General features: G+C 59.4%; 104 protein-coding genes and 15 pseudogenes (1 of these 119 cut by a window edge). 60 read left to right on the top strand and 59 right to left on the bottom strand.

Translation table 11 applies throughout. The features are described 5' to 3' along the window. Positions 1-2,548 precede the first annotated feature (2,548 nt). Positions 2,549-3,427, bottom strand: a complete 879-nt coding sequence (locus tag ACSQ8R_RS31625; RefSeq protein WP_436257242.1) for an MBL fold metallo-hydrolase — start codon at positions 3,425-3,427, stop codon at positions 2,549-2,551. Beyond that, positions 3,420-4,919, bottom strand: coding sequence for an aminotransferase class V-fold PLP-dependent enzyme (locus ACSQ8R_RS31620; protein WP_436257241.1), 1,500 nt, complete (start codon positions 4,917-4,919; stop codon positions 3,420-3,422). The genes ACSQ8R_RS31625 and ACSQ8R_RS31620 overlap by 8 nt, the downstream gene beginning before the upstream one ends. A 97-nt stretch (positions 4,920-5,016) precedes the next feature. Between ACSQ8R_RS31620 and ACSQ8R_RS31615 the strand changes: the two genes are divergently transcribed. From ACSQ8R_RS31615 to ACSQ8R_RS31595, 5 genes are all read left to right on the top strand, one after another. Then, complete coding sequence (locus ACSQ8R_RS31615) at positions 5,017-5,499, top strand: Lrp/AsnC family transcriptional regulator (RefSeq protein WP_436257339.1); 483 nt, start codon at positions 5,017-5,019, stop codon at positions 5,497-5,499. Between the two features lie 342 nt (positions 5,500-5,841). Beyond that, the gene (locus tag ACSQ8R_RS31610) at positions 5,842-7,362 is read left to right on the top strand and encodes an ABC transporter substrate-binding protein (RefSeq protein WP_436257240.1); all 1,521 of its coding nucleotides are present in this window, start codon (positions 5,842-5,844) and stop codon (positions 7,360-7,362) included. Positions 7,363-7,373: 11 nt separating this feature from the next. Then, positions 7,374-8,312: an ABC transporter permease gene (locus ACSQ8R_RS31605; protein ID WP_436257239.1), complete on the top strand. Its 939-nt coding sequence runs from the start codon at positions 7,374-7,376 to the stop codon at positions 8,310-8,312. Beyond that, positions 8,309-9,133, top strand: coding sequence for an ABC transporter permease (locus tag ACSQ8R_RS31600; protein WP_436257238.1), 825 nt, complete (start codon positions 8,309-8,311; stop codon positions 9,131-9,133). The genes ACSQ8R_RS31605 and ACSQ8R_RS31600 overlap by 4 nt, the downstream gene beginning before the upstream one ends. After that, the gene (locus ACSQ8R_RS31595) at positions 9,130-10,554 is read left to right on the top strand and encodes an ABC transporter ATP-binding protein (protein WP_436257237.1); all 1,425 of its coding nucleotides are present in this window, start codon (positions 9,130-9,132) and stop codon (positions 10,552-10,554) included. Before ACSQ8R_RS31600 ends, ACSQ8R_RS31595 begins: the two co-directional genes overlap by 4 nt. A 57-nt stretch (positions 10,555-10,611) precedes the next feature. Here ACSQ8R_RS31595 and ACSQ8R_RS31590 read toward each other — a convergent pair whose 3' ends face one another. The 8 genes from ACSQ8R_RS31590 to ACSQ8R_RS31555 all read right to left on the bottom strand — a co-directional run bounded on the left by ACSQ8R_RS31590 (position 10,612) and on the right by ACSQ8R_RS31555 (position 20,339). Next, complete coding sequence (locus ACSQ8R_RS31590) at positions 10,612-12,168, bottom strand: flotillin family protein (RefSeq protein ID WP_436257236.1); 1,557 nt, start codon at positions 12,166-12,168, stop codon at positions 10,612-10,614. Positions 12,169-12,191: 23 nt separating this feature from the next. After that, on the bottom strand, positions 12,192-13,670 hold the full coding sequence (locus ACSQ8R_RS31585) for an aldehyde dehydrogenase family protein (protein ID WP_436257235.1): 1,479 nt from the start codon (positions 13,668-13,670) through the stop codon (positions 12,192-12,194). 12 nt (positions 13,671-13,682) lie between these two features. After that, entirely contained in the window at positions 13,683-15,059 is a 1,377-nt protein-coding gene (locus ACSQ8R_RS31580) for an ATP-binding cassette domain-containing protein (protein ID WP_436257234.1), read from the bottom strand. Then, positions 15,052-15,780, bottom strand: coding sequence for an ABC transporter ATP-binding protein (locus ACSQ8R_RS31575; protein WP_436257233.1), 729 nt, complete (start codon positions 15,778-15,780; stop codon positions 15,052-15,054). The genes ACSQ8R_RS31580 and ACSQ8R_RS31575 overlap by 8 nt, the downstream gene beginning before the upstream one ends. Further along, positions 15,777-16,718 (bottom strand): branched-chain amino acid ABC transporter permease, encoded by a 942-nt coding sequence (locus tag ACSQ8R_RS31570; RefSeq protein WP_436257232.1) that lies wholly within the window; start codon positions 16,716-16,718, stop codon positions 15,777-15,779. The genes ACSQ8R_RS31575 and ACSQ8R_RS31570 overlap by 4 nt, the downstream gene beginning before the upstream one ends. Continuing rightward, the gene (locus tag ACSQ8R_RS31565) at positions 16,715-17,581 is read right to left on the bottom strand and encodes a branched-chain amino acid ABC transporter permease (protein ID WP_436257231.1); all 867 of its coding nucleotides are present in this window, start codon (positions 17,579-17,581) and stop codon (positions 16,715-16,717) included. Before ACSQ8R_RS31565 ends, ACSQ8R_RS31570 begins: the two co-directional genes overlap by 4 nt. Before the next feature lie 65 nt (positions 17,582-17,646). Next, positions 17,647-18,849 (bottom strand): amino acid ABC transporter substrate-binding protein, encoded by a 1,203-nt coding sequence (locus ACSQ8R_RS31560; RefSeq protein ID WP_436257230.1) that lies wholly within the window; start codon positions 18,847-18,849, stop codon positions 17,647-17,649. A 44-nt stretch (positions 18,850-18,893) separates the two neighbouring features. After that, positions 18,894-20,339, bottom strand: a complete 1,446-nt coding sequence (locus ACSQ8R_RS31555) for an aldehyde dehydrogenase family protein (protein WP_436257229.1) — start codon at positions 20,337-20,339, stop codon at positions 18,894-18,896. Between the two features lie 143 nt (positions 20,340-20,482). Between ACSQ8R_RS31555 and ACSQ8R_RS31550 the strand changes: the two genes are divergently transcribed. Together ACSQ8R_RS31550 and ACSQ8R_RS31545 are read left to right on the top strand one after the other, a co-directional pair. After that, positions 20,483-21,406, top strand: a complete 924-nt coding sequence (locus ACSQ8R_RS31550; protein ID WP_436257228.1) for a helix-turn-helix domain-containing protein — start codon at positions 20,483-20,485, stop codon at positions 21,404-21,406. A gap of 247 nt (positions 21,407-21,653) precedes the next feature. Further along, complete coding sequence (locus tag ACSQ8R_RS31545; RefSeq protein ID WP_436257227.1) at positions 21,654-22,175, top strand: DDE-type integrase/transposase/recombinase; 522 nt, start codon at positions 21,654-21,656, stop codon at positions 22,173-22,175. 124 nt (positions 22,176-22,299) lie between these two features. On the opposite strand, the gene ACSQ8R_RS31540 is transcribed toward ACSQ8R_RS31545, so the two are convergent. After that, positions 22,300-23,343, bottom strand: a complete 1,044-nt coding sequence (locus ACSQ8R_RS31540) for a cation:proton antiporter (RefSeq protein WP_436257226.1) — start codon at positions 23,341-23,343, stop codon at positions 22,300-22,302. Between the two features lie 237 nt (positions 23,344-23,580). Here ACSQ8R_RS31540 and ACSQ8R_RS31535 point away from each other — a divergent pair. Continuing rightward, a pseudogene (locus ACSQ8R_RS31535) lies at positions 23,581-24,198 on the top strand (IS21 family transposase); the annotation flags it as partial. Positions 24,199-25,045: 847 nt separating this feature from the next. Beyond that, positions 25,046-25,228, top strand: a pseudogene (locus ACSQ8R_RS31530) (IS630 family transposase); the annotation flags it as partial. Positions 25,229-26,200: 972 nt separating this feature from the next. On the opposite strand, the gene ACSQ8R_RS31525 reads toward ACSQ8R_RS31530, so the two are convergent. From ACSQ8R_RS31525 to ACSQ8R_RS31515, 3 genes are all read right to left on the bottom strand, one after another. Further along, complete coding sequence (locus ACSQ8R_RS31525; protein ID WP_436257225.1) at positions 26,201-26,422, bottom strand: hypothetical protein; 222 nt, start codon at positions 26,420-26,422, stop codon at positions 26,201-26,203. A 239-nt stretch (positions 26,423-26,661) separates the two neighbouring features. Further along, positions 26,662-26,973 (bottom strand): hypothetical protein, encoded by a 312-nt coding sequence (locus ACSQ8R_RS31520; protein ID WP_436257224.1) that lies wholly within the window; start codon positions 26,971-26,973, stop codon positions 26,662-26,664. Positions 26,974-28,191: 1,218 nt separating this feature from the next. Then, positions 28,192-28,515 (bottom strand): hypothetical protein, encoded by a 324-nt coding sequence (locus ACSQ8R_RS31515; RefSeq protein WP_436257223.1) that lies wholly within the window; start codon positions 28,513-28,515, stop codon positions 28,192-28,194. Positions 28,516-29,344: 829 nt separating this feature from the next. Here ACSQ8R_RS31515 and ACSQ8R_RS31510 point away from each other — a divergent pair. Further along, positions 29,345-29,566 (top strand): hypothetical protein, encoded by a 222-nt coding sequence (locus ACSQ8R_RS31510; RefSeq protein WP_436257222.1) that lies wholly within the window; start codon positions 29,345-29,347, stop codon positions 29,564-29,566. Between the two features lie 198 nt (positions 29,567-29,764). Here ACSQ8R_RS31510 and ACSQ8R_RS31505 read toward each other — a convergent pair. The 4 genes and pseudogenes from ACSQ8R_RS31505 to ACSQ8R_RS31490 form a co-directional block, all read right to left on the bottom strand. Next, positions 29,765-29,894: pseudogene (locus tag ACSQ8R_RS31505) on the bottom strand (integrase); the annotation flags it as partial. Between the two features lie 89 nt (positions 29,895-29,983). After that, the gene (locus tag ACSQ8R_RS31500) at positions 29,984-31,126 is read right to left on the bottom strand and encodes a site-specific integrase (protein ID WP_436257221.1); all 1,143 of its coding nucleotides are present in this window, start codon (positions 31,124-31,126) and stop codon (positions 29,984-29,986) included. A gap of 257 nt (positions 31,127-31,383) precedes the next feature. After that, positions 31,384-31,761, bottom strand: coding sequence for a type II toxin-antitoxin system VapC family toxin (locus tag ACSQ8R_RS31495; protein ID WP_436257220.1), 378 nt, complete (start codon positions 31,759-31,761; stop codon positions 31,384-31,386). Then, the gene (locus ACSQ8R_RS31490) at positions 31,758-32,051 is read right to left on the bottom strand and encodes a type II toxin-antitoxin system Phd/YefM family antitoxin (RefSeq protein ID WP_436257219.1); all 294 of its coding nucleotides are present in this window, start codon (positions 32,049-32,051) and stop codon (positions 31,758-31,760) included. The genes ACSQ8R_RS31495 and ACSQ8R_RS31490 overlap by 4 nt, the downstream gene beginning before the upstream one ends. A gap of 601 nt (positions 32,052-32,652) precedes the next feature. Between ACSQ8R_RS31490 and ACSQ8R_RS31485 the strand changes: the two genes are divergently transcribed. Both ACSQ8R_RS31485 and ACSQ8R_RS31480 read left to right on the top strand, forming a co-directional pair. Further along, positions 32,653-32,952 (top strand): hypothetical protein, encoded by a 300-nt coding sequence (locus ACSQ8R_RS31485; protein ID WP_436257218.1) that lies wholly within the window; start codon positions 32,653-32,655, stop codon positions 32,950-32,952. A 200-nt stretch (positions 32,953-33,152) separates the two neighbouring features. After that, on the top strand, positions 33,153-33,710 hold the full coding sequence (locus ACSQ8R_RS31480) for an NUDIX domain-containing protein (protein ID WP_436257217.1): 558 nt from the start codon (positions 33,153-33,155) through the stop codon (positions 33,708-33,710). A gap of 86 nt (positions 33,711-33,796) precedes the next feature. On the opposite strand, the gene ACSQ8R_RS31475 is transcribed toward ACSQ8R_RS31480, so the two are convergent. Further along, positions 33,797-34,216: an NUDIX hydrolase gene (locus tag ACSQ8R_RS31475; protein WP_436257216.1), complete on the bottom strand. Its 420-nt coding sequence runs from the start codon at positions 34,214-34,216 to the stop codon at positions 33,797-33,799. Between the two features lie 88 nt (positions 34,217-34,304). Next, entirely contained in the window at positions 34,305-34,538 is a 234-nt protein-coding gene (locus ACSQ8R_RS31470; RefSeq protein WP_436257338.1) for an I78 family peptidase inhibitor, read from the bottom strand. Positions 34,539-34,924: 386 nt separating this feature from the next. Between ACSQ8R_RS31470 and ACSQ8R_RS31465 the strand changes: the two genes are divergently transcribed. From ACSQ8R_RS31465 to ACSQ8R_RS31455, 3 genes are all read left to right on the top strand, one after another. Further along, positions 34,925-35,299 (top strand): VOC family protein, encoded by a 375-nt coding sequence (locus ACSQ8R_RS31465; protein ID WP_436257215.1) that lies wholly within the window; start codon positions 34,925-34,927, stop codon positions 35,297-35,299. A gap of 134 nt (positions 35,300-35,433) precedes the next feature. Further along, positions 35,434-35,889, top strand: coding sequence for a YcxB family protein (locus tag ACSQ8R_RS31460; RefSeq protein WP_436257214.1), 456 nt, complete (start codon positions 35,434-35,436; stop codon positions 35,887-35,889). A 304-nt stretch (positions 35,890-36,193) separates the two neighbouring features. Beyond that, the gene (locus tag ACSQ8R_RS31455) at positions 36,194-36,613 is read left to right on the top strand and encodes an OsmC family protein (protein ID WP_436257213.1); all 420 of its coding nucleotides are present in this window, start codon (positions 36,194-36,196) and stop codon (positions 36,611-36,613) included. Between the two features lie 78 nt (positions 36,614-36,691). Here the strand turns inward: ACSQ8R_RS31455 and ACSQ8R_RS31450 are convergent, their stop codons facing one another. The 8 genes from ACSQ8R_RS31450 to ACSQ8R_RS31415 all read right to left on the bottom strand — a co-directional run bounded on the left by ACSQ8R_RS31450 (position 36,692) and on the right by ACSQ8R_RS31415 (position 46,238). Continuing rightward, entirely contained in the window at positions 36,692-37,999 is a 1,308-nt protein-coding gene (locus ACSQ8R_RS31450; protein ID WP_436257212.1) for a hypothetical protein, read from the bottom strand. A gap of 215 nt (positions 38,000-38,214) precedes the next feature. Beyond that, positions 38,215-40,104 (bottom strand): bifunctional sugar phosphate isomerase/epimerase/4-hydroxyphenylpyruvate dioxygenase family protein, encoded by a 1,890-nt coding sequence (locus ACSQ8R_RS31445; protein WP_436257211.1) that lies wholly within the window; start codon positions 40,102-40,104, stop codon positions 38,215-38,217. A 105-nt stretch (positions 40,105-40,209) separates the two neighbouring features. Next, positions 40,210-41,070 carry an isocitrate lyase/PEP mutase family protein gene (locus ACSQ8R_RS31440; RefSeq protein ID WP_436257210.1) on the bottom strand — a complete coding sequence of 287 codons (861 nt, stop codon included), beginning with the start codon at positions 41,068-41,070 and terminating at the stop codon, positions 40,210-40,212. A 26-nt stretch (positions 41,071-41,096) separates the two neighbouring features. Continuing rightward, positions 41,097-41,795, bottom strand: a complete 699-nt coding sequence (locus ACSQ8R_RS31435; protein WP_436257209.1) for a GntR family transcriptional regulator — start codon at positions 41,793-41,795, stop codon at positions 41,097-41,099. Further along, positions 41,792-43,282, bottom strand: coding sequence for a tripartite tricarboxylate transporter permease (locus ACSQ8R_RS31430; protein WP_436257208.1), 1,491 nt, complete (start codon positions 43,280-43,282; stop codon positions 41,792-41,794). The genes ACSQ8R_RS31435 and ACSQ8R_RS31430 overlap by 4 nt, the downstream gene beginning before the upstream one ends. Beyond that, positions 43,282-43,749, bottom strand: coding sequence for a tripartite tricarboxylate transporter TctB family protein (locus ACSQ8R_RS31425; protein WP_436257207.1), 468 nt, complete (start codon positions 43,747-43,749; stop codon positions 43,282-43,284). Before ACSQ8R_RS31425 ends, ACSQ8R_RS31430 begins: the two co-directional genes overlap by 1 nt. 54 nt (positions 43,750-43,803) lie before the next feature. Next, positions 43,804-44,784, bottom strand: a complete 981-nt coding sequence (locus tag ACSQ8R_RS31420; RefSeq protein WP_436257206.1) for a Bug family tripartite tricarboxylate transporter substrate binding protein — start codon at positions 44,782-44,784, stop codon at positions 43,804-43,806. A gap of 56 nt (positions 44,785-44,840) precedes the next feature. After that, positions 44,841-46,238 (bottom strand): FAD-binding oxidoreductase, encoded by a 1,398-nt coding sequence (locus ACSQ8R_RS31415; protein ID WP_436257205.1) that lies wholly within the window; start codon positions 46,236-46,238, stop codon positions 44,841-44,843. 479 nt (positions 46,239-46,717) lie between these two features. On the opposite strand from ACSQ8R_RS31415, the gene ACSQ8R_RS31410 reads away from it, so the two are divergent. The 9 genes from ACSQ8R_RS31410 to ACSQ8R_RS31370 all read left to right on the top strand — a co-directional run bounded on the left by ACSQ8R_RS31410 (position 46,718) and on the right by ACSQ8R_RS31370 (position 50,146). Further along, a complete protein-coding gene (locus tag ACSQ8R_RS31410; protein ID WP_436257204.1) occupies positions 46,718-46,972 on the top strand; it encodes a FitA-like ribbon-helix-helix domain-containing protein in 255 nt (84 codons plus the stop codon). Then, positions 46,969-47,388 carry a type II toxin-antitoxin system VapC family toxin gene (locus ACSQ8R_RS31405; RefSeq protein ID WP_436257203.1) on the top strand — a complete coding sequence of 140 codons (420 nt, stop codon included), beginning with the start codon at positions 46,969-46,971 and terminating at the stop codon, positions 47,386-47,388. Before ACSQ8R_RS31410 ends, ACSQ8R_RS31405 begins: the two co-directional genes overlap by 4 nt. A gap of 7 nt (positions 47,389-47,395) precedes the next feature. Further along, positions 47,396-47,725, top strand: a complete 330-nt coding sequence (locus tag ACSQ8R_RS31400) for a CBS domain-containing protein (RefSeq protein WP_436257202.1) — start codon at positions 47,396-47,398, stop codon at positions 47,723-47,725. Next, a complete protein-coding gene (locus tag ACSQ8R_RS31395) occupies positions 47,649-48,212 on the top strand; it encodes a hypothetical protein (protein ID WP_436257201.1) in 564 nt (187 codons plus the stop codon). Before ACSQ8R_RS31400 ends, ACSQ8R_RS31395 begins: the two co-directional genes overlap by 77 nt. Continuing rightward, positions 48,206-48,430: a hypothetical protein gene (locus ACSQ8R_RS31390; protein ID WP_436257200.1), complete on the top strand. Its 225-nt coding sequence runs from the start codon at positions 48,206-48,208 to the stop codon at positions 48,428-48,430. Before ACSQ8R_RS31395 ends, ACSQ8R_RS31390 begins: the two co-directional genes overlap by 7 nt. Positions 48,431-48,497: 67 nt before the next feature. After that, a complete protein-coding gene (locus ACSQ8R_RS31385) occupies positions 48,498-48,776 on the top strand; it encodes a hypothetical protein (RefSeq protein WP_436257199.1) in 279 nt (92 codons plus the stop codon). A gap of 42 nt (positions 48,777-48,818) precedes the next feature. Further along, positions 48,819-49,262 (top strand): DUF2267 domain-containing protein, encoded by a 444-nt coding sequence (locus tag ACSQ8R_RS31380; protein WP_436257198.1) that lies wholly within the window; start codon positions 48,819-48,821, stop codon positions 49,260-49,262. A 39-nt stretch (positions 49,263-49,301) separates the two neighbouring features. Beyond that, positions 49,302-49,667 carry a hypothetical protein gene (locus tag ACSQ8R_RS31375; protein ID WP_436257197.1) on the top strand — a complete coding sequence of 122 codons (366 nt, stop codon included), beginning with the start codon at positions 49,302-49,304 and terminating at the stop codon, positions 49,665-49,667. 302 nt (positions 49,668-49,969) lie between these two features. Further along, positions 49,970-50,146, top strand: coding sequence for a hypothetical protein (locus ACSQ8R_RS31370; RefSeq protein ID WP_436257196.1), 177 nt, complete (start codon positions 49,970-49,972; stop codon positions 50,144-50,146). Positions 50,147-50,309: 163 nt separating this feature from the next. Here ACSQ8R_RS31370 and ACSQ8R_RS31365 read toward each other — a convergent pair whose 3' ends face one another. From ACSQ8R_RS31365 to ACSQ8R_RS31355, 3 genes are all read right to left on the bottom strand, one after another. After that, complete coding sequence (locus tag ACSQ8R_RS31365) at positions 50,310-50,978, bottom strand: NAD(P)-dependent oxidoreductase (protein WP_436257195.1); 669 nt, start codon at positions 50,976-50,978, stop codon at positions 50,310-50,312. A gap of 65 nt (positions 50,979-51,043) precedes the next feature. Further along, complete coding sequence (locus tag ACSQ8R_RS31360) at positions 51,044-51,517, bottom strand: SRPBCC family protein (protein ID WP_436257194.1); 474 nt, start codon at positions 51,515-51,517, stop codon at positions 51,044-51,046. A gap of 38 nt (positions 51,518-51,555) precedes the next feature. Next, on the bottom strand, positions 51,556-52,425 hold the full coding sequence (locus tag ACSQ8R_RS31355) for an NmrA/HSCARG family protein (RefSeq protein WP_436257193.1): 870 nt from the start codon (positions 52,423-52,425) through the stop codon (positions 51,556-51,558). 104 nt (positions 52,426-52,529) lie between these two features. Here ACSQ8R_RS31355 and ACSQ8R_RS31350 point away from each other — a divergent pair, with 104 nt between their 5' ends. Beyond that, positions 52,530-53,420 (top strand): LysR family transcriptional regulator, encoded by an 891-nt coding sequence (locus tag ACSQ8R_RS31350; protein ID WP_436257192.1) that lies wholly within the window; start codon positions 52,530-52,532, stop codon positions 53,418-53,420. 12 nt (positions 53,421-53,432) lie between these two features. On the opposite strand, the gene ACSQ8R_RS31345 is transcribed toward ACSQ8R_RS31350, so the two are convergent. Continuing rightward, positions 53,433-54,335 (bottom strand): cupin domain-containing protein, encoded by a 903-nt coding sequence (locus ACSQ8R_RS31345; protein ID WP_436257337.1) that lies wholly within the window; start codon positions 54,333-54,335, stop codon positions 53,433-53,435. 97 nt (positions 54,336-54,432) lie between these two features. Here ACSQ8R_RS31345 and ACSQ8R_RS31340 point away from each other — a divergent pair, with 97 nt between their 5' ends. From ACSQ8R_RS31340 to ACSQ8R_RS31330, 3 genes and pseudogenes are all read left to right on the top strand, one after another. Further along, positions 54,433-55,191, top strand: coding sequence for an SDR family oxidoreductase (locus ACSQ8R_RS31340; protein ID WP_436257191.1), 759 nt, complete (start codon positions 54,433-54,435; stop codon positions 55,189-55,191). Between the two features lie 39 nt (positions 55,192-55,230). Beyond that, positions 55,231-56,169, top strand: a complete 939-nt coding sequence (locus ACSQ8R_RS31335; RefSeq protein ID WP_436257190.1) for an alpha/beta hydrolase family protein — start codon at positions 55,231-55,233, stop codon at positions 56,167-56,169. Positions 56,170-56,763: 594 nt separating this feature from the next. Next, positions 56,764-57,077: pseudogene (locus tag ACSQ8R_RS31330) on the top strand (DUF736 domain-containing protein). A gap of 98 nt (positions 57,078-57,175) precedes the next feature. On the opposite strand, the gene ACSQ8R_RS31325 reads toward ACSQ8R_RS31330, so the two are convergent. Then, positions 57,176-58,087 (bottom strand): LysR substrate-binding domain-containing protein, encoded by a 912-nt coding sequence (locus ACSQ8R_RS31325; RefSeq protein ID WP_436257189.1) that lies wholly within the window; start codon positions 58,085-58,087, stop codon positions 57,176-57,178. A 91-nt stretch (positions 58,088-58,178) separates the two neighbouring features. Here ACSQ8R_RS31325 and ACSQ8R_RS31320 point away from each other — a divergent pair, with 91 nt between their 5' ends. Continuing rightward, positions 58,179-59,195 carry an NADP-dependent oxidoreductase gene (locus ACSQ8R_RS31320; protein ID WP_436257336.1) on the top strand — a complete coding sequence of 339 codons (1,017 nt, stop codon included), beginning with the start codon at positions 58,179-58,181 and terminating at the stop codon, positions 59,193-59,195. 69 nt (positions 59,196-59,264) lie between these two features. After that, a complete protein-coding gene (locus ACSQ8R_RS31315; RefSeq protein ID WP_436257188.1) occupies positions 59,265-59,567 on the top strand; it encodes a putative quinol monooxygenase in 303 nt (100 codons plus the stop codon). Between the two features lie 405 nt (positions 59,568-59,972). Here ACSQ8R_RS31315 and ACSQ8R_RS31310 read toward each other — a convergent pair. The 3 genes and pseudogenes from ACSQ8R_RS31310 to ACSQ8R_RS31300 form a co-directional block, all read right to left on the bottom strand. Then, positions 59,973-60,131, bottom strand: a pseudogene (locus ACSQ8R_RS31310) (mobile mystery protein B); the annotation flags it as partial. 444 nt (positions 60,132-60,575) lie between these two features. After that, entirely contained in the window at positions 60,576-61,328 is a 753-nt protein-coding gene (locus ACSQ8R_RS31305) for an alpha/beta fold hydrolase (RefSeq protein WP_436257187.1), read from the bottom strand. A 48-nt stretch (positions 61,329-61,376) separates the two neighbouring features. Further along, the gene (locus ACSQ8R_RS31300) at positions 61,377-63,152 is read right to left on the bottom strand and encodes a cytochrome c biogenesis protein DipZ (protein WP_436257186.1); all 1,776 of its coding nucleotides are present in this window, start codon (positions 63,150-63,152) and stop codon (positions 61,377-61,379) included. 320 nt (positions 63,153-63,472) lie between these two features. Here ACSQ8R_RS31300 and ACSQ8R_RS31295 point away from each other — a divergent pair. The 5 genes and pseudogenes from ACSQ8R_RS31295 to ACSQ8R_RS31275 all read left to right on the top strand — a co-directional run bounded on the left by ACSQ8R_RS31295 (position 63,473) and on the right by ACSQ8R_RS31275 (position 67,354). Continuing rightward, positions 63,473-64,509, top strand: a pseudogene (locus ACSQ8R_RS31295) (alpha/beta fold hydrolase). 89 nt (positions 64,510-64,598) lie between these two features. Next, positions 64,599-65,339, top strand: coding sequence for a response regulator (locus tag ACSQ8R_RS31290; protein ID WP_436257185.1), 741 nt, complete (start codon positions 64,599-64,601; stop codon positions 65,337-65,339). Beyond that, complete coding sequence (locus tag ACSQ8R_RS31285; RefSeq protein WP_436257184.1) at positions 65,336-66,655, top strand: sensor histidine kinase; 1,320 nt, start codon at positions 65,336-65,338, stop codon at positions 66,653-66,655. The genes ACSQ8R_RS31290 and ACSQ8R_RS31285 overlap by 4 nt, the downstream gene beginning before the upstream one ends. A 129-nt stretch (positions 66,656-66,784) precedes the next feature. Beyond that, positions 66,785-67,201, top strand: coding sequence for an organic hydroperoxide resistance protein (locus ACSQ8R_RS31280; protein ID WP_436257183.1), 417 nt, complete (start codon positions 66,785-66,787; stop codon positions 67,199-67,201). Positions 67,202-67,228: 27 nt separating this feature from the next. Further along, entirely contained in the window at positions 67,229-67,354 is a 126-nt protein-coding gene (locus tag ACSQ8R_RS31275) for a hypothetical protein (RefSeq protein ID WP_436257182.1), read from the top strand. A 56-nt stretch (positions 67,355-67,410) separates the two neighbouring features. Here ACSQ8R_RS31275 and ACSQ8R_RS31270 read toward each other — a convergent pair whose 3' ends face one another. Both ACSQ8R_RS31270 and ACSQ8R_RS31265 read right to left on the bottom strand, forming a co-directional pair. Then, the gene (locus tag ACSQ8R_RS31270; RefSeq protein ID WP_436257181.1) at positions 67,411-67,734 is read right to left on the bottom strand and encodes an EF-hand domain-containing protein; all 324 of its coding nucleotides are present in this window, start codon (positions 67,732-67,734) and stop codon (positions 67,411-67,413) included. Positions 67,735-67,786: 52 nt separating this feature from the next. Next, positions 67,787-68,422, bottom strand: a complete 636-nt coding sequence (locus ACSQ8R_RS31265) for a TetR/AcrR family transcriptional regulator (protein ID WP_436257180.1) — start codon at positions 68,420-68,422, stop codon at positions 67,787-67,789. A gap of 112 nt (positions 68,423-68,534) precedes the next feature. On the opposite strand from ACSQ8R_RS31265, the gene ACSQ8R_RS31260 reads away from it, so the two are divergent. The 3 genes from ACSQ8R_RS31260 to ACSQ8R_RS31250 all read left to right on the top strand — a co-directional run bounded on the left by ACSQ8R_RS31260 (position 68,535) and on the right by ACSQ8R_RS31250 (position 71,139). Then, complete coding sequence (locus ACSQ8R_RS31260) at positions 68,535-70,127, top strand: ABC-F family ATP-binding cassette domain-containing protein (RefSeq protein WP_436257179.1); 1,593 nt, start codon at positions 68,535-68,537, stop codon at positions 70,125-70,127. A gap of 396 nt (positions 70,128-70,523) precedes the next feature. Then, complete coding sequence (locus ACSQ8R_RS31255; protein ID WP_436257178.1) at positions 70,524-70,889, top strand: alpha/beta hydrolase fold domain-containing protein; 366 nt, start codon at positions 70,524-70,526, stop codon at positions 70,887-70,889. Further along, on the top strand, positions 70,798-71,139 hold the full coding sequence (locus ACSQ8R_RS31250; RefSeq protein ID WP_436257177.1) for an alpha/beta hydrolase: 342 nt from the start codon (positions 70,798-70,800) through the stop codon (positions 71,137-71,139). Before ACSQ8R_RS31255 ends, ACSQ8R_RS31250 begins: the two co-directional genes overlap by 92 nt. A 108-nt stretch (positions 71,140-71,247) precedes the next feature. Here ACSQ8R_RS31250 and ACSQ8R_RS31245 read toward each other — a convergent pair whose 3' ends face one another. The 4 genes and pseudogenes from ACSQ8R_RS31245 to ACSQ8R_RS31230 form a co-directional block, all read right to left on the bottom strand. Further along, on the bottom strand, positions 71,248-72,216 hold the full coding sequence (locus tag ACSQ8R_RS31245) for a quinone oxidoreductase family protein (protein WP_436257176.1): 969 nt from the start codon (positions 72,214-72,216) through the stop codon (positions 71,248-71,250). A gap of 46 nt (positions 72,217-72,262) precedes the next feature. Further along, positions 72,263-72,835 (bottom strand): TetR/AcrR family transcriptional regulator, encoded by a 573-nt coding sequence (locus tag ACSQ8R_RS31240; protein WP_436257335.1) that lies wholly within the window; start codon positions 72,833-72,835, stop codon positions 72,263-72,265. Between the two features lie 61 nt (positions 72,836-72,896). Then, positions 72,897-73,559, bottom strand: a pseudogene (locus ACSQ8R_RS31235) (SDR family NAD(P)-dependent oxidoreductase); the annotation flags it as partial. A gap of 68 nt (positions 73,560-73,627) precedes the next feature. After that, positions 73,628-75,043 (bottom strand): aldehyde dehydrogenase family protein, encoded by a 1,416-nt coding sequence (locus ACSQ8R_RS31230; RefSeq protein WP_436257175.1) that lies wholly within the window; start codon positions 75,041-75,043, stop codon positions 73,628-73,630. Positions 75,044-75,141: 98 nt separating this feature from the next. On the opposite strand from ACSQ8R_RS31230, the gene ACSQ8R_RS31225 reads away from it, so the two are divergent. Then, positions 75,142-76,041, top strand: coding sequence for a LysR family transcriptional regulator (locus tag ACSQ8R_RS31225; RefSeq protein ID WP_436257174.1), 900 nt, complete (start codon positions 75,142-75,144; stop codon positions 76,039-76,041). Between the two features lie 230 nt (positions 76,042-76,271). On the opposite strand, the gene ACSQ8R_RS31220 is transcribed toward ACSQ8R_RS31225, so the two are convergent. Next, positions 76,272-76,688 (bottom strand): nuclear transport factor 2 family protein, encoded by a 417-nt coding sequence (locus ACSQ8R_RS31220; RefSeq protein ID WP_436257173.1) that lies wholly within the window; start codon positions 76,686-76,688, stop codon positions 76,272-76,274. A gap of 71 nt (positions 76,689-76,759) precedes the next feature. After that, positions 76,760-77,512: an SDR family NAD(P)-dependent oxidoreductase gene (locus ACSQ8R_RS31215; protein ID WP_436257172.1), complete on the bottom strand. Its 753-nt coding sequence runs from the start codon at positions 77,510-77,512 to the stop codon at positions 76,760-76,762. A gap of 113 nt (positions 77,513-77,625) precedes the next feature. Between ACSQ8R_RS31215 and ACSQ8R_RS31210 the strand changes: the two genes are divergently transcribed. Both ACSQ8R_RS31210 and ACSQ8R_RS31205 read left to right on the top strand, forming a co-directional pair. Beyond that, the gene (locus ACSQ8R_RS31210; RefSeq protein ID WP_436257171.1) at positions 77,626-78,531 is read left to right on the top strand and encodes a LysR family transcriptional regulator; all 906 of its coding nucleotides are present in this window, start codon (positions 77,626-77,628) and stop codon (positions 78,529-78,531) included. Between the two features lie 35 nt (positions 78,532-78,566). Further along, a complete protein-coding gene (locus ACSQ8R_RS31205; RefSeq protein WP_436257170.1) occupies positions 78,567-78,707 on the top strand; it encodes a hypothetical protein in 141 nt (46 codons plus the stop codon). Positions 78,708-79,035: 328 nt separating this feature from the next. Here the strand turns inward: ACSQ8R_RS31205 and ACSQ8R_RS31200 are convergent, their stop codons facing one another. Next, positions 79,036-79,491 (bottom strand): response regulator, encoded by a 456-nt coding sequence (locus ACSQ8R_RS31200; RefSeq protein ID WP_436257169.1) that lies wholly within the window; start codon positions 79,489-79,491, stop codon positions 79,036-79,038. A gap of 12 nt (positions 79,492-79,503) precedes the next feature. Continuing rightward, on the bottom strand, positions 79,504-80,610 hold the full coding sequence (locus tag ACSQ8R_RS31195; RefSeq protein ID WP_436257168.1) for a PAS domain-containing protein: 1,107 nt from the start codon (positions 80,608-80,610) through the stop codon (positions 79,504-79,506). On the opposite strand from ACSQ8R_RS31195, the gene ACSQ8R_RS31190 reads away from it, so the two are divergent. From ACSQ8R_RS31190 to ACSQ8R_RS31165, 6 genes and pseudogenes are all read left to right on the top strand, one after another. Continuing rightward, the gene (locus ACSQ8R_RS31190; RefSeq protein ID WP_436257167.1) at positions 80,593-81,081 is read left to right on the top strand and encodes a hypothetical protein; all 489 of its coding nucleotides are present in this window, start codon (positions 80,593-80,595) and stop codon (positions 81,079-81,081) included. The genes ACSQ8R_RS31195 and ACSQ8R_RS31190 overlap by 18 nt on opposite strands. Then, a complete protein-coding gene (locus ACSQ8R_RS31185) occupies positions 81,065-81,256 on the top strand; it encodes a hypothetical protein (RefSeq protein ID WP_436257166.1) in 192 nt (63 codons plus the stop codon). Before ACSQ8R_RS31190 ends, ACSQ8R_RS31185 begins: the two co-directional genes overlap by 17 nt. 221 nt (positions 81,257-81,477) lie before the next feature. Then, positions 81,478-81,663 (top strand): annotated as a pseudogene (locus ACSQ8R_RS31180) (GAF domain-containing protein); the annotation flags it as partial. A 140-nt stretch (positions 81,664-81,803) separates the two neighbouring features. Then, a complete protein-coding gene (locus tag ACSQ8R_RS31175) occupies positions 81,804-82,220 on the top strand; it encodes a hypothetical protein (RefSeq protein ID WP_436257165.1) in 417 nt (138 codons plus the stop codon). Next, on the top strand, positions 82,138-82,314 hold the full coding sequence (locus ACSQ8R_RS31170; RefSeq protein WP_436257345.1) for a hypothetical protein: 177 nt from the start codon (positions 82,138-82,140) through the stop codon (positions 82,312-82,314). The genes ACSQ8R_RS31175 and ACSQ8R_RS31170 overlap by 83 nt, the downstream gene beginning before the upstream one ends. Positions 82,315-82,326: 12 nt before the next feature. Continuing rightward, a pseudogene (locus tag ACSQ8R_RS31165) lies at positions 82,327-82,557 on the top strand (hypothetical protein); the annotation flags it as partial. A 502-nt stretch (positions 82,558-83,059) separates the two neighbouring features. On the opposite strand, the gene ACSQ8R_RS31160 reads toward ACSQ8R_RS31165, so the two are convergent. Continuing rightward, complete coding sequence (locus ACSQ8R_RS31160) at positions 83,060-85,342, bottom strand: FdhF/YdeP family oxidoreductase (RefSeq protein WP_436257164.1); 2,283 nt, start codon at positions 85,340-85,342, stop codon at positions 83,060-83,062. Between the two features lie 340 nt (positions 85,343-85,682). Here ACSQ8R_RS31160 and ACSQ8R_RS31155 point away from each other — a divergent pair, with 340 nt between their 5' ends. Next, entirely contained in the window at positions 85,683-86,105 is a 423-nt protein-coding gene (locus ACSQ8R_RS31155) for an invasion associated locus B family protein (protein WP_436257334.1), read from the top strand. Positions 86,106-86,236: 131 nt separating this feature from the next. Here ACSQ8R_RS31155 and ACSQ8R_RS31150 read toward each other — a convergent pair whose 3' ends face one another. Beyond that, entirely contained in the window at positions 86,237-88,456 is a 2,220-nt protein-coding gene (locus ACSQ8R_RS31150) for a mechanosensitive ion channel domain-containing protein (protein ID WP_436257163.1), read from the bottom strand. Between the two features lie 250 nt (positions 88,457-88,706). Between ACSQ8R_RS31150 and ACSQ8R_RS31145 the strand changes: the two genes are divergently transcribed. Beyond that, complete coding sequence (locus ACSQ8R_RS31145) at positions 88,707-88,892, top strand: hypothetical protein (RefSeq protein ID WP_436257344.1); 186 nt, start codon at positions 88,707-88,709, stop codon at positions 88,890-88,892. 125 nt (positions 88,893-89,017) lie between these two features. Here ACSQ8R_RS31145 and ACSQ8R_RS31140 read toward each other — a convergent pair. The 3 genes and pseudogenes from ACSQ8R_RS31140 to ACSQ8R_RS31130 all read right to left on the bottom strand — a co-directional run. Beyond that, a pseudogene (locus ACSQ8R_RS31140) lies at positions 89,018-89,610 on the bottom strand (YihY/virulence factor BrkB family protein); the annotation flags it as partial. Between the two features lie 1,051 nt (positions 89,611-90,661). After that, on the bottom strand, positions 90,662-90,856 hold the full coding sequence (locus tag ACSQ8R_RS31135) for a hypothetical protein (RefSeq protein WP_436257162.1): 195 nt from the start codon (positions 90,854-90,856) through the stop codon (positions 90,662-90,664). 25 nt (positions 90,857-90,881) lie between these two features. Further along, positions 90,882-91,178 (bottom strand): hypothetical protein, encoded by a 297-nt coding sequence (locus ACSQ8R_RS31130; RefSeq protein WP_436257161.1) that lies wholly within the window; start codon positions 91,176-91,178, stop codon positions 90,882-90,884. Positions 91,179-91,341: 163 nt separating this feature from the next. On the opposite strand from ACSQ8R_RS31130, the gene ACSQ8R_RS31125 reads away from it, so the two are divergent. Further along, positions 91,342-91,788 carry a MarR family winged helix-turn-helix transcriptional regulator gene (locus ACSQ8R_RS31125; RefSeq protein ID WP_436257160.1) on the top strand — a complete coding sequence of 149 codons (447 nt, stop codon included), beginning with the start codon at positions 91,342-91,344 and terminating at the stop codon, positions 91,786-91,788. A gap of 18 nt (positions 91,789-91,806) precedes the next feature. On the opposite strand, the gene ACSQ8R_RS31120 is transcribed toward ACSQ8R_RS31125, so the two are convergent. Beyond that, a complete protein-coding gene (locus tag ACSQ8R_RS31120; RefSeq protein ID WP_436257159.1) occupies positions 91,807-92,229 on the bottom strand; it encodes a hypothetical protein in 423 nt (140 codons plus the stop codon). Between the two features lie 187 nt (positions 92,230-92,416). Between ACSQ8R_RS31120 and ACSQ8R_RS31115 the strand changes: the two genes are divergently transcribed. The 7 genes from ACSQ8R_RS31115 (at position 92,417) to ACSQ8R_RS31085 (ending at position 102,041) form a co-directional block, all read left to right on the top strand. Next, complete coding sequence (locus ACSQ8R_RS31115; protein WP_436257158.1) at positions 92,417-93,679, top strand: DUF2254 domain-containing protein; 1,263 nt, start codon at positions 92,417-92,419, stop codon at positions 93,677-93,679. Between the two features lie 241 nt (positions 93,680-93,920). Then, positions 93,921-94,400 carry a DUF421 domain-containing protein gene (locus tag ACSQ8R_RS31110; protein WP_436257157.1) on the top strand — a complete coding sequence of 160 codons (480 nt, stop codon included), beginning with the start codon at positions 93,921-93,923 and terminating at the stop codon, positions 94,398-94,400. A 248-nt stretch (positions 94,401-94,648) separates the two neighbouring features. Then, the gene (locus ACSQ8R_RS31105; protein ID WP_436257156.1) at positions 94,649-95,341 is read left to right on the top strand and encodes a PRC-barrel domain-containing protein; all 693 of its coding nucleotides are present in this window, start codon (positions 94,649-94,651) and stop codon (positions 95,339-95,341) included. Between the two features lie 1,017 nt (positions 95,342-96,358). Beyond that, positions 96,359-96,772 (top strand): hypothetical protein, encoded by a 414-nt coding sequence (locus ACSQ8R_RS31100; RefSeq protein ID WP_436257155.1) that lies wholly within the window; start codon positions 96,359-96,361, stop codon positions 96,770-96,772. A 416-nt stretch (positions 96,773-97,188) separates the two neighbouring features. After that, positions 97,189-97,971, top strand: coding sequence for a glucose 1-dehydrogenase (locus ACSQ8R_RS31095; RefSeq protein ID WP_436257154.1), 783 nt, complete (start codon positions 97,189-97,191; stop codon positions 97,969-97,971). 7 nt (positions 97,972-97,978) lie between these two features. Continuing rightward, complete coding sequence (locus ACSQ8R_RS31090) at positions 97,979-99,841, top strand: glycoside hydrolase family 15 protein (RefSeq protein ID WP_436257153.1); 1,863 nt, start codon at positions 97,979-97,981, stop codon at positions 99,839-99,841. Positions 99,842-100,127: 286 nt separating this feature from the next. Continuing rightward, positions 100,128-102,041, top strand: a complete 1,914-nt coding sequence (locus ACSQ8R_RS31085; protein WP_436257152.1) for a potassium transporter Kup — start codon at positions 100,128-100,130, stop codon at positions 102,039-102,041. Positions 102,042-102,725: 684 nt separating this feature from the next. Here ACSQ8R_RS31085 and ACSQ8R_RS31080 read toward each other — a convergent pair. Beyond that, a pseudogene (locus ACSQ8R_RS31080) lies at positions 102,726-102,818 on the bottom strand (cold-shock protein); the annotation flags it as partial. 216 nt (positions 102,819-103,034) lie between these two features. Next, positions 103,035-103,847, bottom strand: a complete 813-nt coding sequence (locus tag ACSQ8R_RS31075) for a helix-turn-helix domain-containing protein (protein WP_436257151.1) — start codon at positions 103,845-103,847, stop codon at positions 103,035-103,037. Between the two features lie 32 nt (positions 103,848-103,879). Between ACSQ8R_RS31075 and ACSQ8R_RS31070 the strand changes: the two genes are divergently transcribed. Beyond that, complete coding sequence (locus ACSQ8R_RS31070; protein ID WP_436257150.1) at positions 103,880-104,416, top strand: peroxiredoxin-like family protein; 537 nt, start codon at positions 103,880-103,882, stop codon at positions 104,414-104,416. On the opposite strand, the pseudogene ACSQ8R_RS31065 reads toward ACSQ8R_RS31070, so the two are convergent. The 4 genes and pseudogenes from ACSQ8R_RS31065 to ACSQ8R_RS31050 form a co-directional block, all read right to left on the bottom strand. Next, positions 104,413-104,594, bottom strand: a pseudogene (locus ACSQ8R_RS31065) (DNA-3-methyladenine glycosylase I); the annotation flags it as partial. The gene ACSQ8R_RS31070 and the pseudogene ACSQ8R_RS31065 overlap by 4 nt on opposite strands. A 33-nt stretch (positions 104,595-104,627) precedes the next feature. Continuing rightward, the gene (locus ACSQ8R_RS31060; RefSeq protein WP_436257149.1) at positions 104,628-106,913 is read right to left on the bottom strand and encodes an MHYT domain-containing protein; all 2,286 of its coding nucleotides are present in this window, start codon (positions 106,911-106,913) and stop codon (positions 104,628-104,630) included. Between the two features lie 63 nt (positions 106,914-106,976). After that, positions 106,977-107,093 (bottom strand): annotated as a pseudogene (locus ACSQ8R_RS31055) (HipA N-terminal domain-containing protein); the annotation flags it as partial. Further along, a complete protein-coding gene (locus ACSQ8R_RS31050) occupies positions 107,090-107,320 on the bottom strand; it encodes a helix-turn-helix transcriptional regulator (RefSeq protein ID WP_436257148.1) in 231 nt (76 codons plus the stop codon). The gene ACSQ8R_RS31050 and the pseudogene ACSQ8R_RS31055, both read right to left, overlap by 4 nt. A gap of 221 nt (positions 107,321-107,541) precedes the next feature. On the opposite strand from ACSQ8R_RS31050, the pseudogene ACSQ8R_RS31045 reads away from it, so the two are divergent. After that, positions 107,542-107,697: pseudogene (locus ACSQ8R_RS31045) on the top strand (NAD(P)-dependent oxidoreductase); the annotation flags it as partial. A 255-nt stretch (positions 107,698-107,952) separates the two neighbouring features. On the opposite strand, the pseudogene ACSQ8R_RS31040 reads toward ACSQ8R_RS31045, so the two are convergent. Then, positions 107,953-108,203: pseudogene (locus ACSQ8R_RS31040) on the bottom strand (hypothetical protein); the annotation flags it as partial. 166 nt (positions 108,204-108,369) lie between these two features. Between ACSQ8R_RS31040 and ACSQ8R_RS31035 the strand changes: the two are divergent. Then, on the top strand, positions 108,370-109,648 hold the 5' portion of the coding sequence (locus ACSQ8R_RS31035; RefSeq protein WP_436257147.1) for a type II toxin-antitoxin system HipA family toxin. The gene runs 44 nt beyond the window's last position; only the first 1,279 of its 1,323 coding nucleotides appear in the window; the start codon lies at positions 108,370-108,372; its stop codon lies off the right edge, out of view.

Genomic DNA, 109,648 nt, shown 5'->3' with positions numbered 1-109,648 from the left:
GTGTTGGTTTCCCGTTTAACTGCGCAATTTTCACAGAAAGCGCTTTAACTGCGCAGTTACATTATGCTCCGATTCGTTACCGATTTACAAACGCTTAACCAAACCGTCGTTTTGGCTTGCTTTACTCGCAAATGCACCCGGTGAGGCGTCTCCTCGTCCGATCTTCCGACGGTGAGGGGGCAGGTGCGTTTGGGGTAATGAGCGGAGTAGTCCGCGGACTACTCCGCTCATGACATTATCGGAAGGAAGGGTATTCAAACCCCGTGAACCAATAAAAGTGGATGGCGCATCGGAGCGTTCAGTCTCCCCTATCGGGGCTCACAAAGACTGGCGCAATGGACGTTTCCGACTGGTTTGCGGGCGGCGATGAAGCACAATCGGGGGCACGGCTACGGCGCTTCGATCGACGCTCGTGATAAACCTTGGCTGGCGCTAAAGGTCGATCTCGCTGAAACGGCTGCGATGGCAAGATACTCGGTCGGACCACTGACAATTGCGAGCCGGAGCTGGGCTGCTGGACGTGCTGGACGGAATACAGCGTGTTTTCGGGCCGCTTGCGTCCCGGCAGCGTCGCTCGCTCCCTGAAGGCGTTTCGAGACTGGGCAACTAGCGGCCGCTGGGATGCCTGTTGGCGGTTTGACTCAGCGGGCCCATTCTGACCCATGCGCCGAATGAGGCGATATGATCTGATCGATTTCGTGTGGCCGGCGACCGCCGCTTCAGCCGAGCAGGCGGGGAGGCGTTCGCCGCGTGGACGGCCGTCGCGTATCGAGCGGCAAGGTTTGGGTCTCGATCCGGCTCGGCGTGGCGTGGGCGACCGCCTTGGCGTCACTTACCATCTGCTTCGACTGCTTTCTAGGACGAGGGGAGGTGGGTGCCTGAGATGGGGCCGTCATCCGCAACCTTACGGCCAGATGCATGCGGGTGACGGACAGCATTTCCGTTCGCACTCGTCACCTGGCTGACACGGCGAGGAGGGGTCCGGGGTCGTTGTCCCGGTCGGCCGGAACGGGCTCGCAACCAAGCGGTCGCTGAGGCAAGACGTCTTTCGATCCGGCTCGGGCCCAATTGCTTGCCAGGCACGGATCGGCTGTTCCCCACGGGTTGTTCGGGGACGTTGGTCCGGATGCAGCCGCGTGGCTGATGAATCTTGGGAGGCGGATCGTATCGGCGCATCCCTGTGCGACCGAGGCGCCTTGAGCAATAAGACCCGAGTCCCGCCGCTGCTGTTGATGCCTCTTCGGCACGCGGCCAAACCTGAGGTACGGCCTGATCGAGAGCCTCTTCATCCGACCTGGTTCACTTCCGCCGCGTCGCTCTTTGCTCCCACAGGATCGCCGAGAGCGCCCTGGCAATGATCCAGTTCGCCTCAATGCGGCTGTGGAGCCGCGCTTGTGACTGGGCCCCGAAGGGGGTCATCCTTGCGATTGGTAGTCCGCGGACAACTGAGAAACTATCCCAGAACCTTGGCTGCGCGCGCTACGGGGGGCGCGGCTTTACGAGGCTCGGATTCAGGGGAACTCTCGATGCCCTGTACGGTAATCCAAATTCCCCTTTGAGGTTCGGGAGGAGGCGATGGCAGCTGATATGGGTGCAGCGGCCTGGGGCTTAGAATGTCCCGTGACAAGCCGCGGTGCGGGCGACGCGGAGACTGCACGCCTTTATCTCTTCAGCGAATGCAGATCCGACATAAGGCCGCGAACAGGCTGCTGGCCGTGTCGAGCCTCGAACGAAACCGTCGCCGCGACAGGTGGCGCGGCGACGTGGATCCAACTGGTCCGTGGGCTGTGACAGCGGCTCGCTGCAGAGCGCTGCCACCCGGTCGAGCCGGTCGCGGGTTTCGCCGTCGGCCCATCGGCGGACGGAGCGGGAGATATTTGGCGATGCAAGGGGCGCCTCCATGAAGCCGTCTCAGCGGTCGAGCCCGGCGATGGCTGAAGCTAGGCGCGCTTGCCCGATGACCATCTTGGATGGGACGAGAGCCGGCGATTCAGGCAGCCTGTTCGATCTCCGAAGTGAGGTCCAGACGCAGCGCTCTGGTCGTCAAAGAACCGAGGGACGGCTTTCGCTCCAGGGATAGCAGCCTCCGCCTGGGCAAGAGACCGCGTCAGTGCTTGTATGGGTGAAGCGCTCGGATGAAACGTCGCCATGTCTTTAAGTCCGCGATCGCCGCGTACGGATCCCCGGGCGCGGCAGAATCTTCCCAGCTGGTATAAACTGCGGCGGAAAGGGGAGGGTGGTTAACTTCGCCTGGGACGATCGAGGTCGGAATTGCCGCAAATGGGAATGGTGTTTGGGTCAGCGATAGATCGACGAATCGAAATTTCATCCGCATATTCCCTTTTCAGGGTGAAATCGGCTCCGAACGCATTGACGGCTGCCGATATGGTCTCCGCCCAGGCGGCGGAACCATCCAAGACCATCATTCTTTTGGTCGACACACCGTGCGGTTTCAGGCGAGTTTTCTCATAAAACCGCACTAGATCCATCTCCCGAGTTGAACGCGCTGCTAACCGTACCTGTGGCAATCAGGCGGATCGTCCTGTGCTCAAGACCAGGCGCAGCCTGGAAACGCGTCCAGGGGCAGCTTGAGGTATCGCATGCCGTTGGCTTCCGGTTGCGGAAGCTGGCCGCCATTGATGTTGATCTGCAGCGCATGCAGGATCAGCTTCGGCATCGGCAGGGTGCGGTCGCGCTTCTCGCGGATGGCGACGAACGCGTCCCTGCCAGGAGACTGCTTGAGATGGATGTTTTCCGCCTTCTGACGGTCCACCGTGCTTTCCCACTGCGGCTGGCGGCCGCCGGGCTGGTAGTCGTGTCCGACGAAAATCCGCGTATCCCCAGGCAGTGCCAGGATGGCCTGAATGCTTGACCACAGAGCACCTGCGCTGCCGCCGGGAAAATCCGCGCGGGCCGTGCCGCTGTCCGGCATGAACAGCGTGTCATGAACGAATGCGGCGTCGCCCGCCACATAGGTGATCGACGCAAGCGTATGGCCGGGCGAATACATGACGCCGACCTCGATGTCGCCGATCGAGAACGTATCTCCATCGGAGAACAGCCGGTCCCACTGGCTGCCATCGGCAGGCAGGTCCGGCCTGTTGTAGATCTGCGCCCAGATTTTCTGGACATCGATCACGTGAGCACCGATCGCGATCGGCGCGCCGGTCTTGCTCTTCAGGTAGGCGGCGGCCGAGAAGTGGTCGGCATGCGGATGAGTGTCGAGGATCCACTCAAGACGCAGGTCGTGCTGGCGGACATGGTCCAGCAGCGCGTCTGCGTTATGGGTCGCCGTCGAACCGGACTTCTCATCGAAGTCGAGAACGGGATCGATAATGGCGCAGGCCCTGGTTTGCGGGTCGCTCACCACGTATTGGATCGAAGAGGTACGCGGATCGAAAAATGCGGCGACGTCAGGTCTATGCATAGCTGGCCTCCGGGAAATCTGCGGCGCGCGGAGAAAAGATCGCCCGTGCGGGATCGAACGTATAGAACTCGGTATAGGAGGCCGCATCCCGCGCCAATTGTGCGACGGATTCAAGGATAAAAAGGACGGTCTCGTCCGAAAGCAGAACGCTCAGATTGAGCCGCGTAAAGCCCGGCTTCTCGATCTCGTTGCCGCTGAGGATCGCCTGCCTGATCCGCTCCGACGTCTCGGGGTCGATCGCCAGCAACCGGTGCACATAGGGGCCGGCGCAGGCGCAGCCTCCGCGGGCCTGAATGCCGAACCGGTCGCTGAGCATGCGGGTGATCAGTTGCTGATGTACGTAGCCACCTTTCCCGTCCCTGATGCGAAACGAGAATATCGGCAGGCGCGCCATTGAGGGGGGACCCAGAAGCTCGATCTGCGGCACGTCCTGCCAGGCGGCGAGCGCCCTTTGCGTGAAGACGTCGTTCAGCAGCCGGATCTTCTCCAGTCCGATCGCATGCTTGACGAGAAAGACAAGTGCCGCACGAATGTCGCCGACGACATTGGGCGTTCCGGCTTCTTCACGGGCTTCCAGGCTGTCGCTATAGTCGTGGCAGGTGGGCGAAACGAACTTGACGGTGCCGCCGCCCGGCCAGGACGGCTTGTCGGTGACGACGGCGTCATGGCGCACGATCAGCACGCCGGAGGCGCCCGGGCCGCCGAGGAACTTGTGCGGCGATACCACGATCGCGTCGATCTCAGCTCCCTGTTCCGGCGTCATCGAAATCGGCATGTAGGGTCCGGCGCCGGCATAGTCCCAGACGATCTTGGCGCCCGCCCGCTTCGCAAGCCTGGTCACGGCTGCAACGTCGGTAGAGATGCCGGTTATGTTCGATGCGGCTGAAAACGAGCAGATTGTCAGGGCGGTGTCGATGCCCCGAAGAGCTTCGCCCAAAAGGGCAAGGTCCGGGCCTCCGCCGCTGCCTTCGGCGATTTCGACAATCTCCGCGCCGCTCTCGCGCCAGGGCAGGATGTTCGAATGGTGTTCGTAGGGTCCGACGATCACGCGGACCCGCCGGCCGGAAGCGACCGCATCCGTGACGCCCAGCAGGTTGACGAGCCGATTGAGGCCCGCAGTGGCGCCGGATCCCGCAAAAATGGCGGCATGGCGACTATCCGCTCCGCAGCATTCCTTGATCACCGACCGCGCTTCACGCCGCAGGCGGGTCATCATTCCCCCGCAATAGGAGGCCTCCGTATGGCTGTTGGCGTAATAGGGCAGGACCTCATCGAGAACAAACTGCTCGACCTGCCTGAGCGCGCGTCCCGAGGCGACGTAGTCGGCATAGACGAGATCCTTCAAGCCGAACGGCCCGGCGACCTTCGCGCGTGAACCGATCAATCCGTCTTTCAATGCGGCGATCGGATCGGCGACTTCGAGGCTGCTTTTGAACTTGCCGAGAACGGTGACGAGTTCCTTGGATGGATTGAGATCGGCCTGTTCACGCATCGTCAGTCTCCATAGGGTGATTGACAGCGATTCTAATCTCGATCACCGTCTGAAAACTTCACCTATTTTTCAGAGAACGAGCGAAAACGCGGGTCACATGATCGACAAATCTGTAAATTTTGATCATATCGATCTAAAAATCCTGACCTGCCTCCAGCGCGACGCCGCACTCTCGCAACGGGATCTGGCCGAACAGGTCGGGCTTTCGCAAAATGCCTGCTGGCGTCGGCTGCAGCGGCTCCAGTCAAGCGGCGTGGTGGGAGCTTCACACGCCGAGGTCGATCTCGAGATGCTGGGCTTCGATCTGACGGTGATCGTGATGATCCGAACCCGTCACCATTCCAAGGAATGGTCCGAGGATTTCCGCAAGCACGTCGACCGGCTGCCGGAAGTCATCGACTTCTATCGGATTGGCGGAGACTGGGATTATCTGATCAAGGTCGTCACACGCGGGATCTCCGGCTACGACGCCTTCTACCAAAAGCTCATCACCAATTTCGACCTGGCGACCGTGACCGGATTTTTCGCCATGGAGGCGATCATTCGCAATCGGGCCGTGGACCTAAGCCGCCTGAGGTGAAGGCGCCTCCAGCGGCGAGGCCCGCGCGGCCTGCTGCTGCAGGCGGACCCATCGTGCAGATGTTATTATGTCACATTTGCAATTGACGAATGTAATAACATTACGTATGCAGCCGCGGACAGTCCCGAGGATGCGATGAGCAACGTCACCCGGAATTCGAGAATCGTAAGCTTGGCTATCAAGGTCAGGCCGCGTGAGCGGCGAGCGTGATCATCGATGCCGGGGCCTCAGGTCAATCGACAACAAAGCATCGCGGACGCTACGGAGGACATAGCCCGCACGCTCTCCGCTGAAGCACAACCCATGACTTCTGTCACAACATCCAATCGAACGGAGAACGCAATGCGCATTGCGAACGCGCTTTTATTCACGCTGATGCTCGGTGCCTCGATGCCGGCGGCGCATGCCCAGGCCGACACCCTGAAGGTTGCCGGTCCCTGGGAGATCACCGGTATTGAACCGGCCCAGACAGGATATATGTTCAGCCGTCTTCAGGTGGCCGAGACGCTCGTGACGACTGACAAAAAGGGTGCGCTTTCTCCTGCTCTTGCGGAAAAGTGGACGGTTACGGATGATGGCCTGACCTGGCGCTTCACCATCCGCGGCGACGCCGGATTTCACGATGGATCCTCGGTAACCGCCGAAGCCGCCGCGGCCAGCCTTCGGCGAGCGCTGTCGGGCGTCGGTGTTCTTTCGCAGGCGCCGATCGCCGACATTGCAAGTGAAGGGCGCGACATCCGAATTCGCCTGACGAAGCCATTCTCCGCGCTGCCGGCCTATCTCGTTCACTTCAGCACCATCATTCTGGCGCCATCCTCCTTCGACACTGCCGGCAAGATCACCCGGATCGTCGGTTCCGGGCCCTATAAAGTGAAGGCACTGACGCCGCCGGCGCGGCTCGAACTTGAAGGCTCGAACAGCTGGTGGGGCGGTCGGCCCGGAATTGATGAGGTCAACTATCTGGCCGTGGGGCAGGGGGAGACCCGCGCCCTGATGGCCGAAAGCGGGGAGGCGGACCTGGTCTTTTCCATGTTGCCTGTTTCGGTCGACCGCTTGAAGGCAAATCCGAAGCTCGACGTCCGGATTGCCACCATCCCCCGCACCCGCATCCTCAAAGTCAATGCAGCGTCGCCCTTCTTCGACCAGGTGGAAGAGCGGCAGGCAATCAGTGCCGCGATCGACCGCGTCGGCATCGCCAAGGTCATCCTGCGTAACGCTGATCTTGCCGCAACCCAGCTCTTTCCACCGGCCATGAAAGGTTGGAATTCTGCCGATGTTCGACCGCTTGAGAGAAATGTCGAGAAGGCAAGGACGCTGCTCAAGACAGCAGGTTGGATACCTGGCCGTGACGGCATCCTGGAGAAGGATGGAAAACGCTTCAGCGTAACTCTGCTCACCTATGCGAGTTGGCCGGAACTGTCGCCGATCGCGACTGCCTTGCAGGCCCAGCTTCGGCAGATCGGCATCGACGTGAAGGTCTCCGTTGGCAACAGCTCGGAAATCCCGGCGCGTCATCAGGATGGCACGCTGGAAATGGGACTGGTGTCACGGCTCTACTCGATCGTGCCTGATCCGATCGGTACGCTGCTCCAGGACTATGGTCCGGGCGGCAGCGACTGGGGCTCGATGGGTTGGGACAACAAAGAGATCCAGGGCATCGTGGGGCAACTTGCCGCGACAAGTGATGCCAGCGCCCGCATGCCGCTCCAGGCCCGTGCCGTTGAAATCCTTCAGGAGGAACTGCCGAGCGTTCCGGTCACCTGGTCGGAGCTTGCCATCGTCTCCAGCAAGCGGATTGTCGGCGTCGAGGTCGATCCCCTTGAAGTCAACTACCGCCTCTCCGCCATCCGCTGGGCAAAATGATGGAAGGCGCCATGAAGAACTTCCTTCTTTCGCGCCTGTTGCAGGCCGGCATTGTCGCCATCGTGGTCGGAGCGGTGTGCTTCGCCTTGATGCGCGCGCTGCCCGGTGATGCGGCCATGCGTATTGCGGCCGGCCGTTACGGTCCCGATGCCCGCATCGCCGATGCGGCGGAAAAGGTCAGGCTCGAACTCGGGCTCGACCGTCCGATTGCGACGCAGTTCCTGGAGTGGATCGGCAGCCTGCTGCGGTTCGATCTTGGCCATTCGCTCGTCACGGGCCGAGCGGTTGCCCATGAACTGCAGGTGCAGCTAGGCGCTTCCGTCTGGTTGGCTGCGGCAGCGTTGCTTATCTCGCTCCTGATCGGCCCGCTCGCCGGGCTCTTCGCCGGCCTGAAACCCGGTGGTGCCGCCGACCGGTTCGGGCTTGCCGGGGCCGTCGTCTTCCGCGCCATCCCTCCTTTCGTGCTCGGCCTGATCCTGATGCTGATCTTTTCCCGGAAGCTTGGCTGGTTGCCGCCGGCAGGCTTCGGTTCGCCGCGCGAGATATTGCTCCCGGCGCTGACCCTGGCGCTCGGGCTTGCAGCCATGTCGAGCCGCGTTACCCGCAATGCGATTGCGGCTGTTGCACGGGCGCCCTACTTCGCCTTCGCCCGCTACAAGGGGCTTCCGGAGGCGGTGGTGGTCAGGCGTCACGGGCTTCGCAACGCTGCCATCCCCGTCGTCTCCTACCTTGGCCTGCAGGCGATCTATCTGGTCGAGGGCGTCGTGGTGGTGGAATCGCTGTTTGCCTATCCCGGTATTGGTCACGCGCTGGTGCATGCCATAGTCGAGCGGGACGTCCCGATGGTCCAGGGAACGGCACTGGTGATGGGACTGATGTTCGTTGCCATAAACGCGACCGTCGATCTTCTCACCTTGTGGCTCGACCCGCGGATGAGGAGGACGGCATGAGCACGATCGATCATATCTCCCATCCGCAACCGAAATCAGGCATCGGAGCAGCACGTTTGACCGGCGCCGGACTTCTGGTTCTGCTCGGCGGTTTTGCGATAATCGGACCAGTGGTCATACCGATGGATCCGTCGGCCCAGGATTTCGGCGCAAGCCTCGCCCCGGTCGGCGGCGACTATCTGCTCGGCACCGACCATTACGGACGCAGCATGCTCGCGCGACTAGCTCATGGCGCACGCCTCTCATTCGGCATGGCCTTCCTCACCACGCTGGCGGCAGCCATGCCCGGCGTCCTGCTGGGCCTGCTCGCAGCCTGGAGAGGCGGCTGGGCGGAGAAGGGGCTGGAGCTGATGGCGACTGTCGTTTTGGCGCTGCCCGGTCTCATGCTCGTCCTGCTTCTGCTCGCCTTCTCACCCGGTGACTACGGCCCGCTCTTCCTCGGCCTGGCGCTGACCCTGTGGGTGGAGTTCTACCGGGTGACGAGGGCGACGACGAAGACGGTGCTGTCCCAGCCGCATATAGAAGCGGCACGGATGCTGGGCTTCGGCTCGCGCTATATCCTCACGCACTATGTCCTGCCGGTCATCGGACCGATGATCGCGACACTCGCGGCCTTCGCCATGGCAACGGCGATCATCGCTGTATCGACGCTGAGCGCGATCAGCGTCGGCCTTCAGCCTCCCACGCCCGAGCTCGGCAGCATGATCGTTGAACTCCTGCCCTATTTTGCCGAGGCGCCGGTGCAGGTCCTGCTTCCCGCGGGACTGATCTTCCTGCTCGTCCTTGGCCTGCAGCTCCTGGCTCAGGGAGAGCGCGCATGAATATTCAGGCAATGAACGATCTCCTGGTCACCGACCTTTCGATCCACACGGCGAACGGGCCTATCGTCTCCAACGTCTCACTGTCGTTGGTCAGGGAACATCCCCTGACGCTTCTCGGGGAAAGCGGATCGGGAAAATCCCTGGTAGCCCAGGCGATCATGGGCAATCTGCCCCCGGGGCTGCATGCGACAGGACGCGTTTTGTTCAAAGGGTCGGATCTTCTCGCTGAGACAACCTTCGAGCGTCGTTCCCGCTGGGGCCGCAGCATCGGCCTCCTGCCGCAGGAGCCCTGGCTGGCGCTTGATCCGACGATGCGGGTTTTGCCTCAGGTGGCGGAAATCCATCGCTACGTAAAGGGCGAGGATGCTGCCGCAAGTGCGGCCGGGGCAAAGGAAAATCTGCTGGAGGTCTCCCTGTCGTCTGCGGAGGCGCTTTACCCCTTCCAGATTTCCGGCGGCATGGGCCAGCGGGCAGCCATTGCCATGGCTCATGCGGCCGGCGCCGAACTGCTGATCGCCGACGAGCCGACCAAAGGCCTGGACTCGATGCTCAGGGGCCAGGTGACGGCCCGTTTGCGCAAGGAAGTGGAGAGTGGACGTCTTCTCCTCACGATCACCCACGATGTCGCTGTTGCCCGGGCACTCGGCGGAACCATCGGCATCATGCTGAACGGTCGGCTCGTTGAGTCCGGCCCTGCCGAAGCAGTCCTCAAGGCGCCCCAGCATCGCTACACCAAGGCGTTGCTTTGGTCGGAACCATCACAGTGGGAGCGACAGGCACCGGCGGCATCGGGCGAGACGGTTATCGCCGGGCGCGGCCTGAAAAAAAGCTACGGCAGCAAGACGCTGTTTTCCGGGCTTGATATCGAAATTGGCTCCGGTGAGATCGTCTCGATCGTCGGCCCCAGCGGATGCGGCAAGACGACGATCGGCAACATCCTTCTTGGCCTGAGCCCGCCTGACGCGGGCTTGGTCGAACGACACGCGAGCCTCTCACCTCTGCGTTTCCAGAAGCTCTACCAGGACCCGCCTGCCGCCTTCGCGCCGCATCAGACGATCCGCAAAGGGGTAAGAGATCTGGTTCGCCTGCATGGCGAGACCTGGGCAAAGGTGGAGGAATTGCTGGCTCGGTTGCGGCTGTCGGAGAGCCTGCTCGGTCGCCGGCCGGGAGAGATTTCGGGCGGAGAACTGCAGCGGTTTGCGCTGCTGCGTGCCCTCCTGCTCGATCCTGCCTTCCTCTTCGCGGACGAGGCGACCTCTCGCCTCGACCCGGTCAGCCAAAAGGAGGTCATCACGTTCCTGCAGGAGATCGCCGCCGAGACGGGCCTCGCCATCCTGTTGGTCACTCACGATCGGGATATTGCCGAGACAATATCCACGCGGGTCATCGATCTGGGAAACCGTGATGAAAAAGCGATGTGAGAACCGCGGCTCCGGTGCCGCCGGATATCTCCTCGGGCACGATCATCGAACGGTCTATCAGCTCTTGCGCGGTTCCTCGGGAACAAGGCTTTCCAGGTTCAGGCCAAGCGCATCGCCGAGCCTTTTCATGGTGGGCAGGGTGACGGCCATGTCGAGGATCGAGCCGACGGTCTGGTCGATGGGTGAGGGCATGCGTTCGCCGGCCTCACCCGAGCGGCCGAGGCCGGTGATGTGGTTGATCGAGATGCCCTTGATCTTCTCGGCCGGCTTGACCATCTCGCCGATGATGGCGGGCATGGCGGCGAGCCGTGCCTTTTCCATCTCCATGGCCGCCAGTTCCGGCGAGCGGCCGTTTTCCGCCTCGATCCGGGCGGCCTCGCCGTCGGCCTCGGCCTTCTTCTGGATGCGCAGCGTGTCGGCCTCCTCCCGGCGGATCAGGCCGCGGGTCTTGGCGGCGATCTGGTCGCTCTCAGAGATGATGCGCACGCGTGTGGCCTGCGCTTCTGCATCCTGTTCGGCCGCCAGCAGCGCCAGCCGCTTGCGGCGCTCGGCCTCCGCCACCTGCCGCACCGTCTCGAGATTTTCCTCCGCCGTGATCACGGCGGCGCGCGCGCCCGCTGCCTCCGCCTTGGCACGGCTTTCCTCCTGGCTCTTTGCAGAAATCAGGATGGAGCGATCCTGCTCGGCGATTTCAAGCGCCCGCGCCTGATGGATCTCGGCCTCGCGGACGACCTGTTCGCGGGCGATAGAGGCGGACTGGATGGAGCGTTCCATGCCGATGCGGGCTTCGGCGGCCGCGGTCTCGGCCTCTGCCTTGCGGCGGGCCACTTCCGTCAGTTGTTGAGCCAGCAGCAGTTCGATCTCCTGGGTCTGCTGGATCTCGGCCCGACGCTGTTCCAGCTCGATTTCCAGCTTGCGGCGGTTGGATTCCACTTCGGCGCGGCGCACGCTGACCTGGCTCTCGCCCTCGATCTCCGCCCGCTCCTTCTTCGATTTGGCAATGACCTCGGCAAGCTTGCGCATGCCGACGGCATTAAAGGCGTTGTTTTCGTCCAGAGCCGAGAACGGTGTCTGGTCGAACGAAGTCAGCGAGACGCTGTCCAGCTGCAGGCCGTATCTGGAAAGCGTGCCGGAGAGGGCTTCGTGCACCTGCCGCACGAACTCTCCGCGGTTTTCATGGAGTTCGTCCATTGTCATCCGGGCTGCGACGGCGCGCAGCGCATCCACCATCATGCCGTCGATGAGGGATCTGAGTTGATCGGCCTGGAAGGTGCGCCTCCCCAGCGTCTGCGAGGCCCGCACAACCGCTGTTTTTTCCGGAACGACAGAGGTGTAGAACTCGGCGCCGACATCGATGCGCATGCGGTCCTTGGTGATCAGGGCGCTGTCGCCGGTCCGCGACACATCCATGCGGATGGTCTGCATGTTGACGCGTCCGACCTCGTGAAAATAGGGGATCGCCAGCGTGCCGCCGTCGATCACCACCTTGCGGCCGCCGATGCCGGTCCGCACGAGGCTCACCTCATTGGTGGCCCGCTGGTAGAATAGGGCGGCCAGCACGATCAGGATGGCCGCAAGAATGAGTAGGACGATGATCCAGCCCAGAGCGCTCATGGTTTTGTCCTTTCGGTGCCGGGTCAGAATTGCGGTGGGAAATGGCGGCCGCCGCGATCGAGCGTGATCCAGCGCAGCTCGGTGAAGGCGTCGAGCGACCAGCGTCCGCCATATCGCCCGACGCCGCTGGCCTTGGTGCCGCCGAAGGGCACATGCGGTTCGTCGTTGATGTTCTGGCAGTTGATATGGCAGATGCCGGTTTCCAGCCGCTCGGCCAGCCGCAGGGCCCGTGCCTCGTCCTTCGACCAGACCGCGGCCGTCAGACCGTATTCCGTATCGTTGTTGAGCGCGGCCGCCTCGCCGTCGTCGCGGAACGGGCTGACCACGACCACCGGCCCGAAGGTCTCGTCATGCCATATGTTCATGGAACTGTTGACCTTCGTCAGCACTGTCGGCTCGACGAAATTCTCCCAGGCCCGGCCACCGAGTTCCACCTTGGCGCCCTTGGCCACGGCGTCGTCGATCAGTGCCTTGACGCGGAGCGCCTGGCGGGTGTTGACCAGCGGGCCGATGACATTGGAGGGGTCGTTGGTATGGCCGGTCTTGAGCTTGCGGGCGCGCGCCAGGAAGCGTTCCATGAAGGGCTCGTAGATCTTCTCGTGCACCAGTAGCTTTTCGGTCGACATGCAGACCTGGCCCTGGTGCATGAAGCTGCCGAAATTGGCGGCCCGCGCGGCGGCGTCCAGATCGGCATCCTCGAGCAGGATCATCGAATCCTTGCCGCCGAGCTCGACGCAGACCTTCTTGAGATAGGCGCCGCATTTGGCGGCGATCTGGCGGCCGACGGCGGTGGAGCCGGTGAAGCTGATCGCCTTGACCTTGGAATTGCCGATCATCTCGTCGCCCACCGCGCCGACGCTGTCGCGCGAGCAGGTGACGACATTGAAGACGCCGGCCGGTATGCCGGCCTCCTCCAGGACCTCGGCGAAGTAGAGGCCGCCCGAGTAGGGCGTGTCTTCCGAGGGCTTCAGCACGATCGTGTTGCCGACGGCAAGGGCTGCGGCAAAGCCGCGCGAGGTCAGGATGCCCGGCATGTTCCAGGGGCTGATGACGCCGACGACGCCGAGCGGAAAGCGTGTGGCCATCATGAACTTGTGGTGTTCGGATGGCAGCACGTCGCCGATCGACTGGTAGCAGAGAGCCGCCGCAGAACGGAACACTTCCGCCACATAGCCTGCCTCGAACATGCCTTTGCCCTTCCAGCCGCCGCCCTCGGCCATGGCCGCGGCACAGAAGTCCGCCTTGCGGCGATCCCAGACGTCGGCGATCTTCAGGAGCAGGTGGGCGCGTTCGTGAAAGGCGCGGCCCGCCCAGTCGCCGAAGGCCGCCTGGGCGGCATCGATCGCCCGGCGCATGTCGGCAGCGGAGCCGTCCGGAACACGCGCATAGACGGAGTTGTCGGAGGGGTTGAGGTCCTCGAAGGTGCGGGCGGCTGGCACCCATTGCCCGCCGATGAACATGCCCCTGACGGAGGGCGTGGGGGATGTGACGACATCAAGCATAATGCAATCTCCTCAGTTGCGGTTGGGATCATGGCGCCATGCCCGAGCGCGGGCAGCGGCTTCCTCGATCTCTTTCAGGACGGATTTCAGTCGATCCTGGCTGTTGCCCATCTCAAGGGACGGCGAGGCCGGGTAGGGTGGCGGGTTGCTGGTGTGGCCGGGCGACGGGCCTGATGGCGCGCTGCTGCCATGTTCGGCGCGGCTTGCGCAGCTGGCTTCCGCGATGATGTCGTTGAGCGACAGGCCGCCCAAAAGCGCATCCGCGGAGCCGCGCATGGCGGGGGCAGGAGCGACCGGACGAGTGGGCGAAGCATACCCCGCTGACGCGGACGATCCCTCATCCTCCTGCCGGGACCTTCTCCCCGCGGGCGGGAAGGAGGGAGCTGCTGCAATGTCTGCGATCCCCTTCGCCCCGGTTGCGGGGAAAGGGTCGCCGAGCGCCGCGGAGGCGCGGTGACGGGCGGCGGCCTCCCCGCGCACGGCAGCGGCGGGCAGGGCAGCGGCGGGCAGGGCAGCGGCGGGCAGGGCAGCGGCGGGCAGGGCAGCGAGGGCAGCGGCGGCGATATCGGCCGGTGACGCGCCCATGGTCCGCGGCGGGGCATTGTTGGGAGCCGGGAAGAGGGGTGGTGTGGACGTGGGCGCGGCCGGCGTCGCGGGCCGAGTGCCAGATGCCGAAGCCTTGCCGCCGCCCAGATAGGCGGCCTGCACCGCCGGATCGTTGCGCAGGTCCTGCGCCCTGCCCTCATGGATGATATGGCCATTCTCCAGCAGATAGCCCCGGTCGGCGATGGCCAGGCTCTGCTTGGCGTTCTGCTCCACGAGGAGGATGCCGATGCCCGTGTCGCGCACCACCTTCAACGCCTGGAACAGTTCCTTGCAAAGCAGGGGAGAAAGACCGAGCGAGGGCTCGTCCAGTGTCAGCAGCGCGGGATTTGACATCATCGCGCGGCCGATCGCCACCATCTGCTGCTCGCCGCCGGACATGGTCCGCACGATCTGCTTGCTGCGCTCTTGCAATTTGGGAAAGAGGCGCAGCACGCGGTCCAGGTTGCCGGCCTCTTCGTCGCGGGCGCGGGGTGCATGGGCGCCCAGCCGCAGGTTTTCGGCAACCGACAGGTCGGCGAAGACACCTCGACCTTCGGGCACGAGAGCGATGCCTTCATCGACGATCTTGTTGGCGGCAAGCCCGAGTATATCGCGACCCTGCATGGTGATCGCGCCGGCCGCGCGTCCCTCGCAGATGCCGGAGACGGCCTTGAGCAGAGTGGATTTGCCGGCGCCATTGGCGCCCAGGATGACCACGATCTCGCCGCGGCCGACCTTCAGCGATGCGCCTTCCAGCGCGCGGTGCTGGCCATAGGAGACAGACAGTCCCTTCACCTCAAGCATCGTCGTCCCCCAGATAGGCGCGGATCACGGCGGCGTCGGACAATACCTCGGCGGGTGTTCCCTCGGCGATCTTGGTGCCGGCGGCCATGACGACGCAGCGGTCGCAGAGCGAGCGGATCGCATCCATCACATGCTCGACTAGGATCACCGTCCGGCCCTCGTCGCGCAGGCTGCGGATCAGGCGGATTCCCTCTTCCAGTTCGGTCGGGTTGAGACCGGCAAGCCATTCGTCCAGCAGCACCACGCGCGGCTCTCCGGCAAGCACGCGGGCCAGTTCGACGCGCTTGGTATCGATATATGTCAGCTGCCCCACCGTCATATGGCCACGGCCGGCCAGGCCGACCTTTTCCAGCATCGCTTCCGCGACCGCATCGGCCTCGTGTCCCCAATGGCGGCGGTGGCCGAAGACCGCACCGGCCTTGACGTTTTGCAGCACGGTCATGGACGGCAGCAGACGCACGAGCTGGAAGGTGCGAGCCACGCCGCGCCGCGCGATATCCTGCGCGGCCAGATGCGTGATTGGTTGTCCCCGCAGGCTGATTGCCCCCGAGGTGACGGGAAAGGCGCCCGAAATCAGGTTCAGCGTGGTCGATTTTCCCGAACCGTTCGGCCCGATCAGGCCCAGCACCTGATGTTCGGTCACGTCGAAATCCATGCGGTTGACGGCCACCAGGCCGCCGAAGCGCTTGGTCACGCCGCGAAGGGATAGAAGCGCTGTCATACATAGCCCTCCGCCGATCGCATTCTCCTGCCGGCCATATCGATCAGGCCGACGAAGCCCTTGGGCAGCAGGTAGACGATGACCAGGAAGCAGACGCCGAGAAGCAGGGTGGTCTGGTTGGGGAAGGAGACCGAGATTGCCTCCCACAGGAAGGTGAAAGGGATGACACCGACGAGCGGTCCCCACAGCCGGCCGGTGCCGCCCAGCAGCGCCATGATCACCACCTGGAAGGACAGCATCGGCGAGAAGGCAAGTGACGGCTCGATATAGACATAGCGCGGGGCAAGCATGGCGCCGGTGATGGCGGCCACCGCGCCCGGGACCATGAACAGCAGGATCTTGGCCCGCGCGGTATCGATGCCGGAATGACGGGCGACGGCCTCGTCGTCGCCGATGATCCGCAGGGCGAAGCCCAATCGAGAGCGACCGATCAGCCAGCCCAGCAGCCAGACCAGCGCGGCAAGCCCCAGCAGCTGCCAGTAGATATGCATCTCGCCGATGGAGGTCAGCACGTAGATGCCCTTGGTGCCGGAAATATTCTGGCTCCAGGTGATGATCTGGCGCACGAACTCGGCGAGCCCCAGCGTGAAGATCACGAAGTAGACACCCGACAGGCGCAGCGTCGCCAGGCCGACCAGGGCGGCCATGACGGCACCGCTGACGCCGGCAATCGGCAGCAGTGTCCAGTAGGGCAGATACTGGATGCCGATGCCCGTCACATAGGTGCCGACGCCGAAAAATGCCGCACTCGCGAGAGAAATGTAATGGGTCGGCCCGGAAAACAGCGCCCAGCTGGTGGCCAGCACCGTGTACATGGCGATGGTGACACCGATGCTGAGGCCATAGGCGCCGGCCGTCCAGGGCAGGCAGGCCGCTATGGCGAGCGCTATGGCGCACAGTGCCAGATTGCCCCAGTCGCGGGAGGAAAGAGCGCTCATGTGGTCGGCCTCCCGAACAGGCCCTGGGGGCGAAACAGCAGGATGATGACGAACAGCAAGTAGGCGGCTGCCAATGTCAGGCCTGGATCGATCAGGCGTGCCACGAAGGTTTCCAGCAGACCCAGCAGCAGGGCTGCGACGATCGTGCCGCGCACGTCGCCCACACCGCCCATGATGACGATCACCAGCGCTTTCAGCGTGAAGGTCACGCCGGTCGAGGCATCAAGCGTCAGGAAGGTCGAGATCAGCGCGCCGCCGGTGGCCGTGACCGCACCGCCCAGCGCAAAGGCCAGCGCTGCCGTGCGCCTGACGTCGATGCCGACGAGCCGCGCGCTTTCCGGGGCAACCGAGATGGCGCGGATCGTCATGCCGGCCCGGCTGCGGTTGAGCCACAGCCACAGAAGGCCGCAGATGACGACAGCGGCCAAAAACGCCGCGACGCGATTGGCGCCGTAGGTATCGCCCAGGATATGGACAGGCGTCGAAAGATAGGAATAGCTGAAATAATCGCCGCCGAAAAAGGCCAGCATCAGACCGACTGCCACGAAGGACAGGCCGAAGGTCGTGAGGATGGAATCGACCTCCAGCTGGCCGCGCGATCTGGCGCGCTTTACCAGCGGACGCAGGAAAATCAGATAGATCAGCCAGTTCAGCAGAAACGCGACCGGTGCCACGACGAACACGGTCAGCAGCGGGCTGATCTGGCTTCCGGTCCAGAACCAGAAGGCGACGAACCCTCCGGCCACCAGCATTTCGCCGTTGGCGAGGTTCATGATCCGGGCCATGCCGTATTGCAGGTTCAGGCCCATCGCGATCAGCGCATAGGTTCCGCCCAGCAGTAGCCCCGTTATGAGTATATCCATGCCACTCCCCGGCTTGAAAATGCCCCGGGATCCGGTTCCGGACCCCGGGGGATGCCTGTTGCTTCCTACTTCCAGGCGGCCTTTTTCTTTACATCGACAGCGCCGTCGCGACCGGTCGAGGCCACGCCCTTGAACACGCCGCCCTGCCACTGGCCGACCGTCCAGAACGAGGGGTTGTTGTTGTGTCCGTCGAACTTGAGCGGGCCGATCACGGTATCGAAGCTGGTGGCCTTGATGTGCTTGATGATGGCGGCATTGTCGAAGGAGCCGACAGCCTCGATCGACTTCTCCAGGACCTGGAAAGACGAATAGACCATGGCGCTCGCCCAATAGTCCGGCTTGGCGCCCGTGACCTCTTCGTGGCGTTTGGCATAGGCCTTGAAGGCCTCTCCGTCGGCATTGACGCCGCCGATGCCGAGCACGCCTTCGACAGACTTGCCGAACCGGCCCGCATAGGCCGGGAATGCCGTGGCGACGGCAGTGAAGAATGCACCGACCTTGAGATCTTCGACGATTGCCTGTTCGGTCAGGGCGAAGGTGTCTGGCGGATAGGACCACGCGATGAAGGCATCCGGAGCGGCGGCCTTGGCGGCCTTCATGACCGGCGAGAGGTCCTGGGTGCCGAGCGGATAGGACGTCTCGTAAACCAGGTCGAAACCGGCCTTCTTGAAGGCGGGCTTGGCCTCGTTCATCAGTTCGATGCCGAAGGCATCCGCGACGTTCACCATGGCGAGCTTCTTGCCGATATCGCCCCGGTCGCGCAGCTTGACCATCGTGTCCACCACACCCTGCACCACCGGCTTGGCGCCGCCGAGCGTGATGAAGACGTTGGGGAACTGAGCGGAAAGGGCATCGGCCTTGTCGGTGGTTGCCGTCGAGGTGATCATCGGCAGGCCATAGCGGGCATAGATCGGTGCGGCGGCCAGGTTGAGGCCGGTCGAATAGGGCGGCAGCACGATCTTTGCCTTGTCCTGGTCGACGAGACGCTGCACCGCCTTGATGGTTTCGCCCGGATTGGTCTGGTCGTCGTATTCGATGGCTTCGAGCTTATAGGTCTTGCCACCGACCTTCAGGCCCCCGCGAGCGTTCACGTCGCTGATCCAAAGCTTGACGTTCGGCCAGTAGCTGACCGCCGCCCCGCCGGCCAGAGGCCCGGTTTTGGGCGCGACGGCGCCGACCTTCAGAACCTCCTGCGCCATGGCCGGAGTTCCGGCAACGCCGGCTGCAAGCGCCAAGGCGGCCAGCCGGGTAAATGTCCTGCGTTTCATTCTCTTCTCCTCCCGTTGTTGCATGTTAAGTCCGTGTGACGGGCTCATCCGACATGGTCGGGCAGGTCCCGTTCCGTCATCCACTGGATTTCGGTGAACTCCTCGATCACCGCCCTCCCGCCAAAGCGGCCGTAGCCGCTTGCCTTCACGCCCCCGTAGGGCATCGTCGGATCGTCGCAGACGGTCGTCCCGTTGATATGCACCGCCCCGACCTCTATCCGCCGCGCGATTTTCCTTGCGCGCAGCAAGTCAGCCCCGAAGACGGCAGCCGTCAGGCCGTATTCCGTGTCGTTGGCGACGGTCACCGCCTCGTCGGCATCCGCCACCCGAACCACGCCGACCACCGGGCCGAAGGTCTCTTCCTCATAGATCCGCATGCCGTAGGCGACATGGTCGAGTATGGTCGGCTGCATCAGCGTGCCGGCGTTCTTGCCGCCCGTGACCAGCACCGCACCCTTGGCCAGGGCATCATCGACCAGACCGTGGAGGCGCGCCGCCGCCTCGGGACTGATGACGTGGCCGTAGAGCGGCTGGCCGGTCGCCGGATCGCCGCACAGGCGGTCGGCCTCCACTTTCAGCCGGGCAATGAAGCCGTCGGCCATGCTGTCCTCGACGATGATCCGGTCTGTCGACATGCAGACCTGGCCCTGGTTGAAGAAAGCGCCATGGGCCACGGCCCTGGCGGCTCCATCCAGATCCGCATCAGCGAGCACGACCGACGATGCCTTGCCGGAGAGCTCCAGCAGGCAACGCTTGAGATGTCGCGCCGCCATCTCGGCGATCTGCCTGCCGACCCGGGTCGAGCCGGTGAAGTTCACGCGCCGCACGGCCGGGTGGGCAATCAGTGCCTCGACCACGTCATGGGCATCCTCGGGTGCGCTGCTCACATAGTTCAGCACGCCGTCCGGAAGGCCCGCGTCGATCAGGATCTGTGCCACGGTCTCATGCACCTTGGGGCAAAGCTCCGAGCCCTTCAGCACCACGGTGTTGCCAAGCGCCATCGGCGCTGCAACCGCCCGGACAGCCAGGGCCACCGGGGCGTTCCAGGGCGCAAGTCCCAGGATTACGCCGGCCGGCCGGCGTATCAGGCGGTAGCGGACGCCCGGCGGCCCGCCTTCCACGTCGTCGTCGCGGATGACATCGACGAGGCTCGCAGCCTGACGCAGGGTCGCCTGGGCAACCTCGACATTGAAGCGGACCCATTCGGGAGTTGCGCCGACCTCGAGGTGAGCGATCACGCACAAGCTCTCGAGACGTTCCATCAGCAGGTCCGCGCCGCGCAGGAGCAGCGCCGAACGCTCCTGCGGTCGAAGGCCGGACCATGCCGGAAAGGCTCCGGCGGCGGCATCGGCGGCGGCTTCCGCTTCCGCCGCACCGAAGGCCGCGGCCTGCGTCAACACTGTCCCCGATGCCATGTCGCGGCGTTCGTAACTGCGCTCATCCAGCGCGGAAACGGAAACTCCACCGACGATACCCCTAGCTACGAACATGCGTCCTCCCAAACGACCGTTCGTTGATCCTCCCGCAGCCCATCTTGTTTGTTTTTTTCAGGTTGCGAGCCGTATTTTGATTGACATCGCCGCAGAGTAAATGACGTTTTGTGGGAATGTATTTCCTTGCTGTGGGATTCTAGGTGCCCGATCGTAAACGACCTTCTCCCAACCCCGCCCCGCGGCCCGAGGCGCCTGTTCGCGCAGAGCGGTTCAGGGCAGCGCTGCAGACGCGTGTACTTGGTCGCGCGGGTCTCGGCGACGCCGAAAACTTCCGGGCGCTGATCCTCGAAAAGGGCGAAGCGGCTCTGCGCGACGGGGATGAACTGGTACTTCCCCTGGCCGGTCCGGTCATGGGCTGGATACCGTGGCGGGACGGCATGCGGCTGGAACTGGGTGCGGGCGCGCAGGGGACCCATCTGCTACTGGGGGCTTCGACCCTGGACCGTGTCCTGCAGCGCCGGGCGGAAGCATCCCAGCTGCGCTTCATGGTGGAGCGGTCCTCGTTCATGCGGCTGGGTGCCGGCAACAGTGCAAGCGATGCCGTCGCCGCCTGCTTTACCGGCATATTGGCCGAAACCCTGCGCCCCGGCCCGATGTCGGCGGCTGTGGTGGAATCGCTGCTGCATATTCTGCTCGTCCACCTCCATCGCAACCTGCCGGCCGGTCACGGCGAAGGCGTGCAGCCCGGAGCGCCCAAGGCGCTTTCCAGCCAGTTCACCGCGTTGGTCGAAAGCCATTTCCGCAAGCACTGGACGGTTTCCCGCTATGCCCGGGAACTCGGTATTTCGCGCGACCGGCTGAACGACATTTGCCTGCGCGCCTATGGCCGGCCGCCCGCACGGCTCATCCGCGAACGGCAGCTGATGGAGGCCCGCACTTATCTCGCGAGCTCTCCCCTGTCACTGGGGCAGGTCGCCGGTGTCCTGGGCTTTGCCGGTGCCGCTCAGTTCAGCCGGTTCTTCAAATCGCTGCAGGGGCAATCTCCGGCCCGCTACCGCCTCGATCTCCGCCGCTTCAGTCAGGTCGATGCGTCAAGCCAAAACGCCCTTCACGCCTGGCCGTGACAGCCGCGAGCCAGGGGTTGGTCGCCTTTTGCAGTGGGTTTCAGCGATCTCGAAAGTCCGCGGCCTGGCAGCCCGGATTTACACGAGACTGGAAAGCCGTTGCTGCAGAAGGATACCGCTCCGCACCATCCACCGACATAAAACTCTTGCATGCGGGGGAGGAAAGCTGCTGCCGGCAGGCCCAGAGGTCTGAAACGGAAGAGGGCATTCTGATGACGACATTGCAGCAGGTGCCGACAAGAGCTGGGTGATCTCTAGCGATCACGAGTCGTGCGCCCAATCGCCCCGATCGCTCGACGGCCGCGACCAGCTCTATCTCAGCGCGGCACTCGCGACAGCGTCGCCAACCGCGATCGTCGCCTCCGCGTTCTTGACCATCGCGATAACCTCACGCCGGCGACGCGCGCGGTCGGAAGGCTGTAAAATTTCCGAAGATGGTCGTCGTCGGCTTGGGGACAAGTGGCCTCTCGATGAAGCCGTCGTTTCAATCCGTGGCACAAAGCATCGGCTGTGGCGCGCAGTCGATCAGGACAACCTCGTCTTGGAGGTCTCGTTCAAAGCCGCCGAAATACAAGGCCGCCAAGCGCCTGATGCGCATGCTCGTGAACGGCCAGGGCGGCCGCCTCGGGCGATGATCAGCGACAAGCTGCGCCTGTACTGCGCAGCAAAGCGAGAGATCATAACGGGTGTCGAGGATCACTCCCACAAAGGGCTGATTAATCGGTCGAGATTTCTCGCCAGCCAATCCGGTAACGAGAGCGGATCATGAAGCGCTTCAAGTCACAGCGACATCTACCACGCTTTCGCTGGCTTCTCCTCCGTTACGTTTACGATGCCGCGCGTCGTGTTATTCCGAAAGCGATTGTAGGCGGTGTTGCCTGGCTCGACTGATTTCAGTCAGCTTTCCGGCCGTGCCGCCGATCCAGCCAACGCATCGCCGGCGTCACCGTGAGCCCGTGCATTAGGATCGAGACGAAGACGACGAGCGAGAGGATGACCCACAATCGGTCGCCGTCCTCGAACCGCCCGTGATTGAGACCATAGGCGAGATAATAGAATGAACCAACACCCCGGATGCCGAAGTAGGCGATGGTGATTTTCTCGGTGAGCGTCGCGCGGACTCCAATAAGGGCAAGCAAGCCGGTTACAGGTCGAACGACCAGCAATATGAGCACGACCGCGACAATCTCTATCCAGCCGATGCCGGACAGCAATCCATTGATGATAGCGCCGCCAAAAGCGAGCAGCAGGAGCATCATCGCGATGCGCTCGATCTGCTCGGTGATGTCGTGCATGTCGCGCTGGAAATCGTGGTCGCGATGGGAGTTGCGCAGTGTCAACGCGGTAACGAAGACCGCGAGGAAGCCATAGCAATGCAGCAGCTCGGACACGCCATACGATACGAGGGTTGCGGCGATGGCCACCAATCCGTCGCCTGTCTTCGCCAGCGTATCGCCGGGCATCTTGAAGGTTGCCCAACCAAACACACGGCCGACAAGCCATCCGCAGCCAATGCCGGCAGCTGTCTCCCAGACCACATTCAGGGTCAGCCAACGGGCGAACCACGGTTCTCCTGTTGTGGCCGCAAGGCTTAAAACGATCGCCAGATGCACGAAAGGAAACGCAAAGCCGTCGTTCAGGCCTGCCTCTGACGTCAACGCGAAGCGAACAGTGTCTTCACCCCCTTCCTGTGGCCCCGCAACCTGGATGTCGGCTGCAAGAACAGGATCGGTGGGCGCGAGGCTTGCTGCCAACAGCAGCGCGGCCACAGCACTTAGACCGAGGATCGTCGTGCCGATGAACGTCATCGCGATTATGCTCATCGGCATCGTGATCAACAACAGCCGCCAAGTGGTTCCCCACCCTTTGAATGAGAACCGGCGGTCAATCTTGAGGCCTGCACCCATCAACGCCACAAGAACCACGAACTCTGTCAAGCGTTCGGTGGCGTTGGGGTATGCACGTGGTGATGGGTCCACCGTCACATAAGGGGAGGTGCGTAGCGGCAATCTCGGTGAGATTCAGCGTCAATCAGGATGAGACTCGCGCCGGGGTGTGACGGAGTGAGGGCGTAGCCCGATCGTAGTCATACCCCGGCGTGGCGCAGATTTCGGCGTCTCAAGATCGCGGTCGGTTCGGTACATTTGCGGTTTTCTGGATTGGAGAACCAGTTTGTGCCGGGTCGCCATGTAACCGATCATCAGATGAGACTCTTCATGAAGTACCGACAAACACATTCCGTAGAGGTCGCCGCGGCAAAAGCGTCGATCAGCCGGGCTACGGCCTACCGTCTCGACAAGGAGACGCAGCTCCCATCTCAGAGCAAGGCGCCCCGCGGTCGTCGCCGCCCCGATCCTCTGGAGCCGATATTCGAGACAGAAGTCATCCCGCTCCTGAAGACCGCACCCGGCATCCGTGCTGTCGCTGTCTACAACGAGATGCTGCGCCGACATCCAGAGCTTTCTGAAGGTATCCGCCGTACGCTTGAGCGACGCATTCGGTCGTGGCGTGCTGTCCATGGCGAAGCGCAGGAGGTCATCTTCCGCCAGATGCACGAGCCAGGCCGGCTGGGCCTTTCGGATTTTACCGATGCCAGCGGTCTTGGTGTGACGGTCGCCGGCCAGCCACTTGATCACCTGTTCTATCACTTCCGGCTTGTCTGGTCGGGCTTCGAACATGCCCATGTCATTCTCGGCGGGGAGAGCTTTGTCGCTTTAGCCGAAGGGCTTCAAAATGCCCTGTGGTCCGTGGGCGGTACGCCGCTCTATCATCGGAGCGACAGCCTGTCGGCGGAATGCTCGAGACCGATTCAGCCGGATTGGGTTGGCTGGGCCACGCATCAGAAACGCAGCGAGCAGAATTTAACGATAACGGCTAGAGCCGCTCACCCCACTCTTTCGCTGCTACCGGCTCTGAGTTCATGGCCAACCACATCGCGCCAACGATTAGGCAGCCGGGGCCAGCGGTCTGGCAGGTATAGAACACAAATTCGTGCCGTTGGTTCGGGGTGCTGTGCATCTTCATCTCCTCCTGGACAGCCAACTGACATGAATATCCAAAGCTCCGGCGATCTAGTGAAGACGCATCGGGAGCATCGCAGCAAGAACTCCCTGGAGCTCGGCGACGATCTGCTCGTAGTCGGCGACTCGCTGACAATGTCCAGCTTTGGACTGCCTGGCTTTCATATCCTTGATGACCTCGGTGAACATCCGAACCTGATGTTCAAGCTCTTGGCGGTCACTGGCTGTTTTAGGCACTGCTCTTCCCCGGCTAGTTCTCCCCCCAGCCACCGAACATAAAATGCCGGTCGCTCGCAATGGGCAAATCAGCTTTTCAGAGTAATCCACAGGTCCAAATGATCTAGCTTCCCTCATCTACTTCAATGCGAGATAGATAAGGGCAATTCCGATAATCATCGAGGCGCCCATGAGAGCCGGCGCATAGACGTAGTCCATGATCGGGCCTCCAGTGTAGCCGCCCTACCTAGGGCAGCTTACCGAAACGTCCATCGTTTTGCGCCGTCGCCTCACGCGGGCCGGTTTATCGGGAAAGCAGGCCTGAAAAGGCAAAGGAACCCCGATGGTGGACCTGGGGTTGGTCAGCACTGTGCAGATGTATCGGTAATCTAGTCGGCCGAACTTGTTCGTCGATAAAGCCCAGGACATAGTCGGCCTTTACATTTGGCCGCCGGGGCGGGCAGTCGTGCTATGCGTGGATGAGAAATCGCAAATCCAGGCACTGCAATGGCGTCGGGTTGTCGGCGAACGGCGTACCCATACCTATGTCCGTAACGGCACGACTTTCCTGTTCGCCGCGCTCGACGACAGCGTGCGGTGGTGCTGCGAGAACTGGCCTTACAAGCAGAATGCGGTCGTAGCTTCCAACATTGACGGGTACCCATGGATGCGCCCCCGGTCTTCGTTTCGGCTATGCGGCCTTAGCTCACAAGGCCGGGCATCTTTTCGCCGCTTGCGTTCTGAAGTGCATGGACCCGATCCCCTCAGACTTCGCCGCTCACTCCGGCTTACTGGCCGTAAGGGGGGCATCTTGTCGATCGACTGGCCAGACTGAAGATCAACGGCTGATTGCCTCAACGACAAACCATACCGGCACTGCAGCTACGATGCCACCCGCCGCCACGGCCGATAGCATTTTGAAAAGATTGCTCCGTCGTGCGCGGCGGTCGTCCCAATCATAGACCATTGCTTGATCCCTCACACCTCACTGCCCAAGAGTGAAACACTGGTGGGCAGGAGAGTCGAGTGCATCTTTGCAACGGTTGATTAGAAGAACAGAAAGTAATGTATCAGCAGAATTGAGAGTAGCGTGACCGACGTGCTACGCTTCCGATCCTGCGCTTCCAGGTATCGTTCAATATCCCACTCGTAAGCCATGCGTCTCGAATTCCTCCGGGTTTCGAAACGTCCATTAGTTATCGCTGCTTGAGTGAGGCTTAATTTAAGTATGCGGCAATGTATCTTGTAGCCGACTGGCTTCGAGGTGCTGATGCGCGCCTTGGCTAATCTCTGAAAGCAGCGGTTGCAAGCAAGGGCCTGCCTCGGTCTTCCAGGATAAAGGCCCTTAACCCGGCGCGATACAGCAGGTTCAAAAAGCTGAACCGCCCGCACCGCGCGGCGGATTACCTCGCGCAGCTGATGTATTAGCTCGGCGTCGCCCGCGTCTGCGGAGGCGTTTGGACACAGCGGGAATGCCTTGGGCGTGACCAGAAGACAGGGAAGAAGCCCGGATGATCACCACTCCCCGATAAGCATTCGGATCGAGCCGCAATATTCGTCAGATGAACTCGATTTTCGCCACCGCCGCGGTGAGTTCCTTTTCATCGCGCATGCCGCTCTGAAAGAGCTTCAGCAGAGTCGCCGCCAATCCTTCGGCTTGCAGGCTCTTTTTTTCAATGCCGACTTCGGCGCATGTCACATCGAACACTCGCTGGAGCAAATCCAACTCTTCAGGTTGTAGCGGAGCGCTTGGTGCAAACCTGACATGCTCGGTAATCATGAGACTGCCCCTGGAGCGCCAATAGTATCCAAACATTACTAAACATAGCTTTACCAGTTGGGAAGTCATTAACTGGCCATCTTGCCGGAGACATGCACCTCCGAGAAGGGCCGGTTTCCAATAGCCCAGGCAGACCGAACCGATAATCAGACTCGCCTTGACCGCCGGCTCCGACCCGTGTGAAGTTGAATTCGTTCCAACAAAAGGCCGGCATTGGGCCGGCCTTTTAAGTCATTAGATTAGCAGCCCGAAGACTGACCATTGGTGTTGGTGCCAGCGGCGCCTTCAACAGCTGTGGAAGCCTGGCCATCCTTATTCGGAGTCGTCGCGGAGCCCTTTGTTGCGAGATTGGGAGCGCAATTGGTGCGCGTCGAATTCGTGACGGTATTATCCATCTTCTGCGGCGGATGCATCGGACCTGGATCGGGCTTTCCAGAATCGGTGGACTGGTTTTGCTGGTTGCTCGAGCCTGGGTTCGATGCCGATTGGGCGAAAGCGCCACCGGCGGCGAGACCGATGGTCACTAGCGATACCGAAATAATCTTCAGCATGGATTTCCTCCTGGTTGATGGCGACTTGCCAATGCTCCCAAACCTCAGCCAAAGAATTTCGTTCCAAGAAAAACACGACCTTGGAAACCCATTTCCCCGACGACCGTGAAGGGTCCTCGCGATTTCACTTTCTCGCCGGCGACGCGAACGGCATACTCTGCCTTTGACACTGCTGAAGGGCATTCTAAGCATGAGCATATGAAAGGGCAGCACGAGTGATGGAAACGATGAAATGGCCAAGGAACGGATCCCGCATCTATATGGATGCCGTAACTGCCCAGCGGGGAAAGGGTCGCCAGCCTAGGCTGCCGGCAGACCGACCTGAGATGCGCGCCGGTTTCAAGGACATGAAAACGGCATGACCACGCTGGGGGCAGGCGACAGCATACAATGGGGGCAAAACACCGGTTACTGTAAAGACCCGCGACGTACTGATAAATGTTAGTACCTCCTGCGAAGGGGGCCGCGTTGCGAGGATTGGCTTATATACTGAGGTATACCGCTGACGCGGCTCACCCCGTTTTTCATTTCAGGTCGTCTGGATTTTCTGTCCCGGTATCCAGCACGATACGCGGGTCCCGATGCCAGCCGCATCGAGAGCCGCGCGATCTTGATCTAATGATCAGGCGATCAATTGCCCAAGCCCAATGCCACAGCTGTCCTATACAAGTCGATGACCACGTCGCCCGCCGTCCGGGTATCCGGTATCCCGATCACCTCCCGCATATCCGCGGATCGCGTTATCGCTTGGTTGAGTAGGCGCGAGCTCGTTCGCCGCGGAGCTTGTCAACCGCATTCGCGGCGCGCATTAGCTCTACCATCAAGTCGCGAGAGTAGTCGTTGGTGTGTCTTTTCTTCCCGGCCGTCATTTCGGCAAGGTCATCGAGAAGCCCCGCCGCTCCGACTTGGCCTTTGTTCGCCATTGCTGCGGGTCACACTCGGCGGAGACTTGCCAATTGCCATCCGGAACAAAGGCTTTTGGAAAAACATGATTGTCTGGTCTGGTTACGGGCCCGTTGTCCCGTGAGAAATATCTGGCGTTCCTCTGTAACTGTTGTCCCCGTAGCCCCATCCGCCTGCGTTTTTTTTGTGTTTGAGGTCTTTCGCGGCGCCACTGCCTGGCTCTCAGGTCCGGTCGATCGGGTTCCGCCCCCACTTCAGCACGATGCTTAGGTCCCGGGTTATATCCGCTGCTTCCAATAGCTCCGCCTTCATTCGTCATCTGGGACTAACGGAAATGCTCTCAACTGGGTTCGTGAATTCGTCAAGCATGACGCCGGACGAAGCTGTTTGTGATGCTAGTATAATGAGGGAGGGTGGCGTGACTGGCGCAATATCGGACTGCGCAATCAGGTGATTAACGACGGCGCGTCGAACGAACCGGTCTACGTCGCCGCTGCTGGCGCGCTCCAGATTCTTCAGGGAGTAACCTTCGTCGAGCGCCGACTGTCGCAGGTGACCTGAGAGGGTAACCACGTCATCTGCCAAGACGTTCGTTCGCTCTGAAATCCAGTCCTCCAGCCAATCATCAATGATGCGCATTTTGTCACCTTCGAAACTGCACATGTTCCGGCATCGCAATAATTCTTGGAACGGCATTGGGTTCCGGCACCATCGGTGCTCAAAAGTCCCTGGAGCGATCATAGCCTGATCCCTTCAACCGGGCCTGCCTCCCCTGTTCATATGCAGTACAGGTCCATCGCGGACAATGTCATTCAACAGATCGAATAACTTCTCGATGGTAAGATTGGAGAATACATATTGTTGGATGCCCGCTGCAAAGAGATTTTCACCGCATACATCGACCGTGAATATGGCGGATCGCCATTAGATATTGAGGAAGTGCTATCCGTTGCGTTCGAGCGCGGCACGCAAGCGGCGAAGCACCGAGGCGATGCTAGCTCCTGCCCCTACAGCGCAGTTTCTGACCCAGAGCCTTTTCTAGCGTGGGTGGAAGGTTTCGAGTGTTGCTCGGTTCGCTGATGCTATGCAGGCATGCAGCGGCAGAAGGACGGGGCGCGATGGTGCAGGTAGGTCTCCGAGCTGTCACAACGGCCGGCTCTTTCTCTTTCGAGAGAGCGAAACCGGAGATGTCTACGGACATTGCAGGGAGTGCGAGCACGATCGCCGTGGTAAATCGAGAGCAATAGTGGGTTTCCAACCTTGCTCAACGACTTCCGATGCCGAATGGTCGACCGAGAATGAAATATCACGAAGTGTCTGGGCGAACTATCGGATTTTGATGCATAGTCCATCAGCTAAGGATGGCTGTTGTATAACAGCCGCAAAACTCTCGTTAACCGTTAATTAAGCATTTGCTTGCGGACGGCAGAGGGTGTGCGATGCTCCCCTAACATGGGGAGCTAAAATCATGGACCCGCGAAATCCCACGCCCGATGAAACATACGAAGCTCCACCTGAGCACCGCTTCAGAGTCGAAGCCGCGATGTTGGAGATGATCGAGCGCCTTCAACAGGAAGGGCTCGGCCGGCAAGAAATCGCACTGATCCTCGCCGACGCCGCGGATGAGTACGTGGTCATCTTGGCTAACATGATGACCGCTGAGGCGCCGCCGTGCCACCGGCACCAGTAGTGCAGCGGAGACAGCGAAGCTCTCGGTGGCATCTGTGCCGTCCGGCCCTTGCGGGCTGATATCCTGGGCCGCTTCAGGCATGGCATTCAGTCGGCCACAAGGCCCACAAGCTTACGAGGTCGATGTAGCTCTTCCCGCTAGAATAATGCTTCGCGTTGGCATTCCTTAAGGGAAGCCGCGAACGCCAACGGCTCATCAGGCATGGCCGAGCTGTTTCTGGACGTAACGCTCATTGACCTCGGCAGACGACGCGAGGCCAGCACGAAGCGAGTGGCAGAAAACTTCAGCCCCGATAGATCTCCGGATGATCGCCGCGCACGCCGGCGGAAGCCCTGGAGACCGCCGCGTATGACTTCTGCCAGGTAGATAGCAGCCAAGACGGTGAGGGCGACAAGCGAAGTCTCCTTGAGGCATGACTTACAGCAGCCGAGCCGCACAGCCGCTGCGTTGGGTAGTATTGTTATAGTAGGTCGATGCCTGCTGGACAGATCGATGGCGCGATTGCTCCATGGCTTCAGGGAGGGGGATGCCCCGGTTGGCAGCCTCGGTCAGATACCCGGATCGCAGGCCATGAGCAGAAAAATCTGCCGGCTCCAGCCCGGCCATTTCCGCCCGCCGCTTGACGATCGCATTGACCGCGCTCGGCTCCAGTGCCCGCTTCGATACGTTGCCCCAACGATCAATCTTTCGAAAGATGCTTCCGCTATCGATCTCGGCAGCCGCGAGCCAGGCATTGAGCGCGATCACGGGTCGGCCGGTCAGATAAACGACCTCATCGTGCTCCGAGCCGGAGGTTTTGGTGCGGCCGAGATGGATGGCGAGAGAGAGGAGGGGAGGGCCGCCTTCGACGGCGGTTGGCGGCTCGACTGTGAGCTGCTCTTTCCGCAGCCCGGCAATCTCATTTCGACGGCGGCCGCCGGAGGCAAAGGCGACCATCAGGATTGCCCGGTCGCGGATGTCACGCAAGCTGTCCGTGCTGCAGGTCGCGAGCATCTTGGCAAGGACGTCACCGGTGACCGCCTTGGTGCTCTTGCGTTTCCTTGGGCGCGGCGTCGCGCGGACAGCGAGGCGTATCGCGGATTTCAGCGAAGGCGAGGAGAAGACGCCGGTCAGGCCGCGCCATTTCGTCAGCGTGGACCAGCTGGCAAGCCGCCGGCGCCCCGTGTCGGGCGCATGCGGTCCAGGCGAGTGAAGGAGGCGTTGCTCACGCAGGCTCTGCTCGACAGCGGCGGGCATACCGTGGTGAGGATCGATGACGCGCTGTTCGGGTTGCCACAGATGGTGGGCGACAAATTGCAGCAGTAGAACTTCGGGCGCTGGCCAGGCGAGGGAAGCACCGGTCGTGGCTAGCGACCAAGCTTGCAGATAGGCTAGGTCGGAGGTCAGCGCACGCAAGGTGTTTTTGCTCATGCCCTCGTTGACAAGGTGACGTAGAGCCTCGACATCTTGATCGGTCAGCATCTCGGCGAGTTCGTCGCGACGCTCAAACGACAGCACCGCCGCGATCGTGTTAAAGGTCTCGGTGCGCTTTTCGATCGAACGTGGTGCCGAGCTGCTCATTTCGGAAGCCCGTTCTCTTCATAAAATGCATCGTGGTTAGACGTTTGTCTGTTAGCCGCGGGTCTTCCTTTAGCCATCAGTTTCAAGAGCCTGTCGCTGCTACGATCGAAATCCTCCTGCACGGCCGTGAACACCGCAATCGGTACTCCTTCTCGGCAAATGATTACCTCGTCGTCGCGCTAGGCGAGAGAGATGAGTTCCTCAAGCCGCTCCGCTGCCTCGACAGGTTCCGCGAAGATCTTCATCAGTCCCTCCCCCTACCAGACCCGCTGATGCAGAATCGCATCGAACGCCAGGTCAGTCGAGACGAATGTGCAATGCTCCAGCCGCGCCTGCGCGGCGAGAATTCGATCCCACGGATCGCGGTGATCCCAATCGAACGCGGCTGCAAGCTCGGCATGCAGATCCGTTATGGCAAGGGACTGCAGCCCGCTGGCTGTGACGGCGGCTCGTAGTTCCTGTGGATTGAGGTTGAGCTTGTTCAGGCGCATCTTGTTGTCGAGCTCGTAGAATGTGACGGCGCTGACGAGGACAGAGTTGGCTTTGTCCTCGATCAGCAATCGTGCCTTCGTGGACAGGCGATCACTGCCGATCGTCCACCAGTAGACGGCGTGGCTATCGAGCAGGACTTTCATTGGGTGCTTTCGCTACCATTTGATTTGCCTTGCCAGACGCCGGTATCGTCATTCCAATCGCCAGCGTCGATGGCCGCCTGCTCGGCATCGGTGGTATCGAACAGGTTATCGGGCAGACCACGGTGACGAAGCAGTCCAAAGGGACGTTTGCCGCCGTCGGCCGCCGGACCAATGCGGGCATACACTTCGTTGCCGCGCATAATAATGATTTCCTCACCCCGGTTGGCGCGTTCGAGAACTTCTGCGAAATTCTTGCGGGCTTCGCTAATCTTGTAGTTGGTCTTGGGCATGGCGACCTCTGAAATTGCTGTTAACGCATCTGTACCACCCCGCTGAAGCACGTACAACAATGGTGTACGATTAACTTTCGATAAACGTTGGTTATCGATGGTTAGCAGACCAACCGCCAATCATACGATGTGAGGAACCTTAATATCGATATCGTTTAGTAAATCATTTACCATGATTTCAATGGCTTACGAAATCGCCAAAATCAGCATGACAACCCTGATGCGGCCGGCTTTCGACGCCAGCATCGCGCTTACCCGTATCGACGAACGCCGAGACGCCATCGCGGCTCATCTTCGGCGACGATGCCCGCCAGTGGGCCGGCGCGAAGGTCGATCAATTGCGGCAAGAGCTCGTTCAGTCCACTGATCGCGTCTGAAATGGTTCGCTAACCATAGTCTGGAACTCTCAACTTATCGACGTGGTTCTCCTCCCTCCGCTGTCGAAGAAAAATCCTGGGCCGTGAGACATAGTCTCCGGCCCTTTTTTGCGCTCACATATCTGAAGTTAGCCAAGATAAGTAGCTAGATCAGCTATTAAGCCGACGGGTCGAGGACATCGACCTCACATAAACAGGCTCGCACCAGATCAGGGCTATTGCTGATGAAAAACAAAACGGTAGGTGTATGGTTGTCGGCACTCGCCATGCCGGTAATCATACTGATCGGCGCACAGATCGACACGGCATCCGGACCATCAATCGGCGGTGGAGGCTACGATCTTGGTCGGTTTTTATATTCGTGGCTGCTGGTCATTGTCACAGGCGTTTGGTCGGCCTGCGCCTGCGCGGCGGCTTTGTCGTATCGAGACCGGGCATCGCCAAGGCAGGTCCTTGTCTTAGCATTGATCGGAATCATCACTCTCACATTGGTCTTGTTTTTCTACCGAGGTAACCTCCGGTAGACTTATAAAGGGATCCGCAGGAGTCTCCACTTTCGCCGACGCCGCTTCCCATTTGTGCAATCACCAGATCGGGATCGATAGCCACAAACGATAAAACGGCCTCGCGAGCCCGTGATGCATCCCTTAGTCCCACCCTTGCAATAAAAGAGGGAGGCTGGTCATGTGGTCTTCAATCTTCGGTATCTCTGAAAAGGCGAACGATGAGCGACGCGAAGCCAGATATTGAATCGATCGATTCCAGGGTCGTTTATGAAAACAAGTGGATGAAGGTCAGAGAAGACAGCATCCGCCGGCGCGATGGCAGTTCCGGCATTTACGGCTTTGTCGATAAGCCGGACTTTGCGGTCATTATGCCCTTCGACGGAGAACGCCTTTACCTCGTTCAGCAGTTCCGCTACCCGATAGGCCAGCGACAGTGGGAGTTTCCGCAGGGTTCCTGGGAGGAAGATCCGGATGCCGATCCGGAAGAGTTAGCACGGGGCGAACTTGTAGAGGAAACCGGGCTGAGCGCGGAACGCGTGGAGCGGATCGGACAATTGTTTCCACTTTATGGCACAGCAAATCAGTCGTACCGGATATTCCTCGCCACCGGCTTGTCACAAGGGCCATCCCGGCTCTCGCTCGAGGAGCAGGATTTGGTGGTGGCATCATTTTCCGTTGATCAAGTTGAAGCGATGATCCTGTCCGGTGAGTTACGCGATGCCGCCACGGTTGCAGCCCTGTCGATCGCGAAGCTGCGCGGATTGATCGTTCGATAAAGCGCGGTTGTCTTGGCGACAACACGCGTGGGGCGTCGTCTTCCATGAGGATTGTTGTTTTTGCGGGTTGGTTCAGGTCCTGTCGTCTATAGCAGTCGATCGAGCATCTCTCCTGAGCCAAGGTCAAGGCGCGACCGCGCGAGAGCAATGTCGATCCAGAAAAACCGAAACAAGATAGGCGCCCCACCGCCAGATGGCGTAGCCTCGAAATGGGTCCAGGTCTCAGGAAGCGTTTCCTCCAACGGTAAATGAAAGTAAGTGCGATGAAGGTTGTGAAGATGCCCGTCTCGCTCGAAGGGCCGATGGCTGTCTCCCAGCAGCCGAAACCCCGTTCGGCCCAACAGCCCTGTTTCCTCGCCGAATTCTCGACGGGCGGCGTCAATCACCTGCTCGCCGGCTTCGACCGTCCCTCCTGGCACTTGAATAGGAACTTCGGGAAAATCGGGCTCATCGAACACCAGAAGACCGCGGGACGAAGTGCCGTAGATCAGGGCTTTCTCGATCAAAACGTTTTTCTCCATCGCGTTGACGTTATCTCGCGGCGTGTTCTCCCCTAGTTTATGAACACCTTCCCGGGGACTTCGTGTCGAGACCTTACCCGCAGATCGCCCTCACCACGCGCCCGGAGGCAGGATCGGTCTCCAGGGTCACCCTGTTATTTCGGTAATCATGGGTGGCGGGCTGGCCGGGGGTGATCTGGCGGACGACGGTTGCTCCAGTTCGTTTGCTGGCCGTCTGGCCGGTCAGCTTCGGTTGCCCAATTAGCGCCAGCGCAGCTGCTGTATCGCACCGCCCACGCGACACATCAGACACCGTGGAACAGGCCATCAAACCGGAGATGGCGCACAGGAACGCCACAACGGGCGCAATATTCAGAGGAGGTTTCAATGTCTTCCCTTGTCAATCAATAACATCAGCTGTTGGCCCAATTGCCGCTAACTCGTTTGTGCAGGGAAGTCATGTTGAAATCTTGATCAATCAGATCCCGCGGAACGGGGTCACGTAGGGCCAACCTCCGGTGCAGCATACTGACGGGACTAAGTTATTGAACGGGACGGAGCGCGTCGTCCGAGGGCATGGATGCGCGACAATGACATTCGCTTTTTGCATCTTGGCGACACTCCCCTATAAATTCGGGCGCTTTTCGAATGCCTCAGCGGTAAATCGCATAGGTCGGATTCGAGTTTGTTGGACACCATACTGGAGATAAAACCATGTTCACTCATGTCATGATCGGCAGCAACGACCTGGAGCGATCAAGGGACTTCTACGACGCCACCTTCGCCGCATTGGGTGGGGAGCCTGGCGAGATGGATGCGCGCGGCAGGCTGATCTATGTCCACGAAGGCAATCGACTGATGGTCACCAAACCGATCGACGGCAAGCCAGCCACCATTGCCAATGGGGGCACAATTGGTATCGCCGCTCAAAGCCGCGAGCATGTTCTGGCATGGCACGCCGCTGGTGTCGGGCATGGCGGCACGTCAATCGAGAGCCCGCCGAATGAGCGCCCGAACGGGGCCTTCGTAGCCTATCTTCGCGATCCAGACGGACACAAACTATCCGCGCGGTCTCAGCCGACAAGCTAAGGCTCGCGTCGACAGTGCTGGGATTTCTCACCACTGCCTTGGGTTGTCCTTCCTGCATATCCCGCGACAGCAATGGTAGTCCCGAGTCATATCAGGATTTATGTTAGACCTTCAATTTGTCGTCGGATATCTCAATGCAAGCCGAACCTACGTTCCAGATCACCTACACCCTGACCGAGTGGGACTATGCCGCCATGGCGCGGGCGCTCACCCGTCGCCGCTGGCACCGCAGCAGAGTTACGGTGGTTCTTTGGCTGTTTTCCGTCTGGTGTCTTCTGGGCTTCTTCACCGACCTCTACAATCCACTGACCATGAACAGCGCCGTCGCTGACAGCAGTTCCTGGCTTTGGCTACCTGCCGGCCTCGTCGTCGTGGCGCTCGTGTCGCTGGCCACGCACTTGCTGGCATGGGGAGCATCGTTTCTGTCCTATCGGCAAATCGCGTCCGCGGACGCCACCATCACCATATCTTTCAGCGATGATGCCATCCAAGTGAGGTCAAACGTGGCAGATTCGACCGTTCCCTGGGCGAGTGTGAAACGCATCATTCGTGAGAAAGATTATCTCATGCTGCCGATATCAAAGCGGTAGGCCTTCATTCTGCCCAGACGCAGCTTCGAAAATCAAAAGGGTTTTGAGGACGCCTTTCACTATGCGAGCGCGCAAATATCGGCAGGACATGGAATCGGAATTTGAGGCACATACTATTGCCTTCAAATAAGCGTCTCAAGGGCTTACCGCTGGGTAAATGCGGGGCAAGTTGGCGGGACAGTCAACTGGCGACGGAGCTCACCTTGGCAATCCGTCCAATGTCCTCCCTCGTCTAGTCATTCACCACTAGTGGACGGGGTGGCACTTGCGGCGCGCGTTTTGTGCGGACGCCAAGGAGGAAGCCATGGTCCAGTCAGTCGTTGAACTGCGAAATGTTGCGGGCACAGAGGGCGCCATCGGATGGGCCGGGGGCCACACTGTGGTTGTCGATCGGCCTGATGGGAAGGCAGGGGGCATGGGGCTGGGTTTCGATGGTGCGCAACTTCTAGGGTTGGCGATCGGAAGGTGCTATTGCAACGACCTTCGGTTTGCAGCTCACGATCTCGGGGTAGAGCCCGGGGAAATCGCTGTAAGGGTCAGAATAGAACTAGAAGGATCACCTTTACTCGCGACAGGTGCTGTCCTGAGCGTGCGGTGCCGGACAAGCGATGGTTCGGACCCGAAACCGGTCATATCTCGCGCTTGGTCAGTATGTACGTTGGCAATTCACTCAACAAGGGCGTCAAGACCACCCGGGAATTGTCATGAAGGCAACTCCCATTGAAGTTGAATCGGGTAGATGGTTCGAATCCAGTCAGGGCCAAGGCCCTCTATCGTTAGCGAAACGCTGCCCCAACTTGGTCTAGCGATCCAGCACTTCGAAATATCCCACACCCACATCTGTGAGGAGTGAACGCGCATCCTTAAGGGGCACCTGCAACAGATCTTCGGTACAGGCGAATATGACGTGCGGCAGGCCCTTCAAAGTAAAGACGAGGTTGTCCTTGGTGAAGTAGACAGCGAGATTGCTGCGAATGAGGTCGTCGAAGCCACAGTCCTTCTCCGTCTCGTCGTCAGATTTGTCGCGGTTTTTGATAACGAACTGGATCAGGTCTTCGTTTGGTCCAAAGCTGAGCAGCGACGGGTCAGCCACCGTGGAAGGATCGACCACGGCCCCATCCCTGTTGGTTGCGACCCAGCCGCGAAGTAGAGTTTCGGGCACGAGCGCCTTACCCGTGCGGGCATCGGCGAGACGATGGTCTCCGAAGTTACTAGGGTGCGCACCACCACACCAATAGCTGCCATTTTCCGCGATGCCCATGAGGCGGGTCGTCAGATGTTCAACCGCTACGGAACCGCCACCGTCGTATCCGGTCGATCCTTCTGCATCCTGCCCGGACCAGCCGAAGCCGAGATAGGCTTTCGCCATGCACCAAAAAGCAGGGAGAGCGAACTGCAGGCGCTGCTGCGAAAGATAGCGGTTGAGGGGCGCCGGATTGACCTTCCCGATCGTCAGGACGACTGGATAGGAAAGCCCCGTGCGGCTGTCTTCGTCCATCCGGTAGCTATTACCGCCGAAATCTTCAACGACGCCTTTTTTTAGTGGACGATCTATCTTCAAATAATCATACGGCAGGCTGTCTTTGGTCAGTACCGTCGGCTCGTCGGTACCGGCTTGCGCATAGCTTGGATCGAGGGCGGCTAGCAGATCGGGTTCCGTGGGAGAAATAGCCCTCTTACCCCTCTTGAGGAGCTTGACCGGTAAGGTCTTGCCAGTCTCTTTGTCCCGCCACGTCCCAGAAAGCCGTCCGCCACCATCGGTGCTTAAATTCCATTCCGCGGCGATTGGCGCGACGTCGATGACGTCACCATCAGCGGGTTTACAGAGCGTTTCGGTGCAGGGCTTTTCCTCGGCGAGCCGCAGAGTACCCCCGCCAGCGCTCTTCATGCCGTGCAACGGAATGTCACCGCCCTTGGCGAGATAGGCATAACGCCCCGCCCGAAGGCCATCAGGACCCGGTGATGTCAATTCAAGAATGATCGGCAGGGAGCCTATGGAACCGGAATAGGTAATCGCGTCGGCCGCATGGGCGGCAAGAGCTCCGGCAAGATAGACAATCACAGTAGAACAGAAAACGCGCATGTATCGCCCAAAAACCGGTAGAGACATTTCATCCTACCGGCCGCGCTCTAATTCCGCCAGACACCGTGATTGCTTGATAGACACATTGGCACCCTTCGCTAGCTCCTGACGGCGGAGCCGGAAGCCGGAAAGTGGTCAAGCCGGATGATATTGTTGGTCTGATCGACAGGCGAGCCAAAAACGGAATACCCATCGCGGCCACGCCGCCTCGTCTCGTATAGCGCCCGGTCTGCGTTAGCTCATCAAACTCTCGGCATTCCCTCCGGTCTCATCTGTTTCTTCAGTGCCGCAATCCGGAATATCGCATTGGCGGCGCCATAGCCTTGATATCCGTTGCGCTGAACAATCTCGAAGAAGAAGCCCTCGCCGTAGGTGCCGCTGTAGAGCTGGAAGTACTCGCCGTGCTCGTCGCGGTCGTAGAGGATGTTGTCAGCCCTGAGCCGCTCGGTCAGTGCGGGATCAAGACCGAAACGCGCTTCGATGTCGCCATAGTAGTTCGGTGAGATCGGCAGCGCTGTAAAGCCGTTGCTACGAAGCGCCACGGCCGTGGCGAAGATGTCCTCGGTGCGAAAGGCGATGTGCTGAATACCTGACCCGAATGTCTCGGCAATGAAATGGCCGGCAAACGTACGTCGGTTTTCCGCACCGTTCATCGTGATGCGCAGCGTCCCCTGATCGTTCTGGATGACCTGGCTGCGCACCACGCCGGACGGATCGATGATGTCGATCACCGGGGACTTTTTAGTCTCAAAAATCGATGTGTAGAACAAGAGCCAGGTCAACATCTCCTCGTAGGCGACCGTCTGAGCCACATGATCGACCGCAAGCAGTGTCGCTGAATTCGGGGCGGCTTCGTCTTCGGCGGGCTGGAAGTCTATCTCCCACACGCGCCCGAGGTTGGATTTGGCATCAACCAGGTAGACCAAGGTCCCGCCGACCCCGCGGATCGCCGGAATTTCAAGCTCACCGGGGCCAACCGGCTGACTGAAGGGCTCTGCGCCCAGAGCCACTGCGCGGGCCATGGCCGCAGTTGTATCCTCGACCTTTAACGCCATGGCATAGGCCGACGCGCCGTGAACGGCATAGGCACCGCTGGCGAAGCCAATCTCTTCCCTGTTGACGAGAATGCGGATATCCCCCTGCTGGTAGACACTGACATTTTTCGTCTTGTGGATCGCGGTTTTCCGGAAGCCGAGTGAATACATCATCGTGATCAACAGCTCGGCATCACCCTCACCAACCGAAAACTCGATGAATGCGACGCTGGCCACCGAAGCGCGGTCCGGCATCGACGGCACCGTCAGGGCAGCAGCACCGGGCTTTCGTCGCACCTGATCGCCCAGATAGACCAGCGAGCGATGTCCGTCGACGGAAATGGCCCTGGGCGAGCCGGCGCGGAACTGGTCGTTGAAGATCTCCAGTGAGAGATAGCCGTCATATCCCGTCGCCGCGACCGCAGCGACGAAGTCGGCGACGGGCAGATCTCCTTCGCCCGGCATGTTTCGGAAATGCCTGCTCCAATAAAGCAGGTCCATGTCGATCAGCGGTGCATCGGCAAGCTGGACGATGAAGATCTTTTCCTTTGGGATGGATCGAATGGAGCCGATATCGATCTTGCGCGCAAGCGTATGGAAACTGTCGAGGATGAGCCCGATATTGGCATGGTCGGCACGCCGCACAATCTCCCAGGCGTCGCGATGGTCGCTGATATGCCGGCCCCAGGCGAGAGCTTCATAGCCCACTCTCAACCCGCGTTTGGCTGCCCGTTGACCCAGTTCGCGGAAATCCGCCGCCGCCCGATCAATCCCGCCGAGCGATACCGGCGAAACATTGGAGCAGACAAGAACGAGGTCGGTGCCGAGTTCCTGCATGACATCGAACTTGCGTTCCGCCCGGTCGAAGGTGCGCGACCGATACGGCTCGGGCATGCCCTCGAAATCGCGGAAGGGCTGGAACAGAGTGATCTCCAATCCGAAATCACGCACCATGCGGCCGACATCGCGTGGACTGCCGTCGAAGGCGAGAAAGTCATTCTCGAAAATCTCGACGCCATCAAAGCCGGCCCTGGCTATCGCTTCCAGCTTTTCGGGAAGCTCGCCGCTAATGGAAACGGTGGCTATCGAGGTTTTCATTGGCAAATCCTGATCTGGCCCAGCGGGATTGGCGACTGACTTCGAGAACTGGTCAGAGACCAGCGCAGGCACGGTCGAAGCAGTAAAGAGTCAAGACTTTCTTGTTCAACTAAAACGATCGTCGAGCGACTGAAAATCCTCGAGGCCGACGCTTTGGCTGTACTCCTGGTAGGTGACCATGGCGGATTGCCGGGCTTTGGGCGTGCCATCTCGCCTGAGAACCGAAAGTGTGTCCTGAACGGCCCTAACAGCCGAAAACAGCGTCGATACGGCATAGAACACCACCTGAAAACCCATCTGCCCCAGATGTGCTGCCGTCAGATCGGTTGTCTCGTTGCCGTCAACGATGCTCACCACCTTCGGTCCTTCGACATGCCTCGCAATCGTCTCGATGTCTCGGATAGATTTGATGCCGTCGACGAAGACAAGATCGACGCCCGCATCGCGATACATGTTGGCCCTGCGGACAGCCTCTTCGGCTCCGGAAGCGGGAAGGGCGTCGGTGCGGGCAATGATCAGAAGCTTGCCGGCGTCGCGGGCCGCGATGGCGCATTTTAGCCGGCGGACATTTTCTTCGGCCGGAATCAACCTTATGCCGGCCAACTGGCCGCAGCGTTTTGGCAGCTGCTGGTCCTCGAGGTGGATAGCCGCCACACCCGCCTGCATATACTCCTGGACGGTGCGTTGGATATTGCCCGGTCCGCCGTAACCGGTGTCAGCATCCGCGATGATCGGTATGGTCACCACCCGTGCCATGTTGCGGGCGTGGGTCGTCATTTCGGTCTGGCTCATCAGCCCGAGGTCGGGCAGGCCCAGATGACTGGCTGTGGCGCCGAAACCGGTCATGTAGACAGCCGGGAAACCGGCCTGTTCCACCAGTCGCGCCGTCAGCGGATCGGGCGCTCCAGGCGCCATGATGATCTCTCTTTCCGAAATCAGGTTCTTCAAGCTGTCGGCAGGGTGCATGTTGATCTCCAAGGAAAGGATTGACGTCAAGCCGAGACGTCGGCAATCGGGACGGACGGACCGAGATGTCCTTCCTTGATGGCCCTGATGTAAACGTCGCGCGTTCGGCCGACATGGCGAGACATCGCTGTCTCGAGGTTTGAAAAGTCTCCCGCGCCGATCATCTCCGCCATCGTCCTGTGCTCGCCGAAAGACTCCCGCCGGCGGTCGTCATAGGGTGCCGTGATGTTGGCGCGCAGGGCGGCAATGCGGCCGGCGACCAGACTGTAGGCGTCGCGCAGATAGGAATTGCCGCACAGGTCGAAGGCCAGTTGATGAAACGCAGTATCGCACGTGCCGTAAGCAACGCTATCTCCCCGCCCGAGTGCCGCTTCCATGTCCTGCAAGATTTGCGTCATGCTGGCGAGATAGGCTGCGCGCGCGTTGCCGACCGCCGCCTTGATGCCCTGAAGTTCCAGCATGAGCCGGTAGTCGCAAATTTCGCCGATGTCGGCGACATTGGTCTCGAAGACAAACGAACCGCGCTTGGAACGAACGACGACGAGGCCTTCCTTCGACAGGATGGCCATGCAGTCGCGGATTGGCGTGCGGCTGATGCCCAATTGCCGCGCCAGCTTTTCCTCGGAGATGTTTTCACCAAGACGGAACTGTCCGGTGACGATCGCCTCACGTAATTGGGCGGCCGCGATCTCCGCCAGTGAATGCGGCTGCGCGATTTTTTTCATGTCATCCCTGCCTTTTTCAGGCGCATCAAGGCAGGCACCGCCCAGACGACACATACAAGCACTGCAAGACCTGCGGCAATCGGTCTCTCGACAAAGACGAGGGGAGCGCCATCCGCCTTTATCAGCGAAGTCACCAGGTTCCGCTCCACCAGCGGGCCCATCACCAGTCCGAGGATCAGGGGCGCGACGGGGAAGCCGTTCTCTTCCATGAGATAGGCAAACAGCCCTAGCACCAGCATGATGATAATGCCTGAGGCGGCCGCATTGATCGAATAGGCACCGACAACGCAGAAACCGAGAATAAGCGGCGCGAGCACGAGCTTGGGCACCCGCAGCACCTGCGAGGCCTGGGCAATGGCCAGCAATCCGAACGGCACAATCAGAATATTGGCGAGGAAGAAGGTGATGAAGATCGCCATCACCTCGTTCGGCTTGTTGATGAAAACCAGTGGGCCGGGATTGAGGCCCTTCATATAGAGTACGCCGATGACGATTGCGGTGATGGAATCACCGGGGATGCCGAAGACGGTGGCCGGAACATAGGCACCCGACAGGGCCGAGTTGTTGGCCGAACAGGCGTCCACTAGGCTTTCCTCCGAGCCATGACCATAAAGCTCGGGCTGTTTCGAAAAGCGTTTGGAGACTGCGTAGGAGATCCAGGATGCGATGTCGGAGCCCGCACCGGGCAGGATGCCGACCGTGGTGCCGATCACCGACCCTCGGAGCAGGTTTGTCTTGTAGCGCCAGAGGACGGCCGGGAGCCCGTCAAACATGCGAAACGGATTGCCGACAGGTGCCGCAGGCGGCGTCCGTTCGCGGTTGACGAATGTCCGCACCAGTTCGGGGATGGCGAACACCCCGATCAGCGCCGGCACGAAGGCAACGCCGTCCAGAAGGGTGGCGAGGCCGAAGGTGAAGCGCGGATGACCGGCGGTGGTGTCCATGCCGACCGTCGCGATCATCAGCCCGAACAGCAGTGACATCAGCGACTTCAGCAACGAACCGGAACCAAGCATGACGGCGGCGGAGAGGCCGAGCAAGGCCAGCCAGAAATATTCGAAGGAGGTGAAATTGAGCGACACCTCGGCCAGTTGCGGCGCCGCCAGCATCAGGACCGAGGATCCGAACAATCCTCCGATCGCCGACGCGACCACCGAAATACCGAGCGCCCGCCCGACGCGGCCCTGGAGGGTCAGGCTATTGAGGTCGCCGATATAGGCGGCCGATGCCGCCGTGCCAGGAATGCGAATGAGGGCGGCTGGAATGTCCGATGCGAAGATCGCCATGGCGGCCGTGGTGACGATGGCGGCGATCGCCGGAACCGGCTCCATGAAAAAGGTGATCGGCACCAAAATCGCGGTCGCCATGGTGGCCGACAATCCCGGAACGGCGCCAACAAACAGGCCGAATGCGGAACAGCTGACCATCACGATCAACATGTTCCAGTTGAAGACCAGGGAGATGACGGTATCGAGGTCGGCGTACATCAAAACAGCCCCTTCACAAGACCGGACGGCAAGGGAACATAAAGAAGGCGCGTCATCACCAGATGCACCGTCAGCACGAAGAGTGCGGCGACCGCGATCCACTTCGGTCGGCTGAGACCCGCGGCGTAGAACAGCGCCGACAGCAGCAGGGTACCCCCGACCGGGAAGCCGACAGTCTCGAATGTAACGCCCAACAGCAGGGTGCCCAACACCGCCACGGCAACACAGCCGACCCGCGAGCCGATCCGCCAGCCTTCATGGATCCAGACGAACTCACCCTGGGACGTTCTGCGGCCCTGCCAAACGAGTAGCAGGCCACCCAAGGCGCACAGAGTGCCGAGGAGGGTCGGAAATGTCGACGGACCGATGATCTGACCGGGCATCGCAGGAAAGCCCTGTGCCTGCCAAACGACCCAGCCGCCGAAGGCAATCAGCATCAGGCCGATGAGCGAATCGTGAAGCTTCATGAACCCCCTCCGAAATGGTGGTGCCCGCCTGCTGAAGCAGACGGGCTTCATGCACTACTTGGCGAGACCGACTGATTTCAGCGTGTCACCGAGGGTGGCATCCGATTTCGCCATGAAGGTTTCGAATTTCTCGCCGGGCGTCCATTGCGTGGCATACCCACGCTCCTTCATGAAGGACAGGTAGGCGGGGTCGCTGACGACCTTTCCCAAAGCTTCGCCGAGCTTGGTCGCGACATTAGCCGGGATGCCGGCAGGCGCCACGATGCCGCGCCAGGAGCCCATAGCGAAGGCATATCCGGATGCCTCCTGAAAGGTCGCAACGTCAGGATATTTGTCGAGCCGAGCCGGCGAGAAGACAGCAAGAGGCTTGATTCGTTTGGCCTGCATCAATGCCTCGGCCTCAGGCATCGATGCCGTTGCAATGGCAACGCCGCCGGCAGCAAGATCCTGCAGGCCGGGCGCGGCTCCTTCGGACGGTACCCATGCCACCCGATCGACGGGCAGTCCTGCAGCTGCCAGCATGCCGGCGAGCGCGAGATGGTTGACCCCGCCCTGTGCGGAACCCGACGCCTTGAGTTCGCGATCCGCTGCGGCAGAAAGTGCTTTCAGCAGAGCCTGCATATCGCTGTATTCGCTGTCGGCGCGCACGAAGATGGCTGCGGGATCGGAGTTGTAAAGCCCGATCGGCGTATAGGCCTTGTAGTCCAGCGTGGTCAGCCCCAGGTGGTGCATGGTGCCGATCTCCAGGGTGGCAATGCCGATGGTGCTGCCATCAGGGGTGGCCTCGGCAATGGCGGAATGACCGACAACGCCTGAGCCACCCGTGCGGTTGACGACAGGGACCGGTACGCCGAGTTGCTTCTGCAGCAGGTTGGCGATCATCCGCGCGGTGGCGTCTGTACCACCGCCAGCGCCCCAGGGTACGACCATCGTGACCGCCCCATCCGGCCATTCAGCAAAAGCGGGAGCCGAATACAGGCTGCCCATGACAAGGCTTGCGGCAAGAGCCAGCGCGTGGCGACGTTTGATAGACATGATTTCTCCTCCTTGGGTGTGTGGCAGTCGCGTTCATCCTCCTGAACGCGGTTTCTTCAGTCGAAGACCTTTCCGGGATTAAGCAGTCCCCTGGGGTCCATGCAGGACTTCAACCGTCGCATCAGGTCGATTTCGACCGGGTTGCGGCTGTAGGCGAGATAGGGTTTCTTCAGTGTTCCGATGCCGTGTTCGGCCGAAACGGTGCCGCCAAGTTCACGGACGATCCGGTAAACGATCTCGCTGACGGCGGGCAGCGGCTGGGGTGCCGCGCCCTTGACCCAGGCGACCACATGAAGGTTTCCGTCGCCAACATGGCCATAGTAAACCGAGCGGCAACCGAGGGCTTCGGTAAGCGCCGCCGATGACCGGCCGGCAAATTCGTCCATGCGCCCGACCGGCAACCCGACGTCAAAGGAAATATGCGGTCCGGCAACATCCGGATTGGCAAATTCGGCGGCAGCGTCGCGTGTTGTCCAGAAGGCCTGCAGATCGGCAAGACTGCGTGAAACCGCGCCGTCGACCACCGCGCCCTTTTCGAACATGTCCTCCAGCCAGGCGGAAAACCGCCCGCCGTCTATCGCCTCGTCCAGCCCCTGCATTTCAACGAGAACGACATGGCTGCCGCTACCGAGTGACACGGGTGGGCGGGCGCCGGGCACGTGATCGGCATAAAGCGTCCAGTAGTCTGCCCACATCACCTCGAAAGCGGACAGCAGCGGCCCCAGACTGCGCCGGGCACTTTCGAGCAATGCGAGAACCTGATCGTATCCCGTCACGACACACAGGGCCGCCTGCACGCATCCCGGCTTGGGATGCAGCCGGAGCACCGTCCTCGTTATGACGCCAAGCGTGCCTTCGCTGCCGAGAAACAGCTGCTTCAAGTCGTAACCGGCATTATTCTTGATCATCCGGTTCATCATCGTGACGACAGTGCCGTCCATAGTGACCGCCTCGAGGCCGAGAACGAGATCGCGGGCCATGCCATAACGTATCACGCGATTGCCGCCGGCATTGGTCGAGAGATTGCCGCCAATGGCGCAGGAGCCACGCGCACCGAGATCCAGCGAGAAGAAAAGGCCGGCCTCATCGGCCGCATTCTGGATGGTCTCTAACGGTGTGCCGGCGCGCACCGTTATCGTCATGCCGACGGGATCGAGGGCCTCGATACCATGCATCCGCTCCAGCGACAGGGCGATACCCCCGTCGAGCGGCCGTGCACCACCACACAGACCCGTAAGCCCGCCTTGCGGGGTCACCGCGACACCCGCCTCATGGCACAGTTTCAGCGCTGCTGCGACGTCCTCGGTCGACGCGGGGCTGACAACAGCCAAGGGCTCGGCGCTTGGAAGAAAACTCCAGTCGGTGCGATTGCGCTCCGGCAATTCGTTTCCTGATAAAACGGCATTGGCACCAAGCTCAAGGCGCAGTTTAGACAGCAGTTGATCCTCGCTCACCACTCCCACCAACTCCTCCGAATTTCTGTTGTATGTAACATACAAGCGTAAACTGTCGTTTGGCAATAGCACATTTTTGAAGGCGGTGCGGAGGTACGGCCACCGGTCACCGCCGCAACTTCCTCTCCGTCTACCGCTGATTTCGCAGGAATTTGAAGGCCTCAGCTATACCGCCCCATGGTCGGTAATCTTTTCGGTGAAGATCATTCCGGGTTAGCCAGCAACCCGAGAGAGGGCGGCGTTAGCGGAACGGAGGCTCTTATCGGGGAGCCTCGGTGATCATGACGGACGTTTCCGTTTGCGGGTGAGCCGTTTTCCAATTGCTTAGCGAATCCCCGGCAAGGGTCGACAGTTCATACCCTTTCAAGCCGGGATGTCTAAACAGACAGGATCTTCGTCCTCGTTAATGAGCATCTTGAAGTTTGGGCCATTCTGGATATTTTGATATCAAAGCCATCATTTCTATGGGGATGATATCAATGCCGGCAGTCACCATTCGAAACCTTTCTGACGAAACACATCGTGCTCTGCGGGTGCGAGCGGCTCATCATGGCCGGAGCACCGAGGCCGAGATACGTGACATTCTTGAAGCCGCTGTTCGTCCTCCTGAACGTGTTAAGCTCGGTTCCTTGCTGACGGCCATTGGTCGCGACGCCGAGCCTTCCGACAGCGACGTTGAAGCCCTGCAGAAAAGTCGCGACAAGACACCTGCTGAACCGATGACCTTCGAATGATCTTGCTGGACACCAACGTTATATCCGAGCCTTGGAAACCGGCTCCTGATGAGGCAGTGATCGCCTGGTTGGACGCCCAAGCTATCGAAACACTGTTCCTCTCCGCAATAACGATTGCTGAACTTCGCTTCGGGATCGCCGCTATGCCTTTGGGGAAACGACAATCTATCCTTCGCGACCGCGTTGAGGGCGAAGTGTTGCCCCTCTTTTCCGAGCGCATCCTGTCCTTCGATCTGGCTACTTCTCAGTTTTATTCCGGACTGATGGCACGCGCTCGAGTATCTGGGAAAGCGATCGGCACGGCTGATGGCTACATTGCAGCCACAGCGGCAGCCAACGGCCTCGCCATCGCAACTCGCGACACAAGTCCTTTCGAGGCTGCTGGGCTGAAAGTGGTCAATCCCTGGTCCAGATAACGACAGTGTGCATGTCGGTGTCGAAAGTTCGGATCCCTTCAAGACCAAATCTCTTTGCATCGACTGCGGATGCCTCAACGGACGGAGCGTCACCGTGGAGCCCGAGACCACAGTCGAGGCCGCCGCCAAAATCATGGCGGAACGCAGTATCAAGCGCCTACCCGTCTGGAAGACGGCAAGTCGTTGGGATCGTCACCCGGTCCGACATTATGGGCGCCCTCGTCAGGGAACTTGCCGGGTATTCTGCGACAAGGATCGACATGGACATCGGGAATGCGCTGGAGGCGGAATTGGTGAAGCATCGCTGGGGCGATGCGATAACCATATGCGTCGCTGAGCGCGTGGTGACACTCGAAGGGCGCGTGCTGGATGCGCGGGAGAAGACAGCCCTGCGGGTCGCGGCGGAAAATTCCACCGAACGCCAGGTTCCATTGCTGCCCGCCATCATCGGCGTCACGCTCGCCCGCGGCGCCCGCACCATGGCCGCCAACGGCGTCATCGTGCGCGGGCTGGAGGCGATCGAGAACCTCGGCGGCATGGATATCCTCTGCACCGACAAGACCGGGACGCTGACCGAAGGGGTCATCCATCTCGATGGATGGATGGATGCGGACGGGCTGGCGTCGGACGGGGTGCTGCTGCTTGCACGCCTCAACGCCACCCTGCAGAGCGGCATGCCCAATCCGTTGGACGAGGCCATCGTCGCCGCGCCTGCAACCGATCTGCGGGAACCCGCCTTCGTGAACGCGACGAAGTGCCCTACGATTTTCTCCGCAAGCGCCTTTCCGTCGTCGTCACCTCGCCGGAGAAGGAGACGGTGCTGATCTGCAAGGGCGCGGTCGCCAACGTCCTGGAGATCAGCGTAACTTCCCGCGCCGCCGGGAGCGAGATACCGCTCGACGAGGAGAAACGGCAGGCGATCGATGGAAAGTTCCGCATCTGGAACGAACAGGGGTTTCGCGTGCTCGGCCTTGCAACCCGGAAGCTTTCCGCGCCGGGTCCCTTTGGCCGGGCGGACGAGGCAGGTCTCTGTCTGGGTTGATCTGGATCACGGATGACGCCGCTGATGCGCGTAGTCTGACCTTTCAACGCAAAATAGGGAGGTCACCATGCCGCTGAAGCTGAAGTCAGGATTTTTGACATCCTCCGGACAGGAGGGACGTCTGTTGATGGATACAGGGATCCGCGACCAAGTCGTGGTGGTTACCCACAATGCGCTGGAGGCCATTGCCGATCCCCCTCGCGCCGACGAGTTCAGGCTGCAGGAACATATCGAAGTCTTCAGCCGGATCGCAAGCGACAAGTTCGACGGAAAGCAATTCGATCCGACCGGCCATATTCGCGTGACATCCGAGGACGTCCGCAACTGGCGCAGTCGTGTCCAATAGGATTCGCATTCTCGTATCGGCCAATGCGGCGCGTTCCAAAAAATGAGCGATACTCAAGTTGCGGCTTTCGATCACACCATTCAGCAGACAAACCTCTGGCTGAAGAAACTCGAGGATGAGCATCATTTCCAGGATCGGCATCAGGCCTATAACGCGCTTCGCGCAGTACTCCAAGCCTTGCGCGCGACCGGCTTACGATCGAACAGGCCATTCACCTATCCGCCCAGTTGCCGATCCTCGTCCGCGGGATCTATTTCAAGGGTTGGGCATCTCGGCTCTGAAAGACACGATGCGCAAAACGTCGAGGAATTTATGCAGCATGTGGCAGAGCACCTGCCGCCCCAGTTCCCCCGCGATCCGAAAGCAACCGCGGAAGCCGTTTTCGACCTGCTGTGGAAGGAACTCGATCCCGGCCTTACCACCAAGCTCATCGGCGGACTGCCCGCCCCGTTCAGGTCGCTCTGGCCCGCCATCGCGCGCCGATAGGAGATCCCATTTCGCCATCGGTGAAGACGCTTACGCGCCATGAACATCGTCATGTTCACGAACACCTTCACCCCGCATGTCGGCGGCGTGGCAAACAGCGTCGCTTCGCTTTCGGCGGGCTTACGAGGCTTGGAACATCGCGTCTTGGTGATTGCGCCGGAATTCCCGGATAAGCCCCCAGACGAGGCGGACGTAACCGGGTCCCGGCTATCAAGCACATCAATGAGGCGTTGGTTCGAGGATCAAATTTCAACGTCTTGGATCTATGCGGCCTCGATCGAAAATAGGTTGATTGATCCCGGATGCCCCACAAACATAACGCCGCCCGCCGTCATCACATCGGGCAAGATGAAGTGGGAGAGCCTCAGGCGTTCGATGAATATGATGCCTAAATCTCGCGCATAATGAGAGTACTGGAAGCTTCGGCGACAGCCGAGGCACTGTCGCGGAAACTCTCAGCGACATCGAAAGGGTTGAGTTTGGTATTCAGCCGAACCAGGCCTCCAATCTGGAGACTGCCCACAAGCTGTTGGAGGTGTCTCGATAGCGAATGGCACCCATTGAATACGGAAACGGCCGAACGAAACGGACGGCCCTCCGCATGGAGCACGACGCAGTCTCGGAACGCTAGATGAGCGATATGGGTGCAGCCCTCCTTTCCGGTTCGCTTTTCATCCCCGCAATGAAACGCAATCAACAGGAGGTTCATGATGCAACAGCTCGCAAAATTCCTCAGCGCCACCGGCCGCCGTCTTCGCACCCTTGGCAAGGTCGTCAGTCACCTCTTCCGCAAGGGTAAGCTCGGTCTGAAGGTCGCCATCAAGATCCCCTTCTTCGCCAATGTCGAATTCAACATTGAGACCGAATGGGAACGGCGCGAGTGAGCGCCGACAGGCTTGACCTTTGGCCGAGCCGCCATCGAATTTTCGATAGTAACCGGGATGCAGCATGATGTCCTCATTGTCCTTGCCGATCAGCGCGCCGTCGGTTTCCGGTGCCGCCGTCGGAATGCCATGTTCGCGGCATTCCTCGCATACCTTGGACGGGCTACCAGGTGATGACCGGCGCCTTATGCAGCCAGCGATCCGTCGTGACCTGATCGAACACAAAGGTCGCAACGTCTTCACGTGCGATCGAACCGCCGTGGAAATTTTCAAGGCTGGTCAGCCCGCGAACTGTCCTCCCGCCGGGCTTGTTGTTCAGGATGGAAGGGCGGACGATCGTCCAGTCGAGGCCGCTATCCTTGATGATGGCTTCCTGCCGGTTCTTGTCGGCATAGACCTTGCGCAAGAGGAGGGGGAAGATCAGATTGTCGAACAGGAAGCCCCCATGTCCAGCGCTGTCGCCGGCGCCGATACCAGTGATGGCGACGAGACGCACCACCCCCTCGGCCTTCATCGCATTGACAAGCGCCTGGGTCGCAGTCGAAAGGAGCGTCACGTCGCGAAACGGACTTGCAGGCGTGCCAAGCGCGCTGATCACAGCGTCGCGGCCATTTACCGCCTGACGGAGCGTCTTTTCATCGCGGGCATCGCCAACAACGATCCTCACTCCAATCAGGTCTGCGGCTTTCTCAGGCGAACGAACGAGTGCGGTAACATCATAGCCGCGGGCGATGGCCTGGCAGACGATATGGCGGCCGGTCGGGCCGGTGGCACCGAGGATCAGGATCTTTGGGAGGCTGGTTGGCTGTGTTTCTGTAGGAGAGGTAAGCATGGGAGTGGTCCTGTAAAGGCTGGGCGCGTCTCACGAGGCCGCCCGATTGATTTTGATGGTGGAAATCAGAGCTTGCCTTTTGCCACAAGTTCACGTGTCCGTTTGAGCGTCGACAGCAGGGCGGATCTGTATCCCTTATCACTGTCGAACTGCGCCTGTTCGGCTTGCTCTTCGGGTCCGCCAGGTTCTTTGCCGCGCAGCCCGAGGTAGCAGTAGAATTTCAGCTGCAGCGCTCCGGCCTCATCCTCGAACAGTTCGTTGACGATGGCGCCCTCGCGAGCACCGGTGGCCTGAAAGAACGTGACCTTGCTCTGCGGCTCAAGGGTAATGATCTCCCTGATGTCAGAGCCTGCGATCGTGGCTTCACGAACGAAATGGGTCGCACTTTCCTCGACGACGTCGCAGCGCGTGCAGAGGCCTGGCGGCAGAAACAGGCGCGCATCCCGCGCTTTCAGTTCAAGGCCCTTCCAGACCTGCTCTCGGGTGAGCGTGGTTTCGCATTCCGGATTTACGGGAACGGTAGCGGTCGAATAGATCATGACGAAGGTCCTTGTTTCGAGATGTGGGAGGGCCTGCCTCAGGCGTAGGCCGCAGTTTCCAAAGCGAAGTCGCGATAGGAGCGAAGCGGACGGCCGAGCAGCGTCGTCAGGCGCTCGACATCGCCCTCGTCAGGCAGCATACCGTCGGTCAGGAACCGCTCGCCCATCATGCGCATATCGTAGGCCATCCAACCCGGCATGAACTGCTTGAGGTTCTGCTCGAAGGCCGCCGTATCGCCACCGCCATAGTTGATCGGGCGTCCGAGAACGTCCGACCAGATGGAAGCGATATCCGCTCCGGTCAGTGTTTCGGGACCAACCAGATTGATGCGAGTGGTCGGAAGCGGCTGTGCAGCCTGTTCACGACGCAGCAGTTCCAGGGCGGCGATCTCCGCGATATCGCGCACATCGATCATGGCGAGGCCCTTCTCCCCGACTGGCATCGGATAGACCCCGTAACCGGTTATGACATCCTTGATCGTCAGGTCGTTTTGGATGAAGTAGGCAGGGCGCAGGATCGTGGCGGCCATGCCCATGTGTTCGATCATCCGCTCCACGGCAAACTTGCCGGCGAAGTGCGGGACGTTGACGTAGACGTCGGCGTGGATCACCGACAGGTAAACGATCCGCTGGATGCCAGCCGACCGCGCCAAGTTGAGCGCGATCAGAGCCTGGGTGAATTCGTCCGGTACGACGGCGTTCAGCAGGAAGAGCGTAGAGACGCCGTTGAATGCACTGCGTAGCGAGTCCACATCGAGGAGGTCGCCCTTCACAACGGCAACGTCGGCCGGAAAGTTTGCCTTGGAGGGGTCGCGGACGAGCGCACGAACGTTTGCGCCGTGGTTGACGAGGTGCTGGATGACTTGCGCGCCGATATTGCCTGTGGCGCCGGTAACGAGAATGGTCATGGGAGTGTCTCCGGGTTTGTTTGCTTGACACCTCGAATATGGATGGTTCACAGATGACCCGATAGACGATAGTTTTAGACGCTCTGTCCCACAGGTGGAACACTATGGACCTGCTTGCTCTTGCCGACTTCAACCTCGTTGCGCGTCATGGCGGATTTGGGAAAGCGGCTCGCGCCACCGGACGGCCGAAAGCGACCCTGTCCCGCCGCGTCACGGAATTGGAGGCGGCACTTCAGCTTCGGCTGTTCGAACGCGGCGCACGCGCCCTCAAGCTCTCGGAAGAAGGGCGGGCGCTTTACGAGCGAACCGCCGTCCTGCTGACGGAGTTGGACGAGACTGCGGCGGCGATCGCTTCCGGTGCGGATAAGCCCCGCGGTCGATTGCGCATCAGCGCCCCGCTGCTGTTGTCGCAAACAGCCATGGGCAAGATCGCGGCCGGCTTTGCGCTGAAATACCCGGATGTCCGGCTTGAAATCACCACGGAAGATCGCGTCGTCGACATGATCGAGGAGGGGTATGACCTTGTGATCCGTGTCAACCCGGCGCCGGACGAAAGCCTCGTCGGTCGAGCGTTTCTGCATGATCATCTCGTTGTCGTGGCACGTCCGGATCTCGCCCGTCCCAGTGGCGGTCAGCCCGTTCCGGGCGTCGTCCGGGGAGGGGCAGGCGCGGAGACCTGGAATGTCATGACCTCCGAAGGACACACGAAGATCAGGGTCGAACCCGTCCTCGTGCTATCGTCCCTCATCATGGTTCGGGATGCGGTGAGGGCGGGCGTCGGGGCCGCACGCCTGCCGATCTCGCTGGTGAGCCAGGATATCGCCAATGGGACATTGCAGCTTTGGGGCGACGTCGAGGGATCCGAAATCGCGCTCTGGGCGCTTTACCCGTCGCGACGCCTCTTGAGCGCGCGGGTTTCTGCCTTCCTCGAGTTCTTGAAGCAGGCCTTTCCCAAGGGAACACCTGAAGAGCTGGCCGCCTATATCGGCGGGTAAGGGGCAGACGCTTTAAGCCGCAGCAGCAACTGCGCGCGAATACGCGCCGGGCGGCATTCCCACATGCCGATTGAAAGCAACGCTGAAGGCGCTTGTCGATCCATAGCCGACGCGCTGGGCGATATCCGCCATGGCCATATCTTCGCGGAGGAACTCTTTTGCCAGTGCCATGCGCCATCCGGTCGCGTACTCCATCGGCGCGACTCCGACTTCCCTGCGGAAGCGATCAAAGAAGGTCGAACGGGACATCGCGGCCTCACGAGCAAGCGTTTCCACCGTCATGCTTCGACCCGGATCTTCGTGGATCCGGCGCAAGGTCGGCGCCAGCAGCGGATCGGCCATGCCACGCAAGAGGCCCGGCGGCGCCTTGGCGCTTGCTGCCGATCGTAGTGCGTCGATGAACAGCACCTCGAGCAAACGGTGGAGAACCATCTCACGTGCGACACGGTCAGCCCTCGTTTCCTCATTGATCATGCGGACCAGAGCCATCAACCGCTCTTCACCGTGAACATGGATGACTTCTGGCAGCAGCGACACGAGAAGAGCTTTGTCATCAGAACCGAATGCACAGTGCCCGACGAGTGCCTTGATCTCCGCCGGTGCTTCGGGGTCCCCCAAGCGAAAGACACCCGGGCTAGTCTCCAGACGTTGGGCAAGTGCGCCGCGTGGCGGCGGCTCCATGCTGCTCATCGTGAACGAGAAGATCTTCGGGACCAGGACGAAGTCACCCGCAGTGAGCACCATTGGCTCACGACCTGCGATCGTCATCAGGCAACGGCCTTCGACGACGGCGCAGTAGAAAGGGCTTCCAATCTCCGTGCGCTCAACCAACCACTGACCACCGCCCGTCACCAGCTTTGAGATCGACGGGCTTGGCTTGAGTAGCGAAACAACTTCGGCAACCGGATCAGTCATCATTCGGACTTCCGCTAAATACTATCGGACATATGAATATAGCCAGTCCGGGCGATCAGGTCCATCTTCAGCTTAGTTAAATGTCAGGAGATAGACCATGCCAAAGATCCTTATCACCGGTTGCTCGTCCGGGTTTGGCCTCGCGATCGCACAGAAATTCGTGGACGCCGGGTGGGACGTCGTCGCAACGATGCGCACGCCGCGAAACGACCTTCTTCCGTCGAACGACAGGCTCGAAATCCTGCCGCTGGATGTTACCAGCGCGGAGAGCATTGCTGAGGCGGTCGAAGCCGCCGGCCCCATCGATGCTCTGGTCAACAATGCCGGCGTCGGCATGCTCAATGTGCTTGAGGGCACGGAGATGTCGAAGATCCGTGAGCTGTTCGAAACGAACGTATTCGGTGCGATGGCGATGACCAAAGCCTTTCTCCCGCAGATGCGGGTCCGCCGCTCAGGCGTCATCGTCAACGTCAGCTCCGCCGTCACGATAAGGCCGTTGCCCGCGCTCTCGGTCTACAGCGCCAGCAAGGCGGCCCTCAACGCCTTCACGGAGAGCCTCGCGCTCGAAGCTGCTCTGTTTGGCGTCCGCGCCAAACTCGTTTTGCCTGGCTCGGCGCCGACGACCGGCTTCGGCAAGAATGCTGTCTCGCGCATGGGCATGGAAATTCCCGAGCCATATACCGCCTTCGTCCACGACTACCTGACGAAGCTGCGTTCAGGCACCGAGGTTACGACGGCGGATGCGGTTGCAGAGGCCGTCTGGCGGTCTGTGACAGAGATAGACGCGCCGATGAAGATCCCGGCCGGCGCCGATGCGGAAACCTCGTTCCGCGAAGCGGGCAGTTTGCTCGCCTGAACATCACAATCCGAAATCTTTCTTTGAAGGTCCAGACCGATGAACAGTCTGATCAATCTCGCAAAGCATATTCCAACGCCTGAAGCCGCTGTCACCGTGGCCTACACGCCGATCCGTCTTTCGATGCCGGGCCGCCAACCACTGGAACTGCGTCTGACCGCACCCGCCACGGGCAACGATCTGCCGATCCTGCTGTTGTCGCATGGGTACGGCCCGTCCAACTATATCCCGTCAAAGGACGGTTACGCTCCCCTTGTCCAGTTCTGGGCGGAGAGAGGGTTCGTGGTGATCCAGCCGACGCATGCGAGTTCTCGCGTGGGTGGCCTGCCGTCGGATTCACCCGGCGCACCCTTCTTTTGGCGCGAGCGTGTCGATGAGATAAAGGCGATCCTTGACCAGTTGGCCGAGATTGAACGGCAGGCGCCGGTAGTCGCTGGTCGGATGGATCATGCACGCATCGGCGCAGTGGGCCATTCCTTTGGCGGCCATACGGTTGGGCTCCTGCTCGGCGCGCAGCTGAATGGTGAGGACTTTTCCGATCCAAGAATCTCGGCCGGCGTTCTCCTGACAACACCGGGACGCGGCGGCAAGGACATGACGCCTGAGAGTGCTGCGCGGTTTCCGTTCTTCGACGTCGATTTCTCGACCCTAACGACACGCAACCTCGTCGTTTGCGGTGATATGGACAACCCGCACTTTACGACGCGCGGCCCCGAATGGCATGCGGATGCCTTCCATGATGCGCCGGGCGCCAAAGCAATGCTGATGATGCATGGGGTCGGGCATGGCCTTGGCGGGATCGCAGCGCTCGACGCAAAGGAAACAGAGACTGAAGCACCAGATGTGCTGGAAGCGACACGGCGTCTTACGCTCGCGTGGCTTCAGAGTGCGCTCGGCGCGGACAACGGCGCTTGGTCGAGAGCGTGCCTCGCACTTGAAAGCGAAGCCGCCCCGCTTGCGACGATCACGGAGAAGTAGCTCTACCCGGCGAGCCATATCGGCAGGAATGCAGCCGCGACACCATTTAAGTCAAAGGGCGCCACGCGTTGGCGCTCAATGCAGTCTACGGCATCCGCGGAGTGCGCGGCGCCTATCTTGGGGTTCGGAAAGCACGCCCAATCTCGCCCTTCGTCCAGCAGGCTCTCACAGGCCTCGGCGGGACAGTTATCAGTCCTCCACGGAGATCTGCTGTCAGCAAGCCTTGGCTTTGGTTTTAGTACTCGATCAGGATGGGCCGGGCGGCTCCTGCTTGCAATTCACTTCGGCGCCCAGATGACGCCATAGTCGTATCCCTTGATCTGGCAAGCTGGTACGTCCACTGCGGTCTCGATGGGGCATCTCTGACCAAATACCGCCTCGTGGTGCTCGGCTCGATCGGCATCCGCAACGGTCGGATCGTTTTCTTCCCCTGTGCGCTGAAGCGCCCATTCCTCGCGGTGCCAAGAAAGCTTCCCTTTCACCGTCCTCCACGTCGTTTCGGCCTTTCAGGTGCGGGCCGCTCGTCTCCGGTCATGTCAACTGCCATCGAGGCCGCGATGGACGCGGCCCGAACAACCGAAAAGGAATACGACAATGGCAACCATCGGCTCTTTCACCGCTTCCGGCAACGGCTTTACCGGCATCATCAAGGCCCTCAACCTCAACGTCAACGTCAAGGCAACCATCCGCACCGTCGATCGCACCTCCGATAAAGGCCCGACTACCGCATCCTCGCAGGGGCCTCGGAGTTCGCCGCAGCCTGGAAGAAAACTTCGAACGAGGGCCGCGACTATCTCTCGGTCAAGCTCGACGACCCGAGCTTCCCCGCTCCGATCTATGCAACGCTGATCGAGGTCGAAGGCGAGGAGGGCCTCTCCCTCATCTGGTCACGGTCCAACCAGGACTGACGAAGATTGCAACGCCCCGCCATTGGTCGGGCCTTTCACTTCAAAAGGCTTAAGCAAAGCCTATTGAACATAGAGCCAGCTTGAGGCGCTAATGAGTGCTATATCGCCCACGACAACTCAAGCAGAGTGTTGATGAAGGCGCGCACGGCCGGGTTGGACCGCCGGCTTTCGGGCCACAATGCTGTGATGTTGTGCCGTTCCACCGTGTGGTCGGCCAGAACAGGCACAAGCGCTCCGCGGCTGACCCAGGCGCTGGCCATGAAACTGGTTGCCATTCCTATGCCGGCACCCGCAGCGATCGTCGCAAGCACGGCTTCGCTCGTATCGACGATGATGCGGGAGGACGGCACGATCTCCACCTCCCTATCCCCGACGAGAAAAGGCCAGCGAAATAACTGGCCGCTACTCTGGTAGCGAAGGCTGACAGTCTCATGCCCGTCCAATTCGTCCGGATGTGTCGGCGGGCTGTGCCCGGCCAGATATTCGGGCGAGGCATAGCAGCATAGCCTGTACGGCAGGAGCCGGCGTGATAGCAGGCGGGAATCTGACAGATCGCCGATGCGGACCGCCAGGTCGAAGCCGCCATCGACGAGATCCACCATCTGATCGCTCAAGCGCAGATCGATGTTCACCTTCGGATGGAGCTTGCGAAATCCAGGAAGCGCGGGCGCGATGATGTGTAGGCCGATGGGTAAAGAGGCCGCAATGCGCAATGTGCCGGCGGGCTCGGTGCGTGCTGCCTTTGCCGCCTGCTCGATCTCTTCCGCGTCGTGCAGGAGCTTGAGCGCACGCTCATGCAGGTCGCGCCCTTCGGCTGTCAGGGTCAGGGAACGAGTCGTGCGTGCAAAGAGCGAAACGCCAAGCTGTTTTTCCAGCCGCTGGATACTTTTGCTGACCGCCGAGGGTGAGACAGACAGGGAGCGGGCGGCGGCTGTGTAGCTTCCGAGCGATCCGGCGCGGGCGAATGCGATCAAGCCCGTCAGTCTGTCGATTCCGATTTGTTCCTTCATGGCACTATTAAAGCGATTTTGTCGACGATTATCAATCGAGATGGATGATCGTATCCTTGGTCATGGAAACAATCATCCAAGCGAGGCCATGATGACTGATTTTATGAAAGCGGTGCGACTACACGAATTCGGTGGACCGGATGTCCTCCTCTATGAGGATGCGCCCCGACCGGAAATCGCGGCGGACGACGTGCTCGTTCGCGTCCATGCCGCGAGCCTCAACCCGCCGGATCTCTATCTGCGGGACGGCTATCGGGCACTGCCGCCCGATTGGCAGCCCAGCCCAAGCTTTCCGCTGATCCTTGGCACGGACATTTCCGGCGTGGTCGCGGCCGTCGGCGAAAACGTTTCGCAATTCAAGGTCGGCGACGAGGTCTACGCGATGGTCCGGTTCCCGCATGACCTGATGACGGGAAGCAGCGCCTATGCGGAATATGTTCGCGTCCCGGCATCGGATCTGGCTTTGAAACCTTCCGGGATCGATCATATCCAGGCAGCGGCTGCGCCGATGTCGCTGCTGACGGCCTGGCAATTTCTGGTCGATCGGGGACATGATAAACCGAACCCGTTTCAGTCCTTCACGCATAGACCAGTGCCGTTGAACGGCAAGACGGTGCTGGTGAATGGCGCCGGAGGCGGTGTCGGTCATCTCGCGGTGCAGATCGCGAAATGGCAAGGGGCAAAGGTGATTGCCGTTGCTTCCGGCAAGCATGAGGCGCTGTTGACCGATCTCGGGGCAGATACGTTCGTCGACTACACGAAGGTGGCTGCCGAGACAGCGGCGGCGGATCTGGATCTTGTGCTCGATGCCGTCGGTGGTGCCAAGATGGAGCGCTTCCTTTCCAGCATCAAGCCGGATGGCGCGCTGTTTCTCGTCAACCCGCTGGGCTTTTCCGGCCATGAAGACGCCGCCCGGCGGAAGATCACCGTCTCCACAACGCAAGTGCGCTCGAACGGTTCGCAGCTGGCACAGGCTGGCCGCCTGCTCGATGAGGGGATCGTCCGGGTGGTGATCGACGGCACCTATCCGCTTGCCGAGGCATCGGCAGCGCACCGCCGTGCTTCCGAGGGGAGCATCCGGGGCAAGATCGTGCTGATCACCACTTAGTTGGAATGCGACCAATCAACCCCTGACCGCCTTGAACAGGCGGTCAGGGGTTGATGGAGAAAATATCTCATGTTGATCATAAAAGGCTACTTGGATGTCGATCCGGCCGATCTGGCTCAATTCATGAGAGAGCTGAATGCGCTGGCGTCCACGACACGCAAGCGTTGTGGAAACATAGCCTATGAGGCTGCCGTGGATGATCCGCGGTCAGGGCGATTGCTGATCTCGGAACGTTGGGTCGATCAGGCCGCACTGAGCGCTCATCTACAGGCGGGCGACACGATCGCGTTTGTCAGCCGCTGGAACCGTACAATGCGAGGCGAACTTCGAAAATACGACGCATCGACCGAACGCGACATCATGGACCGCTGACAAACGGACCTTCCGGTTCGCGCAGGCCGAGCACTGCGGGTCGATAGCGTTTCGTGTGATAATAGTCCACGGCACTCGCCTCGCGTCCTCATCGACTCTCTCAACACCGCTCACTATCCTTGTTGATGACGGATGTTGAGGGTCTGAAGCTTGCAGGCGAAGGTATTCAAAAAAGTGTCTACGGCGCTGATCCAGTAAATTTCGGATGGGTTCTCGTCGACCTGGAAAATCGTGATTGATGGGCACGCCCCGCGGAGCCGAACGTTGCTAAGATCGCCTGCGTTCTCGACCCATCGACTAGCCGGCTGCAATCCCATCCGCAGTGGCAGTCGAGTGAAAGTCGCGTTCGGTATGACGAACTGGGGGCTCAGAGCCGCTCAGTGGGTGCGATGCAGCCCGCCCTCCCTACGCACGAGCGAATACCAGCAGAGGCGCTGTGTCGTGGTCGTCTGCTGCACGTAGGGCCGCGACATAGCGGGTGCGAAGTTCGCCGACGTCAGCCAGTGTTCCGCCGCCCCAACTGAAGCGTTCGCCGCCAAGCCGTTCAATCAGAAGATCGGCTGTTGCAGCCGGCGCCCTTCCGCAACCGGCCGTCGCCAGAATTTTCTTCTGCGGGGCGCCTCCTCGCTAACCAAAATACAGGCGCCGACAAGTCCTCGCGATCAAGATCGCCTTCATCGAGATCGACATTTCCTTCCAGACAGACTGGGACTGGCGTAAGTGATGCGCGAGCGGCCACGTCGGTGACCGCGTCCTCGACCACATGGAGACTGCCCACGGGAGCGATCAGCGCAGTACGAATCCGTGTATGCCACAGATTGACCAATGGTTGACCATTGCCAAGCGCGTCACCCAAAATAGTGATTTGGAAGGGTTAAGTAACTGAAGAGATTGTGGAAGGTTGCGCGAAAATCGATCTGCACGATGTGGCCACCGGTCCACATCCTTTCAAGGCGAAACCAGTTTCAGCGGCGATCCATATTGCCGGATCGCCACGTTATGCCAGCGTTAGAGTGCTTTCGCAGCTGTTTCAATGACGTCAGCAACCTTTTGGGGCTGAGAGGCAAATACAGCGTGGCTGGATTTGATCTCAGTCACCGTGCTGCCGGCACGCTTCGCCATCTCTCGTTCCAGCTCAGGATTGATGGATCGGTCTTCAGTCGCAACAATGGACCAGCTTTGCTTCGTCTTCCAAGCTGGATCGCCGACTTTGGTTGAGAAAGCTTCCTTCGAGGCGAAGACCTGCGACCTTGCCAGAAACGCTGCGTCGTCTTTCGGCAGGTCTGCGGCGAAGTCGTTCGCAAAGGCGGCGGGGTCGAGATAGAGATACTTTCCGTCCTTCGTCTCGCGGATATTCATGCCGCCAGCTGGCTTTGAACTCGCGAGGCTGAGCAGGCTTTCACCCTTGTCCGGCTGGAAAGCCGCGACGTATACGAGGCCTTCGACGGCAGGGTTATTGCCCGCTTCAGTGATCACCATACCGCCGTAGCTATGACCGACGAGAAGCGTCGGGCCGTTCTGCAGATCGAGCACTCGGTGTGTGGCGGCAATATCGTCGGCGAGCGACGTCATCGGCTGCTGAACGATGGTGACATTGAAACCTCGCTGGACGAGGATATCGAATGCCTTGCGCCAGCCCGAACCATCGGCAAGTGCGCCATGGACGATGACGATGTTTTTGACCTCGGCGGCCTGCGCCGAATAAGCGATGACGCTGCTGGCGAAGGCGAGTGCGAGGATCGAGATGGAATGTCGGTTCATGCGTTTTACTCCTGTTGTCGTGGAAGGTTTTGATGCGAAGGATGGGTGTCAGCCGAAGGTGAAGGCGTAGGCTTCGACACCTGGATCGAGGAAACGGATCTCAAATGTCCGCTCCTCCACGTCGCCGGACTGGCGAACGAGCTGGTAAAGCTTGGTGGAGGATATGGTACCGTGGCCGGCAGCATCGGTGTCTGCACCATGACTGGATCCGGGCGCCTTGCCGTCGATCGTCACCTGGAAGCGAACAGGTTTGCCGGTGGCACTCGGTCCCAGTACCAGATGAAGGTCGCGCGCGCTGAAGCGGTAGGCGATGCTGCCATCCGGCCGGTCCAGCACGGCCCGTTCAGCACCGACTATCCAGGTACCGGAGAGGCCCCATTCATTCAGGCGTGGTTGCGAGACAGAATATACGCTGGCAGCGTCGGCACGCAGCCTTTCCGGAGAGATGAAGCCGGCAGCCCTTTGGTAGCCGAGATAACTCTCGCCAGAGCGGATGTTCTTGAGGTCGGGACTTGCCTCGGCTCCTTTCGCATTGGGGGTCACTGGCGCGGTTGAAGCCATCTCGCTGCCGGCTTCGCGCAGCAAGTCCTGTATCGCCTGCTCGGACTGGCGATAGTTGCCTTCGCCGAAGTGATGGTAGCGGATCTGGCCCTTTGCATCGATCAGATATTGAGCCGGCCAATAGCTGTTCTCGAAAGCACGCCAGATCTTGTAGTCGTTGTCGATCGCTACCGGGTAACCGATCTTGAAATCCTCGATCGCCTTTCTGACATTGTCGATCTTCTTCTCAAACGCAAATTCCGGAGCATGCACGCCAATGACGACCAGACCCTGATCCTTGTATTTTTCGGCCCAGGCGCGGACATAGGGGACGGTTCGGATGCAGTTGATGCAGGAGTAGGTCCAGAAATCGATGAGCACGACCTTACCGCGCAGTTCTTCTGTCGTCAGCGGTGGCGAGTTCAGCCATTCGACGGCGCCATTCAATGACGGTGCGCTGGCCTCGATCGGCAAATCACTGCGAAACGGCTGAACTTGGTCGCCGGCAGCTGGCATCGCACCGTTGCTGGCAACCTCGGATATAGGATCGTTTGCAGCCCTGTCGTGCAGTTGGTCAAGCACAGCCTGTTCGAATGTGGCCGTGCTGGCATAGGAAAGCCGCGCCAGGAGACCGGTGTCGAGGCCAAGGGCAATAACGGCCACGCCGGCGAGAACCGCGGCACCCAGACCCTGGCGAATACGCTCGCTGATGCCGAGCGACTGCTTCATGCCGGCAAAAACCCTGCCGCCTACGAGAAGGGCAACGGCAAGCGATGTTGCTGCACCTGCGGCATAGGCGGCGAGCAGAAACGTCGTCTGGAGATTAGCGCCATTTAGGGCCGCACCCGTCAGCAGGAGGCCAAGGATTGGCCCGGCGCAGGGCGCCCATAGCAGGCCGGTCGCGACGCCGAGAATGAAGGAACTCGCTGCAGTCGGTACGGATCCAGGTCTGCCCGACGCATTCAGCAACCTGTTGCCTAAGCCGACGACCGGTTGCGTGATGATACTCGCCGTGCTTGGCGACAAAAGGCTGACCCCGAAGATAGCGAGCAGCGTTATCGCCGCGAGACGACCGTATTCATTGGTGTGGATCGCCCAACTCCCGCCGATGGAGGCAAGGGTTGCGACCAATGCGAACGTGACGCTCATGCCGATCAGCATCGGGAGCGTGCTTCTGATGAAGGGCTGTCCGGCCCGGGTAAAGACGAAAGGGAGGATGGGAAGGATGCACGGGCTGAGGATAGTCAGCGCTCCTCCGAGATAGGCAATGATGAGAAGTGTCATCGTCGTTTCCTTGAACCGGTTGGTCGGGTTTTGGACGGCGGTTGGGCGCGGCCAGCAGTGACACCAATCTGGTCGAAGCGACGTATCCCGGATGTGTCCGGCTCTCATCGGAAATGTACCGCAGTGTAGAACGCAGCCTATCCACGACAGAGTGATACAACTCGTTGGCAAGCCCGCTCGGTAAGTGGCGCGAATTGTATCAGACTGTATCGAGGGCGCCGGAGGCTACATCCGCATTCAATATTGGGCTTGACGGGACACATGCGGGATACGTCCGGTCGGCTTACTGCTCGTCACGATCAATCGAGATGGAGAGAACGATGTCCCCTCAGTTCAACCACCAGCGCCGCCGCTTCTTCGGAATAGCCGCCATAACCATTGCTGCCGCCGAATTCGGCGTGACCACTATCGCCAATGCCGCGTCACCCAGGGTATCGGCGGCGATCAAGGCCGGAGGGCATACTTCGTTCGCAGCGCTCAAGCAGATCAAGGCAGGCGTGCTGGATATCGGATATGCAGAAGCCGGCCCGGCCGATGGTCCCGTTGTTCTGCTTGTTCACGGTTGGCCGTATGACATTTATAGCTATGTCGATGTCGCACCGATCCTGGCCAATGCAGGCTACCGCGTGCTCATTCCCTATCTGCGGGGCTACGGCACGACGGGCTTCCTTTCGGACGAGACCCCGCGAAATGGCCAGCAGGCGGCGCTGGCCGTTGACATGATCGCCTTCCTGGATGCCCTTGGCGTCGAAAAGGCGATCCTGGGCGGATATGACTGGGGAGCGCGCACCGTAAACATCATGGCGGCTCTCTGGCCGGATCGCTCTCAGGCAATGGTTTCTGTCAGCGGCTATTTGATCGGCAGCCAGGCGGCAAACAGCACGCCACTCCCGCCGGCCGCGGAACTCGCCTGGTGGTACCAGTTCTACTTCGCCACCGAGCGGGGCGGCTCGGCTATGCCGCCAACACGCACGAATTTGCGAAGCTCATCTGGCAGACGGCTTCGCCCACCTGGACATTTGACGATGCGACTTTCAACCGATCGGCCGTCGCCCTCGACAATCCGGACCACGTCGCCATCACCATCCACAATTATCGCTGGCGGCTCGGTCTCGAAGAAGGCGAGGAGAAATACGATGCCTTCGAGAAGCAGCTCGCGATGGGTCCGGTCATCACCATTCCAACGATCACAATGGAAGGCGATTCCAATGGTGCGCCCCATCCGCAACCTTCGGCCTACGCAAAGAAGTTCTCCGGAAAATACGAGCATCGAGATATAGCAGCTATCGGGCATAATCTGCCCCAGGAAGCGCCAGAGGTATTCGCTCAGGCTATCATCGATGTGGCGAAATTCTGATGACGGGGGCTGCCGCCAGAAACCGCTTTGCTAGCGGCGGCCCACACGGAACTAATGTCGCGTGAGTGCGAATGTTTGAAAGGCCAGAGATGGAGCATGTCGACCACATTTTGATTATCGATGACGACCGCGAAATTCGCGAACTGGTATCGAGCTATCTGAAAAAGAACGGCCTTCGCACGACAGTTGCTGCCGACGGCCGGCAGATGCGCAGTTTCCTGGAAGCCGGCACTGTCGACCTGATCGTGCTCGACGTGATGATGCCGGGCGATGATGGCTTGGTACTGTGCCGCGAGCTGCGCGCCGGCAAGCACAAGGCGACACCGGTGATCATGCTGACGGCGCGCGATGATGAAATGGATCGGATCATCGGGCTCGAAATGGGCGCCGACGACTATTTGCCCAAGCCGTTTGCGGCGCGAGAACTGCTTGCCCGCATCAAGGCGGTGCTGCGTCGCACGCGTATGCTGCCGCCCAACCTGCAGATCAGTGAGGCCGGTCAATTGTTGACCTTTGGCGATTGGCGGCTCGATACGGTCGGTCGGCATCTTCTTGATCGGGACGGAACGGAAATAGCCTTGAGTGGTGCCGAATACCGACTGCTGCGGGTGTTCATCGATCATCCGCAACGCGTGCTCAACCGTGACCAGATCCTGAACCTCACGCAGGGCCGCGATGCCGAACTGTTCGACCGCTCGATCGACCTTCTGGTGAGCCGCCTGCGCCAGCGGCTTGGCGATGATGCGCGCGAGCCGACCTACATCAAGACTGTGCGGGCGGAAGGCTATGTGTTTTCTGTCCCGGTTGAAATCTCGGTACCCAGGACATGAGTAGGAGCAGCAAGTCCCGTTTCGACTGGTGGCCAACGACATTGCGCTCGCGATTGTTCCTGATCCTTTTTGCCGGACTGGCGGTTGCTTATGGCCTATCCTTCAGCATTCTCTTTGCCGAGCGCTACATGTCAGCCAAGGCCGTGATGCTCGGTACACTGGAAACCGATCTGGCAACGTCCATCGCTGTTCTCGACCGCCTTCCCGCCAACGAGCGGCCCGATTGGCTGGATCGCCTGAGCCGCGGCAGCTACCGTCTTGTTCTGGGGCCCGGGCTTCCCGGCGTTCCGGATTTATCGGGTCGTGGTGCGGAGATCGCCGACCGGATAGGCCAGGCGGCTGGCAACAGGTTTGCGATCCGCGTCGAAGCCATTCCAGGCGACCACATGCGGTTGCAGGGGCATTTGACGCTGTCGGATGGTTCACCGCTGACAATCGATGTGACCCCGCGCGGTGTGATGCCCTTGGCCGAATGGCTGCCTTATGTCTTCGCAGCTCAGATGATTATACTCATTCTCTGCACCTGGTTTGCGGTGCGTTCGGCAATTCGTCCGCTGGGCGCTCTCGCCGCCGCCGCTGATGCACTCGACCCCGGTAAGAAGGGCTCGCTCCTGAACGAAGATGGTCCGAGCGAGGTTGCCCAAGCGGCGCGGGCCTTCAACGCCATGCGTGATCGCATCGCCCACTACTTGGAAGAACGGGTGCAGATCCTTGCAGCAATCTCCCATGACTTGCAAACGCCGATCACCCGCATGCGGCTTCGCGCCGACATGGCGGATGAAAGCCCCGAAAAGGACAAGCTTGTCAGCGATCTGCGCGAAATCGAGCGCCTGGTGCAGGATGGAATTGCCTATGCGCGAAGCTCGCATGGCAATGGTGAAAGAAACTCGCGCATCGATCTTGCGTCGTTCATCGACAGCATCGCTTACGATTATCAGGATACGGACAAGGCGGTTTCGGTAACCGGCATCGTTCAGGGAACTGCCCTGACTAAACCGCACGCATTGCGGCGTATTTTGACCAATTTCATTGACAACGCCCTCAAGTTTGCCGGTGCGGCAGAGATCAGGGTCGAGCGATCGGGCGAGGGAAATATTGTTATTGCAGTCATGGACCATGGACCAGGCATTCCCGACGACAAGCTGGAGTCCGCCATGCAACCGTTCTACCGGCTCGAGACGTCACGCAATCGGGACACAGGGGGCACGGGGCTTGGATTGGCAATCGCGCAGCAGCTTGCCGTCTCGCTCGGTGGGACAGTACGAATCTACAATCGCTCCGGCGGTGGGCTTGCTGCGGAAATATCGCTACCCTGACAGGTCCGACGCGTCGCTTCTACGATGCGATACAATTTAGACCTTTTCGAAAACATGCCGGATACGTCGATGCGGCAAAACACGCCCGTCAACCACGTCGCTCAAGGCGACCGAACGAAGGAGTGTTCCATGACAAAGATCGAGAAGGTTCTCTATACCGGCAAGACCCATACCACCGGCGGACGCGACGGTGCGGCGCGCAGTGACGATGCGCAGCTTGACGTCAAGCTTTCGCCTCCCGGTAGCGGTAAGCCCGGCACAAATCCGGAGCAGCTCTTTGCTGCTGGCTGGTCCGCTTGCTTTATCGGTGCCCTGGGCATTGCCGCGGGCAAACATAAGATCGCGCTGCCGGCGACGACGGCAGTCAATGCCGAAGTCGACCTCGGAATGAGTGACGGCGCCTACCTGCTGCAGGCCCGGATGAATGTCAGCCTTCCGGGGCTCGATGCCGACCTTTCACGGGTTCTTATCGACGAAGCTCACCAGACCTGCCCCTATTCCAAGGCGACACGGGGCAACATCGCGGTTGAGCTGAAGCTTGTCTGACAAGTTGCCAATATCCAGGAGTGTTCGATGAAGCGTTTGATCATTGGCATGCTCGCGCTTGCCGTCTTTGCAGCGCCCTGCGTCTATGACGTGTTCTCGCCGGAACCATCCCCCCTGGCCGCGCTGGCCACGGCCGTTGGTCTTCTGGGATAGAGAGGGTTGAAGGTCGAAGAGGGAGCGGCTGCGAAACAGCCGCTCCCATTTTTCCATCAGGATTTGCCGCCTTCGTCCGGAAGCAAGGTCGCAGCTTCGATCGCCAAAGGATCGGCCTTGAGAAGAAGGTAATCCGGCATCGATTTCAGGCTGGGATCGCAATGGACAGCCGGCGTCAATACGCCCGTCGAGTTCATTTCACCCAGACTGACCAATCCATCGCCGTCGTGGTCCATGCGTTCGCCATAGTCGACGGTTGGCTTTCCCTGCCCATCGATGGCGATACCCGGCCTCAGAATCTCGTTGAATGTCTTGAATTCATCAGAGTTGAGTTTTCCGTCTCCGTCTCGGTCGAATTTTTCAAACGCCTTGTTGAGCATTTGCGAAAGGGGGCTGGCATTGTTGATAGTCGTCACGATTTCTTGTACGCGTTCAGTTGGATTTCGGTGTCATGGCAGTCTGGAAAATGGTCCACCGGCTTTCGAAAACCCGGCGGAGTTCGGCTTCATCGGGAGTGTCTCGCAGGCCAAGGCGGATGCGATTGTTGGCGCCTTCGAGCAGATCGATAAGGACACCGCATATTTCGGATGCATCGCCGGCTACGACGGCGCTGGAAGCCTGAGCAGCGATGATCACGTCGACCATGGGTTCCAGCGCGACACTCGACCAAACGGCAAGCCTTTCTCGAAGAGACGCAGAGAGCACGGCCTCTGCTGTGACCGATAGGTAGAAGGCGGCATAGTCCCTGTCGGTGCCAAACAGAAAATATTGGAACGCAACGGCGCGGAGGGCGAGCAGGGGCCTACCGTGCTGCTTTGCCGCCTGCGCGAGTGCTGTACGAAAGCCCGTGAGATCGCGCTCAACCACTGCCTCCAGGATCGCCTGCTTGTTCGGATAGCGCCGATAAAGTGTATGTTTGGAAATCGCTCGTCGGGCTGCGATTTCCTCTATCGAAGCATTTGCAATGCCCTTCGTCGCAAAGGTGATGCGGGCTTCGTCCAGAATCTGTCTGGTAAGGTTCGCCGCCTCCTCGCGTGTCGGTCGTCCTCCGGGGCGTGCTGTCTTCATGCGACCCCGAAGGGTTGAATGGAGAGAGACTTGACGGTGACCATTGTCCATACCTGAATTATTTGATAACAGCACGATAACGTGCCGTTTATTTCGATGCAACAGGTTTAATATGTCTTCCATCGTGCTGTCAGGTCTTTCCTGGTTTAAGCCGGACGGTGATCCAGTATTCGAGGGTCTCGACCTGTCGTTCCGACCGGAAAGAACCGGCCTGGTTGGCCGAAACGGCGCCGGCAAAACGACCATGCTGAAAATTATCTCCGGATTCCTGTCTCCGTCTGGGGGGGCCATTACCGTCGATGGCAAAGTGGCGCTTGTCCGGCAGATGCTGGATGTCGATCCAAACGAAACGATCGCCGATCTTTTCTGTGCTGGGCAGGCGCTCGAATTGCTTGCCTGGGCCGAAAACGGCGCCGCCAGCCTCGAAGACCTTGCAGAGGCCGATTGGACAATCAGGGAGCGAATCCTGTCTGCCCTTGCGCGATTTGGGCTGGCTGCCGAGCCGGATACGCTGCTCAACCATTTATCTGGTGGACAGCAGACCAGGGCTGCTCTTGCGGCGGCCCTATTCGAAGAGCCGGATTTTCTTCTTCTCGATGAACCAACCAACAATCTGGACAGTGCGGGGAGGCAGGCAGTCATTGACCTTCTCAGCAGATGGAAGGGCGGGGCCATCGTTATCAGCCATGATCGCGAACTGCTTGAGCATATGGATGCCATCGTCGAACTGACCACGCTTGGGGCGAAACGCTACAGCGGCAACTGGAGCGTCTATCGATCGACGATGGTAATCGAGTTGAATGCCGCCGAGCAGAATCTGGCGCATGCCCAAAAGACCGCCGGTGAAATCGATCGCAGGGCGCAGGTCCTGGCGGAACGGCAGGACCGAAGGAACGCATCGGGGAACCGAAAAGCAGCAAAGGGAGGCATGCCAAAAATTCTCCTCGGTCGGCGCAAGAGCAATGCGGAGGCCAGCCTTGGCAAGGTCACGGAACTTGCCGAGCGCCAGCGCGCCGATGCGCTTGACGCGGTTGCTTCGGCCCAGGCGCGAGTCGAGGTGCTCCAGCCATTTTCCGTGCATCTTCCGGCCACAAACCTGCCTTCCGGTAAGGCAGTTTTGTCTCTGGACCGTGTTACTGCGGGCTATGACCACGGACATCCCGTTTTCCGCGATCTGTCCTTCTCGATCGTCGGTCCGCAGCGTGTAGCGCTTTCCGGCCCGAACGGGTCTGGCAAAACGACGCTGCTGAAGCTGATCATGGGAGATATCGTGCCCGTCACCGGCATGGTCACGGTTTCTGTCCTTTCCATGATGCTGGATCAGAGTGTCAGCCTTCTCGATGGTGGCAAAAGTATCCTCGACAATTTCAAGCGGTTGAACCCCGGCACGACCGACAATGCCTGCCGGGCCACTTTGGCGAGTTTTCGTTTTCGTTCGGATGCCGCCCTTCAGCGCGTGGAAACATTAAGTGGGGGGCAGATCCTGCGTGCCGGCCTCGCCTGCGTGCTCGGGGGACCCACTCCCCCGTCGCTGCTGATCCTCGATGAGCCGACCAGTCATCTTGACATCGAGTCCATCGATACGGTGGAAGCCGTGCTGAGGGCCTACGACGGCGCGCTTTTGATCGTGAGCCATGATGACACGTTTCTCGAAAATATCGAGATAGACAGACTGATGGAGCTCGGTGGCCACCCGTTAGATTAGCCGCACACGCGAAAATCGCACCCACCGCCCCATTTAGATAAAATCTCGAATCTGGATATAATCATGTCTCAACCTGCCTATGACCCGCAACGTGCCGCCGTTCTGGCAACGATCGGGGACTTCGTTCCAAAGGGGATGACCCCCTGGATCAACTGTCCTATTTCCGGTCGATAAGCATCCCGACCAGAGAGGACCTGCTGCGGGATCACCCTGTTGATTGCGTCGATGACCGGATCATCGGCTTCGATGGCGGCGAAATCCTCGTTTCGATCATTTCGCCTAGGGACCAAAGTGGCCCGGCGATCTATTTTCTGCATCGCGGCGGCATGGTCACGGGCAATCGCTTTGCCGGTGCTGCTCCCCTGTTGATTGGGGATTAGGCATGATGCAGTCTGCGTGACGGTAGAGTACCGGCTGGCACCGGAACATCCGGCACCAATTCCGGTGGAAGGTTGCTATGCCGCGTTGGTGTGGATGGCCTCTCACTCGGTGGAGCTCAAGTTCGATCCGGAGCGCCTGGTGATCTTCGGCGGGAGCGGCGGCGGAGGGCTCGCGGCCGGCACGACGTTGATGGCACGAGACCGAAACGGTCCGCGCTTATTGGGTCAGTTGCTGCAGTGCCCTACGATCGACGATCGAAACGGAACGGCGTCCGCCGACCAATATAACGGTGTCGGAGTGTGGGATACGACCAGCAACCGGACTGCATGGCAAGCGGCAATCGGCCAAGAACTGCGGCGCCGGCGACGTTTCCTCCTATAGCGCACCGGCGCGGGCCACAGATCTTTCCAGGCTGCCGCAGACCTTTATCGATGTCGGAGCGTGCGAAGTTTTTCGTGATGAGGCCATCGATTATGCTGTCAGAATTTTAGCATCCGGCGGTCAATGCGAACTACATATCTGGGGCGGAGCCGTTCATGGCTTTTACGATATCGCCCCTCAATCCGAACTTGCCCGTGCTTGCATCGCGGCGCGAAATAGCTGGCTGGAGCGGTTGTTGACGCTGACTTGAGTCCCGTCGCCTCGTTGTGGCTTCAAATCCAATACTGATCATCTACCTGACTCCGCTTTCGAACTGCGGGGTCAGGTAGATGCGTGTATTGCTGCGCTCGAAAGCCGACTAGGGTAGGAGCAGCAACTTGCCGGTCGTGCGTCGGCTTGCCATGTCCGCGTGTGCCGAAGCCGCGTCTTCAAGACGATAGTTTCCTCCGATGTTGATCTTCATGGAGCCATCCCGGATCCAGTCGAAAAGCTGCGTGGTGCGGGCGCGAAGGAGGTCCGGTGCGTAAACATGGTCGGAAAAAACCGCGTAGCCGATCTTGATGCTTTTCGGCAGGCTCATGATGTCGATGAGGCCCGGCCCGCCCAGAACGGGACCGTACCAGCAAAAGGTCCCCGAACGGCGCAGGCTATCGAGAGAACCCTGAAAGGTCATCGGGCCAGAACCGTCGTAGACAACGTCGACACCCCTGTCGTTCGTCAATTTCAAGACTTGCTGCGCGAAGTCTCCCTGGCGATCGACGATGACATGTTCTGCGCCTGCCTGTGTGGCGATAGCGACTTTGTCTTCGGAAGAAACGCGCCCGATGACTCGGCCGCCTCGCAGTCTGATGATCTGTGTCAGGAGCAGGCCAACGCCTCCGGCGGCGGCATGGACCAGTGCAGTGTCGCCCGGCTGGACCGGGTAGAAATCGGTGGCGAAATGGCTGGCCGTCAATCCCTGCATCATGGATGCGGCCGCTGTCCGGTCATCGATGAAATCAGGTAGGCGAACCAGGGAATTGACGGGTATTGAGATCCGCTCCGCGTAGCTTCCAGGAGCGTAGACCCAGGCAACCCGATCGCCCGCGGAGAAACCCGTTATGCCTTCACCGACGGCGAGAACGCGCCCTGCGCCTTCGACGCCAAGTATTTTGGGATTTTCGATGTCGGTCCAGGCCATGCCTTGCCGAACGCCAATGTCCATGAAATTCACGCCTGCCGCGGCAATCTCGACGAGAACTTGGCCCGGTGCGGGGACGGGTTCCGGATATTCGACGACTTCCATGACATCGGTGTCCCCGATGCCGTTCATGATGACTGCTTTCATTTTCAGTCCTTTCTTGACTGTTCGTTCCAGAAATAAACAAATTTTTTTACCGTGGCATGAGGGCGCGGAGCGCCAGCCCCGCGAGGGACTGCAGCGCCTCGGGCCTGGCACCCCCGCGGGCCGCAATCCGAATGCCGGCGATGCTGGCGATGAGAAAATCTATCACCGCATCAGCCGCCATCGATCTTTCCAGATCCCCGGCGTCCTGAGCCTGCCTGACGCAATCCGTTGCCGCTTGTCTCAACCGATGATCGGCCGCAAGATGCACCTCTGTCAGGTCCGGGCGGCTCTGGCCGAATTCGCAGATTGAGTTGACGCCTAGACATGCCTGGTCGGCTTCTGCCACCACCCGATCCATCATTGCGGAAATGCCATCAATCGCGCGCCCATTGCTGCGCAAGTTGCGAATGTGAGCTTCCGTCTCCGCGGATGCATAGCGTTCCACCGCGAGACGATAGAGTTCCCACTTGTCCCCAAAGGTGTCGTACAGGCTCTGCCGGCCGATCTTCATGGCCTTAACCAGCATCTCCGTCGAAGTGCCGTCGAAGCCGTGCTCCCGGAATACGCCGATTGCTGACTCCAGCGCCTTGTCTCTGTCGAATTCCTTGATTCTTGCCATAAGGATTGAGATGACCATTCTGGAACGAACAGTCAAGAATAAACTTCACCAGGGCAATGGTCTATTTCGTTGATATAGCCCCGCTGGGACCGCTATCGGGAAGTATTGTCAGATCCACGACAATTTTCGCACCGTGTTCCACCGCGCACGTGCCGGCGTGGCCGTCGAAATCGGTTGCGATATGGCCCGGCGTCGCCGCATTGATCTTTATATGCGCACGCGAGGGGTGACGCCGGAAGGCATTCGCATATTGCAGGCTTGCCATCGTCGCGGCGGCTTTGGACGAGGCGTACGCAACGATGGTGTCCGATTGACCAAACGGCGTTGCCGGATCGCTTTTGAGTGTCATGGAGGCGCTGGTGCTGGTGATATTGACGATCCTCGGATGCGGCGATCTTTGCAGTAGCGGCAGGAATGGGCGGATGGTGCGTACAATGCCAGAGACGTTGATATCATCGGTTGCAAACATGTTGGCCGCGCCCGTCTCAAGCGCAGGCACACGAGAGAGGACGTCCGCATTGTTGACGAGAATGTCGAGCAATCCCTCCCGGTCCTCGATATATCGTGCCGGGGCCACGATGCTCGCTTCATGGGTAACATCGAGCGCAATCGCCATCACATCCGCTCCTACCTTCGCCAGATCGTCCGCCGCGGTCTGTCCGCGCTCGCCATCCCGGCTGCCAAGATAGACCCGCATTCCGAGCCCGCCGAGCTGGCGGGCAACCTCTTTGCCAAGTCACTTTTTGGCGCCTGTAATCAGCGCAATCGGCTTCTTCGTCATGGGTTCGCTCCTCAGCCAAGGACTGCGCGGGGTTCAAGAAAGGCCTCGAGGCCGAAGACGCCGAATTCCCGTCCGAAACCGGATTGCTTGAAGCCGCCAAACGGTGCCATTGGTTCGTGCGGGGCGCCATTGAGAATGACGCGTCCGGCCTCGATCCGGTCGGCTACACGTCGTGCCCGGGTGATGTCGGATGAGAAGACCTGGGCCTGCAGGCCGTAATCGGTGTCGTTTGCGATTGTGATCGCATCTTCCTCGTCGCTATACGGAATAAGGGAAAGAACCGGTCCGAAGATCTCCTCGCGTGCGATACGCATGTCGTTGGTCACGCCGGTAAAGATGGTCGGTTGTACGAACCAGCCGCGCGACAGCCCTTCCGGCCGTCCTTCGCCCCCGGCGAGCAGAATGGCGCCTTCTTCCTGGCCCAGCCTGATATAGGACTGCACGCGGTCCCATTGCTTCTGGCTGACCATGGGGCCGATGCGGACGTTGTTGTCCTTGGGGTCGCCCACCTTGAAATCCTTGACTGCCTCCCGGAGACGGGCTTCGATTTCTTCGAACCTGCTCTTCGGCGCAAGAATGCGGGTTCCGGCTATGCAAGCCTGCCCGCTGTTGAGGAAGCCTGCTGCCAGCACCTGTGGGAGTGTCACGTCAAGTTCGGCATCTTGGAGAATGATACTCGGGCTCTTTCCGCCAAGTTCCATCGTCACGCGCTTCATGGTTTCCGCTGCCTTGCGGACAATAGTCCGGCCTGTGGCCGTGGATCCGGTGAAGGTGATCTTCGACACATCGCGGTGGGCGGTCAGCGCGGAGCCAACGACGGCTCCGTCGCCGGTGACGATGTTGAAGACGCCCTTGGGAAGACCTGCAGCGTGCAGGCATTCGGTAATCACCTGCGTCTGGATGGCGCTCATCTCCGACGGTTTGATTACCATGGTGGCGCCGGCAGCAATGGCGGCGGACAATTTTCCGCAGATGAAGCCGTAGTTGCTGTTCCAGGGGGTGATTGCCACGGCGACACCGGAGGGGCGCATCTCGACCTCGGCACCACCGATACGGCGTCTGAATTCATAGCCTTCAAGTGTCTTGGCCATGTCCAGGAAGACGTTGCCCGCTCGCGGAGCCGAAAAATCGATGAAGCTCGACGGTGCGCCATATTCCGCGCGCATGGCGTCGATGAGATCGCTTGCACGGGCGGACACGGCAGCGTGCAGCCGGTGCAGCATTTCGATCCGTTCGTGTTTGCCGGTGTTGGACAAGGTCGGAAAAGCGCGCTTGGCGGCCGCCACCGCGCGATCGGCATCCTCCGCATCGGCCAGACGCACGGTACCAATCTGCTCCTCTGTGGCCGGATTGAAGAGCAGCGCCCGTTGGTCGCCATGGGGTTCGACGAACGCGCCGTCAATGTAAATGCGATCGATGATATGCATGTCGTTTCTCCTGCAATGACTTCATGTCAAAAATGGCATGCGCTATGTGTTGCGAGTAGTAGGACAAAATCGGACGAGCTGATGAAGTGGATTGCGCAATGAGGGCGAGCCTCGTCGAACTGGAGGCGGTTGCTGCGGTAGCTCGCCACGGCGGATTCCGGGCTGCCGCACGAGAGCTTGGCATGTCATCATCGGCTTTGAGCCATGCCATTGCCGCGCTGGAAGAGCGCATTGCCGTCAGGCTTTTCAACCGCACAACGCGCAGCGTGGCCCTTTCTGCGGCGGGAGAGCAATTCCTATCCGAGATCGCGCCGGCTTTGCAGACGCTGGAAAAAGCCATCGAGAATGTCGGGGAACATGCGGATCGGCCATCGGGAAGGCTGCGGCTGAACATGGCGCCGGGCGCGGCGCGCATCCTGCTGCAACCGCTTCTCCTGGAATATGCCCGCCGCTATCCGGACGTGGAACTGGAGGTGGTCACCGAGAATGCGCTTGTCGATGTGGTCGGCAAGGGGTTCGATGCCGGCATTCGTCTCACTGAGGCAATTTCCCCCGACATGGTTGCGGTGCCAATCATATCCCGAATGCGCTCCTTCGTCGTCGGGTCGCCGCGGTATTTCGAAGGTCGCGACAAGCCCGTCGTGCCGAGTGATCTGTCGCGGCATCGCTGTATTCAGATGCGCATGACGGGAGGAAGGCTCTATCGCTGGGAGTTTGAAAAGCGCAGCGAAACCATTCTGATCGATGTCTTGGGTCACCTGACATTCGATGCATCCGATCTGATACTGGAGGCGGCCCTTGCCGGCTTCGGCCTCGCTTATCTGGGAGAGCACGCCCTGGCGCCCCATCTATCTGTGGGCGACCTCATTACAGTTCTTGAAGACTGGTCGCCCTCCTATCCTGGGCTCAGTCTTTATTTCTCACAGCGACGCCATATTCCGTCCAAGCTGAGGGCATTCATCGACCTGATCCGTGAAGGCCGGGTTCGCGATAGCTGACCGCGAAATAGCTGTCGCATTTCGCGGACAGGATCTTAGGTTCGGTTCCGTTCAAAGCGAAGACGCTAGCAAAGGATTTTGCTCGCGCACCTTGAGGTCCGTTTTCTTCTGCATGCGGAAGGCCGAGCCTCGATGGGAGGCCGGTTGGGCCGACGCCATCAGTCCATCGTACAGGATTGCGCTCGCTTAGCCGTCTTCGCCCGGTATGCCTGCCGGCTCAGGAGAGCAACTCAGCGCGCAGGTTCGCCGCTGGCCTGACGAAACTCCTCTGACGTCTCGTCGAGGAAGACGTAAAGTGCCGTGATCTTGCCATCGCGGACGGTGATCACGTCCCAGCCCGTATATTTCGGCGGCTCACCTCGCGGCCCCGAACCCCAAGACAACCGTCCGGCGTTGTGGAGCACCTGCGGATTGCCGTACGCCGTATAAACATAGTGCGGATGCGTGGCTCTTAGGTCGCCAGCGAACTTGTCGATCGCATCGTGGCCGATGATTGCACCGGGAGGAGCGTAGAGGACGCCGTCCCATGCCCAAAGTTCGCCGATCGTGGCACGCCGGCGGTCGTTGTCACCTTCGCCGAAGACTTCTTGGAGGTTCCGGTCAAGCAACTCGCGGATACGCTCTGCGGACTCGTTAGACTGTATCATGGCATGATTCCTTGAGAAGCCGCCGACCTCGGCCACGATATTGGGCCGAGGGTCCTGGCGACACTGGGATTTTAGATTTGGGCCTGGCCGCCATCGACGAAGAGTTCGATACCGTTGACGAAGCTCGCGTCATCGGAGGCAAGGAACAGAACAGCCCTGGCAATTTCTTCCGGCTGGCCGACGCGGCCGGCAGGAATCAGGCTCGCGAGATAATCCCTTGTGCCCTGCGCCTGATTGCCGCCACCAAACAGCTCATCCAAACCGGCTGTATCGGTAACGCCAGGGCTGATCGCGTTGACGCGGATTCGGCGATCCTTCAGGTCGAGCATCCAGTTGCGGGCGAAGTTGCGCACCGCGGCCTTGGTCGCCGAATAGACGCTAAAAGCCGGCGTGCCGGAAATGCTGGTAGTAGAACTCGTCAGGATGACAGAGGCACCGTCCTTCAACAGAGGTAGCGCCTTCTGCACCGTGAACAGTACGCCTTTGACGTTTGTATCAAAGGTGCTTCGATAATGCTCCTCGGTGATCTCGCCGAGGGGGATCATTTCGCCGCCGCCGGCATTGGCGAACAGCACATCGATCTGTGCGTGCTTCTGTTGGACGGCGTCATAAAGCCTGTCGATATTGGCGAGATCAGCCATGTCGCCTCGCACCGCAGTGACCCGGCCGCCGATCTGCTCAACGGCGGCATCCAACGCCTCCTGCCGGCGGCCGGTAATAAATACCGAAGCACCCTCGGTTGCAAAGACTTTCGCCGCGGCGAGACCGATACCGCTGGATCCACCCGTCACCACCACGACCTTGTTGTTGAACCTGTTCGTCATCGTCTTTCTCCTTCAAAACCAGCGAAGCGTTGTTGCTTTCAAATATCGATGATGAACGACGAGGCTTGTAGTCAGCGGGTTTGACACGTACCGTTCCATAGGAGGAACGCTGGATGCGGATTGATCTCAACGATTACGCCTATTACGCCGAGGTCGTCGCTCATGGCGGCTTTGCCGCCGCAGGTCGGGCGCTGCGTGAGCCGAAGTCTAAACTTAGTCGCAGGATTGCCGGCCTTGAGGAGCGGCTAGGCTTGCGATTGATCGAACGGTCGAGCCGCCGCTTCCGGGTGACTGACACTGGCCAGGCATTCTACGAGCGATGCAGAGCAATACTTGCGGAAGCCGAACAGGCGGAAGCGCTGGTCGCGCAGGCGCAGGCTGAACCGCATGGCCGCATCCGCTTCAGTTGCCCAACAGGGATGGTCGCGCCCATTTCAGCATTGATGTCATCCTTCCTGTTACGCTTTCCGAAAGTGCGGCTCCAGCTGGTGGCAAGCGACCGGGCGGTGGACCTTATCGAAGAACGCATTGATCTCGCACTTCGCGTACGCGCCAGCCTCACCTCGGATGCGGCCCTGACAATGCGGTCGCTGGGAGCCTCGATACGCATTCTAGTTGCCAGTCCTCAACTTGCCAGTCAGGTGCCCAGCATCGAGCATCTGAACAACTTCCCGACATTGGCAACTGACCATGCGTCGGACGATCTCGAATGGCACCTGGAAGCTGAGGATGGGCACAAGCATGTCGTTCGCGTCCAGCCGCGCATGGGATGCGAGGACATGGCAACCGTGCGCGATGCTGCAATCAGTGGCCTCGGTATCGCGCTCCTGCCCGATCATGTCTGTCGCGAGGCCCTGGAGGCTGGTAAGCTTGTGCGCGTGTTGCCAGCTTGGGGTGGGCTACAAGGTATCGTGCATCTGGTTTTCACGACGAGACGCGGCCTGTCACCTGCAGTCCGGGCGCTCGTCGACCATCTCGCTTCCGGCTTTCCGCGCGACGCCTTCAGCAAACGCACGTGACGCGGTGCATCTGCGTAGTCGCGCGGCAATGCGCAATGTTCGATCTGAAGCGGATCCCCTTTCGTCCGGCCGTGATCTATGAATATGTTGTGTTCTGGCGTCGAGGCAACGAGAAGATCGCCAGGCAGGGCGCAGTGATCGATGCAATTTTCGAGTTTGCAAAAATTAATGCATGATCAGTCGTTTGTGTAGATTTGGCCAATACAGGGAACGGGTCACCAGTTCGCATCCTGTCAATGCGCTGCATTCGCAAGAGCTCGTCGAGTGCTTCCTTGCATTCGCCCCCAGCCAAACGAAAGCTGGCACCATTGAATTCCCCGTTGATAAGCGTTCCCGGCCGTGGACGGGCCGCGGCCGGAAGACATGCCCAGCGACGACCGGCTGTCGTTCCCGAACAGGCTTCAGTTGTTGAGTCAAGATCGCGCTCACCGAGCGAGAGTTGAAGGGTCATGAAGAGCTAATAGGTACAACTAGCTCAGGATCGTTTCCAGTGTGGCAAAATCGCTACCCTGCCGTTCCGGCCCTGAGACGGGTCGCTTCGACGGTGCGGATATGAACCGATCGGCCCGACATGATCAGGCTCGGCGGAGCGGATGAAAGTGGTGCGCCAGACAACAGGGCATCGACGTACGAGAGCGCGTTTTGAAGCCCGTTGACGGTGTAGGGTTTTTCGATAGCACCCAGCGCTCCGGCGAAGTCTTCCGGAATCCTCTTCAGGTTTCCCGACACGAAAACGAACGGAATACCCGCCGACGCCAGATGGCGTCCAACTTCGATTCCGGTCGGCCCGTCGCGCAGCTGGATATCGACGAAGGCGAACTCGGCCTCTTTCCGGCCGATCAGGCTGATCGCCTCATTGAAGTCGCTCGCGATCCCGACTACCTCATGACCGCTGGCCTCCACCTCGCTTTCGAGCTCTAGCGCCAGCAACATCTCGTCTTCGACAATCAACGTTCTCAAAATTCGTCCTTTCTAGTCTTCGACAAGGATGGTCACTCGGACATCCGTTTTGTGGCCTTCCACATGACGTTCGATATTGGCTCGCAGCTGCCGAAGAGAGGCGTCCAGCATGGCGTGGCTGAAGTCGCTCTGTTCCCTGTCCACCTCTACGGGGGTGACCGTGTCGACGACACGGATGAGGAAGTGCCCGTTCAGCCTGCGGATTTCGAGATGAATCTCGCCGCCGCCATCGCTGAGCCCCCTCCTGACGGCATCGCCCAGGAGTTCGTTGACGATCAGGGCGAGCGGCGATGCCTTCGAGGCCGAGACCGTCACGGGGTGGAGATCAGTCGTGAGAACGATGTCCGGACGCTTCAGCGATCCTACGATGTCCGTCACAAGGTCGCGCCCGAAGTCGGAAACGTCGAAATGGCCGAGCCGCTCATCGTTGAGCAGCCTCCGCTGGACGGTGCTGAGGGCTTCGACCCGATCGAGCACCGATTTCAGGGTTTTCTCCACGGTTCCGTCAGTGGTCATCCTCATCTGCAACTTGATGATTGACGCGATCGTCAGCAGGTTATTCTTGACCCGGTGATCGACCTCGTGGACCAGGTCGGTTTTTACGCTCAGGGCTTCGCTCAGCTCCGCCGTCCTCCGAGCCACTTCCTTCTCGGCGATATGACGCGCTTTCGCGAGCTCTGCTTCCTTGCTCTTGATGTTCGTGAAGTCCAGCTGGGACGCAAAGAAATAGATGACCGTTCCGTCACGGTCGCGGACCGGGCTGACGAACAGGGCGTTCCAGAAGGTGCTGCCGTCCTTGCGGTAGTTCAGGATGTCCACCGCGACATCGTGGTTGCCGCTGACCGCGTCCCTGATCTTCGAAACCGCCGCCCTGTCTGTCTCCGGTCCCTGAAGAAGTCGGCAGTTCCGGCCGACCAGTTCCTGTTGGCTGTAACCCGTGAGTTCTGAAAACGCTCGGTTCGAGAAGATGATCGGATTGTCATCCTGCCTCGGATCGGTAATGAGCATGGGCATGCGGGTCGCTTTGAAGGCGGCCGCGAAAGGGTCCTCGGAAACGCGGGATGCAACAAGGCGATCCCCGGCGTCGCGCGCGTCTCTCAGATGGTTTTCATCGTCCATTCACAATCATCCCGTTCTGGTCTGTTCGACCTGACTCTCAGAAATCTTATGTGCCTCGAATCTATCCGCGGCTATGCGGTTTTCAAGGAGCGTGCCATCATGCTGAAAGCGATCTGCGCGACATCCTTAAATGCACTTGCCGCGAGGTTGTTCCGCGCTACATGTCCGCCATGGGAGGCCGGAACAGGACGAAATGAATTCAGTAGACAGCGTAAACGTCCGACGTCACCTCGTGCGACCTCGAGCCCATCCACATTCCCGGTTCGATCCAACCGCATGGTGCTGCTGGTGGTCGAAACCAGCTCTCTCACCGTCGTCGGTGGAGCGGGCGACACCTCCGGAATCCTTGGCCGTTCGCAGATCGGTCTTTCCGTGGCGAATGCCATCGGAGCCGCCCTTGCCGAACAACTGGTTCACTCAACGAGCGATCGCCTTCTGGGGGAGGATGGAGGGCATGCGCGGAACGCTTGACGTAGTTGCGTATCGTTCTGGCGATTACACTTTCGTCGAGTTCGACAAGACCGAAACCGAAACCTTGGCAACAATCCCGTTCCTGGTCACGCTCGACGGAGCGAGTTCCCGTTTCGAGAGGTCGAGCAGCGTCAAGGAACTTTGCCGCGAGGCCGCCGCGATTTCCGACAGTTGACGGGATATGACCGCGTCATGGTCTACCAGTTCCTTGACGATGACGCCGGAGAAAGCACGTCGGCGGGAACCTCGATGCTCTTGAACCACCATTTCCCGGCATCCTGCGCAACAAATCGCGCGTGATCTCCGACATCGACTATGTGGCCAGGCCTATCCGCTCCGACCTTGACCTAAGGGTGTCGATCTCAGCGATTCCATTTTCCGAAGCGTTTCGCCGATCCATATCCAGTACCTCAAAACATGGGCGTCAGAACGTCGGCTTCGTTCTCAATCGTAAAGGACGGTCCCCTCCAGGGCTTGATCGCATGTCATCATGCGGCTCCAAGGGCGATTCCCCTATCGACCCGCATGGGATGTCAGGCGCTTGCGAATGCCCTATCGCGTCAGATCAGGTCGAAGGAGTAGGGGGAGCTTTACCGCGAGCGTATCCGCTTGCGCTGCCAGGAAGACACGGTTCTCTCGAAGCTCGGCAATGATGGTTCGCTTGAAGAATTCTTCCAGAATTCAAGGCCGGAACTCGCCAGACTGCTGGCGGCTGACGGTTCGTGGCAGCGCAGGGCAAGGACCTGTTCATCTACGGCAAGGTGCCCGACAAGATCGATGTCCGCAATACCGCCCAGTATGTGAGGTTGCCCGCCGCCCGCCAGCCATTCGTGACCGGCAGGCCTTCAAGCCGACGGCGGGAAGCCGCCGCATTCCGTGAACAGGCGAGCGGATTGCTCGCCCTGACCATCTCCACAGAAGTCCCGACCATCCTGATGTGGTTCCGCGCGGAGCATATCGAGGTCCTTAAAGGGGCAGGAGAGCCGCACAAGGATATTCCGTTGGAGGTTGGGGCTACTTGCAACCCCGGGCGTCTTTCGCGGCGTGGAGTGAAGCGTGAGGGGAACAGCGCCGCCATGGACCCACGCCGAGGTGGAGGCGGCCACACGTATCGTCCGGCTCGTGCTCGAACAACGTAACAATCACCGCATGCGGGAACTGAGCCTGCGCGAGAACGAAAGCCTGTTGGGACAGAAGGACTACCTTCGCAAAGAGGTCAACCACCGCGTCTAGAACTCGCTCCAACTTGTGTCTGCGTTCCTGCGGCTGCAGTCGCGCGATGCGAAGTCGCAGGACGTGAAGGAAGGGCTCCACGAAACGCAGAAGAGGCTAACGCCGTCGCTCTGGTGCACAAGGCGCCCGCCATATCCATTTCTAGGATTTCGGGAGGATTGGCCGCTCTCAAGGTTGCGAGGACAGCAACCGGATCAGTTGGCGCATCAACGTAGCGAACACCAGCGCCCACGCAAACGATAACGGGATATTAGCAAGGAGAGCGATGCCCCAGCGGCCCATGCCGATAATCAGAGCCGTGTGCGCCACGCCCGCTGTAGCGAGAGCGGCACCCCCCACGCCCTGCTTCGAAGTTTGTGAAAATCGATCTGAAGTGCTCCGGCAAACAGCAGGATCCAGATTTCCTAGATCCGATTGATAAATCCATCGGCGAGAAGGTGTCGGCCTGAAAGGCGCGTGATACCCGCCAGGCCGAGTTTGCCACGAGAAGAATGACATTTTGAGGCAGCTCGAGCAGCCGGTGGTTCAGCCATGAGATCGCGGCCGTAAGCGTAATCAGGACGGCTGAAAGTTCAAACAATGATATTTTATGCCCTTCAGACGACCACGCGTCGATGCAAACTGCCGATGCTTGATGAAAAGCGGGCGGCCTGATGAAAGTTCCGGACCACTTCAATGTCCATGCATATGACAGCGTCGGCCGATATTTCCCACTTCGACGATGGAAGCAGGGTCGATATCATCGTTATTCGTCGCGCTCGATCCGGACCGGAATCGATTTAGAAGCCGGTGTCTTCGAAAGCTCGTCGTGGTGCTCGATGGCATTAAGAACGTTACATTCCGGGTAATACGAACAGATCGTCCCCCTCGGCAGCGTGTGCGACCTGACGGTAAGGCCACCAAGTTCACGCCGTTTCCCGTCGTCGAAATCGCTTACGAGACGAACCTTTTGCCCAACCTGTAAGCCGGCGCCCTCGATATCTTCATCGCACATCAAGACCACGTCGCGTGTCCCTTCAACACCGCGGAAACGGTCCGAATACCCGTAGATCGTCGTGTTGAACTGGTCGTTTGACCGCAGGGTAAGAAGGCGGTAACGGCCGAGTCGGTCATTGAAGGACAGAGCATTCAACTGTTTCGGCGTTGTAAACACGGCCCGATTTTCCGGCGTCTTCCAGATGCGTTCATGTGCAGCGTTACCGCGATAGAATCCACCAGGTTTGTTGAGGCGCGTGTTGTAGTCCGTGAAATCTGCTGGATAGGTCTTTTCGATCAGGTCGCGGACAAGCCCATAATCACCGGTCCAGTCGTCCCAACGGACCCTTTGATTTGCCGGAAGCGTTGCTTTGGCGATGCCAGCAATAATGGCAAGCTCACTTTTCAAATGGTCGGACGCAGGCGTTCTCTTCCCGATCGAGCCGTGGATGTGAGAAAAACTGTCCTCGATCGAGATGTACTGGTTGCCGGTTGCCTGTTCGTCAATCTCCGATCGCGACAAACACGGCAGGATATAAGCCAGTTTGCCGGGAAACAGGTGGCTCCTGTTGAGTTTGGTCGAGATCATCACGGTCAGTTCCTGGTTCGCCCAGGCGCGCTCCATGTCCTTCTGATCCGGAACCGCTCGCACGAGGTTGCCGCCAAGCGAGACGAAGGCCTTGATATCGCCTTTCATCAATCCTTTGACGGCATCGACGATATGCGTACCGTCATCGGTCGGCGGGTCGAAATCGAATAGCTCTTTCAGCTTGTGCATGGGCACGAGCTTGGTCTTTTCAGCTATGCCGACTGTCCGCTGGCCTTGGACGTTGGAATGTCCACGCACCGGACAGACGCCGGCGCCTTCCCGACCTATATTGCCCCTCAGCAACAGAAGGTTCACCAACATGGCGATATTCAGCGCGCCCTGCGAGTGCTGTGTGAGGCCCATTCCATAGACGCCGATCACCCTTTCGGCGTCCACGTAGATCTGGCCAGCCCTTCGAATCTCGTCTTCCGGAAGACCACTTTCTCGTTCGATATCGACCCAGGAGGTGTTTCGCACACAGTCCATGAACTGATCGATTCCGGTCGTGTGCTGCGCAATAAACTCGATATCGATAACCCGTTTTGCGCCTGCAGCTTCTGCCTGGTCGTCGGCCTCGACAACGACTTTGCAAAGGCCAAGGATCGCCGCGACGTCGCCGCCGCTCTGCACCTGTAGATATAGATCGGAAATAACGGTCTCCTCACCGGTCAGCATCTGTCTGGGGCTCTGCGGATTGACGAAACTTACGAGACCTTGCTCGATCACAGGGTTGAACGTGACGATTTTAGCACCGCGCTGCTTTGCCTCCTGCAAGGGGTGCAGGAACCGCGGGCTGTTGCTGCCCGGATTTTGACCGAAGAAGAACAGACAGTCGGTCTTTTCGAGATCGTCCCACAGAACGGTGCCGACTGGCGAGCCAATCACCTTGGTGAGGCCGACCGAGGTCGTCTCGTGACACATATTTGAGCTTTGGGGGAGGTTGTTGTTGCCGTAGAGCCTTGCAAGCAGAGCATAGAGATAAGAGGCTTCCAGTCCCGCGTGCCCTGAGGAATAGAAAACGACGCTTTTCGGATCTAGTTTTTTGAGGGCACCGCTGATACCGGAGAATGCCTCGTCCCAACTTACCTCGACATACCGGTCGCTCTCGTCGTCATAACGCATCGGATGCGTGAGGCGTCCTGTCATCTCGAGATCATGATCCTTCCAGTCGCGCAATTGCCGGACAGTGTGGTCGTTCCAGAAATCCGGCATGCAACGCGCCGACGTCGATTCCCAAAGCGTTGCCTTCGCGCCATTCTCGCAGAACTCGAACGGATGATAATTGGCCGGCTTGGGCCAGGCACAAGACACACACATGAACCCGCCCGGCTTGTTCTGACGTTTCAGAGTCTCGAACGCAGAAATTTCCGCTGAACTTTCTCCGTAAATGCGGGCGATGGATTTGAGCGAGCCCCATCCTCCGGCGGGACCTTCTGATTCTGGATCTTCCACTGGCTTGTTCATGAACCTATCCTCATGAGAATGCGGAGCTTAACGTGCGAAAACACGGTCAGTTTCCTCATGGACAATCTTTAATCAAACCCACCACTCCCTATCCACGAGGCGAGCCTTTGTCATTGCACATGCTTCTCGGCTGTTGATTGAAAGCGGCCAGCCCCTTTCAAACTGGATTTATGTCATGATGTGATATAAGGCGACGGAATTCCCGAGCCTATTGTGGCTTCATTCCATCTGGATCGTTTTTGGAGATGAGACGTCGAACACGTTCTCTGTCGTTATTGCTTGCGTTCTTTTTGGCTTGTCTTTGGCTCCCGCCAACGCGCAATCTGGCGCGACGCCCAAGATGATAAAGTCGTTCGACGCTTGGGGTGTCTACTCGTACTCATCCTCTGGCAAGAGGCAGTGCTACGTTTTGAGTTCACCGCAACAAATGCTTCCCACAGGTGTCGATCACGGCGCCAACTACTTCCTTGTGTCGCCGGGTCCCTCGGGCAGAGGATATTATCCCCAAACGACCATGGGCTATGATCTTCGGCCCGGATCGGAGCTGACGGCGACGATCGATAGCAGAAGCTTCGCAATGATGGTGAAGGAAAAATCCGGCTGGACCAGGGCGCCTGACGATGACATCGCGATGATCAACGCGATGAAGAAGGGCCACACGTTGATGCTGCGTGCCGTATCGCGCAGGGGTACGCAAACCAGCTACAGCTATTCCCTCTCGGGACTGACGGCCGCCCTCGCTGAAGCTGCGCGGTGCAGGTGAGGCTATCGGGAGAGCCTCTAGCGTGATCGCTGACAGCCAGATTTCGGCGCGGCGTGGACCTTGTGATGACACCGCAACGAGTTGGAAAAGCTGGATGCCAACAGACCGCATAGTTCAACCGCGGGCGGACCTCACACCAAAAGACGCTTTCCGTCCCTGGCTTCCTCGGCATCAGATCCTCGTGGTCCTCTTTCGAGCCTGAGCGGCGGCGCCTTGCCGCTCTTGTCCTCGCCCATGTAGAGGGTGACATGCGGGAACGGGATCTCTATGCCCCGTCGGTCGAATACCTCCTTGATGAACTCGTTGTAGGCCCGTCCGGTGCCCCAGTGACCACCTGCTACCGTCTTGATGCGGGCCCGCACGGTGATCGCACTGTCGCCGAACGCGGTGATCCCCTGCATGTCGAGCTTGTCGATGATCTTCTCGCTCCACTCGGTTTGCATGAGGAGGTCGAAGGCCTCCTGCATGGCCTCCTTCACCTCCGCGATGTTTTCACGATAGGCGACGCCGATTTCGGCGACGTGGTAACTGAATCCCTTGACCATGTTGGAAACGGTGTCGACGGAGGAGAAGGGGATGAGGTGCAGCGTGCCGTCCAGCGAGCGGATGGAAACGGAACGGATCGTCAGCTTTTCGACGACGCCGCCGACGCCGCCAAGACTGACAACGTCACCTTCGTTCATGATGTTTTCGAGCTGGATGAAGACGCCGGTGATGATGTCTTGCACCAGTTTCTGGGCACCAAAACCGATCGCCAGACCGAGAACACCGGCACCCGCCAGGAGCGGGGCAATGTTAACCCCGATCTGCGCCAGTGCGAGCATCAGGACAAAAACCACCAGAGCAATGGTAAAGGCGTTTCGGAAAAGCGAGAGCAGCGTCTTTTCCCGGCTTGTTGGAATTGATCCAAATTCCGGATTGAGACGATATTCGACCCAGGACGACATCGCGAGATAGGCGACGAAGCCAAGGAGCAGAATGACGAGAGCGGCAAATACCGACCCGCTGAAGCGCTGACCTGCGTCCGACGACAGCCAGCCGAGGAAGTCAATCAGACCCCACGCCTGGGCTATCGCGACAAGCACTGCGATGGTTACCACGACGCGAATGATCTGCATGACGCGAGGCACAAATGCCTGCAGCCTGCCCTCGAGCGCGGGCAAACGCGCGCGCACATCATCCGGCAAGCGTAAACCCGCGTTTGCAAAACGACCGATGAAGGCGATCACCAGGCCGCCCACCACGATGGCGATGATGGATTTCATGGTAGCGGCGACCATGAAGGGCAAAGCGATCGCCGGATTAACCAGCCATACAACGAAAATGGCAATGAGATAGGCAATTGCTATCAGATGCCAGATACCCGCCAGGAAGGCGCCCGTGCGAGCGATAAAGTCAGCCCGACCTCTCGCAGCGCGCGACGACAAGGCATGACGCACGCGATCGCGATTCTGCAGGATGACGACGATGGCTATGACAAGTGCGGTCAGCATGACAAGCACACGAATAGCCTGGGCGGCGGCTTCCGACAGGTTGGTTGCGATGACCGGCGCAGCGAACATGAATGTGTAAACGAGCAGGGAGACTGCCCGGGCGAGCCAGAAATACCAGTACGAGGCGGTCGTGTCGGAAATCGGCAAGAGGCGCAGACCGGGAAAGCGGGGCTGTAGCATGAGGCGCATCACGACTTTCAGCATCTCCACCATCAAGAAGGCGTTCAAAAGAAGCGTCTGGTTAATGTCCATGCGCCCAGTCGCGCCGCCGACGACCTGCAGGGCGATCAAGTAGCCAGCGCTCCACGCAAGAGCGACCGTCATCATGTCGGCGGCGAGGGAAACCGACACGAGGATCAACCGCACCGACCAGTGCCGTCGCATCGCACGACGATCCAGGGCCTTCTGTACGAAATGAGCAAGGATGCGCAGTATGAAGAAGGAGGCAAAGACGCCGGCGCCAACGAAAATGACATTGAGGACAAGCGTCCGCAGCGCGCCATAATCGAGCGTGCTCGAACCCGAGAACATCAAGGACACAGCTGTCACGCCGCTCCAGATCGCTTCGCTGCCAGCCACGATCTGCTCCGCAACCGCCCGTGTCTGTTCAGCAATCTGCCTGGCGATCGTCAGGTCGGTTGCCGCGGGCTCGCCCCCCCGTTGTTCGGCCGCTTCACTTTTCAGCCTGGCCAAAAGCGCGTTGCGGGCGTCGTCCTCTTCGAGGATCCTGATCAGGTCATTGACGCTGCTCGACGGTTTGCTGGTCTCGGCTGGTGCCGACTGCGCCCGGACGACTGTCGGGAGAAATACCAATGCAAGGGTGATCAACAAGCGGGCGGGGAATCGATAGAAGAGCATGACATCCTTGAGAACAAGTGGTTTCTTGCAGCTGGCCAGGCTGTGCCTTGGCGCAGCAACGTCATTCAGATGACGCAAGTCAGGCTGTACAAGGCCCGTTACGTTTGCGATGTGGGGCGATGGCCCCAGATGGCAAGGTTCGCGAACTTTTTCAAAGCTTCATGCGGCCCGTTACGAGCAAGTCTCAACAGCTTGCCCAAACGACGTCGAGCCCTAGGTCAGAGAGCTTATACGTTCAAGGAGGCAAGCCATGTCCGAGACGACGATCTATACCAGGGAACAGGTGCTCACGCTCACGCATGCCGTCAAAGTGATCTGCGCTCGCAGGGGCATTGATCCGTTGAGCGGGGAAGGGCGTTATATCGCGGGCCGTTTGATCGATGAATGCCGCGGAAACGAGACCGAGGATGAGATGGTCGCCAAGTTCCTCCATTGATGGTTCACGTTCCATATCTGGAGAAATCGCCGCCGGCCGGTCGCGGGCGGTTCTCCTGGACCCGCTTGGCGCAAGCCGCAGGTCCTTTTTATTGCGGGTGATCTTCTACTCGGCTGCCTCACCGATGTGTCAGCCGCATACGCTCCCCGGCTTCCCATTGGCTGGGGTTTTCCGGTTGTCGTATCGATGGTCGTCTGATGCTCCAGCTCCGCATTCAGTTCAGCGCCCACGATCAGGATGACGATCGACAGCCAGGTCCAGCTCAGAAAACCGATCAAAGCGCCAAGTGCACCATGGGTATATTATAGTCCGCAAAGTTCGTAAGGTAGAGCGAAAACCCCATCGACATTCTGAGCCAGGCCGGCGTGGAGAATCCGGTGCCCCAGGTTATCCATCGTAATTGTGCCAGCTCCCGGCTCGGTCCAAATTGATATATCGCACTGATAGCCGTCACGACGATGACCAGGAGGACAGGCCATCTCAGGACCAGAGCAAATTCCGCTCCAAGCATCAAGCCACAGGAATGTCAGGATAAGCGGCAAAACAGCAACGAGGCCGATCAGCACACTTGCACCACCGATCCCGCAGACGGTAAAAACCAACGCAATCAGGTTGAGCCTGTAATGATGCCGCGCTTCTCTCGTTCTTCGTAGGCGATGTTCATCGCATCAAACAGCGCCATCGTGCCGCCGTGGCTGCTCCATAGAGCAACCGCCAAGGCTGCGCGTCAAGGCAAGCCGCTCTCCCCGCCGGTTGCCGGTGCTGCGCGTCTGATGATTGAAGTTGTTTGCGAAGCGCTTGTCGATCGGAATGAGTTTCAGACAGTGCGCAGACTGCACTGAGGAGGAGCGTCGATGTTGATTTACAGACGTATGCTCTACGCCGGTTTTTGTGTCTCGGTAGTAGGCATTACAGGTCATTCATCACTCGCGGAACAACCTTCTGGATGTGCGACGCTCGCCCAGCGTGTTGTCACCGAAACGCCCGGCCAGCTTTTGTCTGTCACCGCAAGGCGGGATAGATGCCAGGTCGTCTATCTTATGCAGCGCGACGGCCAGAGGCCTCGGCGGGTCGTGTTCGATTTCGAAAACACGATCGGTGGCCCCATAAACTCCAACGGGAAGAGGCCAGGTCGCGGCCTCTTGGTTCCAGTTCGAGAATGATGGTTGTCGGTCCGATGTGGAGGCGGCACTCGTACGAGAGATCGGACCGTCAGCGCTGTAGAACAAGAACGACTTCGCTTCGAAGGTCTGTTGGAACGACCATCCTGATGCTCTTGTTGCTTTCACGATCCCCGACGGGCGCTTCTGCGTCTCCTCCTCCCAAGGTCGCCAGTCCAAAAGTCAGCGAGCCAGCCTACATACTGACGTTGTTGGTAAGCGTCGGACCGACGTGAACAGACAAGGGCAGCAATTCTGGATTATCTTCGGTCGGTAACGCGTCCCCGGTTGCACATGTCACGACATCATTGACCGCGGAAGGATTTGGCCAGGAGGAAATCGTCAGAGGGTTATTTTCGTTGGACCATGATAGGGTCATCGAGTTGAGAGAAGGCAACTACGTCCGCGTCGTGAATTTCATGGTCGTCGAGGAAGAGGATCAAGCCTGATGCGCCTCGCGAAATCCTGCCTATGCGTCTTCGCAGGAAAGAAGGCCTTTGCCTTGTCTGGTGATGAAAAATACAGTGGCGGGCTTGCGGCGCCTGATCCAGCGAAACATTCGCGTCGGTTGCCTGGCGCTGTCGATTACCCCCGCTGATACGAGCGCTGCTAAGCGTCAGCCATTACATCGTCCGCCATTTTTGTCAGCGAGCAGAGTTCACCCCAAGTGAACGGCGCGACCACAAGATTCTCGCCGCAATGGAACACGCCAATGCGTCGATCTGGATGTCCGTGACCTATGAGCTCGAGCAGTTGCGCTTCCAACTCGTTGAAAATTTGGTTTCGATCAGTTTTCCCCGTCATCCCATTCTCCCGTCTTCTTGCGGTTCTAACGGTCCTTATCGTGAACGCATTTCATCAAGCCCGACTTCTTTCCCCGCGCGAACCGAATTTCGTGTCGGGTGAGCCTTCTACTGTAAAACCAGGCTGCGATCACCTTGTTACCCATCTGGATTTCCCAGGCGGTGAGAGCCTCCTCAGATTTCGGCTCTTCTGGCGCTGTGATCCTTATAAGGCCCATACCGACATACCGTCGAAATTCATCTCCAGACAATCCAAATAGGGCGGCAACATCTTTCGCATCAAAGCCGAGATCATGATCAAACCGCAAAATTCCGCCACCCATTCTGCTGCACGCCCCCTTTTGGCCGCCAATAGGACGTTCTATGGTTCGCGCGCGCCGCAGCGTGAATCGCGTCCTATACCGTCTTATCGGCGCGAACGCGAACCGTCCTCCCAGCGGACGCTTAATCTTATATCACGGCATGACGTAATGAAAGGATTTTTGGATGGGCTTGGCAGACAAAAGGAAGTCGAAAACAAAGCTGCCTGCCGGCCTTTATGAAGGTCTGGCCGGGTTTAGGCTGGCGATGCGCCGGTTCTTAGCGCACAGCAACGAGGCTCTTGCCCAGGCTGATGTCACCTCACAACAATATCAGGCAATGCTGGTCATCAAGACCGCCAAGGGCAGCCGGGTGATGATGCGGAAGCTCTCCGAGCAGATGTTGATGCAGCCCCACGGCGCCGTCCAGATGGTCGATAGATTGACCCTGGCAGGACTTGTGGGAAGAATGCCATCGCAGACTGACAAAAGAAGTGTTCTGATTACGCTGACGTCGGAAGGTGAGAGGGTTCTGGAGGCGTTGGCCCGGATCCATGTCAATGGACTGCTGGCGAACCAAGCAATGCTAGTGGAGTCACTGTCGAAACTTCATGACTTAGGGGAACTGGAGTAACGCCGCGCTCCCACAACGCTAGAACGGTAGAATCTGATCTTGGACGACCGGAATCTGCGCGGTTGCCAGCGCAAGCGGGACAATCCATAGCCCGGTCATGACGCTTCCAAGCAACCAAAAAATGCCCGCAAATCCGTTTCTCGGGTTGGAGTTCCACCAACTCTTCGACGCTGGCGAGGAGAACATTTTCCATGAAAGGCCGGTAAAGAAAAAGAGACTGACCAAGCTTCCGCAAACGCCCAGGATATAAATCAGCGAGGTGACGATGCCGGCGGCAAACCTCAGCCCGAAAGAGGGTGGGCTGTCGCTGAAGATTGCTATCATTGTCGATGCTCCACAAACGATTAATGGAACAAGCGGCCACCAAAGAACAAGCCAGCCGAACGCATCGTCGATACCTCGGGCAACCGCTCGAACTGCATTCGAAAATCGTCTGAGCATTTCAACCTTCTCCTGTCCGTTGCGCCTATGTGCGCACCGGGAGCGCCTCGTTGAAAAGGCAATTTTCTATCATGGTATGATATAGCGGAACCTTCTACCATTCAACTTGCCGAGATCGCCAGCAGGGGACGCGGTTGCCACGCCGTGAAAGGCCCCTATCTGCTCCTTCTAAAGAGGGGGCAAACGCATGCAATCACGGTGGGTCTGGCTGATATCGAAGGTAGGTCGGCGCATCTGGTTTCGAGCGACGCTGTTTTCCCTGGCGGCGGTCGCAACGGCGTTGGTGGCGATCGTCGCCGCACCCTATATTCCTATCGGGCTGTCTGCAAAGATTGGCGCCGATGCCGTCGATAACATATTGGGCATCATCGCATCGAGCATGCTTACGGTGACAACGTTTTCCCTCAGCACCATGGTCTCCGCCTACTCGGCTGCAACGACAAACGTGACCCCCAGGGCGACGAAGCTGGTGATGGAAGACAGCACCACACAGAACGTTCTTGCCACGTTTATCGGTTCGTTTTTATTCAGCCTTGTTGGGATCGTTGCGCTGACGACAGGTGCTTATGGAGAGCAGGGGCGGATAGTCCTTTTCGTCGTTACGATCCTCGTCATCGGCTTGATTGTCATCACCCTGCTTCGGTGGATCGATCACCTGTCGCGTCTTGGACGGGTCACCGAAACCACGCAGCGCGTGGAGGAGGCGACCGTTAAGGCAATACAGACCTACAAAGCCGATCGGTATCTCGGCGGCCATCCTCTGCCGGCATTCAGGCATCGGATCGGCAAGCCAAACCATCCGATTTTTGTAGCGAAAGTCGGTTATGTCCAACACCTCGACGCCGCAGCCTTGTCTGATATCGCCGAGGAAGCCAATCTCGAAATCGCTATTCTTACAATCCCCGGCAAGCTCGCGGCACCCTCTGAACCGATCGCATGGGTCAACCGTGAGATCGATGAGGATATAACAGGGCGTATTGCGGCATGCTTCTCGATCGGCGACACCCGGTCCTTCGATCAGGATCCCCGCTTCGGTGCGTCGGTTCTGTCCGAGATCGCGTCTCGTGCTTTGTCGCCGGCGATTAATGACCCTGGGACGGCTATCGATGTGATATCCCGCGCTATCCGGATTCTCGCGATATGGGCGGGAAACGACGGGGCCGACAACGAGATTAGCCATCCTCGCCTTTACGTAACGCCTATCGATATCGCCGATCTTTTTGATGATTTGTTCACCCCGATTGCGCGCGACGGTGCCGGTCTCGTCGAGGTCAGTCTCCGCCTTCAGAAGGCTCTTACGATTCTTTCGAAATTTAAAGACCGCGAATATCGGGAAAATGCCAAGCGACATTCACGTGAGGCGCTTGCGAGAGCAGAGGCTGCATTGACCATAGACCAGGATAAAATTCGTTTGCGGAAAGCAGCACTCGCGGGAAAAGCCAACCCTTGAGCAGGAAAGGCTACTGGAGGCTTATCACTTTGATTGCAATACTCAACGAGCTTTCCGTGACGATGAAATTCAGGCAAATCACCGTGTCGTAGCCGACAAATCTCAGCTAATGCGTCGTCTCCGCGATGGCAGGCGACCTCTTAGGGAACGCTAGATTAACAGCGGTACTCGTTCGATTTCCTTGAACGAACCAACACCGCACTCTCGCGGAGGTCCAATATCTTTATCTCGGAGGGATGTCATGGACTGGCAGAATATGCTTTTTCAGAACTTGTCAGGGATTGTGAGAACGATCATCGTTGGATCGCTAGCGTATGCCGCTCTTGTCCTCTTCCTGCGGATCTCCGGAAAACGGACACTCGCCAAGCTGAATGCTTTCGACCTTGTCGTTACGGTTGCCCTTGGCTCAACCCTGTCGGCCATCATCCTCCAAAAAAACATCGCTTTGGCAGAAGGAGTGACCGCCCTGGCGCTTTTGATCCTTTTGCAGTTTGCGGTGACGTTCCTATCTGTCCGGTCAGTACGATTTGCAGAGGCAATTCGATCCGAGCCATCGCTTCTGGTCCTTGACGGGGAGCTGTGCAAGCGAGCGATGCAACGCGAGCGGATAACCAAGGGCGAGCTCGATAGCGCTATTCGTGCAGCCGGAGGCGAAGACGTTGGCGAAGTACGGTCACTTATCCTGGAAAGCGATGGCACCCTAAGCGTGATTTTTAAATAAGAAAATCAGCCTCGAACGCCGCCGACGCCTCCGGCGGGAACGCGCTAACACGCTTCACTTTCTCCGAAAATTGGACGGTCTGCGGAGACACAACCCGACGTCGCGGAACACGGAGGTGTTGAGGGTAACAGCAACACAATTCTCAGTCACATTCTGTTGCGATCGTTAGAGGAACTATCACAGCATGACATAGTTGCTCCCGTGTGCCGTCTATATCCGCGGTGCGTTGATTAATAATGATGGAGACCATGATGACGAAACGATTGATTTCGGCGATCCTTATTTCCGCGGCGATTCCGATGGCTGCACTGGCTCAAGCGAGTCCGGCCGCGCCAACGCCCGCGGATGCAAAGATGACTAACCAGAACAATGCTCGAGGCGGCCTGAACGACGCGCGGCCCATGGGGCAATCCTCGATGGCAGATAGGGATAACCTTTTCGTGACAGTTCCCTCCTCTGGCGCATGGCGGGTAAGCGATCTGGAAGGCAAGTCGGTCTACGGATCGGAAGGCGAGAACATCGGCGAGATCAACGACGTATTGATCAGCCAGAATGGCAGCGTCAACGCGGTCGTGATCGGGGTTGGTGGATTCCTCGGCATCGGCGAGAAAGACGTTGCCGTAAACATGAGCGCACTTCAGCTGGGGCGAGGAGATACACTGGTCGAAGCGAACGCCGCTTCACGACGCTCGAACACCGTATCGAACGAAACAACCGCATCCACCAACAGTGGAGCGGCTACGGGAACCGCGCCACCGGTCGCAGGCACAACGGCGAATAATAACAATGCAGCGGCACGAGAAGCCACTGATACCCAGACCGCGGCAAACACGGTTCAGATTGGCGAAGACGGCTTGCCAGACCGTATTATTCTCAATGTTAGCCGCCAACAGCTCGAGGATGCGCCGGCTTTCGAAGACGTGCGCAGTGAACAGAAGTAGTCATTTATTCGCTATCAGAGAAAAGGCCTCCGCGCGGTATGCGGAGGCCTACCACGAGGTGAAGCCATGAATTCCAAGCTGAAAAACGCCCTTCGTTACTCATTGAATGCCGGATTTCTCACAGCCACAGCCCTCTTCGCTGTTATGGCCTCGTCTGAGGCGTCGGTCGCCAGCGGTGAGCGATGTGAAGCTCCCGCAGTCTCGGACCGTGCCGGCACTGAAGCAGAGCGATCTGAGAACAGAACTCAGCTGTTGGCGCCTTGCAACGGTGTACTCTCCCCGCCTTCCGTTGGAGACGGTGAACTCGTGGAGCCGGCGCCACCGGCAGGAAGCACGCCCATCATTAAACCCGGTGACCGGGTACCGTCCGAGGGTAACACAAAGAGTACGGGATGAATCAAGCATCGTTGGTTCGGCTTCAGGAGGAACCGTTGTCACGATCGGTCAGGCTAGCGACCGTCGCCCTGCGTACGCGCGAGAGCTATCGGTGACTGCACTATAGACGATCATCGCTCTTCCGTTCCTTCTCGGGTGCTGGCCGAGCTCAGAACTGACCTTGTCTCCCTCCCTGAGGGAGCCAGCAAGAGATAGCGACACAAAATTGGCCACGCTTTGGTGAGTTCCAGACTATGCGAGCACGAATTCCGGCATAGTGGGACCGGCAGCCAAGGCGTACCACTCTCTCGATACGGACAACCAGAACAAGAAGCCAAGCACAGCCGGCAGATGCCGCGACCGCGGGCCTTTTTTTGCAGAAGCTTGGGGCAAAGCCCGAGGAACTATTCGTCGGCATATTCCAGCAACAGTTCGGCGCCGTGTGTTTTCGTCTAATAGCGGCCATGAGCGTCGAGGTTTTGGTGATACCCTTCCCGCGACAGCAATCTATGGATCATGCCAATAGGGTGGCCCATGAAAGGAGACGGACCCGGCAATAACCCGCATGTGATTGTGAGTGATTTGATCTTCTACACCGCAGGTTATATCATGATATGATATAAATGGTAGGAGATTAACATCATGACCAACTCGGAAAAAAGCGGCTGGGCGGGGTACCGGCCCACGAAGACCGCGTGGTTCTGGTCTTTGGTTGGCGCGTCCGCGCTGACAATGGTGGTCGGCTTTGCTTGGGGTGGTTGGACAACCGCCGGAAGTGCCCGAACCAAAACTGCTATCGCTGTCCGTGATGCCCGCGCAGATTTGATCGCTGATATCTGTGTGCACAACTTCACAACGGCTTCGAACGCCGAGGAAAATCTCAAGGTGCTCCGTGACAAGTCATCTTGGGCACGAGAGGGATACATAAAGGATGGTGGATGGACAAACGTTGGCGGGATCGATGAACCCGTAGTCAATGCCGCCGACGCGTGTGCCGAGCAGTTGCTAGATCTCAAGCAATTGCCGGCGCGTGACATGACCGTAACAGACAGCTGACCGAGCTAAGGAGCGTCGCTTTACTTTCCACCCGTCTAGCGACGGTTCGGTGGCCGGCGCCCTCGCGGTGTGAGCCGGTTCAAGTTGAGCGTCTTTGGATCACGGAGGGCAGTATGTTGAACGTGATGTTCGCAGGAGCACTGTTCTCCTCAGCGATATTTGGCACGTGTTTCGCAGCCCTGCTTCTAGTGTTTACGGAAGCTCGGATTTTGCCCTTGTCGATAGCCGGGACTTCAGCCGTGTCGATACTCGTGGCTGTCTGTCTTTGGCGACGGGCGGTTGCGAAGATCGCCAGATAAGGGCGCAACCTCAACGAAAACTTCTGCGAGCCTCCGGATTGCGACCTAAGAAACACGAAGGAAATCCGTTTCCTCGAACAACCCGTCGACGCTCGCGTAGCTAGCTCCGGATGATCAATGAACCTCAATCTGAACAATAAACGCGTCCTTATAACGGGAGGTAATTCCGGTCTAGGAGCCGCTATCGCGAGAGGGTTTGCCGCCGAAGGTGCGCGGGTAGCGATCAACTATCTGGTCAATGCAGAGCGATCCGACGCTCTTGTCGCTGAGCTTAATGCCGCCGGCAGATGTTCGGTCGGCCTGTCGGCCGATATCAGCGACCCGAAGGCGGTGGGGACAATGTTCCGCGGCATAGACGATGCGTGGGGGGGCATTGACATACTCATCAACAACGCCGGCATCGACGGCAAACGCGCGCTCAGCTGGGATGCTGAAACCGACGCGTGGGGCGGGGTGATCGACATAAATCTTAAGGGCACGTATTTTTGCGCCCGGGAGGCGTTAAAGCGCATGGTTGCGCAGAGGTCTGGAGTCGTCCTTAACATGTCCAGTGTCCATGAAATGATCGCCTGGACCGGCTATAGCGCCTACACGGCGAGCAAAGCCGGCATGTCGATGATGTCGAAGTCACTTGCGCAAGAAGCGGCGCCGTATGGTGTCCGCGTGCTCTGTATCGCTCCAGGTGCGATCCGCACGCCGATTAATCAGTCGGTCTGGCAAGATGTCGAAGGTTATAACGATTTGCTGACAAAGATCCCGATGGGGCGCATCGGTGAACCAGCGGATATCGCGAACATGGCCGTAATATTGGCGTCCGATGTTGCCGGGTATGTCACCGGCACTACTGTCTTCGTCGATGGCGGAATGACCAACTATCCCTCCTTCGCGCACGGCGGCTGATTAAGCCATGGTACAACGCATCGAAGACTATGGCTTGGTCGGTAACATGAGGTCCGCAGCGCTCGTGGGCATAGACGGATCGATCGACTGGCTATGCCTGCCGCGGTTCGATTCGCCGGCCTGTTTTGCAGCGTTACTTGGAACTCCCGACAACGGTCGTTGGAAAATCGCGCCGATCGGGGAGGTGACCAGGACGAACCGGCGCTACCTTCCGGATACGGCAATATTAGAGACCTGCTTCGAGACGGCGACTGGCGTCGTCACGGTCACCGATTTCATGCCGGTGAACGATGGCGATCAAGATGTCGATCTGGTCCGCATCATCACAGGCGTTTCGGGCGTCGTCGAAATGGCAATGGAACTTACCCTAAGGTTCGAATATGGCCAGGCAGTCCCGTGGGTGCGGCGCAAGGACTACGGCCTCAGCGCGATTGCGGGGCCAAATGCTGTAGAACTTCACACGGACCTTCCACTCGAAGGCCGTGACTTGAGGACATATGCGCACTTCACTGTCTCGGCTGGCGACAGCGTCCCGCTGACGTTGTCGTATCACCCTTCAAATAAGCCGCCGCACTTCGTCGCAGATCGGGGCGAAGTGCTTGAGCGCACTAAGGTCTGGTGGCGGGAGTGGGTCAGGCGCGGTAGCTTTGACCAAATGCCACCGACTTGGCGCGAACCCGTCGTCCGGTCGCTCATCACGCTCAAGATGCTGATCTATGCGCCGACCGGCGGGATCGTCGCCGCACCCACCACCTCGCTTCCTGAGGCGATCGGCGGCACGCGCAACTGGGACTATCGCTACTGCTGGCTGCGCGACTCGGCACTGACACTCTACGCATTGCTGAATTCGGGATATCGTGAAGAAGCGGAACGCTGGCGGCAATGGCTGCTTCGCGCAGTTGCAGGCGCGCCCGACCAGCTGCAGATCATGTACGGGATCGCAGGTGAACGCTGGCTGCCGGAGTTCGAGATCCCGTGGCTAAAAGGCTACGAAAAAAGCAAACCAGTGAGAATCGGCAATGGCGCCGCCGGCCAGGTGCAGATTGACGTCTATGGTGAGCTGATCGACACGCTCCACGCAGCGTGCGGTGCCGAACTCCAACCGCAGGAGGAGGCTTGGCGACTGCAAAAGGTTTTGCTGAAGCACCTCGAAACCGTCTGGCAGATGCTCGATCGAGGTATTTGGGAGATCCGCGGACCAGAACGCGCCTTCACCCACTCAAGAATGATGGCTTGGGTTGCGTTCGATCGGGCTATCACTGGCGTTGAAAGATACGGGCTTGAAGGCCCGGTGGCAAACTGGCGTCAGGTGCGCGAAAAAATTCACAACGATATCTGCATCAATGGCTTCAACTCGAAGAAGAACAGTTTCGTGCAATACTACGGCGGTGACACGTTGGATGCGAGCTTGCTGCTCATGCCGCAGCTGGGCTTTCTACCTGCTGCCGACCCGCGGGTGACCGGGACGATTGCCGCGATCGAGCTGGAGCTACTGAAGGGAGGATTTGTTTCTCGCTATTCTACACATGCGACGGACGATGGGGTCGGAGGTGGTGAAGGCGCGTTTCTGGCGTGCAGCTTCTGGCTTGCTGATGCGTATGTGCTGGCGGGGCGGAAAGAGGATGCTCGCCGATTGTTTTCCCGCTTGCTCGACCTGCGCAATGACCTCGGATTACTTGCAGAAGAGTACGATGTCGGGACGGGTCGCTTGGTCGGCAATTTTCCTCAGGCCTTCTCGCATGTCGGCCTGATCAACACTGCGCATAATCTTGTCAGTGTCGGCGGCCCAGCGCGACAGCGGGCCCAGAAGGTTGCGCCAAGCGAGCCACACAAGGTTGTCCCGGACGAAGTATATAGAGGCTCGTGGTAGATAGGGCGAATCGGGCAGACCGCCACTCGGGTTGGTCTCCCCGCCCGGGACTTGCTCCCGGTTCTCCTCGTTCTTATAACTTCTTGAACTTTTATCGGATCGAACCGTTAGATAGGCTCGTTCATCGAGGCCGCAGGAGGTACCGGTTTGTCAGCCCTCATCATCGTGCGATTGACTCCGCCCCGCAGGACAGCGCGATGTCTGCAACATAAGCGGATCCCCTTAGGCGACGTGCATGGGAGGGCCTTGTGCTTGAAGTTGCGATAACCTCCCGGGACACACTCATTTGACATCGGTTCAGTTGCGGCTTGAAGATCCAGAGGTCGAAGGCTCCCACGCAGAGACAAGCTCGTTCGCCGTGCTCCTTCTCGGAGCACTAGGCGTGGTGTATGGTGACATTGGAACCAGCCCTCTCTACGCCTTCAGAGAGGCGCTACACGCCTCGGGTCAAGTGCCGGACGCCGTTGTTGGCGCTGAAGTGATGGGGCTCCTTTCACTGATCGTCTGGTCGTTGACGATAGTCGTCGCGGTAAAATACGTAGGGTTCGTTCTGAGGGCCGACAATAAGGGGGAGGGTGGGACGCTCTCGCTGATGGCCCTCGCGCGGGAAAGCTACGCTGGTCGTCCTACATGGGTACTCGTGCTCGGGATCGCAGGAGCATCTCTCTTTCTTGGAGATGCGATCATCACGCCTGCCATATCGGTGCTTTCGGCGGTTGAAGGATTAAAAGTTGTGGCACCGGCACTGTCGCAATGGGTCGTGCCAATCACGCTTTGCATTATCGTAGCGCTCTTCCTGGTCCAGCGCTTCGGAACCGGCAGCGTCGCGTTTGTTTTTGGGCCGGTGACAGCAGTTTGGTTCGTGGCGCTCGGCGCCTCAGGCTTGGTCCACATTGTCGAAGCACCTGCCATTCTTGCGGCTTTCAACCCGTATTATGGTGCTGTGTTTCTTGTCTCGCATATCGATATTGCGGTTGTCATTCTGGGTTCGGTCTTTCTGGCCGTAACTGGCGCCGAAGCACTCTATGTCGATCTTGGCCACTTTGGTCGCCGACCAATCGTTGTTGCTTGGTTTATGCTGGTATTTCCGTGTCTCCTTCTCAACTATTTTGGGCAGGGGGCATTCATCTACACCCATCCTGAAAGCGTCGAGCATCCTTTTTTTGAAATGTTGCCGGATTGGGGGCGACTGCCGATGGTGGTGCTGGCGACCGCAGCAACGGTGATCGCAAGCCAGGCCGTTATCTCGGGCGCCTACTCCTTGATCCGCCAGGCAATGCACCTCAATCTGCTGCCCGGCTTCCACGTGCGGCATACGTCGGAGACGCAAGCGGGCCAGATTTACTTGCCCCAGGTCAATCTGCTTCTCTTAATTTCTGTCATTATCCTCGTGGTAAACTTCAGAAGCTCGAGCGCCCTATCGGCCGCCTACGGTATCGCGGTGACCGGGGAAATGCTCATCACATCGATTCTGCTTTTTGTTGTCATGCGCCGTATCTGGAAATGGACGCTTCCGCTCAGCATCGCAATACTGCTGCCGCTGACGGTCATCGACACCGCATTCTTTTTTTCGAACGTCGCGAAATTCGCTCAGGGCGGCTGGGTCCCGGTTGTTGTCGCCGTCTTTATTGCGTTCCTTATGCAGACTTGGATGTCCGGCAGGCGACTTTTGATAAGCAGGACAAAGGCCGACGAAATCTCTCTCGATACGATGATGGCCAGCCTCGCCAAAAAGGCGTTGCCGACCGTGCCGGGAACGGCTGTTTTTCTGACCAGCGAGGTGGAAGGTGCGCCGACAGCGCTGTTGCACAGCTTGAAGCATTATAAGGTGCTGCACGAGCAGAATGTTGTTCTGAGCGTGGTAACCTCGTCATCGCCTTTCGTCCCGGATGACGAGAAGATTTTCTTCGAGAGCTTCAACCCACAGTTCAGCCGGATGATCATCACCTTTGGCTACATGGAGACGCCGAACATACCGAAGGCGCTGATCCTCGCACGAAAACTCGGTTGGAAGTTCGATATTATGTCGACATCCTTCTTCCTGTCCAGGCGAACACTTATCCCTTCTGGAAAAGGCGGCATGCCGTTCTGGCAGGATCGCGTCTTCATCGCCTTGGCCGAAAATGCCAGTAACGCGACGGAGTATTTCAGGTTGCCGACCGGGCGGGTGGTCGAATTGGGCATCCAGAATACGATTTAACTTGGAGCTAGCTGGCCGCTTTATCGCGGACAGCCACGAATAGCGTCGCAAAAGTTCTTCGGTAAAAAAGCCGCCGGGGCTAAGCAACGGGCGGCTCTTGCACATGACTACCCCACTCAGTTGTGCGGTGAATTACACCGTGCTCGAACGCCAACGCGAGGCGTTTCCCCAGACGTTCGGTATGTGCGGTAACTGCGGTGCCCGTTGTGCCATCCGCGACGGTCTTGCCAGCCCCGGCGATTTTGGGTTTCGTGCACGTCGGATATCTGGGGCGCTTTTATTGTCGGCAAAGTCATCGCGCTTGCTGGCCCCAACTGCCCAAAATCAAAGCCGATGAAAGCGAAACCGACGATAGGATACTTCTGGAAATTTTCGTGGATGTCTCCTTTCACAATTGATGAACATAAGGCGACATCGACAGTTACGTGACAGAATTCTGAGCCAGCTGGGATCAGTGGAGGCCCTAGCTTCAACAGTTTAACAGGCGAGCCGTAGGTGTCACAGTGATATTCGAAACGCGCCTCGTTATAGGTATTGAGGCGTGTAACGTGTATGGACGGCTCTAGCAAAAGCACCTATCAATAATTGCCTCCGCCACGCTATCTGGACAAAGGCCGGACATGGACGAGAACGAGCAGATTGCCGGTGAATTAAGGGAAGGAAACTCACAGGACCAAAAAGTTCTCAGCCTTCTACTTTCCGATCCTGGCCGAGCTCGAAGCTCACCTTATCGGCTTCTCGCAGCGAGCCGCCGCGCTCAAGTGCGCAGACGTGCACGATCCTTCAACTTCTCTTCTGAGAATTATCGGATACGCTCGACCTAAGCAAGAGATGTCGATTTCTCAGTGCGTTAAGAATCAGGCGCACTACTGACAGTGCAAACCTCATCAAGGCGACTGAAATCGGACGCGACGAAACAACCTCTGCAACCTCGGTTACGTGCTGGCGCGCGGAGGTCAGCATTATACTCGGCAACCTCAACCTCAATCGCGCCTACGGCCGGACTGATGGCCAATCTCCAAATTTCCGAAAGAATGCGCGAGAGAAGGCCGCCGCGCTGCCGAAGCCGACCTGGCGCGCCACTGCCTTCACCCTTGCTCCTCCGGCGAGCTTCCGGCGAGCAAGAATGAGGCGCCATCCGGTCAGATAAGCCTGCGGCGTGGTACCGACCACGTCGCGAAACAGGGCCATGAAATGGCTTCGTGACATCCCCGCCACGGCGGCAAGGTCATTGCCGCTCCAGGCGTGCGCTGGCGCATCATGCATTGCCACCAACGCCCGGTGTAACGCGGGATGAGACAGACCCGCCAGCAAACCCGGTCCAGTCGCCCCGCGGTCGATCGCCAACCGCAGGATAAGCAGGACGATGACTTCGCAAAGCCGGTTAAGGGCGGCGCTGCGTCCGCAGCGCGATTCCAGCGCTTCCGCCATGAAGGCGGCCGTGGTGGCGCGGAGCGTAGGAATGTCACCGACATCGACTACGACCCGGTCCGGTAAAGCGTTCATCAGGGGGTTATGCGCGCCCTCGAAATTGACCGCCGCGGTTATCAAAGCCGATGGCTCGGGAGGCGTATCGCCCCGTGGGTAGAGGACGATCCATTCGGCAGGGCCACCGGGCTTTCCGATCACAAACAGCCGGGCACGGCCGTCGCTGATCGGTGGCGGTTCCAGCGAGATTTCCAGCTCGAACGCGTCAAAGAATGCCGTTAAGCGATCGACTTTTGGAAGAATTTTCAGACTCTCAATCATGACTTCTGGACCAATAATGATCACAATCATGGAATGGTGATGCTGTGGCGTCAACATGGCGTGGGAAGATTCACCTGAAGGAGCTATCGATGTTGGTCCCAAGGACACTGGCCCCAAATTTGACTGTCGAGACTCTTCAGCATGGAGAATTCGATCTCACGAGTGATAGCCCGTCGTTCATGACGCTCGTGTGCTTCTACCGCGGCCTTCACTGCCCGGTCTGCGGAAACTACCTCAAAGAGCTGGAACGGCTGACGCCAGCCTTCCAAGAGCGCGGCGTGCGCACAATTGCCATGAGTTCCGACGGGCAGGAACGCGCCCGGCAAATGGCCGACAAGATTGGTGCCGAACACCTGCGCATCGGTTACGGCCTGTCTTTCAGCGTGGCCCGGCAATGGGGTCTCTATATTTCCGCCTCGCGCGGAAAGACGTCGATCGGCATCGAGGAGCCCGAGCTTTTCTCAGAGCCGGGCGTATTCTTGATCAGGCCGGATCAAACCGTCTATTGGCTCTCGGTTCAATCCATGCCGTTTGCGCGGCCGATTTTCGCAGAGATGGTGCAGGCGCTGGACTTCGTGATCAAGAATGACTACCCGGCGAGAGGCGAATATACGGGTGAGGTTTAAGTCCGCTTGATCGCGGTCGGGCGCCGGGAGGCGGCCCTGGCTACCGCTGCCTTGCCTCTGATGACGCAGCCCTCAGTATGATCGTTGATCAGGCCCATCGCCTGCTGAAAACGTGAACGGTGGTGGGGCCGACGAAGGACCAGCCGCGCCTCTGGAGATCTTTCGACATGGCGATGGATCATCCGAACCCTCGTCCTGAGAAAGGTGGAGCTTACGTCGCACCGCTCACCGGGAACTCGATAATCTCCGCCGTCGGATGGGTGATGACTGCCGAGACTAGGCTGACGAGCTCCTGCGCGGTGAAGGGTTTTTCAAGTCGTGGGTATTTCTTTGTCTCTTCCGGAACCTCTGGGTAGCCAGTGGCGACGATGATGGGCAATGCGGGCTGTTTGACGTGCACAGCGGCCGCAAGCTGCGCACCCGTCATGCCGGGCATGGCATAATCAGTCACGATGCAGGAGACATCCTGATGTCGCTGGACAAGCTCGAGGGCATCCATGGCAGACGAGGCTGAGCGTACTATCGCACCCGCCTCCAGCAGGAACGCCTCCGTGTTCATCAGTATGAGCGGCTCATCATCAACAACCAGCACAACCTTGTCCTTCAACACATCTGGCGGAAAGCTCGTGGTGACATCTTTCTGCCCACCCATAGGGGCAGACTCTTCTGCCAGCGGCAGCCATATATCGACCCTCGTTCCTTCGCCCTTCCGGCTCGTGATATCGAGCAGGCCGCCGGACTGCGCCGCGAAGCCGCTGACCATGGACAGGCCTAATCCGGTGCCACGGCCTACCCCCTTCGTGGTGAAGAACGGCTCCTGCGCCCGTGCCAGCGTCGCATCGTCCATCCCGCCTCCGGTGTCGATAACGCTAAGACAGGCGAATCGCCCTTCCCCTAGTCTGGAGGGAGGACCTTTGTCGGCTTCCGACGCAATCTTGATCACGCCCTCGTCCATCGCGTCGCGGGCGTTGACCGCAAGATTAAGCAAAGCCATCTCCAACTGGTGGGGGTCGGCCTGCACCCGTGGCAATCCGACAGGCAGCTCGATGAGGAGTGATACGCGTGGACCGAGCGACCGTTCGAGCATGTCGTACATCCCTTCCACGAGCGCTTTCAGGTCAACGGCCTGAGGAGTTAGACTCTGCCGCCGCGCAAAGGAAAGCATCCGTTGGGTGAGCGTGCTTCCGCGTCTGGCACCTTCCAGGGCATTATCGACCAGTCGCACTGCCCGCTCGTCTGCCGGAACGCGCTTGCGGATAATCTCCAAGCTCCCGAGGATAACAGCTAGAATGTTATTGAAATCATGGGCAATACCGCCGGTGAGTTGGCCGACCGCCTCCATCTTCTGGGCCTGCCTCAATGCCTCTTCCGCCTTCCGCCAGTCGGTGACATCGACAAGCCCGCCAACCGCTCGCACGAAATGACCTTTATCGTCCCGCTCCACCTGCGAGGTCGAAAGAATGTCAATGAACTCCCCGTCCCGGCTGACCAGCCGGTATTCCCGCTCGCGAAGTGCTCCGAGTTCGAGCAACCTCGTCCAATCAGCGATCCTTAGCCGAGCGGACTCCTCGGTCATGAAGTTGATGAACGGGCGGCCGACAACGGATTCGCGGTCGTAACCCAGCAGCGAGAGCCATGCGTCGCTCACGTCCTCGATGTTACCCTCCTCATCCAGCGAGTGAAGGGGTAGCGGTGTGCGGCGGTATAGCGACCGGAACTGCTCCTCGCTGCGCCTGAGCGCCAGGGCTTCCTTGGCGGCGAGCGCGGCGAACCGCCTGTCGAACATCGCAGCGACGATGGCCGCGAGCAAAATCAGGAAAGTGATGGCGGCAACCGAAAGGGCAAGCATACCCTGATCGACGGTCGCAAGGCTATGGTTGCTCTCCATTTCTTCATGCATTCCGAATGAGGCGGCTTGCATGCCGGCGAAATGCATGCCGGATATTGCTAAACCCATCGCAAGCGCGGAAAGGCCTCTCTGGAGGAAGCTGCCGCCACGAAACGCAAGCCACAGTGCAGCAATGGCTGCTCCGATGGCGATGAACACGGAAACCGCGACCCAAGTCGCATCGTATGAAAGCGTCGCGTCCATGCGCATCGCGGCCATGCCAACGTAGTGCATGGCCAAAACGCCTGTTCCCATGAAGATGCCGCTGAGGACCAGGGCGACCGGTCCGGCCGTTGAGGTCGATACCACGGCAAAGCCGCCACCTGTGACAACCACTGCAATAAGGAGAGAAAGCGCTGTCAGGAAGGGATCATAGGACACGGCCATGTTTGGGACGACATAAGCCAGCATCGCCACGAAGTGCATAGACCATATGCCACCGCCCATACATATCGCCGCGGTTGCCAACCATGCATACGAGCCTAGTCGCGACGAGGCGACGCTGATGCGCGCAGCGATATCGAGAGCCGTGTAGGAAGCGGCGACAGCAATCAGTACCGCAAGAACTACTAGGACGCAGTCATGGCTTCCAACCAAGGTATTCGTCATTCTGCTTCCGTTCCACCCGCTTCCCTGTCGAACAAGCCATCATAATAAGAAAGTCGATGCGACCTTTTCGTCATCAAGCCAAGCTTCAGAATAGGCGAAGCCGATATCGCCGTGCCGGTCTTGGGTGAATTGCCCGACAATGCGACCATCCCACCAGACGTTGAGAACCCTTTCCGTCATATTCTACGTTCACCAGGGGCAAGAATGTCAATCGAACAACCGAGCGTTTGCAGAACCTGCAAGACTTTTCCGATCTGAGCTGTCGGCTTGCCGGCTTCGAGATCGACAATGAACCGGAGGCCTACGCCCGAAACGCCCGCAAGCTCGTCCTGCCGCAAGTTTTGCTCCTTGCGTGTACTGCGGACCAGGGCGCCGATGTCGGCAGGACTTCTGACTTGTTTTGCCATTTTATTCCCGACCGGGAAAATAGCAGGATATCGGCTGTCTTGTCGAGAGAAATTTCCCGATCGGGAAAATAAGTCACGCAAAGGCGGGGGCCGTCACCATCGGCGACAGCCGATACGCTCCGGGCCAATCGCTCACAGAAACCATGGCAGTCGATGACGTCATGATCGTTCTGGAAGGGTCGCTCGCTGTCTCAACCGGAGCTGGCGCCGTCACGGCGGGTCCGGGCGAGCGGACCGAAACATTCCGCCTCGGCAAAGATCAGCTCCTGACGAACGAGAACGGCAGCAACATTTCTTTCGAGGACTTCGCCGTCACACTTGTCGACGAAATCGAAGCTCCGGCCCACGTCAGGCAGCGGTTTACCGTCGGCTACTAATCCAATTTTTCAAAAACCAAATCCCTCACTCCAGCGTGTTCGACATCATTCCGGTCGGCCGGTCACACTCCCCGCCTTGAAGGCAGGTCTGGTCTCACCTACAACCTCAGGAAAATTAAAGTCGTTGGCGAAGGTCAGGAGGTCGCGTCCTGATCCCTCTACGAAGTGGCTCAGTCGGACACGCATCCCTCAGCACCGGCTCCATGGACATTGCCGACGGCGACGATTCCGGGACCGACCGCAACCAAATCCCCTTCATGATGGGTCGCCCGTCCGCCGGTGCGCCGGGAGTGTTGATTTCCGCTGAGTGCTGACCCGGCATATCCACCGAGAAGTGACCCGCCCTGAGGTATCGTTCGTGTTGGTCGCGGTGGTCAAGCTCCTGCGTTTCTCTTTCGTTGTTTTGGGTTCATGAGCTGAGCTGTTCTTGAAGCGCAACTGTCGTGTCCAAGGATGTGGCAATGATGTGTAAGCCGATCGAGCAGCGCTGTCATCTTCGCATCGCCGTTGGCGTATGGCAGTGCGGCGTGAGGCCGAAACATGGGCAGCCGGATCAGAGGCCTCAATTACCGGTCCGCTAGATGGGTGTTCTGACGAACGTTATTCGACCCACTTTGATGCGTTGAATAGTTCGGAAAAATGTATTATTCGAACCATTGAAAGGGTTAATTAATGCTCCTAACGCTTCAAACCCATTTTAATGGTGAGTGGCATCACGCCGCCACGCTAGACGTCAAGGACGACGCGGCCGGCTTTCGGGGCGTGTCCATCGTCGATTACGATCTCGACTATTTCGTCACCGTGGCGTCGGCGGAATTCGCGGCCGGAAAAACGGTCCGCGACCATCGCGCCTTGTCCGTCCGTTATCCCGTTGATCTGGAAAATCGATATCGCCGCAGCTGGCCACCGTTCCTCTTGGATCTCATGCCTCAAGGGCATGCAAGGCGAAAGCTTGCCGAGCACCTTGCCCTCGCTGAGGGCTCGCATGCTTCTGATCTCCCGCTGCTTCTGCGATCGGCGACGGGGGGCATAGGCAATATTCGGATCAAAGAAGCGGCCGGGGCCGAGACAGAACGGTTGCGCGGTGTTGAGCGCCAAGGGGTGACAGAAGCGGAAATCCTTGAACGGTCAGATCGCTTCATGGAAGTCGCAGATCGCTTTGGAATGCTCGCCTCCGGCTCAAGCGGCCTGCAGGGTGAATGGCCGAAGGTCTCCATGACCCAGGCGAATGACGGGCTTTATTATCCCGACAGCTTCGTGACCGACGATGAAGCCGTGCGCCACGTTATCGTCAAGCTGGTACGCAGCAATGAGCCTGTGGACCGCCTGATCCTCGAAGGCGAAGCCCTGTATTCGCGGATCGCTCAGGGGATCGGTCTGAATGTCAGCGAACCATCGACCTATGCTGAAGGCGTCCTGATCATTCCCCGTTTCGATCGGAAGAAGAACGAAGGCGGCGGGACCATGCGGCTGGGCCAGGAAAGCCTCGTGTCCGCAATCGGCGTCGCCGATTTCGGCCATGTCGGCACGCATGAAGCCTATATCGACGTTCTGCGCCAATATTCGGCCAATCCCTTCGCGGACATTGTCGAATACCTGAAACGTGACATCGCCAACCTGGCGCTCGGCAATCCCGACAATCACGGCCGGAATTCGGCGCTCAGCAAGCATCAGGACGGCACGATCCGACTGTCTCCGCTCTTTGATTTCGCGCCAATGCGGCTTGCCAAGGAGGGAATCGTTCGCTCCACCCGATGGGCGATGATGCGTGACGGGGGTCTCGATCATCTTCCGGATTGGAAGCGCGTTTGCACGGAGTTGATGTCTGATCCTGCAGGGCAGATGGCACTCGCGGCTGCGATTTCCACATTCGCAGAATACTTGCGGCAGGCGCCAATTGTGGCAAAGGACATGGGCGCTTCCCCCGAGATTCGGGAGCGTGCAATGGGTC

This window comes from Neorhizobium sp. LjRoot104 (genome assembly GCF_964253725.1).
Classification (GTDB): domain Bacteria; phylum Pseudomonadota; class Alphaproteobacteria; order Rhizobiales; family Rhizobiaceae; genus Neorhizobium.
Note: the sequence above shows the minus strand (reverse complement) of the source record. Positions and strands in the feature narration are given on the sequence as shown.

Excerpts from the sequence above, each read along its gene's own strand:
- ACSQ8R_RS31480 (WP_436257217.1), top strand. The coding sequence starts at position 33,153 with ATGAGCGACGCGAAGCCAGATATTGAATCGATCGATTCCAGGGTCGTT.
- ACSQ8R_RS31375 (WP_436257197.1), top strand. The coding sequence starts at position 49,302 with ATGAACATCGTCATGTTCACGAACACCTTCACCCCGCATGTCGGCGGC.
- ACSQ8R_RS31435 (WP_436257209.1), bottom strand. The coding sequence starts at position 41,795 with ATGAAAAAAATCGCGCAGCCGCATTCACTGGCGGAGATCGCGGCCGCC.
- ACSQ8R_RS31370 (WP_436257196.1), top strand. The coding sequence starts at position 49,970 with ATGATGCAACAGCTCGCAAAATTCCTCAGCGCCACCGGCCGCCGTCTT.
- ACSQ8R_RS31510 (WP_436257222.1), top strand. The coding sequence starts at position 29,345 with ATGGACCCGCGAAATCCCACGCCCGATGAAACATACGAAGCTCCACCT.
- ACSQ8R_RS31155 (WP_436257334.1), top strand. The coding sequence starts at position 85,683 with ATGATAAAGTCGTTCGACGCTTGGGGTGTCTACTCGTACTCATCCTCT.
- ACSQ8R_RS31440 (WP_436257210.1), bottom strand. The coding sequence starts at position 41,070 with ATGCACCCTGCCGACAGCTTGAAGAACCTGATTTCGGAAAGAGAGATC.
- ACSQ8R_RS31580 (WP_436257234.1), bottom strand. The coding sequence starts at position 15,059 with ATGCTTGAGGTGAAGGGACTGTCTGTCTCCTATGGCCAGCACCGCGCG.
- ACSQ8R_RS31265 (WP_436257180.1), bottom strand. The coding sequence starts at position 68,422 with ATGAAGACAGCACGCCCCGGAGGACGACCGACACGCGAGGAGGCGGCG.
- ACSQ8R_RS31100 (WP_436257155.1), top strand. The coding sequence starts at position 96,359 with ATGACCAACTCGGAAAAAAGCGGCTGGGCGGGGTACCGGCCCACGAAG.
- ACSQ8R_RS31120 (WP_436257159.1), bottom strand. The coding sequence starts at position 92,229 with ATGCTCAGACGATTTTCGAATGCAGTTCGAGCGGTTGCCCGAGGTATC.
- ACSQ8R_RS31610 (WP_436257240.1), top strand. The coding sequence starts at position 5,842 with ATGCGCATTGCGAACGCGCTTTTATTCACGCTGATGCTCGGTGCCTCG.
- ACSQ8R_RS31615 (WP_436257339.1), top strand. The coding sequence starts at position 5,017 with ATGATCGACAAATCTGTAAATTTTGATCATATCGATCTAAAAATCCTG.
- ACSQ8R_RS31280 (WP_436257183.1), top strand. The coding sequence starts at position 66,785 with ATGACAAAGATCGAGAAGGTTCTCTATACCGGCAAGACCCATACCACC.
- ACSQ8R_RS31360 (WP_436257194.1), bottom strand. The coding sequence starts at position 51,517 with ATGATCTATTCGACCGCTACCGTTCCCGTAAATCCGGAATGCGAAACC.
- ACSQ8R_RS31525 (WP_436257225.1), bottom strand. The coding sequence starts at position 26,422 with ATGATTACCGAGCATGTCAGGTTTGCACCAAGCGCTCCGCTACAACCT.
- ACSQ8R_RS31300 (WP_436257186.1), bottom strand. The coding sequence starts at position 63,152 with ATGACACTTCTCATCATTGCCTATCTCGGAGGAGCGCTGACTATCCTC.
- ACSQ8R_RS31060 (WP_436257149.1), bottom strand. The coding sequence starts at position 106,913 with ATGACGAATACCTTGGTTGGAAGCCATGACTGCGTCCTAGTAGTTCTT.
- ACSQ8R_RS31575 (WP_436257233.1), bottom strand. The coding sequence starts at position 15,780 with ATGACAGCGCTTCTATCCCTTCGCGGCGTGACCAAGCGCTTCGGCGGC.
- ACSQ8R_RS31445 (WP_436257211.1), bottom strand. The coding sequence starts at position 40,104 with ATGAAAACCTCGATAGCCACCGTTTCCATTAGCGGCGAGCTTCCCGAA.
- ACSQ8R_RS31490 (WP_436257219.1), bottom strand. The coding sequence starts at position 32,051 with ATGCCCAAGACCAACTACAAGATTAGCGAAGCCCGCAAGAATTTCGCA.
- ACSQ8R_RS31585 (WP_436257235.1), bottom strand. The coding sequence starts at position 13,670 with ATGCTTGATGTCGTCACATCCCCCACGCCCTCCGTCAGGGGCATGTTC.
- ACSQ8R_RS31070 (WP_436257150.1), top strand. The coding sequence starts at position 103,880 with ATGTTGGTCCCAAGGACACTGGCCCCAAATTTGACTGTCGAGACTCTT.
- ACSQ8R_RS31150 (WP_436257163.1), bottom strand. The coding sequence starts at position 88,456 with ATGCTCTTCTATCGATTCCCCGCCCGCTTGTTGATCACCCTTGCATTG.
- ACSQ8R_RS31105 (WP_436257156.1), top strand. The coding sequence starts at position 94,649 with ATGATGACGAAACGATTGATTTCGGCGATCCTTATTTCCGCGGCGATT.
- ACSQ8R_RS31160 (WP_436257164.1), bottom strand. The coding sequence starts at position 85,342 with ATGAACAAGCCAGTGGAAGATCCAGAATCAGAAGGTCCCGCCGGAGGA.
- ACSQ8R_RS31410 (WP_436257204.1), top strand. The coding sequence starts at position 46,718 with ATGCCGGCAGTCACCATTCGAAACCTTTCTGACGAAACACATCGTGCT.
- ACSQ8R_RS31220 (WP_436257173.1), bottom strand. The coding sequence starts at position 76,688 with ATGATACAGTCTAACGAGTCCGCAGAGCGTATCCGCGAGTTGCTTGAC.
- ACSQ8R_RS31145 (WP_436257344.1), top strand. The coding sequence starts at position 88,707 with ATGTCCGAGACGACGATCTATACCAGGGAACAGGTGCTCACGCTCACG.
- ACSQ8R_RS31465 (WP_436257215.1), top strand. The coding sequence starts at position 34,925 with ATGTTCACTCATGTCATGATCGGCAGCAACGACCTGGAGCGATCAAGG.
- ACSQ8R_RS31595 (WP_436257237.1), top strand. The coding sequence starts at position 9,130 with ATGAATATTCAGGCAATGAACGATCTCCTGGTCACCGACCTTTCGATC.
- ACSQ8R_RS31240 (WP_436257335.1), bottom strand. The coding sequence starts at position 72,835 with ATGGCAAGAATCAAGGAATTCGACAGAGACAAGGCGCTGGAGTCAGCA.
- ACSQ8R_RS31290 (WP_436257185.1), top strand. The coding sequence starts at position 64,599 with ATGGAGCATGTCGACCACATTTTGATTATCGATGACGACCGCGAAATT.
- ACSQ8R_RS31260 (WP_436257179.1), top strand. The coding sequence starts at position 68,535 with ATGTCTTCCATCGTGCTGTCAGGTCTTTCCTGGTTTAAGCCGGACGGT.
- ACSQ8R_RS31115 (WP_436257158.1), top strand. The coding sequence starts at position 92,417 with ATGCAATCACGGTGGGTCTGGCTGATATCGAAGGTAGGTCGGCGCATC.
- ACSQ8R_RS31380 (WP_436257198.1), top strand. The coding sequence starts at position 48,819 with ATGAGCGATACTCAAGTTGCGGCTTTCGATCACACCATTCAGCAGACA.
- ACSQ8R_RS31355 (WP_436257193.1), bottom strand. The coding sequence starts at position 52,425 with ATGACCATTCTCGTTACCGGCGCCACAGGCAATATCGGCGCGCAAGTC.
- ACSQ8R_RS31560 (WP_436257230.1), bottom strand. The coding sequence starts at position 18,849 with ATGAAACGCAGGACATTTACCCGGCTGGCCGCCTTGGCGCTTGCAGCC.
- ACSQ8R_RS31185 (WP_436257166.1), top strand. The coding sequence starts at position 81,065 with ATGCGCGGAACGCTTGACGTAGTTGCGTATCGTTCTGGCGATTACACT.
- ACSQ8R_RS31190 (WP_436257167.1), top strand. The coding sequence starts at position 80,593 with ATGGTTTTCATCGTCCATTCACAATCATCCCGTTCTGGTCTGTTCGAC.
- ACSQ8R_RS31095 (WP_436257154.1), top strand. The coding sequence starts at position 97,189 with ATGAACCTCAATCTGAACAATAAACGCGTCCTTATAACGGGAGGTAAT.
- ACSQ8R_RS31225 (WP_436257174.1), top strand. The coding sequence starts at position 75,142 with ATGAGGGCGAGCCTCGTCGAACTGGAGGCGGTTGCTGCGGTAGCTCGC.
- ACSQ8R_RS31320 (WP_436257336.1), top strand. The coding sequence starts at position 58,179 with ATGACTGATTTTATGAAAGCGGTGCGACTACACGAATTCGGTGGACCG.
- ACSQ8R_RS31205 (WP_436257170.1), top strand. The coding sequence starts at position 78,567 with ATGTTCGATCTGAAGCGGATCCCCTTTCGTCCGGCCGTGATCTATGAA.
- ACSQ8R_RS31625 (WP_436257242.1), bottom strand. The coding sequence starts at position 3,427 with ATGCATAGACCTGACGTCGCCGCATTTTTCGATCCGCGTACCTCTTCG.
- ACSQ8R_RS31335 (WP_436257190.1), top strand. The coding sequence starts at position 55,231 with ATGAACAGTCTGATCAATCTCGCAAAGCATATTCCAACGCCTGAAGCC.
- ACSQ8R_RS31455 (WP_436257213.1), top strand. The coding sequence starts at position 36,194 with ATGGTCCAGTCAGTCGTTGAACTGCGAAATGTTGCGGGCACAGAGGGC.
- ACSQ8R_RS31520 (WP_436257224.1), bottom strand. The coding sequence starts at position 26,973 with ATGCTGAAGATTATTTCGGTATCGCTAGTGACCATCGGTCTCGCCGCC.
- ACSQ8R_RS31305 (WP_436257187.1), bottom strand. The coding sequence starts at position 61,328 with ATGAACCGACATTCCATCTCGATCCTCGCACTCGCCTTCGCCAGCAGC.
- ACSQ8R_RS31270 (WP_436257181.1), bottom strand. The coding sequence starts at position 67,734 with ATGCTCAACAAGGCGTTTGAAAAATTCGACCGAGACGGAGACGGAAAA.
- ACSQ8R_RS31430 (WP_436257208.1), bottom strand. The coding sequence starts at position 43,282 with ATGTACGCCGACCTCGATACCGTCATCTCCCTGGTCTTCAACTGGAAC.
- ACSQ8R_RS31395 (WP_436257201.1), top strand. The coding sequence starts at position 47,649 with ATGGACATCGGGAATGCGCTGGAGGCGGAATTGGTGAAGCATCGCTGG.
- ACSQ8R_RS31315 (WP_436257188.1), top strand. The coding sequence starts at position 59,265 with ATGTTGATCATAAAAGGCTACTTGGATGTCGATCCGGCCGATCTGGCT.
- ACSQ8R_RS31340 (WP_436257191.1), top strand. The coding sequence starts at position 54,433 with ATGCCAAAGATCCTTATCACCGGTTGCTCGTCCGGGTTTGGCCTCGCG.
- ACSQ8R_RS31500 (WP_436257221.1), bottom strand. The coding sequence starts at position 31,126 with ATGAGCAGCTCGGCACCACGTTCGATCGAAAAGCGCACCGAGACCTTT.
- ACSQ8R_RS31365 (WP_436257195.1), bottom strand. The coding sequence starts at position 50,978 with ATGCTTACCTCTCCTACAGAAACACAGCCAACCAGCCTCCCAAAGATC.
- ACSQ8R_RS31125 (WP_436257160.1), top strand. The coding sequence starts at position 91,342 with ATGGGCTTGGCAGACAAAAGGAAGTCGAAAACAAAGCTGCCTGCCGGC.
- ACSQ8R_RS31425 (WP_436257207.1), bottom strand. The coding sequence starts at position 43,749 with ATGAAGCTTCACGATTCGCTCATCGGCCTGATGCTGATTGCCTTCGGC.
- ACSQ8R_RS31215 (WP_436257172.1), bottom strand. The coding sequence starts at position 77,512 with ATGACGAACAGGTTCAACAACAAGGTCGTGGTGGTGACGGGTGGATCC.
- ACSQ8R_RS31565 (WP_436257231.1), bottom strand. The coding sequence starts at position 17,581 with ATGGATATACTCATAACGGGGCTACTGCTGGGCGGAACCTATGCGCTG.
- ACSQ8R_RS31600 (WP_436257238.1), top strand. The coding sequence starts at position 8,309 with ATGAGCACGATCGATCATATCTCCCATCCGCAACCGAAATCAGGCATC.
- ACSQ8R_RS31075 (WP_436257151.1), bottom strand. The coding sequence starts at position 103,847 with ATGTTGACGCCACAGCATCACCATTCCATGATTGTGATCATTATTGGT.
- ACSQ8R_RS31135 (WP_436257162.1), bottom strand. The coding sequence starts at position 90,856 with ATGACGGGGAAAACTGATCGAAACCAAATTTTCAACGAGTTGGAAGCG.
- ACSQ8R_RS31325 (WP_436257189.1), bottom strand. The coding sequence starts at position 58,087 with ATGAAGGAACAAATCGGAATCGACAGACTGACGGGCTTGATCGCATTC.
- ACSQ8R_RS31110 (WP_436257157.1), top strand. The coding sequence starts at position 93,921 with ATGGACTGGCAGAATATGCTTTTTCAGAACTTGTCAGGGATTGTGAGA.
- ACSQ8R_RS31090 (WP_436257153.1), top strand. The coding sequence starts at position 97,979 with ATGGTACAACGCATCGAAGACTATGGCTTGGTCGGTAACATGAGGTCC.
- ACSQ8R_RS31245 (WP_436257176.1), bottom strand. The coding sequence starts at position 72,216 with ATGAAAGCAGTCATCATGAACGGCATCGGGGACACCGATGTCATGGAA.
- ACSQ8R_RS31050 (WP_436257148.1), bottom strand. The coding sequence starts at position 107,320 with ATGGCAAAACAAGTCAGAAGTCCTGCCGACATCGGCGCCCTGGTCCGC.
- ACSQ8R_RS31605 (WP_436257239.1), top strand. The coding sequence starts at position 7,374 with ATGAAGAACTTCCTTCTTTCGCGCCTGTTGCAGGCCGGCATTGTCGCC.
- ACSQ8R_RS31275 (WP_436257182.1), top strand. The coding sequence starts at position 67,229 with ATGAAGCGTTTGATCATTGGCATGCTCGCGCTTGCCGTCTTTGCAGCG.
- ACSQ8R_RS31495 (WP_436257220.1), bottom strand. The coding sequence starts at position 31,761 with ATGAAAGTCCTGCTCGATAGCCACGCCGTCTACTGGTGGACGATCGGC.
- ACSQ8R_RS31515 (WP_436257223.1), bottom strand. The coding sequence starts at position 28,515 with ATGCGCATCATTGATGATTGGCTGGAGGACTGGATTTCAGAGCGAACG.
- ACSQ8R_RS31450 (WP_436257212.1), bottom strand. The coding sequence starts at position 37,999 with ATGTCTCTACCGGTTTTTGGGCGATACATGCGCGTTTTCTGTTCTACT.
- ACSQ8R_RS31345 (WP_436257337.1), bottom strand. The coding sequence starts at position 54,335 with ATGACTGATCCGGTTGCCGAAGTTGTTTCGCTACTCAAGCCAAGCCCG.
- ACSQ8R_RS31130 (WP_436257161.1), bottom strand. The coding sequence starts at position 91,178 with ATGGGTGGCGGAATTTTGCGGTTTGATCATGATCTCGGCTTTGATGCG.
- ACSQ8R_RS31230 (WP_436257175.1), bottom strand. The coding sequence starts at position 75,043 with ATGCATATCATCGATCGCATTTACATTGACGGCGCGTTCGTCGAACCC.
- ACSQ8R_RS31405 (WP_436257203.1), top strand. The coding sequence starts at position 46,969 with ATGATCTTGCTGGACACCAACGTTATATCCGAGCCTTGGAAACCGGCT.
- ACSQ8R_RS31285 (WP_436257184.1), top strand. The coding sequence starts at position 65,336 with ATGAGTAGGAGCAGCAAGTCCCGTTTCGACTGGTGGCCAACGACATTG.
- ACSQ8R_RS31210 (WP_436257171.1), top strand. The coding sequence starts at position 77,626 with ATGCGGATTGATCTCAACGATTACGCCTATTACGCCGAGGTCGTCGCT.
- ACSQ8R_RS31570 (WP_436257232.1), bottom strand. The coding sequence starts at position 16,718 with ATGAGCGCTCTTTCCTCCCGCGACTGGGGCAATCTGGCACTGTGCGCC.
- ACSQ8R_RS31590 (WP_436257236.1), bottom strand. The coding sequence starts at position 12,168 with ATGAGCGCTCTGGGCTGGATCATCGTCCTACTCATTCTTGCGGCCATC.
- ACSQ8R_RS31620 (WP_436257241.1), bottom strand. The coding sequence starts at position 4,919 with ATGCGTGAACAGGCCGATCTCAATCCATCCAAGGAACTCGTCACCGTT.
- ACSQ8R_RS31420 (WP_436257206.1), bottom strand. The coding sequence starts at position 44,784 with ATGTCTATCAAACGTCGCCACGCGCTGGCTCTTGCCGCAAGCCTTGTC.
- ACSQ8R_RS31385 (WP_436257199.1), top strand. The coding sequence starts at position 48,498 with ATGCCGCTGAAGCTGAAGTCAGGATTTTTGACATCCTCCGGACAGGAG.
- ACSQ8R_RS31460 (WP_436257214.1), top strand. The coding sequence starts at position 35,434 with ATGCAAGCCGAACCTACGTTCCAGATCACCTACACCCTGACCGAGTGG.
- ACSQ8R_RS31195 (WP_436257168.1), bottom strand. The coding sequence starts at position 80,610 with ATGGACGATGAAAACCATCTGAGAGACGCGCGCGACGCCGGGGATCGC.
- ACSQ8R_RS31350 (WP_436257192.1), top strand. The coding sequence starts at position 52,530 with ATGGACCTGCTTGCTCTTGCCGACTTCAACCTCGTTGCGCGTCATGGC.
- ACSQ8R_RS31485 (WP_436257218.1), top strand. The coding sequence starts at position 32,653 with ATGAAAAACAAAACGGTAGGTGTATGGTTGTCGGCACTCGCCATGCCG.
- ACSQ8R_RS31555 (WP_436257229.1), bottom strand. The coding sequence starts at position 20,339 with ATGTTCGTAGCTAGGGGTATCGTCGGTGGAGTTTCCGTTTCCGCGCTG.
- ACSQ8R_RS31470 (WP_436257338.1), bottom strand. The coding sequence starts at position 34,538 with ATGGCCTGTTCCACGGTGTCTGATGTGTCGCGTGGGCGGTGCGATACA.